At 55.4% G+C, this 110,593-nt stretch carries 119 protein-coding genes and 2 tRNA genes (1 of these 121 running past the window's edge); 65 read left to right on the top strand and 56 right to left on the bottom strand.

Features of this window, described 5'->3' with window-relative positions; all coding sequences use genetic code 11:
* On the bottom strand, window positions 1-305 hold the 5' portion of the coding sequence (locus tag MWU55_RS15120; protein ID WP_348646242.1) for a class I adenylate-forming enzyme family protein. 1,297 nt of this gene lie to the left of the window's left edge; 305 of the gene's 1,602 nt are visible here — the first part of the coding sequence; it begins with the start codon at window positions 303-305; its stop codon lies off the left edge, out of view.
* Between the two features lie 21 nt (window positions 306-326).
* Between MWU55_RS15120 and MWU55_RS15115 the strand changes: the two genes are divergently transcribed.
* The gene (locus tag MWU55_RS15115) at window positions 327-953 is read left to right on the top strand and encodes an XRE family transcriptional regulator (RefSeq protein ID WP_246937461.1); all 627 of its coding nucleotides are present in this window, start codon (window positions 327-329) and stop codon (window positions 951-953) included.
* 7 nt (window positions 954-960) lie between these two features.
* Here the strand turns inward: MWU55_RS15115 and arsB are convergent, their stop codons facing one another.
* Both arsB and MWU55_RS15105 read right to left on the bottom strand, forming a co-directional pair.
* Entirely contained in the window at window positions 961-1,980 is a 1,020-nt protein-coding gene (gene arsB, locus MWU55_RS15110) for an ACR3 family arsenite efflux transporter (RefSeq protein WP_246937458.1), read from the bottom strand.
* Window positions 1,981-2,068: 88 nt separating this feature from the next.
* On the bottom strand, window positions 2,069-3,889 hold the full coding sequence (locus tag MWU55_RS15105; RefSeq protein ID WP_246937456.1) for an extracellular solute-binding protein: 1,821 nt from the start codon (window positions 3,887-3,889) through the stop codon (window positions 2,069-2,071).
* Between the two features lie 351 nt (window positions 3,890-4,240).
* On the opposite strand from MWU55_RS15105, the gene MWU55_RS15100 reads away from it, so the two are divergent.
* Both MWU55_RS15100 and MWU55_RS15095 read left to right on the top strand, forming a co-directional pair.
* Window positions 4,241-5,026 carry a 3-hydroxybutyrate dehydrogenase gene (locus MWU55_RS15100; protein WP_246937454.1) on the top strand — a complete coding sequence of 262 codons (786 nt, stop codon included), beginning with the start codon at window positions 4,241-4,243 and terminating at the stop codon, window positions 5,024-5,026.
* A 3-nt stretch (window positions 5,027-5,029) separates the two neighbouring features.
* Entirely contained in the window at window positions 5,030-6,082 is a 1,053-nt protein-coding gene (locus MWU55_RS15095; RefSeq protein WP_246937452.1) for a patatin-like phospholipase family protein, read from the top strand.
* 5 nt (window positions 6,083-6,087) lie between these two features.
* Here MWU55_RS15095 and MWU55_RS15090 read toward each other — a convergent pair whose 3' ends face one another.
* Both MWU55_RS15090 and MWU55_RS15085 read right to left on the bottom strand, forming a co-directional pair.
* Window positions 6,088-6,717, bottom strand: a complete 630-nt coding sequence (locus tag MWU55_RS15090; RefSeq protein WP_246937450.1) for a LysE/ArgO family amino acid transporter — start codon at window positions 6,715-6,717, stop codon at window positions 6,088-6,090.
* Window positions 6,714-7,460, bottom strand: coding sequence for a DUF502 domain-containing protein (locus MWU55_RS15085; protein WP_246937448.1), 747 nt, complete (start codon window positions 7,458-7,460; stop codon window positions 6,714-6,716). The genes MWU55_RS15090 and MWU55_RS15085 overlap by 4 nt, the downstream gene beginning before the upstream one ends.
* Window positions 7,461-7,671: 211 nt before the next feature.
* On the opposite strand from MWU55_RS15085, the gene ligA reads away from it, so the two are divergent.
* The 3 genes from ligA (at window position 7,672) to MWU55_RS16575 (ending at window position 12,145) form a co-directional block, all read left to right on the top strand.
* The gene (gene ligA, locus MWU55_RS15080; RefSeq protein ID WP_246937445.1) at window positions 7,672-9,801 is read left to right on the top strand and encodes an NAD-dependent DNA ligase LigA; all 2,130 of its coding nucleotides are present in this window, start codon (window positions 7,672-7,674) and stop codon (window positions 9,799-9,801) included.
* On the top strand, window positions 9,801-11,891 hold the full coding sequence (gene recG / locus MWU55_RS15075) for an ATP-dependent DNA helicase RecG (RefSeq protein ID WP_246937443.1): 2,091 nt from the start codon (window positions 9,801-9,803) through the stop codon (window positions 11,889-11,891). Before ligA ends, recG begins: the two co-directional genes overlap by 1 nt.
* A 131-nt stretch (window positions 11,892-12,022) precedes the next feature.
* Complete coding sequence (locus tag MWU55_RS16575; RefSeq protein ID WP_281501873.1) at window positions 12,023-12,145, top strand: hypothetical protein; 123 nt, start codon at window positions 12,023-12,025, stop codon at window positions 12,143-12,145.
* Window positions 12,146-12,359: 214 nt separating this feature from the next.
* Here the strand turns inward: MWU55_RS16575 and MWU55_RS15070 are convergent, their stop codons facing one another.
* Window positions 12,360-12,803 (bottom strand): iron-sulfur cluster assembly scaffold protein, encoded by a 444-nt coding sequence (locus MWU55_RS15070; RefSeq protein WP_246937442.1) that lies wholly within the window; start codon window positions 12,801-12,803, stop codon window positions 12,360-12,362.
* Between the two features lie 70 nt (window positions 12,804-12,873).
* On the opposite strand from MWU55_RS15070, the gene hisI reads away from it, so the two are divergent.
* The gene (gene hisI / locus MWU55_RS15065) at window positions 12,874-13,233 is read left to right on the top strand and encodes a phosphoribosyl-AMP cyclohydrolase (protein WP_246937440.1); all 360 of its coding nucleotides are present in this window, start codon (window positions 12,874-12,876) and stop codon (window positions 13,231-13,233) included.
* A 57-nt stretch (window positions 13,234-13,290) separates the two neighbouring features.
* On the opposite strand, the gene gluQRS is transcribed toward hisI, so the two are convergent.
* From gluQRS to gyrA, 4 genes are all read right to left on the bottom strand, one after another.
* A complete protein-coding gene (gene gluQRS / locus MWU55_RS15060; RefSeq protein WP_246937438.1) occupies window positions 13,291-14,130 on the bottom strand; it encodes a tRNA glutamyl-Q(34) synthetase GluQRS in 840 nt (279 codons plus the stop codon).
* 16 nt (window positions 14,131-14,146) lie between these two features.
* Entirely contained in the window at window positions 14,147-15,490 is a 1,344-nt protein-coding gene (gene trmFO / locus MWU55_RS15055) for a methylenetetrahydrofolate--tRNA-(uracil(54)-C(5))-methyltransferase (FADH(2)-oxidizing) TrmFO (protein ID WP_246937436.1), read from the bottom strand.
* Window positions 15,491-15,847: 357 nt separating this feature from the next.
* Window positions 15,848-16,237 (bottom strand): VOC family protein, encoded by a 390-nt coding sequence (locus MWU55_RS15050; protein ID WP_348646241.1) that lies wholly within the window; start codon window positions 16,235-16,237, stop codon window positions 15,848-15,850.
* 96 nt (window positions 16,238-16,333) lie between these two features.
* Window positions 16,334-19,066 (bottom strand): DNA gyrase subunit A, encoded by a 2,733-nt coding sequence (gyrA, locus tag MWU55_RS15045; RefSeq protein ID WP_246937947.1) that lies wholly within the window; start codon window positions 19,064-19,066, stop codon window positions 16,334-16,336.
* Window positions 19,067-19,262: 196 nt separating this feature from the next.
* Here gyrA and ctaA point away from each other — a divergent pair, with 196 nt between their 5' ends.
* From ctaA to MWU55_RS15030, 3 genes are all read left to right on the top strand, one after another.
* Entirely contained in the window at window positions 19,263-20,411 is a 1,149-nt protein-coding gene (gene ctaA / locus MWU55_RS15040; protein WP_246937432.1) for a heme A synthase, read from the top strand.
* Between the two features lie 2 nt (window positions 20,412-20,413).
* A complete protein-coding gene (locus MWU55_RS15035) occupies window positions 20,414-21,892 on the top strand; it encodes a carboxypeptidase M32 (RefSeq protein ID WP_246937430.1) in 1,479 nt (492 codons plus the stop codon).
* Window positions 21,893-22,201: 309 nt separating this feature from the next.
* Window positions 22,202-22,813 carry a transglutaminase-like cysteine peptidase gene (locus MWU55_RS15030; RefSeq protein WP_246937428.1) on the top strand — a complete coding sequence of 204 codons (612 nt, stop codon included), beginning with the start codon at window positions 22,202-22,204 and terminating at the stop codon, window positions 22,811-22,813.
* A 111-nt stretch (window positions 22,814-22,924) separates the two neighbouring features.
* On the opposite strand, the gene MWU55_RS15025 is transcribed toward MWU55_RS15030, so the two are convergent.
* The 3 genes from MWU55_RS15025 to MWU55_RS15015 all read right to left on the bottom strand — a co-directional run bounded on the left by MWU55_RS15025 (window position 22,925) and on the right by MWU55_RS15015 (window position 24,718).
* The gene (locus MWU55_RS15025; protein ID WP_246937965.1) at window positions 22,925-23,554 is read right to left on the bottom strand and encodes a hypothetical protein; all 630 of its coding nucleotides are present in this window, start codon (window positions 23,552-23,554) and stop codon (window positions 22,925-22,927) included.
* Window positions 23,555-23,835: 281 nt separating this feature from the next.
* Window positions 23,836-24,057, bottom strand: a complete 222-nt coding sequence (locus MWU55_RS15020; RefSeq protein ID WP_246937426.1) for a hypothetical protein — start codon at window positions 24,055-24,057, stop codon at window positions 23,836-23,838.
* Between the two features lie 7 nt (window positions 24,058-24,064).
* Entirely contained in the window at window positions 24,065-24,718 is a 654-nt protein-coding gene (locus MWU55_RS15015) for an alpha/beta hydrolase (RefSeq protein ID WP_246937424.1), read from the bottom strand.
* A gap of 189 nt (window positions 24,719-24,907) precedes the next feature.
* On the opposite strand from MWU55_RS15015, the gene MWU55_RS15010 reads away from it, so the two are divergent.
* The 9 genes from MWU55_RS15010 (at window position 24,908) to MWU55_RS14970 (ending at window position 33,257) form a co-directional block, all read left to right on the top strand.
* Window positions 24,908-25,369: an Rrf2 family transcriptional regulator gene (locus MWU55_RS15010; protein WP_246937422.1), complete on the top strand. Its 462-nt coding sequence runs from the start codon at window positions 24,908-24,910 to the stop codon at window positions 25,367-25,369.
* A 69-nt stretch (window positions 25,370-25,438) separates the two neighbouring features.
* Entirely contained in the window at window positions 25,439-26,482 is a 1,044-nt protein-coding gene (locus MWU55_RS15005; protein WP_246937420.1) for an aminotransferase class V-fold PLP-dependent enzyme, read from the top strand.
* 26 nt (window positions 26,483-26,508) lie between these two features.
* Window positions 26,509-28,032: a Fe-S cluster assembly protein SufB gene (gene sufB, locus MWU55_RS15000; protein WP_246937418.1), complete on the top strand. Its 1,524-nt coding sequence runs from the start codon at window positions 26,509-26,511 to the stop codon at window positions 28,030-28,032.
* A 75-nt stretch (window positions 28,033-28,107) separates the two neighbouring features.
* Complete coding sequence (locus MWU55_RS14995; RefSeq protein WP_246937416.1) at window positions 28,108-28,716, top strand: hypothetical protein; 609 nt, start codon at window positions 28,108-28,110, stop codon at window positions 28,714-28,716.
* A 147-nt stretch (window positions 28,717-28,863) separates the two neighbouring features.
* The gene (gene sufC, locus MWU55_RS14990; RefSeq protein ID WP_246937414.1) at window positions 28,864-29,622 is read left to right on the top strand and encodes a Fe-S cluster assembly ATPase SufC; all 759 of its coding nucleotides are present in this window, start codon (window positions 28,864-28,866) and stop codon (window positions 29,620-29,622) included.
* A gap of 14 nt (window positions 29,623-29,636) precedes the next feature.
* The gene (gene sufD, locus MWU55_RS14985) at window positions 29,637-30,908 is read left to right on the top strand and encodes a Fe-S cluster assembly protein SufD (protein WP_246937945.1); all 1,272 of its coding nucleotides are present in this window, start codon (window positions 29,637-29,639) and stop codon (window positions 30,906-30,908) included.
* A gap of 17 nt (window positions 30,909-30,925) precedes the next feature.
* Complete coding sequence (locus MWU55_RS14980; protein ID WP_246937412.1) at window positions 30,926-31,429, top strand: YIP1 family protein; 504 nt, start codon at window positions 30,926-30,928, stop codon at window positions 31,427-31,429.
* Complete coding sequence (locus MWU55_RS14975) at window positions 31,429-32,025, top strand: YIP1 family protein (RefSeq protein ID WP_246937410.1); 597 nt, start codon at window positions 31,429-31,431, stop codon at window positions 32,023-32,025. The genes MWU55_RS14980 and MWU55_RS14975 overlap by 1 nt, the downstream gene beginning before the upstream one ends.
* A gap of 11 nt (window positions 32,026-32,036) precedes the next feature.
* Window positions 32,037-33,257 carry a cysteine desulfurase gene (locus MWU55_RS14970; protein WP_246937408.1) on the top strand — a complete coding sequence of 407 codons (1,221 nt, stop codon included), beginning with the start codon at window positions 32,037-32,039 and terminating at the stop codon, window positions 33,255-33,257.
* A 10-nt stretch (window positions 33,258-33,267) separates the two neighbouring features.
* On the opposite strand, the gene MWU55_RS14965 is transcribed toward MWU55_RS14970, so the two are convergent.
* The 10 genes from MWU55_RS14965 to guaA form a co-directional block, all read right to left on the bottom strand.
* Window positions 33,268-33,726 carry a T6SS immunity protein Tdi1 domain-containing protein gene (locus tag MWU55_RS14965; RefSeq protein WP_246937405.1) on the bottom strand — a complete coding sequence of 153 codons (459 nt, stop codon included), beginning with the start codon at window positions 33,724-33,726 and terminating at the stop codon, window positions 33,268-33,270.
* Entirely contained in the window at window positions 33,719-34,336 is a 618-nt protein-coding gene (locus MWU55_RS14960) for a TetR/AcrR family transcriptional regulator (RefSeq protein ID WP_246937944.1), read from the bottom strand. Before MWU55_RS14960 ends, MWU55_RS14965 begins: the two co-directional genes overlap by 8 nt.
* Window positions 34,329-35,210 (bottom strand): polyphosphate kinase 2, encoded by an 882-nt coding sequence (gene ppk2 / locus MWU55_RS14955; protein WP_246937403.1) that lies wholly within the window; start codon window positions 35,208-35,210, stop codon window positions 34,329-34,331. Before ppk2 ends, MWU55_RS14960 begins: the two co-directional genes overlap by 8 nt.
* Before the next feature lie 56 nt (window positions 35,211-35,266).
* Window positions 35,267-36,205: a homoserine O-succinyltransferase gene (gene metA, locus MWU55_RS14950; RefSeq protein WP_246937401.1), complete on the bottom strand. Its 939-nt coding sequence runs from the start codon at window positions 36,203-36,205 to the stop codon at window positions 35,267-35,269.
* 50 nt (window positions 36,206-36,255) lie between these two features.
* The gene (locus MWU55_RS14945) at window positions 36,256-37,113 is read right to left on the bottom strand and encodes an ATPase (protein WP_246937399.1); all 858 of its coding nucleotides are present in this window, start codon (window positions 37,111-37,113) and stop codon (window positions 36,256-36,258) included.
* A gap of 121 nt (window positions 37,114-37,234) precedes the next feature.
* Window positions 37,235-38,296, bottom strand: coding sequence for a hypothetical protein (locus MWU55_RS14940; RefSeq protein WP_246937397.1), 1,062 nt, complete (start codon window positions 38,294-38,296; stop codon window positions 37,235-37,237).
* Window positions 38,297-38,483: 187 nt separating this feature from the next.
* Entirely contained in the window at window positions 38,484-39,356 is an 873-nt protein-coding gene (locus MWU55_RS14935; RefSeq protein WP_348646240.1) for a DMT family transporter, read from the bottom strand.
* Entirely contained in the window at window positions 39,353-39,646 is a 294-nt protein-coding gene (locus MWU55_RS14930) for a putative quinol monooxygenase (RefSeq protein WP_246937394.1), read from the bottom strand. Before MWU55_RS14930 ends, MWU55_RS14935 begins: the two co-directional genes overlap by 4 nt.
* A 114-nt stretch (window positions 39,647-39,760) precedes the next feature.
* Complete coding sequence (locus MWU55_RS14925) at window positions 39,761-40,939, bottom strand: SGNH/GDSL hydrolase family protein (protein ID WP_246937392.1); 1,179 nt, start codon at window positions 40,937-40,939, stop codon at window positions 39,761-39,763.
* Window positions 40,940-41,291: 352 nt separating this feature from the next.
* Window positions 41,292-42,851: a glutamine-hydrolyzing GMP synthase gene (guaA, locus tag MWU55_RS14920; RefSeq protein WP_246937390.1), complete on the bottom strand. Its 1,560-nt coding sequence runs from the start codon at window positions 42,849-42,851 to the stop codon at window positions 41,292-41,294.
* 184 nt (window positions 42,852-43,035) lie between these two features.
* On the opposite strand from guaA, the gene MWU55_RS14915 reads away from it, so the two are divergent.
* Window positions 43,036-44,574 (top strand): trimethylamine methyltransferase family protein, encoded by a 1,539-nt coding sequence (locus MWU55_RS14915; RefSeq protein ID WP_246937388.1) that lies wholly within the window; start codon window positions 43,036-43,038, stop codon window positions 44,572-44,574.
* Between the two features lie 82 nt (window positions 44,575-44,656).
* Here the strand turns inward: MWU55_RS14915 and MWU55_RS14910 are convergent, their stop codons facing one another.
* Window positions 44,657-44,950, bottom strand: coding sequence for a DUF6477 family protein (locus MWU55_RS14910; RefSeq protein WP_246937386.1), 294 nt, complete (start codon window positions 44,948-44,950; stop codon window positions 44,657-44,659).
* Window positions 44,951-45,193: 243 nt separating this feature from the next.
* Between MWU55_RS14910 and MWU55_RS14905 the strand changes: the two genes are divergently transcribed.
* The gene (locus MWU55_RS14905) at window positions 45,194-46,306 is read left to right on the top strand and encodes a DUF6456 domain-containing protein (RefSeq protein WP_246937383.1); all 1,113 of its coding nucleotides are present in this window, start codon (window positions 45,194-45,196) and stop codon (window positions 46,304-46,306) included.
* 3 nt (window positions 46,307-46,309) lie between these two features.
* Here MWU55_RS14905 and MWU55_RS14900 read toward each other — a convergent pair whose 3' ends face one another.
* A complete protein-coding gene (locus MWU55_RS14900) occupies window positions 46,310-46,660 on the bottom strand; it encodes a hypothetical protein (protein WP_246937381.1) in 351 nt (116 codons plus the stop codon).
* Between the two features lie 195 nt (window positions 46,661-46,855).
* On the opposite strand from MWU55_RS14900, the gene MWU55_RS14895 reads away from it, so the two are divergent.
* From MWU55_RS14895 to phoB, 7 genes are all read left to right on the top strand, one after another.
* Window positions 46,856-47,911, top strand: a complete 1,056-nt coding sequence (locus tag MWU55_RS14895; protein WP_246937379.1) for an ATP-binding protein — start codon at window positions 46,856-46,858, stop codon at window positions 47,909-47,911.
* Window positions 47,912-48,071: 160 nt separating this feature from the next.
* On the top strand, window positions 48,072-49,124 hold the full coding sequence (locus MWU55_RS14890; RefSeq protein WP_246937942.1) for a substrate-binding domain-containing protein: 1,053 nt from the start codon (window positions 48,072-48,074) through the stop codon (window positions 49,122-49,124).
* Window positions 49,125-49,218: 94 nt separating this feature from the next.
* A complete protein-coding gene (pstC, locus tag MWU55_RS14885; protein ID WP_246937377.1) occupies window positions 49,219-50,685 on the top strand; it encodes a phosphate ABC transporter permease subunit PstC in 1,467 nt (488 codons plus the stop codon).
* Entirely contained in the window at window positions 50,682-52,046 is a 1,365-nt protein-coding gene (gene pstA / locus MWU55_RS14880) for a phosphate ABC transporter permease PstA (protein ID WP_246937375.1), read from the top strand. The genes pstC and pstA overlap by 4 nt, the downstream gene beginning before the upstream one ends.
* 14 nt (window positions 52,047-52,060) lie before the next feature.
* A complete protein-coding gene (gene pstB, locus MWU55_RS14875; RefSeq protein ID WP_246937373.1) occupies window positions 52,061-52,858 on the top strand; it encodes a phosphate ABC transporter ATP-binding protein PstB in 798 nt (265 codons plus the stop codon).
* Window positions 52,859-52,883: 25 nt separating this feature from the next.
* Entirely contained in the window at window positions 52,884-53,609 is a 726-nt protein-coding gene (phoU, locus tag MWU55_RS14870; RefSeq protein WP_246937371.1) for a phosphate signaling complex protein PhoU, read from the top strand.
* A gap of 2 nt (window positions 53,610-53,611) precedes the next feature.
* The gene (phoB, locus tag MWU55_RS14865; protein WP_246937369.1) at window positions 53,612-54,301 is read left to right on the top strand and encodes a phosphate regulon transcriptional regulator PhoB; all 690 of its coding nucleotides are present in this window, start codon (window positions 53,612-53,614) and stop codon (window positions 54,299-54,301) included.
* A 186-nt stretch (window positions 54,302-54,487) separates the two neighbouring features.
* On the opposite strand, the gene MWU55_RS14860 is transcribed toward phoB, so the two are convergent.
* Window positions 54,488-54,577 (bottom strand) — tRNA-Ser (locus MWU55_RS14860).
* Between the two features lie 163 nt (window positions 54,578-54,740).
* On the opposite strand from MWU55_RS14860, the gene MWU55_RS14855 reads away from it, so the two are divergent.
* Window positions 54,741-55,562 (top strand): DUF2059 domain-containing protein, encoded by an 822-nt coding sequence (locus MWU55_RS14855; protein WP_246937367.1) that lies wholly within the window; start codon window positions 54,741-54,743, stop codon window positions 55,560-55,562.
* 179 nt (window positions 55,563-55,741) lie between these two features.
* A complete protein-coding gene (locus tag MWU55_RS14850; RefSeq protein WP_246937365.1) occupies window positions 55,742-56,464 on the top strand; it encodes a hypothetical protein in 723 nt (240 codons plus the stop codon).
* A gap of 2 nt (window positions 56,465-56,466) precedes the next feature.
* Here the strand turns inward: MWU55_RS14850 and MWU55_RS14845 are convergent, their stop codons facing one another.
* Window positions 56,467-58,635 (bottom strand): tetratricopeptide repeat-containing sulfotransferase family protein, encoded by a 2,169-nt coding sequence (locus MWU55_RS14845; RefSeq protein ID WP_246937363.1) that lies wholly within the window; start codon window positions 58,633-58,635, stop codon window positions 56,467-56,469.
* Between the two features lie 294 nt (window positions 58,636-58,929).
* On the opposite strand from MWU55_RS14845, the gene MWU55_RS14840 reads away from it, so the two are divergent.
* From MWU55_RS14840 to MWU55_RS14805, 8 genes are all read left to right on the top strand, one after another.
* A complete protein-coding gene (locus tag MWU55_RS14840) occupies window positions 58,930-59,589 on the top strand; it encodes a 50S ribosomal protein L21 (protein ID WP_246937940.1) in 660 nt (219 codons plus the stop codon).
* A gap of 21 nt (window positions 59,590-59,610) precedes the next feature.
* The gene (rpmA, locus tag MWU55_RS14835; RefSeq protein WP_133488497.1) at window positions 59,611-59,880 is read left to right on the top strand and encodes a 50S ribosomal protein L27; all 270 of its coding nucleotides are present in this window, start codon (window positions 59,611-59,613) and stop codon (window positions 59,878-59,880) included.
* Between the two features lie 197 nt (window positions 59,881-60,077).
* Entirely contained in the window at window positions 60,078-60,617 is a 540-nt protein-coding gene (locus MWU55_RS14830; RefSeq protein WP_246937362.1) for a GNAT family N-acetyltransferase, read from the top strand.
* A gap of 9 nt (window positions 60,618-60,626) precedes the next feature.
* On the top strand, window positions 60,627-61,145 hold the full coding sequence (locus MWU55_RS14825; RefSeq protein WP_246937360.1) for a GNAT family N-acetyltransferase: 519 nt from the start codon (window positions 60,627-60,629) through the stop codon (window positions 61,143-61,145).
* The gene (locus MWU55_RS14820) at window positions 61,142-61,318 is read left to right on the top strand and encodes a hypothetical protein (RefSeq protein ID WP_246937358.1); all 177 of its coding nucleotides are present in this window, start codon (window positions 61,142-61,144) and stop codon (window positions 61,316-61,318) included. Before MWU55_RS14825 ends, MWU55_RS14820 begins: the two co-directional genes overlap by 4 nt.
* An 86-nt stretch (window positions 61,319-61,404) precedes the next feature.
* The gene (gene obgE, locus MWU55_RS14815) at window positions 61,405-62,436 is read left to right on the top strand and encodes a GTPase ObgE (protein ID WP_246937355.1); all 1,032 of its coding nucleotides are present in this window, start codon (window positions 61,405-61,407) and stop codon (window positions 62,434-62,436) included.
* The gene (gene proB, locus MWU55_RS14810; RefSeq protein ID WP_246937353.1) at window positions 62,424-63,530 is read left to right on the top strand and encodes a glutamate 5-kinase; all 1,107 of its coding nucleotides are present in this window, start codon (window positions 62,424-62,426) and stop codon (window positions 63,528-63,530) included. Before obgE ends, proB begins: the two co-directional genes overlap by 13 nt.
* 39 nt (window positions 63,531-63,569) lie before the next feature.
* Window positions 63,570-64,817 (top strand): glutamate-5-semialdehyde dehydrogenase, encoded by a 1,248-nt coding sequence (locus MWU55_RS14805; RefSeq protein ID WP_246937351.1) that lies wholly within the window; start codon window positions 63,570-63,572, stop codon window positions 64,815-64,817.
* 54 nt (window positions 64,818-64,871) lie between these two features.
* Here MWU55_RS14805 and MWU55_RS14800 read toward each other — a convergent pair whose 3' ends face one another.
* Window positions 64,872-65,471: a histidine phosphotransferase family protein gene (locus MWU55_RS14800; protein WP_246937349.1), complete on the bottom strand. Its 600-nt coding sequence runs from the start codon at window positions 65,469-65,471 to the stop codon at window positions 64,872-64,874.
* A gap of 27 nt (window positions 65,472-65,498) precedes the next feature.
* Here MWU55_RS14800 and MWU55_RS14795 point away from each other — a divergent pair, with 27 nt between their 5' ends.
* From MWU55_RS14795 to MWU55_RS14785, 3 genes are all read left to right on the top strand, one after another.
* Complete coding sequence (locus MWU55_RS14795) at window positions 65,499-65,690, top strand: DUF3553 domain-containing protein (RefSeq protein ID WP_246937347.1); 192 nt, start codon at window positions 65,499-65,501, stop codon at window positions 65,688-65,690.
* 75 nt (window positions 65,691-65,765) lie between these two features.
* Window positions 65,766-66,536 (top strand): GNAT family N-acyltransferase, encoded by a 771-nt coding sequence (locus MWU55_RS14790; RefSeq protein WP_246937345.1) that lies wholly within the window; start codon window positions 65,766-65,768, stop codon window positions 66,534-66,536.
* Window positions 66,533-67,366, top strand: coding sequence for a lysophospholipid acyltransferase family protein (locus MWU55_RS14785; protein WP_246937343.1), 834 nt, complete (start codon window positions 66,533-66,535; stop codon window positions 67,364-67,366). Before MWU55_RS14790 ends, MWU55_RS14785 begins: the two co-directional genes overlap by 4 nt.
* Here the strand turns inward: MWU55_RS14785 and MWU55_RS14780 are convergent.
* The gene (locus MWU55_RS14780) at window positions 67,363-68,004 is read right to left on the bottom strand and encodes a thiamine phosphate synthase (protein ID WP_246937340.1); all 642 of its coding nucleotides are present in this window, start codon (window positions 68,002-68,004) and stop codon (window positions 67,363-67,365) included. The two genes, MWU55_RS14785 and MWU55_RS14780, sit on opposite strands and share 4 nt — an antisense overlap.
* A gap of 69 nt (window positions 68,005-68,073) precedes the next feature.
* A complete protein-coding gene (locus tag MWU55_RS14775) occupies window positions 68,074-68,403 on the bottom strand; it encodes a TfoX/Sxy family protein (protein ID WP_246937338.1) in 330 nt (109 codons plus the stop codon).
* 74 nt (window positions 68,404-68,477) lie between these two features.
* On the opposite strand from MWU55_RS14775, the gene MWU55_RS14770 reads away from it, so the two are divergent.
* Window positions 68,478-69,227, top strand: coding sequence for an RNA methyltransferase (locus MWU55_RS14770; protein ID WP_246937337.1), 750 nt, complete (start codon window positions 68,478-68,480; stop codon window positions 69,225-69,227).
* On the opposite strand, the gene MWU55_RS14765 is transcribed toward MWU55_RS14770, so the two are convergent.
* Complete coding sequence (locus MWU55_RS14765; RefSeq protein WP_246937335.1) at window positions 69,228-69,728, bottom strand: disulfide bond formation protein B; 501 nt, start codon at window positions 69,726-69,728, stop codon at window positions 69,228-69,230.
* Window positions 69,725-70,303 (bottom strand): YqaA family protein, encoded by a 579-nt coding sequence (locus MWU55_RS14760; RefSeq protein ID WP_246937333.1) that lies wholly within the window; start codon window positions 70,301-70,303, stop codon window positions 69,725-69,727. The genes MWU55_RS14765 and MWU55_RS14760 overlap by 4 nt, the downstream gene beginning before the upstream one ends.
* 139 nt (window positions 70,304-70,442) lie before the next feature.
* Between MWU55_RS14760 and MWU55_RS14755 the strand changes: the two genes are divergently transcribed.
* The 7 genes from MWU55_RS14755 to MWU55_RS14725 all read left to right on the top strand — a co-directional run bounded on the left by MWU55_RS14755 (window position 70,443) and on the right by MWU55_RS14725 (window position 77,060).
* Window positions 70,443-71,285, top strand: a complete 843-nt coding sequence (locus tag MWU55_RS14755) for a neutral zinc metallopeptidase (RefSeq protein ID WP_246937331.1) — start codon at window positions 70,443-70,445, stop codon at window positions 71,283-71,285.
* A gap of 272 nt (window positions 71,286-71,557) precedes the next feature.
* Entirely contained in the window at window positions 71,558-72,595 is a 1,038-nt protein-coding gene (locus MWU55_RS14750) for a TRAP transporter substrate-binding protein (protein WP_246937329.1), read from the top strand.
* Between the two features lie 100 nt (window positions 72,596-72,695).
* On the top strand, window positions 72,696-73,280 hold the full coding sequence (locus MWU55_RS14745) for a TRAP transporter small permease (protein WP_246937327.1): 585 nt from the start codon (window positions 72,696-72,698) through the stop codon (window positions 73,278-73,280).
* Window positions 73,277-74,629, top strand: a complete 1,353-nt coding sequence (locus tag MWU55_RS14740; protein WP_246937326.1) for a TRAP transporter large permease — start codon at window positions 73,277-73,279, stop codon at window positions 74,627-74,629. Before MWU55_RS14745 ends, MWU55_RS14740 begins: the two co-directional genes overlap by 4 nt.
* A 76-nt stretch (window positions 74,630-74,705) precedes the next feature.
* Window positions 74,706-74,791, top strand: a tRNA-Leu gene (locus MWU55_RS14735).
* A gap of 53 nt (window positions 74,792-74,844) precedes the next feature.
* Entirely contained in the window at window positions 74,845-75,978 is a 1,134-nt protein-coding gene (locus MWU55_RS14730; RefSeq protein ID WP_246937324.1) for a cystathionine gamma-lyase, read from the top strand.
* Between the two features lie 425 nt (window positions 75,979-76,403).
* On the top strand, window positions 76,404-77,060 hold the full coding sequence (locus tag MWU55_RS14725) for a Hint domain-containing protein (protein WP_246937321.1): 657 nt from the start codon (window positions 76,404-76,406) through the stop codon (window positions 77,058-77,060).
* Here the strand turns inward: MWU55_RS14725 and MWU55_RS14720 are convergent.
* From MWU55_RS14720 to MWU55_RS14675, 10 genes are all read right to left on the bottom strand, one after another.
* The gene (locus MWU55_RS14720; protein WP_246937319.1) at window positions 77,044-77,637 is read right to left on the bottom strand and encodes a nucleotidyltransferase family protein; all 594 of its coding nucleotides are present in this window, start codon (window positions 77,635-77,637) and stop codon (window positions 77,044-77,046) included. The two genes, MWU55_RS14725 and MWU55_RS14720, sit on opposite strands and share 17 nt — an antisense overlap.
* 3 nt (window positions 77,638-77,640) lie before the next feature.
* The gene (locus MWU55_RS14715) at window positions 77,641-78,996 is read right to left on the bottom strand and encodes a branched-chain amino acid ABC transporter permease (protein ID WP_246937317.1); all 1,356 of its coding nucleotides are present in this window, start codon (window positions 78,994-78,996) and stop codon (window positions 77,641-77,643) included.
* Window positions 78,993-80,003: a branched-chain amino acid ABC transporter permease gene (locus MWU55_RS14710; protein WP_246937315.1), complete on the bottom strand. Its 1,011-nt coding sequence runs from the start codon at window positions 80,001-80,003 to the stop codon at window positions 78,993-78,995. The genes MWU55_RS14715 and MWU55_RS14710 overlap by 4 nt, the downstream gene beginning before the upstream one ends.
* A complete protein-coding gene (locus tag MWU55_RS14705) occupies window positions 80,003-80,362 on the bottom strand; it encodes a hypothetical protein (protein WP_246937313.1) in 360 nt (119 codons plus the stop codon). The genes MWU55_RS14710 and MWU55_RS14705 overlap by 1 nt, the downstream gene beginning before the upstream one ends.
* Complete coding sequence (locus tag MWU55_RS14700; protein ID WP_246937311.1) at window positions 80,359-80,781, bottom strand: hypothetical protein; 423 nt, start codon at window positions 80,779-80,781, stop codon at window positions 80,359-80,361. The genes MWU55_RS14705 and MWU55_RS14700 overlap by 4 nt, the downstream gene beginning before the upstream one ends.
* Before the next feature lie 3 nt (window positions 80,782-80,784).
* Window positions 80,785-81,612 (bottom strand): ABC transporter ATP-binding protein, encoded by an 828-nt coding sequence (locus MWU55_RS14695; protein ID WP_246937309.1) that lies wholly within the window; start codon window positions 81,610-81,612, stop codon window positions 80,785-80,787.
* Window positions 81,609-82,391, bottom strand: coding sequence for an ABC transporter ATP-binding protein (locus tag MWU55_RS14690; RefSeq protein WP_246937307.1), 783 nt, complete (start codon window positions 82,389-82,391; stop codon window positions 81,609-81,611). The genes MWU55_RS14695 and MWU55_RS14690 overlap by 4 nt, the downstream gene beginning before the upstream one ends.
* Window positions 82,392-82,483: 92 nt before the next feature.
* A complete protein-coding gene (locus tag MWU55_RS14685) occupies window positions 82,484-83,671 on the bottom strand; it encodes an ABC transporter substrate-binding protein (protein ID WP_246937305.1) in 1,188 nt (395 codons plus the stop codon).
* Window positions 83,672-83,768: 97 nt separating this feature from the next.
* Entirely contained in the window at window positions 83,769-84,281 is a 513-nt protein-coding gene (locus tag MWU55_RS14680; protein ID WP_246937303.1) for a GNAT family N-acetyltransferase, read from the bottom strand.
* A complete protein-coding gene (locus tag MWU55_RS14675) occupies window positions 84,278-85,264 on the bottom strand; it encodes a GlxA family transcriptional regulator (RefSeq protein ID WP_246937301.1) in 987 nt (328 codons plus the stop codon). The genes MWU55_RS14680 and MWU55_RS14675 overlap by 4 nt, the downstream gene beginning before the upstream one ends.
* Before the next feature lie 227 nt (window positions 85,265-85,491).
* Between MWU55_RS14675 and MWU55_RS14670 the strand changes: the two genes are divergently transcribed.
* Window positions 85,492-86,865, top strand: a complete 1,374-nt coding sequence (locus tag MWU55_RS14670; RefSeq protein WP_246937299.1) for a 3-deoxy-7-phosphoheptulonate synthase class II — start codon at window positions 85,492-85,494, stop codon at window positions 86,863-86,865.
* A gap of 141 nt (window positions 86,866-87,006) precedes the next feature.
* On the opposite strand, the gene MWU55_RS14665 is transcribed toward MWU55_RS14670, so the two are convergent.
* Window positions 87,007-87,831 carry a PAS domain-containing protein gene (locus tag MWU55_RS14665; RefSeq protein WP_246937297.1) on the bottom strand — a complete coding sequence of 275 codons (825 nt, stop codon included), beginning with the start codon at window positions 87,829-87,831 and terminating at the stop codon, window positions 87,007-87,009.
* Between the two features lie 172 nt (window positions 87,832-88,003).
* On the opposite strand from MWU55_RS14665, the gene MWU55_RS14660 reads away from it, so the two are divergent.
* From MWU55_RS14660 to MWU55_RS14645, 4 genes are read left to right on the top strand one after another with little or no spacing between them, the layout of a single operon-like run.
* Window positions 88,004-88,885 (top strand): YicC/YloC family endoribonuclease, encoded by an 882-nt coding sequence (locus MWU55_RS14660; RefSeq protein WP_246937295.1) that lies wholly within the window; start codon window positions 88,004-88,006, stop codon window positions 88,883-88,885.
* Between the two features lie 4 nt (window positions 88,886-88,889).
* Entirely contained in the window at window positions 88,890-89,546 is a 657-nt protein-coding gene (gene gmk, locus MWU55_RS14655; RefSeq protein ID WP_246937293.1) for a guanylate kinase, read from the top strand.
* A complete protein-coding gene (locus tag MWU55_RS14650) occupies window positions 89,543-90,076 on the top strand; it encodes a gamma carbonic anhydrase family protein (protein WP_246937291.1) in 534 nt (177 codons plus the stop codon). The genes gmk and MWU55_RS14650 overlap by 4 nt, the downstream gene beginning before the upstream one ends.
* Window position 90,077: 1 nt before the next feature.
* Window positions 90,078-90,608 carry a DNA topology modulation protein FlaR gene (locus MWU55_RS14645; RefSeq protein WP_246937289.1) on the top strand — a complete coding sequence of 177 codons (531 nt, stop codon included), beginning with the start codon at window positions 90,078-90,080 and terminating at the stop codon, window positions 90,606-90,608.
* Between the two features lie 48 nt (window positions 90,609-90,656).
* Here MWU55_RS14645 and MWU55_RS14640 read toward each other — a convergent pair whose 3' ends face one another.
* Window positions 90,657-91,202, bottom strand: a complete 546-nt coding sequence (locus tag MWU55_RS14640; protein WP_246937287.1) for a peroxiredoxin — start codon at window positions 91,200-91,202, stop codon at window positions 90,657-90,659.
* A 231-nt stretch (window positions 91,203-91,433) separates the two neighbouring features.
* On the opposite strand from MWU55_RS14640, the gene lipA reads away from it, so the two are divergent.
* Window positions 91,434-92,384, top strand: a complete 951-nt coding sequence (gene lipA, locus MWU55_RS14635; protein ID WP_246937285.1) for a lipoyl synthase — start codon at window positions 91,434-91,436, stop codon at window positions 92,382-92,384.
* 185 nt (window positions 92,385-92,569) lie between these two features.
* Here lipA and hpt read toward each other — a convergent pair whose 3' ends face one another.
* Entirely contained in the window at window positions 92,570-93,127 is a 558-nt protein-coding gene (hpt, locus tag MWU55_RS14630) for a hypoxanthine phosphoribosyltransferase (RefSeq protein WP_246937283.1), read from the bottom strand.
* 71 nt (window positions 93,128-93,198) lie between these two features.
* On the opposite strand from hpt, the gene MWU55_RS14625 reads away from it, so the two are divergent.
* Complete coding sequence (locus MWU55_RS14625) at window positions 93,199-93,648, top strand: type II toxin-antitoxin system RatA family toxin (protein WP_246937281.1); 450 nt, start codon at window positions 93,199-93,201, stop codon at window positions 93,646-93,648.
* Here MWU55_RS14625 and MWU55_RS14620 read toward each other — a convergent pair whose 3' ends face one another.
* Genes MWU55_RS14620 through MWU55_RS14605 form a run of 4 tightly spaced genes read right to left on the bottom strand, consistent with a single transcriptional unit; the run spans window position 93,649 to window position 96,665 of the window.
* Window positions 93,649-94,011, bottom strand: a complete 363-nt coding sequence (locus MWU55_RS14620; protein ID WP_246937279.1) for a DUF1304 domain-containing protein — start codon at window positions 94,009-94,011, stop codon at window positions 93,649-93,651.
* A complete protein-coding gene (locus tag MWU55_RS14615) occupies window positions 94,008-94,952 on the bottom strand; it encodes a site-specific tyrosine recombinase XerD (RefSeq protein ID WP_246937277.1) in 945 nt (314 codons plus the stop codon). Before MWU55_RS14615 ends, MWU55_RS14620 begins: the two co-directional genes overlap by 4 nt.
* On the bottom strand, window positions 94,949-96,484 hold the full coding sequence (locus MWU55_RS14610) for a hypothetical protein (protein WP_246937276.1): 1,536 nt from the start codon (window positions 96,482-96,484) through the stop codon (window positions 94,949-94,951). The genes MWU55_RS14615 and MWU55_RS14610 overlap by 4 nt, the downstream gene beginning before the upstream one ends.
* 43 nt (window positions 96,485-96,527) lie before the next feature.
* Complete coding sequence (locus MWU55_RS14605; RefSeq protein ID WP_246937963.1) at window positions 96,528-96,665, bottom strand: hypothetical protein; 138 nt, start codon at window positions 96,663-96,665, stop codon at window positions 96,528-96,530.
* Between the two features lie 116 nt (window positions 96,666-96,781).
* Between MWU55_RS14605 and MWU55_RS14600 the strand changes: the two genes are divergently transcribed.
* Window positions 96,782-97,333, top strand: a complete 552-nt coding sequence (locus tag MWU55_RS14600; RefSeq protein WP_281501917.1) for a shikimate kinase — start codon at window positions 96,782-96,784, stop codon at window positions 97,331-97,333.
* The gene (gene aroB / locus MWU55_RS14595; protein ID WP_246937274.1) at window positions 97,330-98,439 is read left to right on the top strand and encodes a 3-dehydroquinate synthase; all 1,110 of its coding nucleotides are present in this window, start codon (window positions 97,330-97,332) and stop codon (window positions 98,437-98,439) included. Before MWU55_RS14600 ends, aroB begins: the two co-directional genes overlap by 4 nt.
* Window positions 98,440-98,452: 13 nt before the next feature.
* Here the strand turns inward: aroB and MWU55_RS14590 are convergent, their stop codons facing one another.
* A complete protein-coding gene (locus MWU55_RS14590; protein ID WP_246937272.1) occupies window positions 98,453-99,523 on the bottom strand; it encodes a site-2 protease family protein in 1,071 nt (356 codons plus the stop codon).
* 28 nt (window positions 99,524-99,551) lie between these two features.
* On the bottom strand, window positions 99,552-100,043 hold the full coding sequence (gene ssb, locus MWU55_RS14585) for a single-stranded DNA-binding protein (RefSeq protein ID WP_246937270.1): 492 nt from the start codon (window positions 100,041-100,043) through the stop codon (window positions 99,552-99,554).
* Window positions 100,044-100,241: 198 nt separating this feature from the next.
* Here ssb and MWU55_RS14580 point away from each other — a divergent pair, with 198 nt between their 5' ends.
* A complete protein-coding gene (locus tag MWU55_RS14580) occupies window positions 100,242-100,832 on the top strand; it encodes a lytic transglycosylase domain-containing protein (protein WP_246937268.1) in 591 nt (196 codons plus the stop codon).
* Here the strand turns inward: MWU55_RS14580 and MWU55_RS14575 are convergent.
* From MWU55_RS14575 to miaA, 4 genes are all read right to left on the bottom strand, one after another.
* A complete protein-coding gene (locus MWU55_RS14575; protein WP_246937266.1) occupies window positions 100,829-101,194 on the bottom strand; it encodes an antibiotic biosynthesis monooxygenase in 366 nt (121 codons plus the stop codon). The two genes, MWU55_RS14580 and MWU55_RS14575, sit on opposite strands and share 4 nt — an antisense overlap.
* Before the next feature lie 65 nt (window positions 101,195-101,259).
* Window positions 101,260-101,802 (bottom strand): VOC family protein, encoded by a 543-nt coding sequence (locus MWU55_RS14570; protein ID WP_246937263.1) that lies wholly within the window; start codon window positions 101,800-101,802, stop codon window positions 101,260-101,262.
* A gap of 94 nt (window positions 101,803-101,896) precedes the next feature.
* On the bottom strand, window positions 101,897-102,703 hold the full coding sequence (locus MWU55_RS14565; protein WP_246937261.1) for an AraC family transcriptional regulator: 807 nt from the start codon (window positions 102,701-102,703) through the stop codon (window positions 101,897-101,899).
* A gap of 195 nt (window positions 102,704-102,898) precedes the next feature.
* Entirely contained in the window at window positions 102,899-103,807 is a 909-nt protein-coding gene (miaA, locus tag MWU55_RS14560) for a tRNA (adenosine(37)-N6)-dimethylallyltransferase MiaA (protein ID WP_246937259.1), read from the bottom strand.
* Window positions 103,808-103,920: 113 nt separating this feature from the next.
* On the opposite strand from miaA, the gene pyrH reads away from it, so the two are divergent.
* The 6 genes from pyrH (at window position 103,921) to rseP (ending at window position 109,627) form a co-directional block, all read left to right on the top strand.
* Window positions 103,921-104,673 carry a UMP kinase gene (gene pyrH / locus MWU55_RS14555; RefSeq protein ID WP_246937257.1) on the top strand — a complete coding sequence of 251 codons (753 nt, stop codon included), beginning with the start codon at window positions 103,921-103,923 and terminating at the stop codon, window positions 104,671-104,673.
* 147 nt (window positions 104,674-104,820) lie between these two features.
* Window positions 104,821-105,384 (top strand): ribosome recycling factor, encoded by a 564-nt coding sequence (frr, locus tag MWU55_RS14550; protein WP_246937256.1) that lies wholly within the window; start codon window positions 104,821-104,823, stop codon window positions 105,382-105,384.
* Window positions 105,385-105,423: 39 nt separating this feature from the next.
* On the top strand, window positions 105,424-106,173 hold the full coding sequence (locus tag MWU55_RS14545) for an isoprenyl transferase (protein WP_246937254.1): 750 nt from the start codon (window positions 105,424-105,426) through the stop codon (window positions 106,171-106,173).
* Window positions 106,174-106,232: 59 nt separating this feature from the next.
* Window positions 106,233-107,042, top strand: coding sequence for a phosphatidate cytidylyltransferase (locus MWU55_RS14540; RefSeq protein ID WP_246937252.1), 810 nt, complete (start codon window positions 106,233-106,235; stop codon window positions 107,040-107,042).
* A gap of 9 nt (window positions 107,043-107,051) precedes the next feature.
* Complete coding sequence (gene dxr, locus MWU55_RS14535) at window positions 107,052-108,239, top strand: 1-deoxy-D-xylulose-5-phosphate reductoisomerase (RefSeq protein WP_246937250.1); 1,188 nt, start codon at window positions 107,052-107,054, stop codon at window positions 108,237-108,239.
* 47 nt (window positions 108,240-108,286) lie between these two features.
* Window positions 108,287-109,627, top strand: coding sequence for an RIP metalloprotease RseP (gene rseP / locus MWU55_RS14530; RefSeq protein WP_246937248.1), 1,341 nt, complete (start codon window positions 108,287-108,289; stop codon window positions 109,625-109,627).
* Here the strand turns inward: rseP and MWU55_RS14525 are convergent.
* A complete protein-coding gene (locus MWU55_RS14525; RefSeq protein ID WP_246937246.1) occupies window positions 109,624-110,523 on the bottom strand; it encodes a LysR substrate-binding domain-containing protein in 900 nt (299 codons plus the stop codon). The genes rseP and MWU55_RS14525 overlap by 4 nt on opposite strands.
* Window positions 110,524-110,593 lie beyond the last annotated feature (70 nt).

The following is a 110,593-nucleotide window of genomic DNA, read 5'->3' as shown; positions in this document are numbered from 1 at the left end:
TTGCCTAAGCGCAGCAAAACGCGATCTCCGGGGGACAGGCCCTGATCCAGAAGCCCTGTTGCGACGCCCTGAACCGCGCGTTCAAGCTGGGCATAACTCCACTGTGTATCTTCAGCGCCATCGGCAGATAGGATCTCTAACGCGGGTTTGTCGCCAAGTTTGGCGGCATGGCGCAGAACGTAGTGTGCCATGTTGAACGGCACTGGCGCTGGGGGCAGAGGATTTAAGGGGCGTATTTCCGAGATCATGGTTCTGATGTGCCAAGGGATCGCACCGGATGCAAGCCGCGTGGTTGCATCACCCACAATTGTCTGTATTCAAGGGGCATGACGAAGCCTTACCAACCCAGCCTGATCAAGCTTGCGCGCGAAACCGGTGAAGATGTGCCTGATCCCAGCCCGTTGGATCTGGGGCAACGGGTGCGGGATCTGCGCAAATCGCGCGGTTGGACGTTGGAGCAGGCTGCAGGGCAGGCGGGGCTTGCCCGGTCAACCTTGTCGAAGATCGAAAACGGTCAGATGTCGCCCACCTATGAAGCGCTGAAAAAGCTTGCGGTTGGGCTTGAGATCTCGGTACCGCAGCTCTTCACCGCGCCAAAGTCCGCGCAGGTGTCAGGCCGCATGGCGATTACCAAATCGGGCGAGGGTGCAGCCCACCCGACGGCGACCTATGAGCACGAGATGCTGGCAGGCGCGCTGACCAAGAAAACCATGCTGCCCTATCGTGCCCGCGTGCGTGCGCGGTCGTTTGATGAATTTGATGGCTGGGTGCGCCATGATGGGGAAGAATTCCTCTATGTGTTGACCGGCGCTGTGCGCCTGATCACCGAATTCTATGAACCGGTTGAGATGCGTCGGGGCGACAGCGCTTACTATGACGCGTCGATGGGCCATAATCTCATCTCGATCAGCGAAGAGGATGCGCTGATCCTTTGGGTAACCTCGCTGACCTAAGCGCGAGTTACGCGGTCGGGAACCAGTGACGCGTACGGTTTGCGAAGGCAACCAGCGATAGCATTACGGGCACTTCGACCAGCACTCCGACTACAGTTGCTAGCGCAGCGCCAGAGTTCAGGCCAAACAGCGAGATCGCAACGGCCACAGCCAGCTCAAAGAAGTTTGAGGTGCCGATCATACAGGCCGGGGCTGCGATGTTATGGGGCAGCTTCATAGCCTTTGCCGCGCCGTAAGCGATGGCAAATATCCCATAGGTCTGGATCATAAGGGGCACAGCAATCAACACGATAGCAAGCGGCTGCGCCAAGATGGTTTGTGCCTGAAAGCCAAACAGCAACACCACCGTCGCCAGCAGACCCACGATGGACCATGGTTTTAGCCGGGCTAGGAAGCCCGCAAGGGCCGCGTCACCCTTTGTCGCAAGGCTGCGCCGTGTCAGGATGCCTGCGACCAATGGCAAAACCACGTAAAGCACCACGGACAGCAGCAATGTCTCCCAAGGAACCGTGACATTGGTCAGACCAAGCAGAAAGGCTGCGATTGGGGCAAAGGCGAAGATCATGATCACATCATTCACGCTGACCTGTACCAGTGTATAAGCCGGGTCGCCTTTGGTCAGTTGGCTCCAGACAAAGACCATGGCGGTACACGGCGCGACCCCCAAAAGGATCATGCCTGCGATGTATTCGCTTGCGGTTTCGGGATCGACGAGGCCAGCGAACAGAACGCGAAAGAAAAGCCACCCAAGGGCTGCCATGGTGAAGGGTTTCACAAGCCAGTTGATGACAAGTGTCAGCACCAACCCACGTGGCCGTTTGCCCACATCCTTGATCGAGGCAAAATCGACCTGCACCATCATCGGATAGATCATCACCCAGATCAGCACGGCAACCACAAGGTTGACCCGCGCGACCTCGAACCCAGCGATAATTGCGAATAGATCAGGTGCGATGTTGCCCAGCACAACGCCTGCGATGATCGATAGGGCCACCCAAAGTGACAGGTAACGTTCGAATAGACCCATGGTGACCTCCGGGCGGCAAATTGTGTTGCGCATAGCGGTAGCCGCCGCCCGATGTCAGTTCAAGCGCTAAGCGCCAGTGAGGGACGTCTTAGTCTTCCCACCACCATGTTTCGGGCTGGAACCCAAGATAGTCGCCATACATCGGAATGCGGGCAGGGAAGTGCAGTTGTTTGGCGTGGGCGATGTGGGACCTGTCGTTATATCCCAACGGAATAACCAATCGGCTTGCGGTCAATACGCGATCCAAGGCCTTTACAGCGGCGCGGAACCCATCCTGATCTTCTGCCGTCAGCATCGCGTCAATCAACCCGTCAATCGCCGGATTGGTCACACCCATCCAGTTGCGCGAGCCTTCTGTATCGGCGCTTCCTGCACCCCAATAGAGCTTTTGTTCATTGCCCGGCGACAGAGACAGCCCGCGCCAGTAATAGGCCATATCGAAGTCAAATGCGGTGGTCCGTTCTTTGTATTGCGCGCTATCGACTGAGGTGACGGTCGGCGAAATGCCCAGACGCGAAAGGGCCGCAACAAAGATATCGATTTCCTGCCGGTTCTCATCAGCACCAGTTTTCAGCAGCACCTCGAAGGTGAAGGGCTCGCCGGCGGCGTTCTTCATAACGCCGTCTTGGACCGTCCAACCGGCCTCTTCCATCAGGCCCATCGCCTTGCGGATGCCCGCGCGATTACGCTCGGACCCATCTGATGTGGGTACTGCATAACCTTCGATCGCACCTGCGGGCAGGTCACCCGCAAACTGCTCAAGAAGTGCCCGCACTTTGCCGCTGGCCTCAGTGCCGGGCTCCATACCCAGAACCGAGTTGTGGAAGAACGATTGAATGCGTTTCTTGGTGCCGCCATGAATGGTCTGGTTCACGAATTCATAGTTGAAGGCGTGGATCATTGCATCGCGCACGCGAATATCCTCAAAGACCGGACGTCGCGTGTTCATCACGTAGCCCTTGATGCCGGTGGGGCGCTGATGTGGGATGTCAGACATCACAACGTCGCCCGATTGGACGGAAGGGAAGTCGAACTGCGTTGCCCATTTATGTTCGTTTGTTTCGCGGTGGGTGTTGGCTTCTCCGGCTTTGAAAGCCTCAAAGGTCACACCGCCATCCCCGTAATAGTCAAATCGTATCTCATCCAGGTTGGCTTGTCCGCGCATGAAGGGCACATCTTTGCCCCAGTAGTCAGGATTGCGTTTCAGCGTCAGATAACGACCCGGTTCAAAATCCCCAATCACATAAGGGCCAGAGGTGATCGGCAGAACATCAACGCCGGAGGCTTCGAAATCCTTACCCTCCCACTGTGCTTTCTTCAGGATTGGGCGCATACCAAGGATCAAAGCCAGTTCGCGGTCTTCGGTGTTAAACGTGAATTTAATCGAGCGTGGCCCAGTTTTCTCCATCGAGGCAATTTTGCCCCAAGCCCCGTGGTAGCGCGGGTGACCTTTGGTGCCGAGTGTCTCGTAAGACCACATGACATCTTCCACCGTCACAGGGGCGCCATCCGAGAATTGGGCATTTTCCCGCAACGTGAATTCGACCCACGTGCGTGCGTCATCAGTTTCGACGCTTTCTGCCAGCAGACCGTAAAGCGTGAAGGGTTCGTCATAGGAACGTCCCATCAGACTTTCGGCGAGCATAAAGCGCAGCTGCCATGGAGTGCTGCCTTTGCGGATGTAGGGATGCAGGCTGTCGAATCCCCCGGCCTCGGCAAAGGTGATGCGCCCGCCTTTGGGGGCGTCAGGGTTCACATGCGGCAGTGCGGTGAAATCAGCGGGCAGGGCAGGTGTGCCATACATCGCAATGCCGTGCATGGGTTCTGCCTGTACGGCAAACGCCGAAGAAAGCGTAATCGCACCCGTTGCGATTATTCCACGAAGCTTTTGGGTTATATTTGTTCTCATGGCGCAACAATCCTTCACGTCCCTGATTTGTTTGGGAAAGACTAGAGGCGGAAATCCGTCTTTTCAAACTTTTAGCTTGGATAAAGGCGCCTAACCGCTTATAAAGAATGCACTGCTCGATAGGTTTCTTGCCTGTATGAAACCTGCCTCAATAACTTTACGCCCGCCTTGTGCGGGCGTTTTTTTTATGGCGAATCCTGTTCGGAAATCAAATCAACTCCTGTTCAGCTCGTAGTGAAGAATCGGGTGATTCCTTAACGGTTTTTCCCCCGTTGAAAGCACTGGTGCCTTGGATTCCTTGCGTTATGCTGCACTGCAACAGATTTCACTTGGTGGATAAGGAACGCAAACATGGCCATTACTACGTCGTTGGAAGGTAAAACTGCTGTCATTACGGGATCGAATTCCGGCATTGGGCTTGGGGTCGCGCGGGAACTGGCGCGGGCAGGGGCAAATGTCGTTTTGAACTCGTTCACCGATTCGCCGGAAGACCACGCCATTGCCGATGCCATCGCGCAGGAATTTGGGGTGACTGCGCGGTATGTGCAGGCCGATATGTCCAAAGCTGCGGATTGCCGCGCATTGGTTGAGAAGGCCGGGCGCTGCGATATTCTGGTGAACAACGCGGGCATTCAGTATGTGGCCCCGGTGGAAGACTTCCCGGTTGAGAAATGGGACGCCATTATCGCGATCAACATGAGCTCGGCTTTTCACACCACGGCGGCTGCCGTGCCGCAAATGCGCGCAAATGGATGGGGGCGGGTGATCAACATCGCGTCGGCGCATGGCTTGACCGCATCCCCCTATAAGTCGGCCTATGTTGCTGCCAAACACGGTGTGGTTGGATTGACCAAAACCGTCGCGCTAGAGACCGCTGAAGACCCGATCACAGTGAATGCGATCTGTCCCGGCTATGTGCTGACCCCGCTGGTGGAAAGCCAGATTCCGGATCAGATGAAAACACACGGCATGGACCGCGATCAGGTGGTTCGCGAAGTTATGTTGGCCCGCCAGCCCTCGAAAGACTTTGCAACGGTTGAGCAGATGGGCGGCACCGCGACCTTCCTATGTTCGGACGCGGCGGCACAAATCACCGGCACGACCATTTCGGTCGATGGCGGCTGGACGGCACTGTAAATCATGGCATCTCCCAAGCGGATCAATCTGGCCTTGCAAGGCGGCGGGGCCCATGGTGCCTTCACCTGGGGCGTTCTGGATTGCCTTCTGGAAGATGAAGGGATCGAGATCGCCGCGATTTCCGGCACGTCAGCAGGGGCACTGAATGGTGCCGCGTTGAAAGCCGGGCTTGTGTCAGATGGCAAGGGGCAGGATCGCGATGCGGCCCGTGCGGCCCTTGATGCGTTGTGGCACCGGCTTGCTGGTGTGAATGACCTGCGTCTGACCACTTGGTTTGCGCAGTTTGTCCCGCAAAGCGATCTGATCAGTCAAACGCTCGAAGCGACGCCCGTGTTCGCGTGGGCAGATATGGCCAGCCGTGTGGTCAGCCCCTATGCCTATGGCCCGTTTTATGCGAACCCGCTCAAACCGGTGGTTGAGGTGTTCAACTACGATCAGGTCTGCGCCAAAACCGGCCCGCGGCTTTTTGTGTCAGCAACCAACGTTCGAACGGGCAAAATTCGGGTGTTTCAGGGCGACGAGATTTCGACCGAAGCGATTTTGGCATCCGCATGCCTGCCAACCTTGTTTCAAGCCGTGGAACTGGAAGACCCCAAGACCGGTCAGGTAGAGGCCTTCTGGGATGGGGGCTACACTGGAAACCCAGCTCTGTTCCCGCTGTTCGATCGCGCGCTTCCTGCAGACTTGGTTGTGGTGAATATCAACCCGTTGTTCCGACCGGATGTGCCAACCACGGGGCAGGACATTCAGAACCGCATCAACGAGATCAGCTTTAACTCGTCGCTCCTGCGCGAGTTGCGTGCGATCCGATTTGTGAAACGTCTGATTTCGGAAGGGCAGATGTCGTCTGATCAGATGCGGGATATCTTGGTTCACATGATCTCGGATGACGCGCTTATGCGGGATCTGTCGATTGCGACCAAGCTGATCCCGACGGCTGTGATGTTGTCCCGTTTGAAAGAGGCGGGAAGGGCCGCCGCAAAGACGTTTTTGTCCGCGCACCGGGATGATCTGAACACAAACAGCACGGTTGATCTGGAAGAGATGTTCAGCTGACAGGGCTAGTGTAGCGTGCCGTTCACCATGCCAAGCAAAAGCTTTGCGGCAATGGCCCACATAACCACGCCGATGATCACATCAAGAACCCGCCAAGAGGCGGGTTTTTGCATGATAGGTGCCAAGAAACGTGCGCCATAGCCCAGCGAGAAAAAGAAAACGAAGCTGGAAATTACGGCACCGGCACCGAAGATGATGCGCGCGTCCCAATCGGCATACGACGTCGAGATCGCCCCGATCAATCCCAGCGTATCCAGATAGACATGCGGGTTCGCCCAAGTGAAAGCCGCGGCAATCGCCAAGGTCGCCCAAAGCCCGCGTGACTGGCCTGCGATCTCCATCGCGTAGTCGCCTTTCCATGCGGCCAGAAAGCGCATCAACCCGTAGACAATTAGGAAGGCGGCGCCAGCAAGGGCCATGACAAGCGGAAGGGAGGGCAGCGCCTCGACCAGGACGCCGAAACCTGCAACGCCTGCAGCGATCAAAAGCGCGTCAGAGGCTGCGCAAAACAGGCACAGCCAGAAGACGTGTTGCTTCATCAAACCTTGACGCAACACAAATGCGTTCTGTGCTCCGATCGCCAAGATCAGCGAAAAGCCAGTGGCAAACCCGGTTAAACCTGGCGCAAAGCTCATGCGTTTTCTTCGCCTTCAACAGGTTCAGAAGGATCCTTGGAGTTCGGATAAACCAGCCCAGCTGAGATCACCAGTTTGGCGGCATCTTCGACCGTCATGTCCAACTCGACCACGGAATGGCGCGGAACGAACAGCAAAAAGCCAGAAGTCGGATTCGGCGTCGTTGGCAGAAAGACCGAGATGATATCCTCGTTCACCGGAATACGCGCATCCACTTCACCCTTCGCTTTGGTTGAAATGAACGCAATCGCCCAGATGCCTTTGCGTGGGTATTCAACAAGGCAGGCTTTGTCGAACTTGGTATCTGTGGATTGGCTGAACACGGTTTCCGCGATTTGTTTCAATCCGTTGTAAAGCGACCGTACGACCGGCATGCGATCGACCACCCGTTCCCCCCAAGCCAGGAAAGAACGTCCGATCAAACCTTTCGTGATCCAGCCCACAAGCACGGTAAAGATCAGGAACACCACAACGCCAAGACCGCGTACATTCACGCGCACGTCTTCGCCAAACAGCATCTTGAACCATTCGCTGTCACCAAACAGCCAATCGATCAGCGCATCAGGATGATAAGAGGCAGGTACAAAGGGTAGAACCCAGCTATCGATCCAGCCAACGAAGGTCCAGATCATCCACATGGTAATGGCAATGGGAACCACGACCACGAGGCCCGCAAGGAAGTTGTTGCGCAGACCGGTAAAGGGGCGCCACTTGCGCCTGTGGTGGTCGTCTTCTTCGTTCATGTAGGAGGGTTCCCATTTCTTCTCGCGTAAAACTTATGTGCTTGGGGCCGGATCGGCAATAGCACGTGTTATCTATTTGTATCCTTCGGTCCGATCGGGTCGCGGAATTTCAAGGACTTGCACATGATCTGGTCGGGTAGGGGGTGGACGTCGTATCGTGGATGCGCCTATCTCTTTTAGAAGTGATCAATCCAATAGGTGCCAACCCAAGATGAGCAAGCTTAGCCAGATTGCCGTTTCCGAACTGACCGTTGAGCAAGCACAAGAAGAGCTTGCGCGGCTTGCAGAGCTGCTTGGGCGCGCAAATTTGGCCTATCACGGCAAAGACGCGCCCGAGATTTCGGACGCAGACTATGATGCCGCCAAACGCCGCAATGCCGAAATTGAAGAACGGTTCCCGCATCTGAAACACGCCGACAGTGCCTCGGATCAGGTGGGGGCCGCGCCGTCAGACGGGTTTGGGAAGATTGCGCATGAAGTGCGAATGCTGTCGCTGGGCAATGCGTTCAGTGACGAAGATGTCGAGGAGTTTGAGGCCCGCATTCGATCTTTCCTTGGTCTGGCCGCTGACGCTCCGCTTGCGTTTACAGCAGAGCCGAAGATCGACGGGTTGTCGCTGTCGATCCGGTATGAAAACGGGAAACTGGCGCATGCTGTCACGCGGGGTGACGGTTCCGTGGGTGAGAATGTCACGGAAAATGCTTTAACAATCAAAGATATACCGCAGGTTCTTGACGAGGCTCCCGATGTGTTTGAGGTGCGCGGCGAGGTCTACATGTCGCATGACGACTTTGCCGATTTGAATGCGCGATACACGGCGCGAGGCGGCAAAACCTTCGCCAACCCTCGGAATGCGGCGGCTGGGTCTTTGCGCCAGTTGGATGCCTCGATCACTGCGGATCGCCCACTACGGTTCTTCGCATATGCGTGGGGGGCCTTGTCCGCGCCGCTGGCAGAGACGCAAATGGGGGCTGTGGCCCGATTGGAGGAACTTGGGTTCCAGACCAATCCCCTGACCAAACGTTTCACCGATCGTGCCGCGCTGTTGGCGCATTACCGACAGATCGAAGCGCAGCGCGCCACGCTGGGCTATGATATCGACGGGGTAGTCTACAAAGTGGATGACCTGTCTTTGCAGGCGCGTCTGGGGTTCCGCTCCACCACGCCGCGATGGGCCATTGCGCATAAGTTCCCCGCCGAAAAAGCGTGGACCCGGCTGGAAGCCATCGACATTCAGGTTGGGCGCACTGGCGCGTTGTCCCCGGTTGCCCGGTTGCATCCGGTGACCGTAGGCGGGGTGGTGGTGTCCAACGCCACGCTTCACAACGAAGACTACATTGCAGGTCGCGACAACACGGGCGCCCAGATCCGCGACGGCAAAGATATCCGTGTGGGCGACTGGGTCGAGGTTTATCGCGCCGGGGATGTGATCCCAAAGATTTCAGACGTGGATTTGTCCAAGCGGCCAGCCGAGGCGCTGCCCTATGAATTTCCGCAGACCTGCCCGGAATGCGGGTCAGATGCGATCCGGGATGAAGGGGACGCGGTGCGCCGTTGCACCGGCGGCATCATTTGCCCCGCGCAGGCGGTTGAGAAACTGAAGCACTTTGTCTCGCGCGGTGCGTTCGACATTGATGGGCTGGGTGCAAAACAGGTCGAGATGTTCTATCACGACGAAGGCCTGCCGATCCGTGAACCCGCCGATATCTTCACGCTGAAAACCCGCGATGCGGGGCAGTTGGCACGATTGAAGAACCGAGATGGCTGGGGCGACAAAAGCGCTGAGAAGCTTTTTGATGCGATTGAAGAACGGCGCGTAATCCCTTTGAATAAAGTGATATTTGCGCTTGGCATTCGTCACGTTGGCGAAAGTGCAGGTAATCTGTTGGCGCGCCATTATGGCACGTGGGAGGCGTTCGAGACCGCTGTGACTGCGGCCAAACCCGATACGCCCGAATGGGACGATCTGGTCTCGATCGACGGTGTCGGGACGGTGATGGCGGGTTCGCTGGTCGCGGCTTTCGCGCAAGAGCGTGAACGCGCCTCGATTGATCGTTTGGTGGCAGAGTTGGATGTACAACCCGTCGAAGCCCCGAAATCCGATGGCAGCCCAGTTGCGGGCAAGGTCGTTGTGTTCACCGGTTCGCTTGAAAAGATGACCCGGGCCGAGGCCAAGGCGCGGGCCGAGGCGCTTGGAGCCAAGGTCTCGGGCTCGGTATCTGGCAAGACGGACCTTCTGGTGGCCGGGCCGGGGGCTGGATCCAAGGCCAAAAAGGCAGCTGATCTTGGGGTTGAAACCATCGATGAAGATGGCTGGCTTGAGCTGATTGGGGATGCGTAATGTCGACCCGGCCTGAAATACTGTTTCCTTTGTTTGCCGAGCTTGAAACGCTTGGCGGCATTGGGCCGAAAACAGCTAAGGCCTTGGAAGGCTTGGGTATTACCTTGCCGCGTGACCTTCTGTTCTGGTTGCCGCATGCCGGGATTGACCGCAAGTTTCGCGCCTCGGTCACCGAAGTGCAGCCGGGTGACATGGCGACCGTCGAGGTTGAGGTGAACGCTCATCGCCCGGGCAGATCACGCAACGCACCCTACAGGGTCGAGGTCAGCGATCCTCTGACCACGTTCGAGCTTGTGTTTTTCCACGCCAATGCGCGCTGGTTGGAGCAACAGCTGCCCGAAGGGGCAAAGCGGGTGATCTCGGGCAAGGTCGAACACTTCGACGGGAATGCGCAGATCGTGCATCCAGATTTTATCCTTCCCCCAGCCGAGGCTGCACAGATCCCGGATTTCGAACCTGTCTATCGACTGACGGCGGGCGTCACCGGGAAGACCCTTATGAAAGGTGTTGGGGATGTTCTAAGCCGTTTGCCGATCTTGCAAGATTGGATCGATCCAGCGTTGAAAGAGAGGGAGCATTGGCCCGATTGGAATGTGGCATTGATGCAGGCCCACACGCCTGAAGGGCCGGATGATCTATCGCCTCAAACCGTCTCGCGCCGCCGTTTGGCCTATGACGAGTTTTTCGCCCACCAACTGACGCTCGCCTTGGCGCGGGCCACGGTTCGGCGCGGCAAAGGGCGGGTCAGCATTGGAACAGGCACGTTGCGTGACAAGGTGTTGGCGGCCTTGCCCTATAAGCCAACAGGGGCGCAATCGCGCGCTGTCGAGGAAATCGCCGCCGATATGGCCGCGGGCACCCGGATGAACCGCTTGCTGCAAGGCGATGTGGGGGCCGGTAAGACACTGGTTGCGCTGCTGTCGCTGTTGATCGCGGTTGAAGCGGGCGGGCAGGGCGTGATGATGGCGCCGACCGAAATTCTGGCCCGTCAGCATCTTGAAGGGTTGCGTCCCTTGGCGGATGAGGCGGGAGTTGTCGTAGAAATCCTGACCGGTCGTGACAAAGGTGCAGAGCGTCGTCGCAAGCTTGAGGCCCTGAAAGATGGCAACATTCACATTCTTGTTGGAACCCATGCGGTGTTCCAGAAAGATGTGGAGTTTCAAGACCTTCGTTTGGCCGTAGTGGACGAACAGCACCGCTTTGGCGTGTCGCAGCGGATGGAACTGGGGGCGAAAGGGCAAGCGTCTGACGTGCTTGTCATGACTGCCACCCCGATCCCGCGCAGTCTGGCTTTGGCGCAGTATGGCGACATGGATGTCTCGGTTCTGGATGAAAAACCACCGGGGCGAAAGCCGATTAAAACCGTGCTGATCAACACCGGGCGATTGGATGAAGTGGTGGACCGTTTGCGAAATGCGATCGCTGATGGGGCGCAATGTTATTGGGTCTGCCCGCTGGTTGAAGAAAGCGAGGTCATGGACATGACCGCCGCCGAAGAACGGTTCAAGCACTTGCGCGCTGAACTAGGCGAAGGTGTCGTCGGTTTGGTGCATGGCCAGATGCCCGTGTCCGAAAAAGACGCGGCCATGGCGGATTTTGTGGCAGGCAAAACGAAACTTCTGGTCGCGACGACTGTGATTGAAGTGGGGGTGGATGTGCCCAATGCCTCGATCATGGTGATTGAACGGGCCGAGCATTTCGGGCTGGCACAGTTGCACCAGTTGCGCGGACGTGTTGGGCGCGGGCAGGCGGCCTCGACCTGTTTGTTGATGTATCAATCCCCGTTGACCGAAGGCGGAGAAAAGCGTCTGTCGGTAATGCGTGACACCGAAGATGGGTTTGTCATTTCAGAGGCCGATTTGGAAATGCGTGGCGCAGGGGATGTGCTGGGCACGGCGCAATCAGGTCTTCCCCGATTCTGGGTTGCGGATCTGGAACATCAGGCGGGATTGATGGCTGTGGCCCAAAAAGATGCGCGCCTGTTGCTGCAACAAGACCCGGATCTGAGCACGGCGCGCGGGCACGCCGCACGTGTTCTTCTTTGGCTCATGCGACAGGACGAAGCGATCCGTTTGATTTCAGTGGGTTAGCGCTTTTGTTCTCAAAAGTTCACAAATGTTCTTAAAAAGTTCTTTACAAACCGTTCCGTGATATGCGAACAAAATAGCAACACGGATGCAGCGACACACGTTGCCCAAAAGACTGAGAGCAGGAGAACCCCATGTTGAACGATGTGAAAATCGCACTGTCCCGATCCACGACTACTATTGTGTCGGATACGCTTGGGGCGATCTCATTGCTTGTGCTTCTTCTGGGCGCTTTGCATCTGCCGGGGATGGTTTAACCCGGAATTCAGTTTCTGCCTGCGGATGGTCTGATCCCGCATCATGTCCCAGAAGCGTTTCTGTCCCGAAACCTTCACGATGCTTTCGACGGTGTACCGCCCGTCACCTGCCTGTCGGTTTTTTAGCCTCTTACCGACGCTTAATTGGATGACCAGTGCCGCGTCACTTCCGCCGCCTCCCTGCCAGGAGCGCGGCGGTTTTTTTGTGCGGGGGTTATGCGTTGGCTTTTGCCGCGTCGATCGCCTCGAGCGTGGCATCAAAGGCAAGAAGGATCGAAGCGTGTCGGTTTTTAAACTCCCGCGCGGGCTGAAGCACTTCATAGCCTTCAAATGGGGCTGAAGGTACGGGGCCATTTTCTTTCAACATGGCTGAAAGCTGGTCGCGACCGCGCTGCAAAGTGTTTTGATCCAACCCAACCACAACCTTGCCCAAGATCGACGCCGATGCTTGGCCCAAAGCGCAGGCTTTCACATTTTGCGAGAATGCAGACACGTGATCGTCATCTACGCACAGCTCAACCGCCACCATGGAGCCGCAAAGAGGCGAGCGGGATTTTGCCTGACCTTGGGGGGCCTCCAAAGCCGTCTGATGCGGAATAGACGCGGCCAAAGCCAGAATTTGCTTGGAATACAGCTGGATCAGGTCATTGTCGCTCATTGCGGGGCCTTTCGTCGGGCGGATATCCGATCTACATAGAAGCGCGCCATCGGAAAGAAAAGGACGGGCTATGAAATTTGATGCGAGCCAGCTGAAGTTTGATGACAAGGGTCTGATCCCCGCCATCGCGCAAGATGACGAGACCGGCGAGGTTTTGATGATGGCTTGGATGAACCAAGAGGCCGTGGAGAAGACGTTGGAAACCGGTCGCGTGACCTATTGGTCGCGCTCGCGCCAGTCTTTCTGGATTAAAGGAGAGACCTCGGGTCACGTTCAGGAACTGGTAGATTTCCGGTTTGATTGCGACCGCGATTGCCTGCTGGTCCGTATCCGTCAAACTGGCGCAGCCTGTCACACCAACCGCCGCTCGTGTTTTTATATGGCCGTGCGTGACGGGGAAGAAGTTGAGCTGATGAAGCCGATGGCGTAAGCGCCCCGGGGGTTTTGCCCCCCGGACCCCGAATGATATCTACGACACGAAAAAGAGTTAAAGCCCAACCATCTTTCGGATGTCTTCCGGTGTTGTGCCCTCGGCACGATAGGTAGAAATCGCGCGCGCATCGTCCCGTTTGGCAAGGCGATTGCCGCTTTCGTCCCGGATCAAGCGGTGGTGGTGGTAGATGGGTGTGGGGAGGCCGAGCAGCGCCTGAAGCAGGGTTTGCAGATATGTGATCTGATACAAATCTTCCCCTCGAACGACATGTGTCATTCCCTGTGCTGCGTCATCAATGACCGCCGCCAACACGTAGGAGACGGTTTCAATCTCTTTTCGTCCTAGAACGGCATCTCCGATTTCATTGATCAGCCGTTGTGGATCGAGCAGATGGCACCCTTTGTAGGCGTCCCCGGTTTCTTCGAACGAAACAGCGCCGACTTGTTTTACAGCCTCTTCCATGTTGAGACGAAGCGCGTCACCGGTTTCGCGATCCGACATTGGACGATGTCGGCAGGTTCCGGGATAGGTTTGCGGCGATGCTACGCCTTCTTGAGGGGCCGACAAAGCGGCGCGGATGTCGCTGCGTGAGCAGGAGCAGGGGTAAATCAGCCCGCGATCTGCGAGCGACATAAGGTGGGTCTGATAATCTGACAGGTGCTCGGATTGGCGCAAGACTGGTGTTTCCCAGGTAAGGCCAAGCCAATGCATATCCTCATAGATCAGTGCCTCCCATTCCGGGCGGCAGCGATCGATATCAGTATCTTCGATCCGAAGCAGAAACTTACCGCCGGCTGCGTGTGCCATATCATGCGCCAGAAGCGCAGAATACGCATGCCCAAGATGCAGGGGGCCAGTGGGGCTGGGCGCAAATCTGGTGATAAAATCCGTCATGTACGCCCAGTCTTTATCAGAAGTTGCTCAGCCAGTCAGACCATTCGGCCTTGGCACGATCTGTATAGGCTTTGTAGCGATCCTTGCGGCCGCGACGTCCGCCTTTCAACCCGTCCACGGGTTGGAAGAGGCCGAAGTTTACATTCATCGGCTGAAAGGTCTTGGCGTCCGCGCCTCCGGTGATGTGGTGGATCAGCGCGCCCATGGCCGTGTCTTGCGGCACAGTGGGGACGTCATGGCCCAGGATTTCGGCCGCTGCAAGGCGACCGGCCAGCAAACCCATGGCGGCACTTTCCACATAGCCTTCTACACCTGTCACCTGACCTGCGAAGCGCAGGTTGGGGCGGGTTTTCAGCCGCATCTGATTGTCCAGCAACGTGGGGGAGTTCATGAATGTGTTGCGGTGGATGCCACCCAGACGCGCGAAGGAGGCGTTTTCCAGACCAGGAATGGTCTTAAACACCTCAGACTGCGCACCGTATTTCATCTTGGTTTGGAAGCCGACGATGTTGAACAATGTCCCAAGCGCATTGTCGCGCCGCAACTGAACAACCGCATAGGGTTTGTCATCTGGTTTATGGGCATTCGTCAGTCCAACGGGTTTCATTGGACCAAAGCGCAATGTCTCGCGGCCACGCTCGGCCATCACCTCGATTGGCAGGCAGCCGTCGAAATAGGTGGCAGTTTCGCCCTCGTGGAACTCGGTCTTATCCGCGGCCAAAAGGGCATCAATGAATGCCTCATACTGGTCCTTGGTCATTGGGCAGTTCAAATAGGCTTTCTGTTCTTCCTCGGTCTCGCCTTTGTCGTAACGCGATTGCGCCCAGACCACGTCCATGTCGATGCTGTCGGCATAGACAATGGGGGCGATGGCATCAAAGAAAGCCAGCCGTTCTGCGCCGGTCTCATTGGCAATCGCTTCACCAAGTGCTGGCGAGGTAAGGGGCCCTGTTGCGAAGATCCAGTTGCCGTCTGTTGGCAGCTCGGTGACCTCACCGTATTCCACGCTGACATTTGGAAGTGCGCGCAGTTTGGCTGTGACGTGTTGGGCGAAGGCCTCGCGATCGACAGCAAGCGCGCCACCAGCGGGCAGGCGGTGATTGTCCGCGCTGGACATGATCAAACCGTCGGCTTGGCGCATCTCCCAATGCAGAAGGCCCACAGCGTTTTGTTCGTCGTCATCAGATCGGAATGAGTTCGAGCAGACCATCTCGGCGAAATCACCGGATTGGTGGGCGAAGGTTTCGACCTTGGGGCGCATTTCATGCAGCACAACATCGACGCCCATATGCGCCGCTTGCCATGCTGCTTCGGAACCGGCCATGCCGCCTCCGACAATATGGATTGTCTTATCTGTCATGACCCGCAGATAGGGCATCACCTAAGAAATGAAAAGCCCGCCATGGGGATGGCGGGCTTTTCCGGGTGAGGGGATATCACCCGTGCCCCGGTAATCGGGGACGTCCCTTCTGACAATTGGGGTGGGGTGGGTCAGAAAGGAAAGAGTATTCAGTTTTGACGATCTTGTAGAACCGGATGGATGACGTCCATCGTCATCTTTCGACTAGGCAATGATCTGCCACCTTTCCTAAACGCGCTATAGTTGAGAAGCTATATGGTCAAATGCGGCAAAATTAAGGAAGCAAACGATATATTGCAGATTGCATCCTAAATATGCCGATGCGCTGCGCATCTAGCTTTGCTCAAAACCCAAAGACTAACTGTTTAAAGGCTGCATCAAATCCCACGGATTTCCGTGCAAGTCTTCAAACACGACCACTTTACCATAGGGTTCATTTCTGGGCTCTTCGCGAAATGAAACACCAAATTTGCGCATCTGTGCGTAGGTCTGATCAAAATCATCCGTAAACAGGAAGTGGCCAACACGGCCCCCGGCCTGACGACCAATCGCTTTAACCTGTTCACCGATGGCGCGGGCAATCAGAAAAGCCGTGTCAGCGTCCTTGGTCGGGGCCATGCGCACCCAGCGTTTGCCGCCGCCCATGTCTGTGTCTTCCAGCAGAACGAACCCAAGCGCATCCCGAAACCAGGCAATGGCTTTGTCGTAGTCGTCTGTTAGGAAGGTAACCAATGCCAGACGGTTCATCATACCCTCCTAATTCAGGCAAAGTGTTCTTGTCTGCCAAAGTCACTTAGAGGGGCAGGTGACGCGTGACCCAATCGCTGGGTCACGCATCAGATATTATTCTTCGTCGCCGGATGCCTCGGCATCGTCATCTTCAGACTGCTCAACAATCCGCGCGACCGAGACGACTTCTTCGCCTTTGCCGGTGTTGAAGACCTTAACGCCTCCAGCGCCACGTGACCGGAAGCTGATCCCGTCAACGGGGCAGCGGATCGATTGGCCTTTGGACGTGGCCAGCATGATTTGATCCTCGATCTCAATCGGGAAACAGGCAACAATCTCGCCGCCTTTCATGGCAGCAACACCCTGACCACCACGGCCGCTGACGCGGTAATCGTGGCTGGATGTCAGGTTTCCAGTGCCGCCTTTGTTGATTGTGACCAGGAGGTCATTGGCGGCCAGCATTTCCTGATAGCGGTCTTCGGACAGATCGCCCGCGATGTCCTCGCTGCTGTCATCGTCCGAGTCACTGCCAAGTTCGGTGCGGAAACGCTTGATGAATGCGGTGCGTTCATCCGGTGTGGCTTCGAAATGGCGGATGACTGAGGCCGAGACGACCTCGTCCCCTTTATTCACCAGCTTGATGCCACGCACACCTGTCGAGGCGCGCGAGTTAAACACACGTGCATCCGTCACAGGGAAGCGAATGGCGCGACCGCCCGAGGTGACAAGCATCACATCGTCGTTCTCATCACAGATGCGGGCGTTGATCAGGCGGGTGCCTTCGTCGTCGCCCTCGAACTTCATGGCAATTTTGCCGTTGGCTTTCACATTGGTGAAATCTGACAGTCGGTTGCGACGGACCGAGCCTTTGGACGTCGCAAAGACGATCTGCAGGTCATCCCATTCATCTTCGTCCCGGTCGACGGGCAGGATGGCCGCAATTGAAACACCGGTTGGGATGGGCAGGATGTTAACCAAAGGCTTGCCTTTGGCGGTCCGACCACCTTGGGGCAGGCGCCAGGTCTTCAGCTTATAAGCCATACCGTCATCGGTGAAGAACAGAAGCTGAGTATGCGTGTTGGCCACGAAAAGCGTGGTGATCACGTCTTCGTCTTTGGTCTGCATGCCAGATAAGCCTTTGCCGCCACGTTTTTGCGCGCGGAAATCGGCCAGAGGCGTGCGTTTTGCCCAACCAGTCGAGGTAATGGTGACAACCATATCCTCGCGTTCGATCAGGTCTTCATCATCCATATCGCCAGACCAATCGACGATCTGTGTGCGGCGGGGAACGGCGAAGGCTTCCCTTACTTCAAGAAGTTCGTCCGAGATGATCGACATGATCCGTTCACGGGACCGCAGGATGTCCAGATAGTCGCGAATCTTGGCAGCCAGCTCTTGCAGCTCGTCCGTGACTTCTTTCACACCCATGGCAGTCAGACGTTGCAAGCGCAGCTCAAGAATGGCGCGGGCTTGTGTCTCGGACAGGTTATAGGTCCCGTCTTCGTTCATTTTGTGGGTCGGATCGTCGATCAGCTGGATATATTCCGCGATATCCGCGGCGGGCCAGCGACGCGACATCAGCTTGGCGCGCGCATCTGCGGGGTCTTGCGAGGAGCGGATGGTCGCAACGACCTCGTCCACGTTTGACACAGCAACGGCCAAACCACACAGGATGTGGCTGCGTTCGCGGGCTTTGCGCAACTCATAGGCCGTGCGGCGTGTCACAACTTCCTCGCGGAAGGTGATGAAATGGCTTAGGAAATCGCGAAGCGTCAGTTGTTCAGGACGCCCGCCATTCAGGGCCAGCATGTTGCAGCCAAATGATGTCTGCATCTGCGTGTGGCGGAACAGTTGGTTCAAAACGACTTCGGGTGTCGCATCGCGCTTCAGTTCGACAACCACGCGGACACCGATCCGGTCACTTTCATCCTGAACGGCAGAAATGCCTTCAAGCTTCTTATCACGCACGCCTTCGGCAATACGTTCGACCAGCGTGGCTTTGTTAACCTGATAGGGGATCTCGTCCAAAACAATCGCATAGCGGTCTTTGCGGATCTCTTCGATCCGGGTCTTGGCGCGCATGATGACGCTGCCACGGCCTTCTAAATAGGCTTTTTGCGCACCGGAACGGCCCAACATGATGCCGCCGGTCGGGAAATCGGGGCCGGGCACGTAGTCCATCAAGCCCTCAGAAGACAGGTCTGGGTCTTCGATCAAAGCCAGCGTGGCGTCGATCACTTCGCCCAGATTGTGCGGTGGGATGTTGGTGGCCATACCCACGGCAATACCTCCAGCGCCATTAACCAACATGTTCGGGAAACGGGCAGGCAGGACGGTCGGCTCAAGATCCTTGCCGTCATAGTTGTCCTGGAAATTGACGGTGTCTTTTTCAATATCCGCCAGCAGCGAGGCCGCAGGCTTGTCCATCCGCACTTCGGTGTACCGCATGGCCGCCGGATTATCCCCGTCCATCGAACCAAAGTTACCTTGGCCGTCCAAAAGCGGCAGAGACATCGAAAAGGGCTGCGCCATACGCACAAGCGCGTCATAGATCGCACTGTCCCCATGTGGGTGATATTTACCCATCGTGTCGCCCACCGGACGCGCCGATTTGCGATACGGCTTGTCGTGGCTGTTTCCGGTTTCATACATCGCATAGAGGATGCGACGGTGGACAGGTTTCAAACCGTCACGAAGATCAGGAATCGCCCGGCTCACGATCACGCTCATCGCGTAGTCGAGATATGAGCTTTTCATTTCCTCTTCGATGGAAATCTGAGGGCCGTCATAGACTGGGCGCTCGGGCATTTCGTCCATGTTTTCCGGGGTATCAGGGGTATCTGTCACGTTGTCCGCCGTTTTTGTGCGTTTCACACTATATATAGGTCTCGCCACTCTAACAGAACGCCTGATATGGGGGCAACCAAAAGGGCTGGTTTGAGGAAGTTTCAGCGCATTTTTTTACACCACGTGGGTCAGATTGGCCCCTTGGCATTCTTGTTTGCCAAGGCCATTATCGCGCAAACGCGAAACGGAGAGCCACATGTCCAAGCCCCGCAGCATTTTTGAAGACGTCAGCGATGCAACGCCCGAGAAACGAGACACCCCTAAAACCGGTGTAATCGAGCGTGGATCAGGCGGAGGAGGCGCGCGTGGCGCCATTCGCCTGTGGTTGATGCTGCTCTTTGCCCTGGTGGCTGTGATGGTTGTGGTAGGTGGACTGACTCGGTTGACGGATTCGGGACTGTCGATCACTGAATGGGCCCCATTCACAGGTGCGATGCCGCCGATGGATCAGGCCGCTTGGGAAGCGGAGTTCGCGAAGTATCAGGAAATCCCTGAGTTCAAGCTTCAAAACGGTCATATGGACCTTGAGGCGTTCAAGACGATCTATTGGTGGGAATGGGGCCATCGTCAGCTCGGCCGATTCATCGGACTGGTCTGGGCAATTGGCTTCTTTGGTTTTCTGGCCGCGCGTAAGATCCCGAATGGCTGGACCGGGCGATTGTTGCTTCTGGGTGCACTTGGCGGGCTGCAAGGGGCCATCGGCTGGTGGATGGTATCCTCAGGCCTGACGGGGGATCGCGTCGACGTGGCCTCGTACCGTCTTGCTGTGCATTTGGGGTTGGCGTTTGTCATTCTGGGCATCATTGCTTGGTACATACTTCTATTGGGGCGCAAAGAAGCGGGCCTGATGGCCGCCCGTCGTCTGCGGGAGTTAAAGCTCTTTGGAATGGGCACTGGGCTGATGCATCTGGCGCTTCTGCAAATCCTTCTGGGCGCGTTGGTGGCGGGCATTGATGCAGGGCGGTCCTTTGTGGACTGGCCTTGGATGGGCGGACAGTTCTTCCCGCCAGATGCGTTTGACATCACCCCAATCTGGCGCAACCTGTTTGAGAACGCCGGGCTTGTACAGTTTATGCACCGTATGGTGGGCTATCTGCTTGTGATCTATGCGGTGGTGGTCTGGCGCGTGTCTCGTAAGTCCGGCAATCAAATGGTGCGCATGGGCTTTACGCTGGCCTGTGTCATGATTTGTGCGCAAGCGGTGCTTGGGATCACAACTGTATTGCAGGCGTCACCCTTGCACGTGGCCATCACCCATCAGATTGGCGCGATCCTGACATGGATCTTGATCATCAATGCGCGCTTCCTTTCAGGCTATCCTGCTGAGCAATCAATTCGGAGCTGACCATGACTGCATATGAAAAGCTGTTGGAATTCGCCCGCGACACGCAAGCTCTGGGTGAGGTTGCTGGCCGGCTGGGCTGGGATCAGGAAACTGTGATGCCCAATGGGGCAGGGGCGCAGCGGGCCGAGGAAATGGCCGCGATGGAGAAAGTGCTGCACGCGCGGCGCAATGATCCGGGTGTCAGCGAATGGCTTGAGGCGATTGATGAAAGCAGTTTGGACGATGTCGGGCGGGCGCAAGTGCGCGAAATCCGCCGGGCGCGTGATCGTGCGGATAAGGTTCCGGTGTCCTTGGCGGCAGAGCTTGCCCGTGTAACCTCGGCCGCGCAGGGGAAGTGGGCCGAAGCGCGGGCGGCTGATGATTTTGCGGCTTTCAAACCCGTTCTGGAAGAGGTGGTAAAGCTGCGCCGTGAGGAAGCCAGCGCTTTGGCTGGTGGCGGTGACCATTATGATGCGCTGCTGGATGATTACGAGCCAGGTATCTCTGGGAACGATATTCAAACGCTCTTTGATGCGATGCGCCCCAGATTGGTGACTTTGCGCGACAAAGCGTTGGGCGCGTCAAATCAGCCCGAGATCCTGGTGGGAAATTGGGCTGAAAAGAAGCAACTGAAGCTGTCGGGCAAGCTGGCAAAGACCTTTGGATATGATCTGAACCACGGGCGTATCGACAAAGCGGTGCATCCGTTTAGCTCGGGTTCTGGCTTGGACGTGCGCATCACAACGCGCACAAGCGTGGAAGACCCGTTCAATTGCTTCTATTCGACCATCCACGAGGTTGGTCATGCCTGCTATGAGCAGAATATCGATCGAGCGTATCTTCTGACGCCCATTGGGCGCGGAGCCTCGATGGGGGTGCATGAAAGCCAGTCGCGCATCTATGAGAACCAATTGGGCCGTTCGCGTGCCTTCACAGGTTGGCTGTTTGACCAAATGGAGAGACGGTTCGGCAAAACGCCAGCGTCGGATGCCGAGGCTTTCTATGGTATGGTCAACCGCCTGCAAAAAGGCTTCATCCGGACCGAAGCGGATGAGGTGCAATATAACCTGCACATCATGCTGCGCTTTGATCTGGAACGGCGGTTGATCGGGGGACAGTTGGATGTGGCTGACCTTGAAACCGCGTGGAACGAACGGTTTGCAGCAGATTTCGGCTATGACGTCGACAAGGCCTCGAACGGAGTATTGCAGGACGTGCATTGGGCAGTTGGATTGTTTGGCTATTTCCCGACGTATGCGCTTGGCAACATCTATGCTGGCTGCCTCTATGATGCGTTGCGTGGCGATCTTCCTAAGCTTGACGCACAGTTGGCAGGCGGGAATGCGACCTATGCCACCGCGTGGCTGGCTGAGAAGTTACAGAGCAACGGCAGCCTGCGCACGCCGCGCGAGACGATCGAGCATGCGACGGGACAATCGATTTCAGTCGAGCCGCTGTTGAAATACCTGGAAGCCAAATTCGAAGGCATTTACTTCGGCTGAATTTATAACCGCATGGTTTTACACAAAATAAGGCACCGATTCTCGTACCCGATCCATTTGTTTGAGAATCGGTCGAAGGTCGAGTTGCGTCAGAAATTGGCAGAAATAAGCGGAAACCTGCGCGTGAAAGCCCTCTGCATTAGGTGAAAATCCCAAAAATGATGCAGTAAGGCCCTGCCATGGTCGAGATTTGGACATTATTCACGTTCAGGTTAAGGTCACGGTTGGGGGGACAACACGGTTGTCAGTCGTGGGGCATAAATCGTTAGGGTTTATGCCTTATAATTTGCAACCGATGGAGGTTTACAGATGGCGATAGTTGCCGGTCTTAAGAAAATAAGTCTTCCCGGTCGGAATTCTATCTACGCAGTCGCGATGGCAATCGTTGCGACGATTGCGGCGCCAGTTGATGGTTTGGCAAGTGGCACAGATTTCTTGAAATCACGAGGAAACGGTGCGGCACCACCGGGTGCTAAACAGCTTTGCTCAACATATCGTTGGGCCTGCGCACGTGGTTCCTCTGCATCGTTGGTTTCTCAGGGCCAGATGCAAGTTGTTCGCGCCGTCAATACCGCCGTCAACAGATCGACGCGGTCGATTGAGGACCGGCAGCAATACGGTGAAGCAGAACGCTGGGCTATGCCAACCCGTCGCGGTGGTGATTGCGAAGATTACGCTCTGGCCAAGAAACGTGCATTGATCGGGAAAGGTATTGATCCACAAAGGCTGCTGATCGCGACAGTGCTGGATCGTAGCCGTCGGCCGCATGCGGTTCTCGTTGTACGCACAGACCAAGGTGACCTGGTACTCGACAACGTTACCAATAGCATTCGAAGCTGGCGCGAGACACGTTATGTCTTCCTGCGCATGCAAGATCCGAGAAGCCCGTCGCGCTGGATCAAAGTTCAGTCAGGCGGTTAATGCTCGGTTGACCGAGATTGAAAGCCTAATATACGGCTCCCACAATAATCTGTAGAAATGAAAAAGCGCGCCAATGGCGCGCTTTCTTTGCTTTGAACTGTGTTCGATAACTTATTCGCAGCGAACTTCGGCACGAAGGACTTTATTTGATCCATCGCCGCCACCGCCGCAGTTGGAACCGTCTCCGCCATCGTCACCGTTGCCGCCGCCATCGCCGCCGCCACCGTCACCGTTGCCGCCGCCATCGCCGCCGCCACCGTCACCGTTGCCGCCGCCATCGCCGCCGCCGTCACCATTGCCGCCGGAATCACCAGGTTCTTCCTCGTTACCACCGGTATCTGGTTTTTCCTTACCTTTCCCATCTGGCTTTGTTTTGCCATCAGGTTTTGGCTTGCGATCTGGTTCCGTTTCCGGAGTAAGGAGGTCGGAACCCTCATCTTTGTCTCTGCGCAAAACACGGTCGATTACCGTAGTGGCAGTGGGCAATGATGTCAGCGCGTCCGCGAATGCGGGACATTCTTTGTTGACGCGATCCAGAATCGTCAGAAACTCATCCTGACGCTGAATGTACCGAAGCATCTGCGTGGTTACGACTTTACACTCGCAAAGTTCCGCTGGTTCTAGCGAAAGTTTTGCGGTGCTCAAATTGCAGGATTTCCCCGCTTGTGCGGTTTGTGTGGCACCCATCCACACCGCACCGGCCATTGCAAGCGCGGCCAGCGCTGTTCTATTCGTAAGCATGTTCACCCCTTTAAAGTTCTGCTCCGTTAGAAATTGTTAGATCAAAAGATACAAACCTATACGTAATAATGTTAATTGTGTCACAAATTGGAAAGATTGGCCACAATCTATATCGGATTATGGCAAATTTATGTGGCAACTCCTGAGCCTTAAACAAGAAAAACACTGTTTCCAGTTGGACATGGATACAGCCACAGCGCGTTCTTGATTGGGGGGGAGAGAGTTAGAGTTGAAAGCCCTAAGATTCTAAAGCAGGTTTGAAACTGAACCTTGTCCGCGCGTCAGTCGCGTTGACGCTCCTTCAGCAGTTGAAGAAGCATATCTCGTCCACGCGCTTCGGCACGTCGGATCCTGACTGCGGTCATGAAGGCTTCTTCCAGAGTGGTGGAGGACGCTCCGATTGTTTTCTTCACAGAATCAACCAAAGAGTCGTCCCCCGTCGCCCGAACGGCTTCAAGCACTTCCTGCGCCAGTTGGTCGGAGACTTTTTCAAGAAGATCCATACTGACCTCAGCGCGTGGTTTCAGTCAGGCGGCGACGCACATATTCGTCCACATGAGTGATCATTGTATCCATGTGATCGTCTTCAAAGAAGTGACCCGACCCCTGGATTTCTTCATGGGTGATCGTGATCCCTTTTTGCTCATGCAACTTATTCACCAGTGTATGCGTATCGGCAGGCGGGGCCACACGGTCGGCTGTGCCATTGATGATTAGGCCAGAGCTTGGGCAGGGTGCCAGGAAGCTGAAGTCATACATATTGGCGGGCGGGCTGACCGAAATGAAACCGGTGATTTCCGGACGGCGCATCAGAAGCTGCATGCCAATCCACGCACCGAACGAAAAGCCTGCAACCCAGCAGTGCTTTGCGTTTTGGTTCATCGACTGAAGGTAATCCAGCGCCGACGCCGCATCCGACAGCTCACCTACGCCTTGATCATATTCTCCTTGGCTGCGGCCAACGCCACGGAAGTTGAAGCGCAGCACGTTGAAGCCCATGTTATGGAAAGCATAGTGCAGATTATAGACGACCTTGTTGTTCATCGTGCCGCCGAACTGCGGATGCGGATGAAGAATGATAGCGATCGGAGCGTCTTTTTCTTTCTGTGCGTGATAGCGGCCTTCAAGTCGGCCTTCGGGGCCTGCAAAAATCACTTCGGGCATCGGGTCTGGGCCTCTTTTCATTTAGCTTGGGGCCACAGCAAACCGGAAACCGGCTTTCTTGACGCTGGATGGCCCGCACCATAATACGGAGTTGGTGAATTAAGCACGCGCGAGAGCCCGGCCGTCACCAGTCTTAAGTGACCTAGTGGGCGAGGCCTAAAAGGTCAATGTTTTTGCGGGGGGAATGCAATGAAGCTGTCCACAAAGGGGCGTTACGCAATGGTTGCGTTGACCGATCTGGCGATGCAGGACGAAGGCTCGCTATTGTCGCTGACGGAACTTGCAAAACGACAGGACATTTCGCTTCCGTATCTTGAGCAATTGTTTGTGAAGCTGCGCCGCGCAGGGTTGGTCGACAGCGTGCGTGGCCCGGGCGGTGGATACAAACTGGCCAAAAGCGCCTCGGACATTCGGGTTTCAGAAGTGTTGGAAGCCGTGGATGAAACTGTGTCTGCTATGCACAAAGGGGCAGGGGCGTCCGGTGCGTCCTCGGGGTCGCGCGCTCAGTCCATGACCAACAGGTTGTGGGAAGGCCTTTCGGCCCATGTTTATGTCTTCCTGCACCAGACCCGCCTGTCTGACGTGGTGAAGAACGAGCTGACCCCATGCCCTGCAGTGCCCACGCTGTTTTCGGTGGTGGACGAGGACTAGACCGCTGCGCGGCAGTTTAAGGCCTTCGGCGGGGATACTTATGACAAGAAAATGCGAAGGAGTGCGCCGGTGAGCCGCGTGTATCTGGATTGGAACGCCACCACGCCTTTGCGGGCCGAGGCCAAGGCAGCGATGGTCGATGCGATGGAGCTTGTGGGCAATCCGTCTTCCGTCCACGCCGAAGGGCGCGCGGCGAAAGGTCTTATCGAACGGGCGCGTAAGGATTTGGCGGCTGCGCTCGGGGCTGAGGGGGCGGATATCATCTTTACCTCTTCTGCGACCGAAGCCGCAGCACTGGCGTTGGCAGGCCGTGGCCTGTCCTGTGCTGGGATCGAGCATGACGCGGTTCGTTCTTGGTGTCAGGAAGATTTGCTGATTGATGAAGAGGGGGCGGTCAGCGTCCCAACACCTGCGCATAGCACGCTGCAATTGGCCAATTCGGAAACGGGGATCATTCAGTCACTGCCCGAGAGGCTGCTCATGACGGATGCCACGCAGGCTTTCGGAAAGATACCCTTCGCCTTCAACTGGTGCGGTGCCGATATGGCCATTGTTTCCGCGCACAAGCTGGGCGGGCCAAAAGGGATCGGCGCGCTTGTCGTTACGCGTGGCACTGAAATCGCGGCGCAGATCAAAGGGGGTGGTCAGGAAATGGGCCGCAGATCAGGGACTGAAAACGTCATCGGAATTGCAGGTTTTGCTGCCGCTGCACGAGCTGCCCAAAATGATCTTGAGGGCGATACTTGGGGTCGAGTTGAGAAACTTAGAAAGATTCTAGAAAACACCATTGCCGAATCTGCAAATAAAACTATTTTTGTCGGGAAAGATGCGAACAGGCTTCCCAATACCTCGTGTTTCATCACGCCCGGATGGAAGGGCGAAACACAGGTGATGGTGATGGATCTGGCCGGGTTTGCGGTATCCGCAGGATCGGCTTGTTCATCCGGGAAGGTAAAAACCAGTGCAGCTTTGGCGGCAATGGGATTTGACCGGGATCACGCGGGATGCGCTTTGCGCGTCTCGCTTGGCCCCACGACGAGTGAGAAAGACGTCCGAGCCTTTGCTGAGGCTTGGCTTCGGGAACATGAAAAATTCCGCGCGCGCGGGCGCTAGCCCCCGACGGATCGAAAGGAAATACAGTGGCCGGTTTGGATGAACTGAACGTCAAAGAAGGCGTCGAAGAAGAAACCGTTGAGGCGGTCAAGTCGCTTGCTGGAACTTACAAGTACGGCTGGGAAACCGATATCGAGATGGAATACGCCCCCAAGGGCCTGAACCCCGATATTGTGCGCCTGATTTCCGAAAAGAACGAAGAACCCAAATGGATGACCGAATGGCGTCTCGAGGCGTTCGCACGATGGGAGAAGCTGGACGAACCCAGCTGGGCACTGCTGAACTATCCGGAAATCGATTTTCAGGATCAGTATTACTATGCGCGTCCGAAATCGATGGAAGAAAAGCCCAAATCGCTGGATGAGGTTGATCCCAAGCTTCTGGAAACATACCAGAAACTCGGCATTCCGCTGAAAGAGCAGATGATCCTTGCTGGCGTCGAAGGCGCTGAGGATATGCCAGCAGAAGGCCGCAAGGTCGCGGTGGATGCGGTGTTTGACTCGGTTTCGGTTGGGACGACGTTCCAGGAGGAGCTGAAAAAGGCCGGCGTCATTTTCTGCTCGATATCGGAAGCGATCCGCGAGCATCCTGAGCTGGTGAAGAAATACCTTGGGTCCGTGGTTCCGGTGTCCGACAATTATTATGCGACGCTGAACTCGGCCGTGTTCTCGGACGGGTCGTTTGTCTACATCCCGCCCAATACGCGCTGCCCGATGGAGCTGTCGACCTACTTCCGTATCAACGCGGAAAACACTGGCCAGTTCGAACGCACGCTGATCATCGCCGATAAAGGTAGCTATGTCAGCTACTTGGAAGGCTGTACTGCGCCGCAACGCGACACCGCACAGTTGCACGCTGCTGTGGTTGAAATCATCATCGAAGAAGACGCCGAGGTGAAATACTCGACCGTTCAGAACTGGTTCCCCGGTGATGAAGAGGGCAAGGGCGGCATCTATAATTTCGTGACAAAACGCGCGGATTGCCGTGGCGACCGCTCGAAAGTGATGTGGACGCAGGTGGAAACCGGATCTGCTGTGACGTGGAAATATCCGTCCTGCATCCTGCGCGGCGCGGAAAGCCAGGGCGAATTCTACTCGATCGCGATCACCAACAACTATCAGCAGGCCGATACCGGCACGAAGATGGTGCATCTGGGCCGCGATACGAAATCGCGCATCGTGTCCAAGGGGATCAGTGCGGGTAAAGCACAGAACACCTATCGTGGTCTGGTGTCGATGCACCCGAAAGCCAAGAACTCGCGCAACTATACGCAGTGCGACAGCCTTCTGATTGGTGACAAATGCGGGGCGCACACGGTTCCCTATATCGAGGTGAAGAACAATTCCTCCCGCGTTGAGCACGAAGCGACGACATCCAAGGTGGACGAAGAACAAATGTTCTATTGCCGCCAGCGGGGCATGGACGAAGAAGAGGCCGTGGCCCTGATCGTCAACGGTTTCGCCAAGGAAGTGCTGCAAGCGCTGCCGATGGAATTTGCGATGGAAGCTCAACAGCTTGTGGCGATTTCGCTTGAGGGGTCGGTTGGGTGACTGTTTCGACTGTGACACACCATAATGCTAAAGTTGGAATGAGGAGTGCTCTGGCGCCCTTAAATACCAACGGCTATGATGTTTGCAGAAACTACCGGTCAAGGAACGAGTGCCTTGGAAAATCATCAGAAGCAAAACTTCGAAGAGCGGGTCGCACGGCTTGGTGCGCAGAATTCAGGGCAGAATTCGTCGAAACGGGGCAAACCTTCGGGTCTGAGGAAGGCGTCGAATCGTCTTGTGTCGATCTTTGCGTTCCTGATCGGACTGAGTGCGGTGGTTTTGGCCCGGTATGTTCGGTACCGTCTCGAGGTCGACACCCTTACCGGCGAAAGCGCGGATGCAATGATGTTAATGGATATTGGCATCGGGGTTGCGGTTGGCCTATTGGTCAAGATCGTATTTCGCGTCAAGTCGCTCAATTACTATTCGGCGATGATTGCTGGGGTTCTCTTGTCTGTGGTGCTGATGCACAACCTGGTTCACAAATCGTCAGATGTGTTCAGGACCTATTTCTCTCCACAATGGACGGAGATGATCATAGAAAACACGAAGCCAAACTCGGTTTTGTTTCGCGGCATATCTTACACCATGAGCGATATGATGAGCGGGCAGAACGCCGAAGCTTCAAAGACGGATGGCGAGACGCCCGACGTCAAGGTAAACGAGTTGCCGCAGGTGCGATAGATCGCAACCAATTTGGGCGCAATTTCACACATCTAACAAAGTACCAAGAGATCGGGCAGGTTCTTTGCCGTCAGGTATCAAAAAGCGGTACTGATCTACGGGAAACGGCTGACCGGTCCCATTGATCGGCGCGCATGAGGAATAAAAATGCTTAAAATCAACAATCTGCACGTCAAACTTGAAGAAGAAGACAAGCAAATCCTGAAAGGCGTTGACCTTGAAGTGCCTGCGGGCAAGGTGCATGCGATCATGGGGCCGAATGGCTCGGGCAAGTCGACCTTGTCTTATGTTCTGTCGGGTCGTGATGGTTATGAAGTGACAAAAGGTGACGCGTCGTTGGATGGCGAAGAACTTTTGGACATGGAACCGGAAGAGCGCGCCGCTGCGGGTCTGTTCCTGGCTTTCCAATATCCGGTCGAGATCCCCGGCGTTGGCAATATGACATTCCTGCGCACCGCCGTGAACGCTCAGCGTAAAGCGCGCGGGGAAGAGGAAATGTCGGCCGCTGACTTCCTGAAGTTCATCCGCGCCAAAGCCAAAGATCTGAAGATCGACGCGGATATGCTGAAGCGTCCCGTGAACGTAGGTTTCTCGGGCGGTGAGAAAAAGCGCAACGAAATTCTACAGATGGCCATGCTTGAGCCGAAGATGTGCATCTTGGACGAGACGGATTCCGGTCTGGACGTGGATGCAATGAAGCTGGTGTCTGAAGGCGTGAATGCGCTGCGCGATTCAGGACGTTCGTTCCTTGTGATCACCCACTACCAGCGCCTTCTGGACCACATCAAACCTGATGTGGTGCATATTATGGCCAATGGCCGCATCGTGAAATCCGGCGGGCCAGAACTGGCGCTTGAGGTCGAGCATAACGGTTACGCCGACATTCTGGCGGAGATCGACGCATGAGCACCGCTGTAAAAATGACTGCGGACGAGATCAACGCTGATCAACGCCCGGCCTCGGGGGCTTGGGCTGCTGAGGCGCGCGCGGATGCTGCAAACCGGCTGGCGTCGATGGGATTGCCCACACGCCGCGACGAATACTGGAAATGGACCCGCCCAGACAGCCTGATTTCGGCCACTCCGAGCGAAGCAGAGGTCTTTGATAACCAAGGTGAACCCTTGGTGTTTCACGAGATTGATCGCCTGAAGCTGGTCTTCGTGGATGGCGTGTTTGATGCGGATGCGTCTGACGCGTTAGAGGGCGAAGGGCTTGAAATCGAACGCCTTTCGACCGCTGCTGAGAAAGACATTCACTGGGCCAAAGATCTGTATGGCGTGCTTGAGACCGCAGGTCAGACACCTGTAAAGCGTCCGCTTGCGGCCTACAATTCGGCTCAGGCCACGGATGGGGTTGTAGTCCGCGTCACGGGTCAAGTTTCGCGCCCTGTTTCGCTGATCTATCGTCATGCGGACAAAGCATCGGATGCCATTCTGCACCACGTTATTCGCGTGGAAGAAGGTGCCCGCCTAACGCTTCTGGAAAACGGTGCGGCGGCGGCGCGTTTCAACCAAGTGACTGAAGTAGATATCGCCAAAGGCGCGCAGTTCCATCATGTGCGTGCACAGGGTCGTGATCATGATCGCCAAGCGGTGACGCATCTGTTCACGCGTGTTGACGCCGAGGCCGTGTTCAAAAGCTTCACCATGACGGTGAATGGAAAGCTGACCCGCAATGAATGCGTGATTGAGATCGTTGGCGATGAAGCCGTGGCACATGTCGCCGGGGCTGCCTTGGGTGATGGTGCGGACAGTGATTTCCATCACGATGACACTGTGTTCATCACCCATGACGCCGTGGCGTGTGAAAGCCGTCAGGTCTTTAAAAAGGTTCTGAAGAACGGTGCAAAAGGCGTGTTCCAAGGCAAGATCCTTGTGAAGCCCGATGCGCAGAAAACCGATGGCTATCAGAAATCCCAGTCGCTTCTATTGGATGACGATGCGAGCTTCCAGGCCAAGCCCGAACTTGAGATCTATGCGGATGACGTGATCTGCTCGCATGGTTCAACCACGGGTGCGATTGACGAGGAAGCTCTGTTCTACCTGCGCTCTCGTGGGGTTCCGACGCCGATTGCCACAGATCTTCTGGTCCTGGCCTTCCTTGCGGATGCCATTGAAGAGATCGAAGATGAAGACATCTCTGCCGAGATCACTGGGCGTCTCGACGCGTGGTTGTCCCGGCGTCGCGGCTGATCAGGAGCTAAGGCGCTATGTCGGTTCTTCAGGATATGGTGAAAACATATCGTAACCCGCGCGCAGTGTTTCGGCGCCGCGTCGGGGAAGGACCACGCGAGGACCGCGCGCTTGCAGTACTGATGTTCGCCTGCGCACTGGTCTTTGCAGCGCAAATGCCTCGCTTGGCGCGTCAAGCGCATGAGACAGGTGAAGAGCTGAACATGCTGCTGGCGGCGACTCTATTGGGGTGGCTCTTCATCATGCCTTTGGTGCTTTACGCGCTTGGCACGATCACCCATTTGATCGCGCGGGTATTTGGCGGGAGGGGCAGCGCCTATACCGCGCGCTTCGCGCTCTTTTGGGCGCTTCTCTGTGCTGCGCCGATTTGGCTTTTGTGGGGGCTTGTGGCCGGTTTCATCGGGCCGGGCGTCCAATTGTCGCTGGTGGGGCTTTTGGCTCTTGTGGTGTTCATCCTGTTCTGGTCAATCAATCTGCGTGAAGCTGAAAGCGGCACGCCGCAAGAAATCAGGGCAGACTGATGCAATTCACACCGGGATATCTGTTTGGAATGGCGCTTCAAACCGTGCCAGAGCCGCGCAAAGTGGCCCGCGATTTATTTGCCTTGGGCCTGAGCCGCGAGTTTCTGTGGACCGCGCTGTTGCTGATGGTGGTTTTGGCCACCGCAATGAGCGTCGTGGCCGACATTGTCTTTCCCATTAATGATCAGCTGATGGGGCCGGTTTTGTCGAACCCTGCGACCCTTGGCATGATCGAAGGTGCCTTCATGTTTGGTTTGACCATCGCAATTTATGCGATCGGCCGCATGATGGGCGGGCAGGGCAGTCTTGAGAATGCCATTATGACCGTTGTCTGGATGGAGTTCATTTTCCTTGGGCTACAGGTTGCAACATTGCTTCTGACCGCAATTGCTCCGGCGATGGCAGCGCTTTTGATGTTTGCATCCGTCTTTATCTTCTTCTGGGTACTCAGCCATTTCACCGCTGAAAACCATGGGTTTCAGTCGACAGGACTTGTGTTCGCATCAATCCTAGCCTGCATGGTTTTGGCTGTGTTTGCCCTGTCTTTCGTACTGGTTCTATTGGGTGTCGAGCCCGTCCAACTTCCTGTGCAATGATCGGAAAACCAATGTATGACATCGAAAAGATCCGTGCTGAATTTCCGATCCTGTCGCGCGAGGTGAACGGGAAGCCGTTGACCTATCTGGACAATGGGGCCTCTGCACAGAAGCCTCAGGTGGTGATTGATGCGATCACCCGTGGATATGCCGAAGAGTATTCCAATGTGCATCGCGGCTTGCACTACCTGTCGAACCTGTCGACCGAGCGATATGAGGCTGTGCGTGGCATCGTAGCCAAGTTCCTAAATGCCGGGTCTGAGGATGAGATCATCTTTAATTCGGGCACGACAGAAGGCATCAATCTGGTGTCCTATGCCTGGGCCGCGCCGCGCATGCAGGCTGGGGATGAGATCATCCTGTCCACGATGGAGCATCACGCCAATATTGTCCCGTGGCATTTCCTGCGAGAACGCCAAGGGGTCGTTCTAAAGTGGATCGATCCAGAAGCTGATGGGTCGCTTGATCCGGACAAGGTTCTGGGCGCCATCACCGATCGGACCAAACTGATTGCCGTCACGCATTGCTCAAACGTTTTGGGCACAGTTGTCGACGTTAAGGCCATTTGCACTGGCGCAGGTGACAAAGGTGTTCCGGTGATGGTTGATGGCTCGCAAGGCGCGGTTCACATGCCTGTGGATGTGCAGGATATCGGCTGCGATTTCTACGCAATCACGGGCCACAAGCTTTATGGACCATCCGGGTCAGGCGCGATCTACATCCGCGCAGATCGGCAGGCCGAGATGCAGCCGTTTTTCGGCGGCGGTGATATGATCAACGAGGTCTCAAAAGACACAGTGACTTATGCCAATCCGCCGCTAAAATTCGAAGCGGGGACGCCGGGCATTGTACAAACCATCGGTATGGGCGCAGCGCTTGAATACATGATGGATCTGGGCATGGAAAACATCGCCGCGCATGAGGCAGCGCTTGCATCCTATGCGGTCGAGCGCTTCGCCGGTCTGAACTGGGTGAATGTCCAAGGCCACGCGCCGGGCAAGGCGGCCATCTTCTCGCTCACGATGGAAGGGGCTGCGCATGCGCATGATATCTCGACCATTCTGGACAAGAAGGGGATTGCCGTGCGGGCAGGGCACCACTGTGCCAAACCTTTGATGGAGCATATGGGCGTCGCCGCAACGGCGCGCGCGTCATTTGGCCTTTATAACACCACGGACGAGGTGGATACGCTGATTGACGGGCTGGAGTTGTGTCACAAGCTGCTGGCATGAGCGCGCCGGCCTAGTCAGTTACTTTCAGCTCAATTTGCGCGCCATCAGGTAGGTCGTGCGTCTTGCGAGCGAAATCGCCAGAAAGGCTGATCAATTCTTCTAAGGGTACCGTTTGTATGTTCGAAGCGCTGTATTCACCGCCGAACACTGCTGGGATTACCAGATAGTAGGCATATCCTGGTATTAGAGGGCCGAGTTTATGGTGGGCTAGATCCACGAGTGGTCCCATCTCCCAGTCAACTTGGAAGTCTTTGTTCTCTCGAAGTTCTGTAAATCTGTATTCACTGTCCGCGACGACTTCACATGACAGCTCTTCTGGGCAGATACGCCAATATCGACCGTCATGGTCAAGAAAGATGATGTTTCCGAATTGGTTGAGATCGACAATTCTTTTGGGGTTTGCTCCTAGCCAACTCCAGTGTTTACCAATCAGATCAACATATTTCTGAATTTGCTCATGTTCACCCATCCGCTTTGATCAGCCCGAGCCCGCGCAAGTAAATCCCGATCCCGCTTTCCAGCAGTTCTTCAGGCGGAAACGGGCTTTTCTGGCCGGGGCTGCCGCGACCGAACAGTTCAACTACGCCGTGGCTCATAGCCCAGATATGCGCGCTGACCATGCGGGCCGGGGGGCGTTTATCCTGCGGGATGTTTTCGGTCAGCTTGGACGCGGCTTTTTCAAGAACTCCCATCGCGCGGGACGCGACCAACGCCAATTCAGGCGAGTGATTGACCGATATGCCGCTTTCAAACATCGAGATGTAGTGACCGGGATATTTGCGCGCAAACGCCAGATAGGCGCGGCCTGTGGCTTCAAAACTTGCAAGCGGGGATGGTTGGCCTTTGTTATAGGCGTATTCCATCAGGTCGGCGAAAATCTCGTACCCTTGGCGCGCCGCCTCGGCGATCAAATCCTCGCGCCCGGCGAAGTGTCGATAGACCGCAGCAGGGGTCACACCTGCCTGCTTGGCGGCTTCTGATAGGGTAAACCCGGTTGGGCCTTTCTCTTCGATCAGGGCCAAAGCTGCATCGACCAAAGCCTGACGGAGATTACCGTGATGATAGCCGCGCTTAGGCATCGTCACCATCATCCCAAAGTTCCGGTCCACCACAGATTTTGTCATCTGGCGCACTGGCGACATTGCTGTCTTTCCCGGCGTAGTCGATGTCTTTCAAGACGACTTTCAATGCGGCCATTCGGGCCCTTTTCTTGTCATCCGAGCGAATTACGGTCCACGGTGTGCGGGTGCGATGCGAGCGCTCGAAGGTTTCTTTGATCGCATCCGAATAGGCGTCCCAACGGTTCAGGCCTTCCACATCGATCCAACTGAGTTTCCATTGTTTCAATGGGTCTTTCTCGCGGGCCAGAAAGCGGCGCAATTGTTCGGCACGTCCGACATTCAGCCAGATCTTTACAAAGTGTATGCCTTCATCAACCAACATGTCCTCAAATTCGGGAAGCTGACGGAAGAAAGCCTCGCGCTGCGTGTCTTTGCAGAACTCAAACACTTTCTCGACCACGCCGCGGTTATACCAACTGCGATCAAACAAAACGATCTCGCCTTCGGTCGGCAAGTGTTTGACATAGCGCTGAAAATACCATTCCCCGGCCTCGCGGTCAGACGGTTTTGACAGTGCGACCACACGCGCAACACGCGGATTCAGGTTTTCGCGGAAACGCTTGATGGTGCCGCCTTTGCCCGCCGCATCACGCCCCTCAAACACGACGACAACGCGTTTCCCGGTTGCTTTGACATCGGCCTGAAGCTTCACCAGCTCAAGCTGCAGCGCTTCGATTTCTTCGGCATAGACATCTTTGTCGATGGGCTTTTTGTACGGATAGCTTTCGGACAGAATATCTTTTTTCGATGCGCCTTTGATAACGGCGCGCACAGCCTGCGGTGCAGTTTTACGAAAGAACTCTGAAATGGCGCCGTCAAATGGCAATGACATAGCAAACTCCTGATTTCACACCAATATGGGGGCGGCGCGCGCGTTTGGCAATTGGCTTAGACGCGACGATCCTTCACGGCCTGACCAATCTGGTTGATGTCATATGGCGTGGTCATATACATCTCGGAGATCCAGTTTTGATACAGAAGATGCGCGTGACTGCGCCAGCGGTTCTCGGGCGGCTGGCTGGGATCGTCACCCGGGTAGTAGTTCATCGGCACATTGATCGGTGCGCCCTTGGCAACATCACGGTCGTATTCGCCTTTCAGCGTCAGATCATCATACTCAAAGTGATTGAAGATATAGAGCGCACGATGGGCCTTGTCCTCAATCAAGCACGGCCCGGTGTCGTCCGACCCAAGCAGCGTTTTCAAGCCAGAGGCGGCGTCAACTTCGCCTTGTTTCATTTCCGTCCAACGGCTGACCGGTACAACGCAACTATCAGAAAAACCTCGCAAATACGGAGATGCGGGTGACAGGTTCTTTTGCGGGAAGCAGCCAAATGCCTTGGCGTCCAGAATGTGTTTCTGCACACCATGGAAATGGTAAATCATCGCCATGCCACCCCAACAAACGCCAAAGGTGGAGTGTACATTGGTCTGGGTCCAATCCAGAATTTGGATCAGTTCATCCCAATAGGTGACGTCTTCGAACGGAAGGTGTTCGATCGGGGCCCCTGTGATGATCAACCCGTCAAATTTCTGGTCTTTGACGTCTTCCCACGGCTGGTAGAACGCACCGATATGCGCCTCACTGGTGTTTTTGGACGTGTGCTCGGACGGGCGAAGCAAGGTCAATTCGATCTGAAGCGGATGTGATCCGATCAGGCGGGCAAATTGTGTCTCGGTCTCGATTTTCTTGGGCATCAGGTTCAACAGTGCAATCCGCATCGGGCGGATGTCCTGTTTTGCGGCCTGATCCTCGGGCATGACCATCACGCCTTCGTCTTTCAGCACGTCTACGGCTGGCAGAGTCGAGGGGATCTTGATGGGCATGGAACCGGTCCTTTTTCGTTGGTGTAAGTAGAGTAAATGGGGAATGCCGCTTAGGCTTCAATGGCGGCCGCGATCATTCGGTCGAAATCCTCGGGGGATTTGATCTGTGCAACCTCATGTGCACAGAGTGTGACGCCATAACGTGCCATGTGCTCGTATAGCGGTTGCCGGTGGGCAAGCGCCTGCGCATAGGTCCAGCGGATGAAGTCATTGGGATCAACGTCATCTTCTTTAACATTGAATTCACTGAGATATTCTTTCCAAACGCGCGCCAGAAACTCCGGTTGATAGGCCATCGGTTTGGGAGCACGGTCAAAGCGCTTCACCAGCTCTTGGGTGTGGGCCTCATCACCTTTCAGCCACACAAGAAGGCAATGCTGAGACAGCTCTTTGATCAACGGGTCCAGATCGCCCAAGGCTGCATCAATCCATTCGCAAATAGATCCACCGCTGTCACAGATGAAATGCGGATAGCCATAGATACGCTCGGCGCGATCAATGAAATGCGCCGTGTCGTTAAGGGCTGCGATCTCGGCTTGCTTAAACTGTTCTTGCCGGCGGCGATATTCGTCAATCGGAAGACCGCCTTTGTCGGGACTTCCCGGTTTTCCCAGATAGCTGGCCACGGGGCTAAGGTTGTCAAAACTGATCTTTGATGTGATGCGGATGGAATCCGACATCAGAAGTTCACGCAGAAAAGGGACCTTCATTGCCTCAGCTTTGAAGTTGTCGGCGATATGTTCGCCCATGTAGCGCGTTCCGATCCGGTAATCGACAGAATAGTGGAACCAGTCCCCCTGATCGCGCAACAAGTTCGACAGATAGGTTTTGCCCAAACCGGACATGCCAAAAAACAGCACGCGTTTGTGCGGTGCCTTTTGCCAGTCCTGAGCGGTTTGATAGATCATCTGCGACCTCGTTTCGTTCAGCCTTTGGTAAACGGCGGCGTAAGGCGGGTCAAACCCTTAGCGTCAAAAAGAAAACGCCCCGCACTGGGCAGGGCGTTTTCGATACATATTAAGCGCTAGATCAGAAGCCGATCCCGATGCTTACACCTGCACTGATGGCGTCGCCCTCGAAGGGCACCAGACCAAGCACAGTTTTCTCGCTGAATTTGGTGTAGCGAACACCGCCAGAGATTTTGATGTTCTCATGTGTGTAAGTCGCACCAAGTCCGATAGAACGCGACGCACCGGCAGGGGCAAGGAAGGTATCGCCGGTATCGGCACCATCTTCATAGCCCAACATCAGAGCAACCGACCAGTTGTCGTTCAACTTGCGACCAATGCCCAGCTCATAGCTGGTGACATCATCCACGAAGTTTACCCAGTTGACCGCACCCAGTGGGCTGACAGTATCCAACGAAATACCTTCATACTTGGCATGCCGGATCGAACCGAACAACAGCGTGTCTTGTGCAATACCGGTCTGGAAGTCCAGATTGAACGCTTCGGGCATGGATACAGTGCCAGTTGCCGGGGTCGTCAGACCTGCTGGTAGAAGCGGGTTTACACCGGGTGGGATCGAGTGTGTACCAGTTAGCTCATGATCAATGCCTGAGAAGTAGGTCAGAGCTACGCGCAAAGCGATGTCTGGCCGTTCGTAGGCAACGCCTGCTACGCCACCCCATTCGGTGTCGCCAGAGGCATCAAGAAGGCCGGAACCGGTCAGAACTTGACCAGAGATCTTCTGCGCGAATGCACCACCGTGAACCGAGAACCCGTTGCCCATTTCATAGCGCAGGATGCCGGTGATCTGTGTGCTGTCGATATGTGCAAACCCACCAGCAGCCGGGCCATCGATATAGTCGATGTCCGCGCCGTATGGCTGGTCCCAGATCAACGCAAAGCTCAGCTTATCGTTGAACTGCTGTTTGTACCCAAACGAGAAGGTCGAGAAATCCGAGGCCGAGGTCGTAACACCAGCTGCTTCGCTGGTGATGTCTGGGCTTACATTGGCGAAGCTGAATTTGAAGTAGTTGCCCTCTTCAAACAGCACTCCAATATCCTGGCCAGAACGGTCAATCCCCGCCTGTGCGCTTGTCGCTACGGCAGTCAATGCAGCTGCGATTGTTAAGGTTTGTCTTTTCATGTTTCCTCCCTGGATTCTTCTCTGCCGCATCCTCCGAACGGCGTTAGAGAAAATCGTATTTGTTGGGGGCTTAATCGGTCAATCTTTACTTTGGGTAATGTGACGTCAGGTCGTAAATTGGTTGCTCAAAGGTGTTGTTTTGACACGATTGCGGAGAAAATCCGTTGGTTTTCATGTCGTTGCCGGGTCAGTTGTGCGCGGTGTTTTCCGAGATTCGGATGCTCAGAACGTTGGCAGAGATGATGATTGCACTTCCAATCAGAAGGGCAATTCCAACCGGTTCATCATAGAAGAACGCACCAGCCACTGCGATCAAAGGCAAGCGTGTGAAGTCTATGGGGATCACGATGGAGGCGGGGGCAAGCGAAAGTGCCTGGGTAAGGCAGGTATGCGCCAGCAATCCCGCGCACCCGATCAGCACGAGCCAGAGGATATTGGCGCCTTGTGGAAGCGTGATTGAACCATCTGCTCCTGCGGTTGCCAATCCGAACACCAATTGCATCAAGGTTAGCCAAAACAAGATTGATAGGGTGGACTGAGTTCTGGTCAGCTTGCGGGTGAACACTGCGGTCAAGGCAAAACAGATCGCAGCCAGCGCAGCTGACAACGTTCCGGTGGACGTTGACGGTTCTGAAAGCGTTGGTGCGACGATAATCAGGATGCCGACAAAGCCACTGATGACGCAGAGGATCTGACTGGCTTTCAGACGTTCGCCCAAAAGCACTGGGGCCATAAACACAACCCAAAGCGGTGAAGTGAATTCAAGCGCAAACACCTGTGCCAGCGGGATGAGTGTCAGTGCGAAGAACCAAAGGTTTTGGCCTGCGAAATGCGCGAGGTTCCGGAGAAAGTGGAGACCTAACTGGCGTCGGGAAATATGGTTCCAGCGGCCGCCAAGGGTTAGTACACACAGAACAATGCACAGGCCCACGAGCGATCGATACATCATCAGCTCGAATGTATCGAGTTGAGTGCTCACCGCGCGCCCCGCAATGGCCATGATCGAAAACGACGCAATGGCTCCGGTCATCCAGAGTGCCGCGCGGAGTGTTGGTGTCACGGATCAACCTCGACCACATTGTAGTGTCTTGGGATTCCGGCCGTGATCGTTGCCCAGTTGGATGCTTTCATGCGGGTCTGGTGCGCGTCAAAGGATGCGCGATCCGTAAACCGTTCAGCAACATTAAACCTGCCGGCTGTGTTCGGGTCTTCTTCTACATGAAATGAAAGGCAGCCAGGTTCAGCTCGGGTCAGCGCGATGTGACCGGGCAGGGCAGCACGCACAACCTCAAGACGGTCGTCAGGCACATCAACATAACCTGTCAGGACGATATTTGGGTTTCTGGTCATGACCAAGGGCTATCAACCCGAATGCAAGATGGCGAGACGTTAGTTTCTTCTGACGTACATTTATCCTGTGTCTCCCGGTACATCTAATTCACATCTTGGATGCCGAAAACCTTGTCATTCAGGGGGGCAGCTCGCCGTTTCTGGTGTATATTGGGTCTCGTTGACATACGTGTTTTCGAAAGTGAATGTCAGTCCGTAACTTTCAGAAAGGAAGTTGCCAATTTCAACAGCCGAAATGTAGTAACCACGTTCGTTGAAATGGGGATCAGGCCATCCATATATTTCTTTAAAATCAATTCCTTGGCGTTCGAATGCATCATCAAGATGTAGGACCGGCACATCGTGTTGCTTTGAGAATTCATCGATTATCTCTTTTTGAAGACGCATTATTTCTCTTTGAGCGCTTACCTGTGGCGCTGGGAAATTCGTCTCGTCGTATGCTTCTCTTGAAGGAATGGTCACAATAGAAAGCCGTTTACCTCCGGAGTTTGCGGCGACCAAAATCTGACTCAAAGGTTTTTTGACCAAATTGGCGGTTTCGTGTGGGTCGGAATTGGTTTGCGAACCACCTTCATACACGTCCTCCATTCTACGTTTTGCCTGTACCAACAAGCGACCGGTGTTAGACTTTTCCAAGAATGTGTTGATTTTTATTTTGAACGAATTCTGCGAGCTTTCTGAAGAACCAGAGCGTTTAGCATGAACTTCCTTCGCACGTACCAGCCGGGCCGGAAGATCCCGCTCATTCTGAGCATCATTCCCAAGGTAGTAGAGCAGCATCACATAGTCATGTGGGTGCAGAGATGAGTGTCTTTGGTAGTTAATTAAGTGTTGTGTGGGGCCATGACCACCAATCCCAAAATTGTAAAATACCGGCCCGTTGGCCCATCTCGTTAGAAAAGCAGGAATTGTTTCGGTGTCGTCCGCAAGCGTTCCGCGTGCAAAAGAATCCCCAAGCACGACCACACTATCTTGTGGGGTGGCTTCTTTCATTGATACTCTCAAGCCGTGATCGTTATAGGTGTGAAGCGAAACACCATCATTTCTAAATTCAAAATATCGCTGATTGGGGTGCTCCATTCCGACGAGCGCCTCATCATATCTTAGTCGATCCTTGGGGCCATAACAGAAATGGTGCTCGTGATCATGAAGCTCTAATCCAGCGTCCATCCTTGATTGATGGACGCCAAAAGACTTCTGCAAAAAGTCTGTTTGAGACAAAAATATCTCTACAAATCCCAAACCTAATGCGCTCGCCGTCAAAATCGTGAATGCATTTTTAATTAAACTCATGTGGATATCTTAGTTCACTTTGAAAAACGCGTCTTGAAATTTTTTATGACAGAGCATTGCGAACAGTTTTCGTCTGAGTTGACGCACCCATCGTACTAAGTGGTCTGACTGACTGAGTCATCAAATACCTAAAAGTCGGGAGCGCCTAGAAACTCTGCAGTGCCTGTAAAATCAGCTTGTGCAGCAAACACTTACAGTTTGCACCGGAGCAAGGCACCGCCAGTCCGACGCCTCAAACTGTACGACGCAGATTCAGGGCGCAGCTGATTTGTGCCCTGAACGAAAAGGCGGAAAGGCTAAACGAATACCTTAGGTTATCCGAAGTTCACAGTGGGGAAAAAACTCCCCATGCTCACTCCCACTCAATCGTGCCCGGTGGCTTCGAGGTCACATCATAGGTGACACGGTTGATCCCTTTTACTTCGTTGATGATGCGTGTCGCGGTCTCGCCAAGGAACTCATGGCTAAACGGATAGTAATCTGCCGTCATCCCATCGACCGAGGTTACGGCGCGCAGCGCACAGGCATAATCATAGGTCCGCCCGTCGCCCATCACGCCCACTGTACGTACGGGCAGGATGGCCACGAAGGCCTGCCAGATCTCGTCATAAAGACCATGTTTGCGGATCTGGTCGATATAGACCGCGTCCGCCTCGCGTAGGATGTCCAGCTTGGCGCGGGTAATCTCGCCAGGGCAGCGAATGGCCAGACCCGGACCGGGGAAGGGGTGGCGGCCGATGAAGCTTTGTGGCAAGCCAAGTTCACGCCCCAAGGCACGCACTTCGTCTTTGAACAGCTCGCGCAGCGGCTCAACCAGTTTCAGGCCCATCTTTTCAGGCAGGCCACCCACATTGTGGTGCGACTTGATGGTCACCGAAGGTCCGCCGGAAAAGCTCACAGATTCAATGACATCGGGGTAGAGCGTGCCTTGGGCCAGGAACTCGGCCCCGTCAATCGTGTCGGCGTGTTTCTGGAATACGTCGATGAAGAGCTTGCCGATGATCTTGCGCTTGGTTTCGGGGTCCGATTGTCCGTCAAGCTCGCCCAGAAACAGCTCCTGTTCATCGGCATGGATCAGCGCCATGTTGTAATTGTCGCGGAACATGGTGACGACCTCTTCGGCCTCGCCCTTGCGCAAAAGCCCGTGGTCAACAAAGACGCAGGTCAGTTGATCGCCGATCGCTTCGTGGATCAGCACCGCCGCGACCGAGCTGTCGACGCCGCCCGACAGACCACAGATGACCTTTTTGTCGCCCACCTGTTCGCGGATCACGCGGATGGCTTCTTCGCGATAGGCACCCATGGTCCAATCGCCTTTGAAGCCTGCCAGTTTCACGAATTGCTCATACAGCTTCGCGCCGTTGGGCGTGTGGTGCACTTCCGGGTGGAATTGTACCGCATAGAAGTGACGTTTGATGTCTGCGGTGATCGCAAATGGCGCGTTGGGAGAGGTTCCGTAAACCTCAAATCCCGGTGCGATTTCAGAAACATGGTCGCCGTGGCTCATCCAAACCTGTTCGTCCCCGTCTTCGAACCAGCCGTCCAGCAAATCCAGTTTGGCTTTGGGGGTGACGTAGGCGCGTCCGAACTCGGCCGTGCCATGCCCGCTTTCGACCCTGCCGCCCAACTGGGTCATCATCGTTTGCTGACCATAGCAGATCCCCAGGATCGGAACGCCATAGTCAAAGATCTCCTGCGGTGCGCGCGGAGACCCTTCGCGTGTCACGCTGTCAGGCCCGCCCGAGAAGATCACCGCTTTGGGTGCCATCTCGCGCACGAAGTCCATCGTGACGTTCTGATAGGGGTGAATTTCGCAATAGACGTTCAGCTCGCGTAGGCGGCGCGCAATCAGCTGCGTCACCTGGCTTCCGAAGTCGATGATAAGAAGGCGGTCGTGGCTCTGATCTGTCATGTTGACCGCTTAGGGCAGCGGGCGGGTTTGCGCAAGTCCGGGCTGCATGATCTGGCACCAAAATGTGATTTTTACGACCCTAATCTCGAGAATGTCGTTTTTGCACCTGCAAGGCCGCTTGGGGGCAGATTTGCGACGGCGCCTGACCTATCTAGGATGCAACAGGACAAATTGGAGGTTTCCCATGGCCGAGGCTCGAACACGCCGCCGTGGTGGCGGTGGTGCTGCCCGTCGCGCAGAACGCACTGCTGTCAAGATTGAGTGTGAAAAGTTCATTACGCGCAACATCCCGAATCTTGAGATTCTCAATGAAGAGGCGATGGAGATTATCGAATACAACGCGGAAACCGTGTTGGAAGAGATTGGCGTTAATTTCGTTGAAAACCCAGCCGCCTTGGAACGCTGGAAAGAAGCAGGCGCGGATATCGATGGTGAACGCGTACGGATCCCACGTGGGCTGGCACGCGAGCTTTGTAAGACGGCACCCTCAAGCTACACACAGCATGCGCGCAACCCAGAGCGGAGCGTCGAAATTGGCGGCAAAACCCTGGTGCTGGCGCCAGTTTATGGCCCGCCTTTTGTACGTGACGCCGATGGTGGCCGCCGTTACGCCACGATCGAGGATTTCCGCAACTTCGTGCGTTTGGGTTATATGTCCAAATACCTGCACCATTCGGGTGGTACCGTTTGCGAACCGACCGACGTGCCGGTGAACAAACGTCACCTTGATATGCTGCACGCCCATATGACCCTGTCTGACAAGCCTTTCATGGGCTCGGTCACCGCGCCTGAACGCGCGCAAGATAGCGTTGAAATGTGCGAGATTCTTTTTGGCAAAGAGTTTGTGCAGCAAAACACTGTGATGACCTCGTTGATCAACATCAACTCGCCGATGCAGTTTGATGATGTGATGATGGGCGCGATGGAGGTGTTTGCAGCCAATAACCAAGCCTCGATCATCTCACCCTTCATCGTGGGTGGCGCGATGGCGCCCGTATCGGTGGCGGGAACGCTGACGCAAGTTCTGGCTGAGGTTCTGGCAGGTGTGGCCTATAGCCAGCTTGTGCGCAAAGGCGCGCCGGTTGTGGCAGGCACGTTTGTAAGCTCGATCGACATGAACTCGGGCGCACCGACTTTCGGAACCCCTGAAGCTGCAAATGTGACCTACGGGGCAGGGCAGCTGTTCCGTCGTCTGGGCTTGCCCTACCGTTCAGCAGGATCGTTCAACGGATCGAAACTTCCTGATGCACAGGCGGCTTACGAGACTGCGAACAGCCTGAATACCGGACTTCTGTCAGGCGTGAACTTCATGCTGCACTCGGCCGGTTGGCTGGAAGGGGGGCTAGTTGCCTCCTTCGAGAAGTTCGTGATGGACGCAGATCAACTTGGTGTGCTGCATGGCATCGCCAAAGGCGTTGAAGTGGATACCAATGCGCAAGCGATGGATGCCATCCGCGAGGTTGGTCCGGGCGGTCACTATCTTGGGTGCGATCACACCCAAAAGAACTTCAAATCGGCCTTCTGGCGCTCTGAGCTTTTGGACTACAAGCCCTACGAGACTTGGGAAGAAGAAGGTGGGCGTGACACGCAAGCCCTGGCCACTGAAAAGGTCAAGAAGTTGTTGTCTGATTATCAGGAGCCAACACTGGATCCCGGTATTGCAGAAGGTCTGAAGGACTATATCGCCGAGAAGAAAGCGTCGATGCCAGATGCCTTCACCTAAGCTGTTGCGCGTTCAGAATGATTAACACTCTGGAAAGGGGGCTTAACGGCCCCCTTTCTATTTTTATCTGAGTTTAAATCTTTTAGATTTTCGGTGCCGTTCGCGGCAGCAACTGAAGTTCAGCCAGAAGGGCAATCAGAACTTCGACATGACGCGCACAGGAATAGGACGCATCCCCTGCTTTTCGCGTGTCTTCCAGCTGAGCTTCAGTGGCAAGCAACCCATCGACGGCCTGTGATGGCGATGGCGTCGAGCTGGTTTTCATAAGTTTTTTCAAATCTTTATCCCGGTTGTAATCGCTCAACCCAAACCGTGCTGCGCGGACAAGAAGACGGGGGCGGCGCAGGGTTTTCAGGATGTCGGTGGTGCTTGTCATGGAAGCCTCGTTGTTGTGATTCCACGGCATCATGACTCAACCAAAAGGGGTGTTGCGCCACACCTCTTCGCCGTACGCAGGCGTTAACAGTTGTTATGATTTTGGAAACTAGTGTTGAGGAGTAATGACTTAGTTAACGGACCGGTAACCATAAATGGATAGGCCAGTTCGGCTTTGAAACAACCGCGGGTTGCGCCTTTGGGGCGGCGTAGATTTGGGGGTTGGAATCTGGAAGGGGCGTAAATGCACAACACAATTGCTACCGAGATTGACTGCAAATCCATCATGAATTGGTTGCCAAATGAAGTTCAAACTTATCTGAAACACACTGAAGAGGGTGAATCCATTCGCGCTATTGCACGGCGAATGGGGGTACACGCGTCCACCGTTCTTCGTCAGGTGCGGAAAACAGAAGCGCGCCGCGAAGATCCTTTGGTGGATTCCCTTTTGTCGCGTTTGGGTGGGGAATTGCAGGACAGCGCGGACGGGACGGTGTCATTCTCATTTGAAGATGCAAATGATGACCCGATGACACCTTATCTAACGCGTGTTTTGCGGTCGCTGCTGGCCGCGAACACAAGCCTTGTTGTGGGCAAGGGGGTCGACACGGCTGTGGTGTTGAAGACGATGCCAAATGAAGATCCGGTGGCTGTTGCCAAAGCACCTGTTGGTGTGGTGGAGCTGCTCGCTTTACTTGAGTGGATCAAGGGCGACGACAAAGGCCGCGTGGCGCGGTATCAGATCACAACGGCGGGCCGCCAGGCGTTAAACAAGCTTCTGGCCCAACAGGAATCGCGGGCAACGGGGTTTGCGGAAAGCCAATCTTCGTTTTTGGCCGCTGGGAGCGTATCGGGTGCGGGTTCAGTTGGGGGTCAAGAGACGGGCGCCCGCGCGAAGCGTCGTAAATCAAGGTCAGCCGGGGCAGAAACACCGGTGCGTGTTTTGGCGCGCAAGCGTGGGAAGGATAAACCCTATCTGGGGTCAGATCTGGTTTTGGCGGCAGAGCGATTGAATCGTGACTTTGCCTTGGGGCAGTTCGAGCACTCACAGACGAGTGGGAACTGGTCGACGTGGTTACGTGATGGGGGCGAAGCGATGTTTCAGTGCGCCTCTGACCATAAGTCGGACCGAAAACTGGATGCACAGTGCAGGTTCGCGGCAGCCATCAAAGCCATCGGGCCCGAATTGGCAGAGCTGGCGGTTGCAGTATGCTGCCATGAGAAGGGCATGGAGTGCGTCGAACGGGAAATGTCGATGCCTGCTCGTTCAGGAAAATACATGCTGCGGATCGCGCTTAAATACTTGGCGAGACATTATAATAATCAGCCCGGTGAAGATCACGAATTGATCTATTGAGGATCAGATCAGAAGAGGTGTCGTGACAATGCGAATATTGATGTCTGGGCAGGCGTGATTGATCTCGCTCGCGATGATCTTTGGATCAGGAATGTCAGCGACCAGAACATAATATGGTCCCTTGAAACCTGCGCCAACCAGCTTTTGACTGACCTCAAGGCAGTCAAGCGTATCGCAAATAAAATGCGAGACGACGGCATCAAATTCAAGATCTGAAAGCTGTTGAGTGCTGAGGCGTGAAAAGACACTACAGGCCATAAAGACCTCGCGGCTTGATACATCGTTCAAGTCGGCCAAATCGCGCGTTGTGCCCAGAAACAAGATCTTTAGTTTTGACTGCACTGCCTGCTTCATTCCCCAATAGAAACTAGGAGTGGTTTCCGCTTTCTGATTTTCACCCCAGAACGTCCGGATATCACCAATGGGGGTATTGGTGAAGACGCAATGCAACCTGTGCGAATAAAATCATGAATTGACCCACGCCTCGCAAGGCGTCATGTCTTGCGAGACTGTAGAACGACTTCAGTATAACAGAAGACAGGGTTGGCAATGGTTGCGCACAGTATTCTGGATGCATTGCCCATCGCGGCGATTTTTATTGGCGAAGACAGCCGCATTCGATCTTCAAATGCCAAAGCCCAGTCGCTTTTGAACATGGAGCTTAACGGGCGTCACTATGTGACAGCTCTGCGCCAACCATCCTTGTCGGATCAGATCGAAAAGACCATGTCCGATGGGCAGGCGGGGCAGGTTGGTTTCATCGTGACCGAAGCTGGACAGGACGTGGTGTATGAGGTTCATTTGGACCGCGTGATCACGGGTAAGGAAAGTGAAAACGGAGTGCTTCTGACTTTCATGGATGTGAAGTCGCAAGAGGAAGCCGGGCAAATGCGGTCCGATTTTGTAGCAAATGTCAGCCATGAATTGCGCACGCCCCTGACAGCCTTAACCGGGTTTATCGAGACGTTACGCGGTCCAGCACGGGATGATCCAGAGGCGCGGGAGCGGTTTCTTGGCATTATGGAGGCTGAGGGAAAGCGCATGAACAGATTGGTGGCGGACCTTCTGTCGCTCAGCCGGGTTGAAGACATGGTGCGTATGCGCCCGAAAGACAGTGTTGATGTCTGCGCCATCCTGCAATCCGTGAACAACGCCCTGTCGCAAACAGCGGCAGCAGGTGATGTTACAATCAGCATTGATAAAAAGATTGGGACGCCTGTTTTGGTTGCCGGCGACTTGGATCAACTCGCGCAAGTGTTCACAAATCTGATTGAAAACGCCATTAAATATGGCCGCAAGGGTGGTGAGGTAACTGTTACGGTCTCGCGCCTCGACATGCTCCCTGCGTTTAAAGGACCTGCCATTTGCATCGCGGTTCAAGATGACGGCCCCGGCATACCAGAATATCACCTGTCACGATTGACCGAGCGTTTTTATCGCGTCGACAGCCACCGGTCGCGTGAACTGGGAGGCACTGGCTTGGGGCTTGCGATTGTGAAACATATTATCAATCGCCACCGTGGCCGGCTTCGTATCGAAAGCGCCATAGGTGAAGGCAGCAGGTTTTCGGTTCTGTTGCGTGATGATCTTCAGCGATCAAAGTGAGGGCGCCGTTAACTATTTCACGGCGTTAACCTCAGATTCCGTCCAAATCGGTGCGATTGTCATACTCCTGTTACATAACATTCACAAAAGCTTTGATCAGTGGCTTTAGGAGAGCGTCATGTCGTCCACGGACGTCACAATGATCAAACAGGAGATATCCATGTCCTTCGTGAAACTGACCGCCTCAACCTTGGCGATCGCTGCCGTTTCCGCCACTGCTGCAACAGCCCGTGATCAGGTGCAGGTTGCTGGCTCCTCAACCGTTCTGCCTTATGCTTCGATCGTTGCTGAAGCTTTCGGTGAAAACTTCGATTTCCCGACCCCCGTTGTTGAATCGGGTGGCTCTTCGGCTGGTCTGAAGCGCTTCTGTGAGGGTGTTGGCGAAAACACCATCGACGTGGCCAACGCATCGCGCGCCATCAAGGACAAAGAAATCAAAGCCTGTGCCGAAGCTGGCGTGACCGACATTGTCGAGGTTCGCATCGGGTATGACGGCATCGTATTTGCCAGCCAAATCGACGGCCCCGGCTTCAGCGCCTTTGAACCGGCCGACATCTACAACGCTTTGGGCGCACAGGTGATGGTTGATGGCCAGTTGGTCGACAACAGCTTTAACCAGTGGGCTGACTTCAATGTCGACCTGCCGGCCGTAGACATCGCGGCCTTTATTCCCGGCACCAAGCACGGCACCCGTGAAGTGTTCGAAGTGAAGGTGATGGAAGCTGGCTGTAAAGCCACCGGCGCTTATGACGCGTTCCTGGCCGCTGCCGAAGGCGACACCGACAAAGCCAAGGCCAAAGCTGCAGCCAAGATGTGCTACAAAGTGCGCACCGATGGCAAATCGGTTGATATCGACGGCGACTATACCGAGACGCTGGCCTCGATCGACGCCAACAAAGACGGCATCGGTATCTTCGGTCTGGCATTTTATGAAAACAACACCGACACGCTGAACGTGGCGACCATGTCGGGTGTTGTACCGTCGACCGAAACCATCGCAACTGGTGAATACCCGGTGTCGCGTCCGCTGTATTTCTACATCAAGAAAGCGCATATCGGCGTGATCCCCGGCCTGAAAGAATACGCTGAGTTCTTCGTTGCCGACGAGATTGCAGGCCCCGACGGCCCGCTGTCGGAATACGGTCTGGTTGCCGACCCGGAACTGGCTGCCACACAGGCGTCGGTTGCTGCGGAAGACGTGCTGACCAACTAAGACAATCAGGCGGCGCGGGGATGCATTCCCCGCGCCGCTTCACCCATCCCGTGGGTCGGGGCAAAGACCCACATGTTTGCTGCAAGAGCGTTCAATGTCTGCATTCTGGCTACTAATGATCATCCTAGCGCTTGCCGCTGTGGGGTTCATACAGGGACGAAGTCGCGCCTTATCCTCGGTTCACGGGGATCGTCGCCTGCTTCATTCACTTCCGAACTATTATGGGTTCAATGTTGCGATGCTGGCCTTTGTGCCGGCCGTTTTGGTGTTGGGCGCGTGGGTGATTATTCAGCCGATGCTGATAAGTGGTCAGGTGTCGACGCTTATTCCCTCTGAGCTCTATGAAGACGCTGGTCAATTGAACCTGATCATGAGCGACGTAAAGCGTGTGGCCGACGGTTTGGACGTGGCTGTTGCGCAAGGCGTCATGTCGGCTGAAGATGTAAGTCAAATCAGCACCGAGACGACCGATGTCCGCGGCCTTTTGGGTCAAGTTGGCGTTGCGCTTGGCAGCGATGTTGACCCCTCGGTTCTAAAAGCCGCGCAAGAAATGCGCGGCAAGACCACCAGCGGCAACCTGTTTATGACAATCGTTGTGGTTGCGGTCGCTGCGGCAGGTTTCATAGCTGCCATGATGATGACGCGCGGAGATTTCCGCGCCCGCAATGCGGTTGAGGGAGGGGTGAAGACCTTGCTGATCGGGGCGGCGTCCATCGCCATCCTGACCACCATCGGCATTGTCCTGTCCCTGATCTTCAACACGATCACCTTCTTCGGCATGTTCCCGGCAAGCGACTTCTTGTTCGGCCTGACGTGGTCACCTGAAGGGCGAGGTGGGTCCGAGCATCTGGGTATTCTGCCGCTGCTTTGGGGCACGATTTATATCTCTATTGTCGCGCTTTTGGTTGCGGTGCCCATCGGCCTTTTCGCCGCCGTGTACCTGTCAGAATACGCAAGCCGCACGACCCGTGCCTTTGCTAAGCCGCTCTTGGAGGTTCTGGCCGGGATCCCGACCATTGTGTACGGTCTGTTTGCCCTGACCGTTGTTGGTCCACTTCTGGTGAATTTCTTCGGCGCGGATGGTCTGGGCTGGATGCAGGGCGCGCGCTCGGTGATGACCGCCGGATTGGTCATGGGCATCATGCTGATCCCCTTCGTGTCCTCACTGTCTGATGACATCATTAACGCTGTTCCGCAGGCGATGCGCGACGGGTCCTATGGGCTGGGTGCGACGCAATCGGAAACCGTGAAGCAAGTGGTTCTGCCCGCAGCGCTGCCGGGCATCGTGGGCGCTATCCTGCTTGCCGCCTCGCGCGCCATCGGGGAAACCATGATCGTGGTGATGGGGGCAGGGGCCGCGGCCCGACTGAACCTGAACCCGTTCGAGGCCATGACAACTGTAACCGCCAAAATCGTCAGTCAGCTGACCGGCGACAGTGACTTTGCCAGCCCCGAAGCCCTTGTCGCCTTCGCCCTTGGCATGACCCTGTTCCTTCTGACCTTGGGTCTGAACGTCCTTGCGCTTTACATCGTGCGCAAATATCGGGAGCAATACGAATGAGCGACGCAAGTCTTCAAAACGACCCCGAGATGGGGGCGCCGTCCACCAAAAGCTCGATCCTTGAACTGGACCAGCGCACCAAGAAACGCAACGCGGCCGAGGCCCGCTTCCGCGCCTATGGCATTGTTGCGATTGCCGTGGGTCTGGTGTTCCTTCTCGTTCTGATCAGCTCGATCTTTTTTAAAGGCGTCGGAGCATTTCAACAGACCTTTATCACGCTGGATGTCGAGCTGCTGGAGAGTAAGCTGGACAAGACCGGTGAGCGCGACATTGAGAAGATTAAGAAGGTCACGACCTTTGGCTACAACCCGCTGATCGAAAACGCGCTGAAGGTGGCGATGGAAGAGGCGGGAATTGAGAACCCCTTCGCTAAGGGCAAGGATCTGCGCAAAATGCTCTCGTCGGGCGCTGCTGCCGATCTGCGCCGCTTCGTGATCGCCAACCCGGACCGGATTGGGGACACCGTACAGTTCCGCCTGCTGGCGTCGTCCCGTGTGGATGGCTATCTGAAAGACCGCGTGACCCGCGAAAGCCTGGCCCGCGACAAAAATCTAACGCCCGTGCATCTGGATGTGGTAGATCAGCTGAAAGAAGCGGGTATTGTGGCGAAAAGCTTCAACCTAGGCTTCATCACAGGTGCGGACGCTTCCGAAAGCCGCCCTGAGCAGGCTGGGATCGGCGTTTCGATGCTGGGCAGTCTTTATATGATGCTTGTGGTTCTGGCCTGTGCGCTGCCCATCGGGGTTGCCGCCTCAATCTATCTGGAAGAATTCGCACCGCAGAACTGGTTTACGGACTTGATCGAGGTGAACATCTCGAACCTGGCTGCTGTGCCGTCGATCGTCTTCGGCATTCTCGGTCTGGCCGTGTTCATTCAGTTCGCACACCTGCCGCAATCGGCCCCGCTGGTCGGTGGTTTGGTGCTGACCCTGATGACGCTGCCAACGATCATCATCTCGACCCGCGCGTCGCTGAAATCAGTGCCGCCGTCAATCCGAGAGGCCGCACTGGGCATCGGTGCCTCGAAAATGCAAACCGTGTTCCACCACGTGCTGCCGCTTGCCATGCCGGGCATCCTGACGGGCACCATCATCGGTCTGGCGCAAGCGCTTGGCGAAACCGCGCCGCTGCTTTTGATCGGGATGGTGGGCTATATCGCCTCGAACTATCCGGGCGGCATCATCGAGGGCTTCATGTCTCCGAACTCGGCCATGCCAGCCCAGATCTATGAATGGGCAAAACGTGCGGACCCTGCGTATTATGAACGCGCTTGGGGCGGCATCATCATCCTTCTGGTGTTCCTGATGACCATGAACATCATTGCAATCATTCTGCGTCGCCGGTTTGAGCGTCGTTGGTAGGGAAGGCCGTTGACATGAATGATATGACGAAAATCGAAAGGGCCGTAGAGATGAGCAATATGAAAATCTCGGCGAAAGACGTGCAAGTCTATTATGCGGACAATCACGCCATCAAAGACGTCTCGGTCGAGATTGAAGACAAGACCGTGACCGCGTTCATCGGCCCGTCGGGTTGCGGCAAGTCGACCTTCCTGCGCTGCCTGAACCGGATGAATGATACGATCGACATCTGCCGTGTCGAGGGTGAGATTTTGTTGGATGGCGAAGACATCTACGACAAGCGCGTCGACCCCGTTCAGCTGCGTGCCAAGGTTGGGATGGTGTTCCAGAAACCCAACCCGTTCCCCAAGTCGATCTATGACAATATCGCCTATGGGCCGCGCATTCACGGTCTGGCCGGCAACAAGGCAGAACTGGACGAGATTGTCGAGAAATCCCTGCGTCGCGGTGCCATCTGGGACGAGGTGAAAGACCGCCTGCATGCGCCCGGTACTGGTCTGTCCGGGGGTCAGCAACAGCGTCTGTGTATCGCACGCGCCGTTGCGACTGAACCAGAAGTGCTGCTGATGGACGAGCCATGCTCGGCCCTTGATCCGATCGCGACCGCTCAGGTGGAAGAGCTGATCGATGAGTTGCGCCAAAGCTATTCTGTAGTAATCGTCACCCACTCAATGCAGCAGGCCGCGCGTGTCAGTCAGAAGACTGCATTTTTCCACTTGGGTAGTCTTGTGGAATATGATGACACCACCAAGATTTTCACCAACCCAGAAGATCCGCGCACTGAAAGCTACATCACTGGCCGTATCGGTTAAGGCCCCTCGGGGCAGGAGAAAAGACATGATTGATCAACATATTGCATCCGCGTTCGACCGTGATCTGGAAGAAATTCAAGCCCACCTGATGAAGATGGGCGGGATGGTCGAAGTTTCAATCCGCGATGGTGCCAAATCATTGAAGGGACGGGACGAGGAGCTGGCCGAGACCGTGCGCAAGAACGATAAGAAAATCGACGCGCTGGACCTGCAAATTCAGGAAGAATGTGCCCGCGTGCTTGCTTTGCGCCAACCCATTGCGTCAGACCTCCGAACCGTTCTGACTGTGATGAAAGTTGCCGCCAACCTTGAACGTATCGGCGATTATGCGAAGAACATGGCCAAACGGACCACCGTTCTGGTGCATATGCAGCCCATTGATGGCGCGTCTGGCGCGATCAAACGGATGGCCAGCGAAGTGCGCCAGATGCTGACGGACGCGCTGGACGCCTATATCCGCCGGGACGAGGAGCTTGCACAAGATGTGCGCCATCGCGATCTGGAAGTGGATCAGATGTACAACGCACTGTTCCGCGAGTTCCTAACCTTCATGATGGAAGACCCGCGCAACATATCGTCCTGCATGCACTTGCATTTCATCGCCAAGAATATTGAGCGTATGGGCGACCATGTCACATCGATCGCAGATCAAGTGATCTATCTGGTCAGCGGAGAGCTTCCTGATGAAGCGCGGCCAAAGGGGAACGCGGCCAATTACCAAATGCCCGTAGAAGACGCTGGTGAGGAATAGGCATGAGCACGGATAAGCCGAGTGTTTTGCTGGTCGAGGATGAGCCAGCGCAACGCGAAATCCTCCGTTATAACCTTACGGCCGAGGGCTATGACGTGGCACTTGCCGAAAATGGCGACGACGCCTTGATCCTAGTGGAAGAGGTGATGCCAGATTTGATCTTGTTGGATTGGATGTTGCCCGGTGTCTCAGGCATTGAGATTTGCAGGCAGATCAAAACCCGTAAGGAAACACGGAGCATTCCGGTGATCATGTTGTCCGCACGCTCGGAAGAGGTGGACCGCGTTCGGGGGTTGGAAACTGGCGCGGACGATTATGTGGTCAAACCGTATTCGGTGAGCGAGCTGATGGCGCGCATTCGCACGCAACTACGCCGGACACGCCCGGTTTCCGTTGGGCAGAAGCTTGAATACACCGACATCGTTCTGGATGGCGAAAGCCATCGTGTGACGCGGGCAGGGGAGCCGGTGAAGCTGGGCCCGACCGAGTTTCGCCTTCTCACCACGTTGATGGAAAAACCCGGCCGCGTTTGGAGCCGCGAGCAGCTTCTGGATCGTGTTTGGGGGCGGGATGTGTATGTGGATACGCGCACCGTGGACGTGCATGTTGGTCGCCTTCGCAAAGCGCTTTGTCGAAATGGCGGTGAGGACCCATTGCGTACGGTACGTGGCACAGGTTACGCGCTCGGGTGATCGAAGCTGCATAAGGTAACCACAACAATGCCTTGTTATATATAGATATTGCTCGAAGATCGGCGAATGTTGCCTGCAAGGCAAAGTTTAGAACGCGTAAGCCCAATCCTAACACGGGCTTAGCTTCTTAAATGTGATCACAATGCGGAAACTGACCGGGCCTGCTATCCGAACCTGAAGGGATAGTGGCGGAGAGACAGGGATTCGAACCCTGGGTAGGCTTGCACCCACAACGGTTTTCGAGACCGCCCCGTTCGACCACTCCGGCACCTCTCCGCGGGGGTCTTGGGGGAAATAATTCGCCTACGCCGCATGTGCAACCACTTTTTTCACCTATTTTGGAAATGCTGGATTAAACGTGATGAGGCACCGCTTGGCATTGGGAGTGCTCAGCGATAGTCTTGGGCGGAAACCAAAGTTGGATACCTTAGATAATAACATGATTATTAACAGGATTATGGGCTTTATAGCCGCTGTTCTTTTGCCGGCCACGATGGCATCGGCAAGCGATGAAACTGAAATCAGGTCCTTCCTGAAGATTACCGGTTTCGATGTAGCAATTGAATCGATCCAATTGGGCGCGATGGCAGGCCCCGCATTGACCGGCGAAGACCCGGACGTGTTTGGGCGTCAATGGCAAGAACTGGCGGAAGAGGTGTTCGAACCTAAGTCCATGCTGGATGATGCCATTGAAATGCTATCCGCAGTCCTGCCTCAGGATGTTCTGGATCATGGTATGGCGTTTTATGAAAGCCCCTTGGGTCAGCGTTTGGTTGAGGTTGAAAACGAAAGCCACATGACCGAAGACGAGGTGAAGTATTCGGAAGGGGCTGATATTGTTGCAGAATTGCTGGAATCCGGCGATTTGCGCGTGCAGGTTTATAAGGCGATGGGCGATGCGATTGGCTCAACGGATACTGCCATACGCTCCCTGATCGAAATTCAGGTGCGGTATTTGTTGGCCGCTATGGCAGCAGGGGCCAGTGAGCTTGAGATGAATGAAAATGATCTGCGCGGTATCCTGCAAAGCCAGACCGATATCATGCGGGACGGGATCGAAGAGAACTCACTGGTTGCCAACGCCTATGCTTATCGCGACGTCAGCGAGGCTGATTTGATTGACTATCTGTCTGCCCTTCAGGACCCAAAGATGGGTCAGGTTTATGAAATCCTGAATGCGGTTCAGTTCGAGATCATGGCCAATCGCTATGAAACCCTCGCCAGCCGGCTTGGAGAGCTTTCACCAGAGCAAGAGCTGTGATCAATCGGTTTCTGATATCTTACCCGGTCAAGGGTGCTATTGCGGCGCTGTCGCTGTCTTTTAGTGTTGCCATTCCGCTTGGGGCGGAGACGACGAATACAGGTGTAGTTCAGCAAGGGTCCGAACAATTTCAGGCCGGCGAAACCCAACGCTTTGAAGAGTTATGGACCCTATTGGGCATGGCTGACATGGTGTCGATCCTGCATGACGAGGGGCTTGAAATGGCCATGTCGTCTGACATAGATTTGTTGGGCCATGATGGTGGCCCACGGTGGGATGCCGCGGTCAACAAGATCTACGATGAAACCGAGTTGACCCATGAGCTGAGACAGCAATTTCGTCAGAGCCTGCAACAATCGGATTTGGCGGATCTCTGCAATTTTTACAAACGTGAAGAGATGCAGGATATCATTCAGCACGAAATCTCGGCCCGCCGTGCCTTTCTGGATGTCGACGTTGAACAAGACGCACGAGAGCGCTGGCTGCAAGGGGATACGCCGGAAGATCTGGACGATATCATCGGGCGTTACATTGATAAAAACGACCTGATTGAACTGAACGTGATGGGTGCGCTGAATTCTAATTTCGTGTTTCTAAGTAGGCTCAATCAAAGCTTGCCAGACTCCACCGGTCATATGACCGAGGATGAGATACTCACACATGTTTGGTCGCAGGAAAGCGATATCCGAACGGACACATCGGAATGGATGTATGCTTATCTTCATACGGCATATGAGCGTGTCGATGAGGGCGCTTTGGCACGCTATGTTGCGTTTTCCGAAACACCGACAGGACAAGCTTTGAACCAGGCGTTGTTCAGCGCGTTTGACGCAGTTTACCTGCGATTGTCGAGCGATTTGGGAAGCGCCGTTGGCGTCTTTTCCCAAGAAGAAGAGCTTTAGGTTCAGTTTCCAGATTTCTCTATCTTGGCCAATCCGTCCAGAAGCTCTTTAAGGTGCTCGGCATAGGGTTCCCATTTACCAACTGAACTTTTGTAAAGCGGTTGGCGAACCTGCGCGACGGAAAGCGTTTTTACATCTCGTTTCGTCTTGTGAAAATCAAGGCAGGCCTCTTCCCACTCCAATTCACAGAACTCTAACAGTTTGCGTATTTCGGTTTCGGGATCGTCGACCAGATCCTCGTAAGATATCTCGTGGATGCGATCAGGTGCCATCTCGCGCCACAACGCCAGATACTCGGTATAAAGCCTGTAGGTCTGCACCAAAGCGGATTGCGAATAGCTGTATCGGTGCAGGCCGGGGACAAATCGGTTTTTGAAGATCGACCACAGATTATCGCGGGGATCGCGTCGCAAAGCGACGATCTTAGCTTTTGGCATGGACAGCCAGACCAATGGCGCAATCTGATAGGTCGAAATCGTCTTGTCCGTAATACGATCCGCATCGGGAAGGCGGATGTCGATGGCCTGTTGGTAGTCGCGCCCAAGCCCATCGAACTGCGCATCCGTCATATCGGTGATATGGCCGCCAGTTTTGGCGACTTCCGCGACCTGTTTGAAACCCATCGGGTGGAAAACTCCCAGTTCATCCCCTCCGGTGACGGTCGAATGGCTGGCGAGGATTTGTTCGACCAGTGTCGTGCCAGAGCGGGGCAGGCCGGTTACAAAGATGGTGCTGTTTTGATCAAAGCCGCAAGTTCCGATCCGCGCAGGGTCGAATCCTTTTAAGAAAGCCTTGAAGCGGTCGAAGTTGCTTTGTTCATTTGTCGCATCGTGCGGATAGAGGCGTGCCATCACGTCATTGGCACGCGATAGATAGGTCCAGGCCGCTTCTGCGTCTTTCTGATCCTCCATCACTTTCACCAGCCCGTATCCCAAATCGACACGGGTCTCATCAGGAAGATCTTGTCTTTCCCAGAGCGATTTCATCTCATCAATCAGCGGATCGTCTGCCTTAAGCTTTCGACCTTGAGTGACCATGCGGTAGACACTGCCCGATCGGACCCCCCGCGCGAGCGCATCCCGCAGGACAGTCTCGGCCCCATCAAAGTCACCGCTTTGCTGAAGCAAATTGGCAGCCATCGTCACGACGCGTAGTTTATTTGGCTCAGTTTCCAGCGCCTGGGTGATTGCGTCCTTGGACGCCTGCAGATTCCCGCGCAACTTTTCAGCCATCGCGCGCAGGGCGAGAACTTCACCTGCTGGGGCGTTTTTGCCATTTAGTGCATCAAGGTCTTCGATCGTGCCAGCTGCATCCTCAAGGGATAGCCTTGCCTGGGCGCGGGTAAACAAGCCTGCGGCATTGCCTGGGGCAATCTTTAACAAAGCATCAAGGCATTCCAGTGCATCGCTAGGCGCGTTGATGTCCGTATAGAGTTTTCCCAGATTGCCCAAGACAATCGGGTTGTCCGGAATGACGGTACGCGCGCGTTCCAGAACGTGTTTTGCTTCAATCCGACGGGACTGCAGCAAAAGGAACTGTCCATATTGCGCCAAGGCCTCGCCATAGTCGGGATCTGCCGTGAGTGCAGTTTTGAAGGCCTGTTCAGCCGCCTCTGCCTGACCAAGAGCTGCCAAGGCGACACCGTGGATGACCGAAATCGCCTCATTCGGCCCGCGGGTTAGAAGGGTGCGGGCTTGTTGTTCCGCATCCTTTGCTTGCCCAGCGTTCAGGAGGGCGGTGAGGGCTTCAATCTCGGACTTGGTTGCAGTTTTGCTGGTCCGATGTGTTTTGTTTGCCTTGCCTCTCAGAAGGGCTATTAGCTTTTTACGCTCTGCGCTTGGTAGCTTCGCGCCTTTCAGCTGCTTTGCGACGCCTGACTGCGCTTGTTCATCCATCGACGCTGCCAGCGTGACGTAGGCCCGCCAGACGGCTTGTTCGCCGGGGGCGAGGCGGGATGCCTTCTCATATGCGGCAAGCGACGCAGAATTGTCGCCCATTTGTTGAAGAATCTGGGCTTGTTGAAATGGAATTTCGGCGCGCATAGGTGCCATCGTTTCCAGCTGCGAAAGGACCTTTAATGCGTCGACGGGTTTGCCCGCACGTGCCAGCGTGGCTGCTTTTTGAAACAGGGCAGGGATCTGGATTGAATTCAAAGGCAGCATGTCGCGCATCCGTTCTGGCTGGTATGGCTTACCTCCCTTGGCTATTATGACTAAGGCAAGGTCGCAAGGGGCTGCCTGCATGGTTGGAAAATAGCGTGTTTCCTTGGCCAATTTGCCTTGACTTTAATCCCATTCCACCCGATAAGCCGCCATTCCTGCCTAGGTTATCCTGTGCGGGAACTTAAAACTATGTCCAAAACGCAAGTGGCGGATGCGCAGTTCGAGGCAATAGAAGGGATGGGCCCTTCGCCAAACACCGGCATATGTCGGGGCCACAGGACGCGGATTATGAAGGAAGATCATATGTTTGCGGTTATGAAAACCGGCGGCAAGCAGTATAAGGTCCAAGCTGGTGACGTTCTGCGCGTCGAAAAGCTGGCGGCCGATGCTGGCGAAAAAGTCCAGTTCAACGAGATTCTGATGGTCGGCGGAACTGTCGGCACACCCACCGTAGACGGTGCTGGCGTGCAGGCAGAAGTTATCGACCAGATCAAAGGCGAAAAAGTCATTCACTTCGTGAAGCGTCGCCGTAAGCACAGCTCGAAGCGCACCAAGGGTCACCGTCAGCAACTGACGCTGCTCCGCGTGACCGACATCCTAGAAAAGGGTGCGGACAAATCGGGTGTGAAAGCTGCCATCGGTGCAGGTTCGGTTTCGGGTGCGGCTGTTGGAGCTGCAAAACCCGCTAAGAAAGCCCCTGCCAAGAAAGCAGCTCCTGCGAAAGCAGCGCCGAAGAAAGCCGCTAAAGCAGAAGCACCCGCTGGTGCCGATGATCTTAAGCAACTGTCGGGTGTAGGTCCGGCGCTTGAGAAGAAACTGCTGGAAGCTGGTGTAACCACCTTCGCTCAAATCGCTGCCTGGGGCGCCGATGATATTGCCAAGTTCGACGAAGCACTTTCGTTCAAAGGCCGCATCGAGCGTGAAGGCTGGGTTGAGCAGGCCAAAGAATTGGCCAAAGGTTAACAAGAGCTAAGGAGAGATAGAATGGCACATAAAAAAGCAGGCGGTTCATCCCGTAACGGCCGCGACTCAGCCGGTCGTCGCCTTGGTGTTAAGAAATACGGTGGTCAGGTTGTGATCCCGGGCAACATCATCGTGCGTCAGCGCGGTACCAAGATGTGGCCGGGTGAAAACGTGGGCATGGGCAAAGATCACACAATCTTTGCAACCAGCGAAGGCACCGTCAAATTCCACAAGGGCCTTAAAGGCCGCACCTTTATTTCGGTTCTCCCAGTGGCGGAGGCCGCTGAGTAAGCCGAACCTAACAAGGTTGTGAAAAACCAGGGGCCGGCTGTGATAGCCGGCCCCTTTTCTTTTTGTATTTGAAGATTATCTGCCTGTTCATCTCAGGTTCATATGAACGCCCTAAAACTGCCCGATATGCAGATTAGTCGTGGGTCATGGGAAATGAACAGTCAGTGCATTCTGAGCTTTTCAGAGGAGGGAAGGCCATGAAGCATGTGGAAATAAGAACTCAGCCGACCATTCCGTCGGATCGTTTTGTCCTGCGCCCAGTACGTTCGTCCGATCTTGGCGCGTTGAATATGTCTGCGTCAGACAAGCGTGTTGCCGAAGGCACGCGCTCGATCCCGCATCCTTTGCCGCCCGGCGTGACCGAGGCCTTCATCGAACGGGCCTTGTCTGAGACACGTGATGAAGACGTTTGGGTCATGGACGGACTCGGCAAGAATCAGGACAATGTTGTTGGCGTGATCACGCTAACCTCACTGGATCGGGGCCAAAGCCAGCTGGGCTATTGGGTTGCGCCCGGATTTTGGAATGCAGGAATTGCCTCTGAAGCCGTCAGTGCCCTGATTGCGTCAAACCCCTTGGGCAACAGCTCGATCTTCGCTGAGGTCTTTCAGGACAACCCAGCGTCAGCACGTGTACTGACCCATGCAGGGTTTGAATACATTGGCGATGCTGAAAGCCATTCAGTTGCCCGTGGCGTCACGGTTCCAACTTGGACTTACATCAGAAAGATGGCGTAAGTCTTTGCAATGGAAAACGTTATACGGATTGAGACGCAGCGATTTGTGCTGCGGCCTTTAGCAGCTGATGATGCCGACCAAGTAGTGAGTGCCTTAAATGATTTTGAGGTCGCGCGCTGGCTTACCGTCGTGCCGCATCCCTATAGCTATGCTGATTATGAAGGCTTTCTTGATCATCTTACGCGAAGCTCCCCCTATGGTGGGCTGGCGATTGAGGAGACGGGCAAAGTGATCGGGGTAGTCGGGATCGATGGGTCGTTGGGCTATTGGCTCGGGCGTGATCATCACGGTCGTGGAGTGATGAAAGAAGCCGCCGGTGCGCTGGTGGATCATCTTTTTAAAACGTCAGATGTCAGGGAAATCACCTCGGGTCATTTCCCCGAGAACGACGCCTCGCGCGCAGTGCTGATGTCGCTTGGCTTCCGTGATACCGGCGAGATCGAGGCCCAGCACTGCGTTTCGCGCGATTGCCCAGAAACCCTGATCAAAATGCGGCTCACACGATCTGATTGGGAAGTGTCGCAATGAACACTCAGCTCAAAACCAAGCGCCTGACCGTGCGCGGCAGTCAGCCGTCCGTTTTTGACGCGATGTTGGTTCTGGTGTCCGACTTCGATGTGGTGCGGAATACGGCGAATGGGCCGCATCCGGTCGGCCATGCGTCCTTGCGGAATTTCCAGCTTTTGCGACCGCAGGACTAAGCAAATGCCAAGCGGGGCATGGCTCTGCCCTTGAGACTTGCCCCATTTCCCTCTATCGCCTGTGACAAAGCAGAAAGGCGCGTGTCATGAAATTTCTCGATCTAGCCAAAGTCTATATCCGGTCCGGATCCGGCGGCGGCGGCTGTGTGTCGTTCCGGCGCGAGAAATACATCGAATATGGCGGTCCAGATGGTGGCGATGGCGGGCGTGGTGGCTCGGTCATTGTTGAGGTTGTGGACGGACTGAACACGTTGATCGACTTCCGCTATCAGCAGCACTTTTTCGCAGGCAATGGACGCCCTGGTATGGGCCAGCAACGTACCGGCGCTGATGGCGACGACATTGTGCTTCGGGTGCCCGTCGGAACCGAGGTTATGGACGAAGACGAAGAAACCGTACTGGCCGACATGACCGAAGTGGGCCAACGCTATGTGATTGCCAAAGGCGGCAATGGTGGCTTTGGCAACCTTCATTTCACATCCTCGACCAACCGCGCGCCACGTCGTGCCAATCCTGGTCAGCCGGGGATCGAGCGCACGATATGGCTGCGCCTGAAACTCATTGCTGATGTGGGGCTTTTGGGGCTGCCCAATGCGGGCAAATCCACCTTCCTTGCGGCGACGTCAAATGCGCGCCCAAAAATTGCCGACTATCCTTTCACTACGCTGCACCCCAATCTGGGCGTTGTGGGTGTCGACGGGGCAGAGTTCGTCGTTGCTGACATTCCCGGCCTGATCGAAGGGGCGTCCGAGGGGCGCGGGTTGGGCGATCTGTTTCTTGGTCACGTGGAACGCTGCGCAGTGCTTTTGCATCTGGTGGATGGCACGTCAGAAGACGTCGTTGCGGACTATCAGACCATCATCAACGAGATCGAGAATTACGGTGACATTCTGGGCGGCAAACCTCGTGTGACAGTTCTGAACAAGGTTGACGCCTTGGATGATGAAGAACGGGTAGAAAAACAAGCTGCGTTAGAGGCCGTTGCTGGCCCCGTGATGTTTATGTCGGGCGTTGCCAAACAAGGCACAACTGATGTGTTGCGCGCTTTGCGCAAGGAGATCTCGGAAGATCGCATCCGGCAAAAACCTGTTGAGGAAGAAGAAAAGTGGCAGCCCTAAGCGACGCAAAACGCATCGTTGTCAAAATCGGATCAGCCTTGCTGGTTGATGCCGATACGGGTGCGCTTAAGGCCGACTGGCTGGGGTCACTGTGTGCGGATGTTGCATCGTTCAAGGCGTCGGGGGCGGATGTGGTTCTGGTGTCCTCGGGTTCCATCGCCTTGGGGCGGGGCGTGCTGAGCCTTCCGTTGGGAACTCTGTCGCTTGAGCAATCACAGGCCGCAGCCGCGGTTGGTCAGATCCGCTTGGCCCGAGCGTATGAAGAGGCGCTGACCCCGTTGGGCGCAACGACCGCGCAGGTGCTGGTTACGCTCGAAGACAGCGCAGATCGTCGTCGCTACCTAAACTCGCGGGCTACGCTTGAAACGCTCCTATCATTGGACGTTGTTCCAATCGTGAATGAAAACGACACGGTCGCGACGGATGAAATTCGCTTTGGAGACAATGACCGCTTAGCTGCCCAAGTGGCCGTAACCATCGGCGCAGATCACCTGGTGCTTCTGTCGGATGTCGACGGGTTTTATTCTGGCAATCCCAAAACCGATCCTTCGGCAAAGCGCTATGATGTGATCACCCAAATCACGCCCGAGATCGAGGCGATGGCTGGGGACGCTGGCACTGGGCTGTCCAAAGGCGGCATGAAGACCAAGGTGATGGCTGCCAAGACCGCGACCGGGGCAGGGTGTGACATGACGATCACCGAAGGGTCTCGCCTTAACCCCCTGACAACGCTCATGAACGGCGCGCCGTCCACGCTATTTACCGCGCGCACCACGCCAAAGGCCGCGCGCAAACATTGGATCGCGTCGATGAAACCTCAGGGCATTTTGGTTCTGGATCAGGGCGCTGTTGTGGCACTCCAATCGGGTAGGTCCCTGCTTTCGGCCGGGGTGACCGATGTGGTCGGCAGTTTCCACCGGGGGGATCCTGTGGACATTCAAGGACCCGACGGAACCCATCTTGGGGCGGGGCTGGTCGGCTATACCGCCGATGAAGCACGGGCAATCAAAGGGCAGCGGTCTGACCAGATTGAACCGATCCTTGGCCATCCGGGTCGAGCGGCGTTGATCCACCGGGATGACATGTCTCTTTAAGAACAATACGATACGCGGAATACATACGGAGTAAGCAAGATGAGCGATGACATCAAAACAATGATGACCGACATTGGCACCCGCGCCCGCGCGGCCGCACGTGACCTTGCTTTCGCCCCATCCGACGCGAAAGAAAAGGCGTTGATGGCCGCAGCAGACGCCTGTTGGGCGCGCCGGGATGAGATCATTGCTGCCAATGTGAAGGACATGGCCTTTGGGCGTAACAAAGGTCTTTCAGATGCGATGATGGATCGTCTGATGTTAGACGAAGATCGTATCAAAGGCATGTGTGACGGCTTACGCGCTGTTGCCGCGCAGGATGACCCGGTCGGCGAGGTTCTGGAAGATTGGGATCGCCCTTCGGGTTTGAATATCCGTCGTGTGCGCACGCCTTTAGGGGTGATTGGCGTAATCTATGAAAGCCGCCCGAACGTAACGGCAGATGCAGGTGCGCTGTGCTTGAAGGCGGGCAATGCAGTGATCCTTCGCGGTGGATCTGAAAGTTTCCATTCCGCGGGCTTGATCCACGCCTGTTTGCAGGACGGTTTACGTGTCGCAGGATTGCCCGAGGATGCAATCCAGTTGATCCCAACCCGTGATCGCGCTGCGGTCAGCGAGCTTTTGACCATGACAGATTATGTCGACGTTATCGTTCCGCGGGGCGGAAAAGGGCTTGTTGGGCTGGTCCAGCGTGAAGCCCGTGTGCCAGTTTTTGCTCATCTGGAAGGTATTGTGCATATCTATATCGACAAGCACGCCGACGCCGAGAAGACCCGAAAAGTTGTCCTGAACGCAAAGACGCGCCGGACCGGAATTTGCGGGGCTGCAGAGTGTTTGTTGATCCACAAAGACGCGAAAGAACTTGGGCAAAGCGTGATTGATGAACTGATCGCCGCCGGGATTGAAGTTCGGGCGGGTGACGGTCTGTCGGGCAGCAAGCCCGCAACCGATGCCGATTGGGGCACAGAGTATTTGGACAGCATCATTGCTGCCAAGCTGGTCGACGATGTGGATGGCGCGATTGAGCATATCAACCGCTATTCCTCGTCCCATACGGATGCGATCATGACTGAGGATGACGCGACAGCCGAACATTTCTTCACGCGGTTGGACAGCGCCATTCTGATGCGCAATGCCTCGACCCAGTTTGCGGACGGTGGAGAGTTTGGCATGGGAGCCGAGATTGGGATCGCCACTGGTAAGATGCATGCGCGCGGCCCGGTTGGCGCCAAGCAATTGACTTCGTTCAAATACCTGGTGGTGGGCGACGGAACCACGCGAGCCTGATGTCTTCAAATCACTTGCGAGCCGTCCTGTTCTCGTAGGCTCGCAACCCCGACTTTAGAACGACAAACTGATCGACTGCTCTGTGATTTTCGTGACGGCCGTTCGGTTTTGGTGCTGAAGTTCCGGAAGGATCAGCGCGAAATGTACCTGAGCAGGTGGGACGTCAAGATCAGAGTTGCTTGCCGACAATAGCCCCCACAGGTCTGCATACGCATTCAGGCGATCAGCGACAGCTTCCATTTTCCAATGCCCATCATTCCGTGAAACAGTCACATGACCGCCCCAAGGCAATGCACTTTCAAAGCATTGAAGGGCTAGAAAGGCCAACTTGACCTCGGGCCTTGGCAAATCGCCAACTGGCTGCCAGTCGATTGCGATTTTCCGACCGTCCGCGCCCGGGGCAAGAACTGCCCGAATTTCCTTTTCAGAAAGCGACTGACCGTCCGTCGCCGCGCCAAAGGCTACTCGGAAAAACCTGATCCGCAAGTTGGCGTTCGTCACGCTTTCAGCAATCAACGCCATTTCTGGACTGTCCCCCATCCCGGAAAGCTGTAGCAGCTCAACCCCATTGCCGATTGCCCCCAAAGGGCTGATAAGGTCATGGCAGATACGAGAGCCGATCAAAGATGTAAGGTCGCGGTCTTGTTTGGTCATGAATGAAGCCTGATGGGGAAATAGGTCATGGGTTTGGGATCACTTTTGGAACCGGGAATGCTGGTGCGCCATCCACAAAAGCCCGATTGGGGGCTGGGGCAGGTGCAATCCAACATTGGTGGCCGCGTGACGGTGAATTTCGAACATGCTGGGAAACAGGTGATAATGATCGAGTTGATTGACTTGATACCAGTTTTTGACCTTTCTGATCCCTCTTGAACGCAGTGAGGCTGCGTTGCATATCCTTCGCCCGAGCCATAAGAGCTCAATAAGGTTATCAAATGGTTAATCCACATGGCTGCGCCTGATTTTGAACTGAGACTGGCCCAAAGTGAAGCAGATCTTATTGCGGCCCAAAAGCTGCGTTACGATGTCTTCATCCGCGAGCTGGGTGGGGATGGGCCGCTTGTCGATCACGAAACGGGATTGGAGCGGGACTCGTTTGATCCGTTTTATGACCATCTGATCTTGTTTGACCATGCGAGAGAGGGCTCTCCTGCAGTTGGGGTCTATCGGTTGTTGCGGGGTGATAAAATTGGCGCATCGGATGGTCCGGACCATTTCTATTCAGAAGCCGAATATGATCTGACAGTGCTTAAGGCATCTGGTCGGAAATTGATGGAGCTTGGGCGATCCTGCCTGCATCCCGACTATCGTGGTGGCGCCGCGATGATGCATCTGTGGAGCGGCTTGGCGGAGTATGTTGATCAACATGGTATCGAAATCCTATTTGGAGTGGCCTCGTTTCACGGAACGGATGTGGATGCGCTCAAAGGCCCGCTTTCCTTGCTGCATCATCGGCATCTCGCCCCCGAAGTCATTCGGGTGCAAGCGCAAACCGATGTTTTCCAAAGCATGGATTTGCTTCCCGAAGATGCCATCAATCGACCCGCAGCAATGCGCGAAGTTCCGTCGCTGATCAAAGGCTATTTGCGGCTTGGTGGATTTGTAGGCGAGGGGGCGTATATCGATCATGTGTTCAACACAATTGATGTGTGCCTGATCATCGACATGTCGCTTGTCAGCGAGAAACACAAAGCTATCTATTCGGGTGCAAAGCGATGAGCGCGACGTGGCAGGGCGGGGATGAACCGCAGGGCTTCCATCCTACGGGATTGGACTATTTGCGTATCATTCTGCGCGGGTTTCCCCTTGGGTTGTTGGTGTTTGGTGGGTTGATCATTTTGCTTTTGATCCGGTTGATTGAACGACCAGTATTTGGATCAAACAGGCCGATCACCCCTCGGATCACTCAATTCGTCTGCCGAAATGCGTTTCGGCTGTTGGGCATATCGTTCAAAACCACTGGGCAGCCGATGCGCCAGAAAGGCGCTGTGGTGGCCAATCACGCGGGATGGCTGGACATATTCTCGCTCAATGCGCGCAAGCGTGTTTATTTTGTTTCGAAATCCGAGGTCGCCAAATGGCCAGGTATTGGCTGGCTGGCGCGTGCAACCGGAACGGTGTTTATCAACCGGGACCGAAAAGAAGCGCACAACCAGATCGAGGTCTTTCGCGAACGGCTGGCCGCAGGGCACAAACTTCTGTTTTTTCCAGAAGGCACCTCCTCCGACAGCAGAAGAATACTACCTTTTAAATCAACGCTTTTTGCGGCGTTCTTCACGCCGGAGTTGCGTGATTTCATGTGGGTGCAACCCGTCACCCTGCGCTATTTCGCACCCGAGGGACGTGATCCGCGGTTCTATGGCTGGTGGGGCGATATGGAGTTCGCACCGCATTTGCTAAAGACCTTGGCGGCACCTCGTCAGGGGCAGGTCGAGATTGTCTATCATGAACCGGTAAAGGTCTCGGAGTTCAAAGGCCGGAAAGAACTTGCCGCCCATTGCGAGGCGGCGGTGCGCGAGGGTTTGGGCGACCTTAATGTCGAGCGTTAACCATCCATTGCAGCCAGAAGACGGCCCAAGGTTTCGTTGGGATCGTCGGTGCGCCAGATCTCTTCTCCGATTGCGAAGAAATCAGTGACGGGGGCCAGGGCGCGGATCGTGTCTTCGTCCAACGCACCTTCAGCGACCACCGGAACTTCGATCATTTGGCTCCACCATGCAAAAAGGTCATGTTCTGCACGCGTTCCGTCCCCCAATGCGGTCGATCCGGCGGGGCCAAAGCTAACATAATCCGCGCCAACTTCGCCCGCGTTCAGTCCGTCATGGCGCGAGGCGGCGCAGTAGGCCCCAACAATGGCATCTGCGCCTAGATCATCACGGGTTTTGCGTACGCGGCGTGCGCCATCGCCCAGATGGACGCCATCCAGTCCCAGACGTTCGACCAGTAGCGCGTGTTCTGAAATTACGATCGGCACGTCCCGCGCATGAGCGACTTCGCGGCAGGCATCAGCAGCGCGCATGATGCGGTCTTCATCCGTGGTTGCCAGTGACAGGCGCAGGCAAGCAGTGTCATAGCTATCAAGGGCCTTGGCGAGAACAGTGGGAAAACGCGACAGCTCGATTTCCGGCGGGGTCACAAGATAAAGCTGGGGGCGATCCATTTCGGTCTCTTGGACGTTCGGGGCCATCTGCGCGATCCTTTTTGTTCTGTCTGCTCAGCTTCATAGCCGTGTTTTTGCCTAATGCAAGTATGCGCATCATTTTGCGGGCAGAGCGCCCACATAATCTATGGCAAGGCGCAAAAGCTCTGCGCGTGTTGCATCGTCTTCCAAGGCTTCGTCACCAGCGTCAATGAAGCCCCCCATAGGGCGGCCCGTAAAGTCCATTCTACGTGCGCCGGGCAGATCAAGCGCCTGAGCCTCGTTATCTTTACCGACCCGATACATTGCGCCGTTTTTGTGAACACCGCACAGCATGTTGCCGTTTAGCATGAAGGCTATTCCGCCAAACATCTTCTTCTCAACCAGATCGGAACGCCCGCTCAAATCTTCTTTCAGTATTTCATAGATGCCTGCGTCAAAGGCCATAAGATCAGCTCCTGCTTGCCGAATGATCTTTGTCAGCGTATCACGCGCCCGACTAATTGAAAGAGATTGCCGTGATGAACAGCCCCGATGCCAAACTGGGACCGCAGCCCGAGATTGTTCTGGTGCGCCCGCAAATGGGTGAGAACATTGGGGCCGCTGCGCGCGCCATGCTGAACTTTGGGTTGGAGCGTATGCGCATTATCGATCCGCGGGACGGATGGCCCAATCAAGCCGCTGTTGCGATGGCGTCCGGGGCAGGGCGCGTATTGGATGCGGCAGGGATCTATGACAATCTGGCCGATGGGATTGGCGATTGCGACTATGTCTATGCTACAACTGCGCGGTCACGCGATCTGGCAAAGCCGATCCTCAGCCCGGAGCGGGCGATGGAAGAAGCCCGTGCCATGCGGCTTCAGGGCAAGAAAGTGGCTGTCTTGTTTGGGCCAGAACGCACTGGGCTTGAAAATGACGAAGTGGCCAGGGCAAATGCCTTGATCTCGGTCCCGGTGAACCCAGAGTTCGCGTCTCTGAACCTTGCGCAATGTGTGCTGCTGACCGCCTATGAATACCGCCGCCAAAGCCATGAGGTAGCGCATCACGTGATGGAATGGGCCGGCAGCGAACCCGCCAGCGCGATCGAGGTCGAGAAGCTGGCAGAGCATTATGAAGAGCGGTTGGATGAGGCTGGCTATTTCTTCCCGGAGACAAAAGCCGAGGTGATGAAAATCACCCAGCGCAATATGTGGAGCCGGTTGAACCTAAGCCGTTTGGACGTTCAGATGTTTCACGGCATTCTGCGCCAGCTACTTCGCAATAAGGGCTGATTAGTCCGCGCGACGAGCCGCCACGATCCACATCACCATCAAGACCAGTGAGCCAAAGGCGTTAAAGTTGGCCATAGTGATGTCCAAAGCCTCGATCGGGATCATGTCGGACAGGCGCCACGGGATTTCGTCGCAGCGCACCAGCGGGGCCGCTTGGATCTGTGCCAGCAGGTCTTCGACAGACAGATCGCCAACGCCGCCGCCCGTGCAAGAGGATGGACCTTCCCACCACTTTCGCTCAACACCAGAATGATAGATGCCCAGCCCGGCTGAGACGGCCATGTTCAATGCGCCCAGCCAACGCAGCATGCGAAGCTTTGTAGCGAGTGCAGCCCCACCAAGGATAACTGCGATGGCATGGGGCCAGCGTTGCCAGAAGCACATTTTGCAGGGTGCATATCCCAGAGCCTGAAAGATGAAAGCGCCCGCAAGAATGCCCGCAGATGCAACAGCGGCGCTGATGATCAGGGTTTTGGTGGACAGTCGGTCAAGCATGCTCATAGGAATTTTACCGCATAGAACCCGCCAATCAGCAGGATACAGAAAAGAGTAAACATCAAACCCAGTCGGCGCTCAATGAAGTCGCGGATCGGAGCGCCGAATTTCCACAAGAGCGTTGCCACGATGAAGAAACGCAAGCCGCGTGCGATGACGCTAGCGATCATGAAGACCCCGAAGTTCAACCCGGTCGCTCCCGACAGGATTGTGATGACCTTGTAAGGAAAGGGGGTGACGCCCGCGACCAACACGGCCCATGCGCCCCATTCGTTATAGCGTGTTGCGAATTCGTCGAAATACTTGTCCTTGCCGTAGAACTCCAACACTGGGCGCCCCACGCTTTCAAACAAACCCCAGCCGATATAGTAGCCGAACATCCCACCAAGCACCGACGCGACAAGCGCCACACCAGCAATCACAAATGCACGCGAGGGGCGGGCGATGATCATCGGGATCATCAATACGTCAGGCGGAATGGGAAAAACCGAGCTTTCCACAAAGGCGACGATTGCCAGTGCCCATAGGGCATGTGGCGTGTCAGCCAAGCTCATCGTCCAATCGTAAAGCTTTTTGATCATGTCTGTGCCTGTAAATTTCTTGGCCCTGACGAACCACGTGCATGGCCCAAGGTCAAGTGAGCTGTGCTTGATGCTAGCGATTAGGTCGGTAAACTGCCTGTGAACGACACCGATGCGTAACAGGTAAAGGAAGCTCAGTATGAAATGGCAGGGTCGGCGCGGAAGCCGTAACATCGAAGATCGCAGACGCGCAGGCGCGGGCAAGGCGCAAGTTGGTGGGCTGGGCTTGCTGGCAGTGCTTGCCATTGGCTATTTCATGGGTGTGGATGTGACACCTCTGTTGCAGGGCGGCGGCGGCTCTGGTGACAGCGGTGGTGGTGAAATAACTGAAGCTGATCGTCAGGCCGGTGAATTCGTCTCGGTCACCTTGGCAGACACGGAAGATGTTTGGTCAAGCCTGTTCCGATCGCAGGTTGGCGAAAGCTACAACCCGGTCACATTGGTTCTTTATAAAGGTGTCACGCAAAGCCCTTGTGGCGGAGCTTCGGGTGCGACCGGGCCGTTTTACTGTCCCGGAGATCGCAAAGTCTATTTGGACACAGCCTTCTTCACCACGATGTCGCGCAAGCTTGGCGCAAGCGGAGATTTCGCGGCGGCCTATGTTGTGGCCCATGAGGTGGCGCATCATGTCCAGAACGAACTTGGCATCTTGATGCAAGCCAACCGTATTCGTCAGCAAGTCAGCGAAGCTGAAAGCAATTCCATATCTGTGCGGATTGAGCTTCAGGCAGATTGCTATTCGGGCATCTGGGCACGCGAAGTTCAACAGCGGTTTGGAACGTTGGAAAGCGGGGATCTTGCCGAGGCCATCAATGCGGCGCGGCAGATTGGGGACGACACGTTGCAACGAAATGCAGGGCGCGTTCCGATGCCACACACCTTCACGCACGGCACCTCGGAACAGCGTGCAAGCTGGTTTGCGCGTGGGTTCGACAGTGGTGACATGCGCAGCTGCGACACTTTTTCCGCCCGTAATTTGTGATTCTTTGCCGGTTCAGTATTTGAGCCGGCAACACACATCAGCCGCTCTTTTTTGTCATTCATGGCGCGTAAGATGTTGATAATATATAATAGTACAAACAATGTTGCGAACGCAACGAAATCCAGCTAAACACGTTTTAGCGACAGGATCAAACAAAGCCGACCAAGCGGTCAAAAAAACTTGCGCGAGTCAGCCGAGACTGATCTTATTGTTGCCAATGCCGGGTAGACCACTCGGGCAGGGATATACACTCGCGTTTGGGAGGAAGCGAAATGAAATTTATGACCAAAGCCACTCTGGCCGGCGCCTTTGCCGTAGGATTGAGCGCAACAGCCAGCTTTGCACAGGACGTGACACTGCGCTGTCAACACTTCCTGCCGCCAAAGGGCTCGACGCCGCTTTACTTCATGGCGCCATGGGCCGAGAAAATCGAGAAAGACTCGGGTGGCCGCATCAAGGTTGAACTGTACCCAGCGATGCAGCTGGGCGGTAAGCCTCAAGCGCTTTACGACCAAATCCGTGACGGCGTGATCGACTGTGGTTGGGCACTGCCTGCATACACTCCGGGCCGTTTCCCGGAAGCAGAAGCTTTTGAACTGCCCTTCATGACCGCACGTAATGCAGAAGCATCGTCGAAAGCGGCATGGGAGTTTTCGGAAAAGTACCTGATGGAACGTATGGGCGACGTTAAGCTGCTTGCAGTGCACGTTCACGGCCCCGGCGTCATCCACAAGAAAGGCGAGCCCGTAATGGCTCTGGCCGATTTCGATGGCCTGAAACTGCGCGGCCCGTCGCGTCAGGCAAACACTCTGTTCGAAACGCTGGGTGCCACGCCTGTTGGCATGCCTCTGCCGACCTTCCCCGAAAGCTTGTCCAAAGGCGTTGTTGAAGGTGGCGTGATCCCGTGGGAAATCGTTCCGCCGCTGAAAGTGCATGAACTGGCTGACAGCCACACCGAGATCCCCGGTGACCGTTCGCTTTATAACACCTTCTTCATCTGGGCGATGAACAAAGACACCTATGCTGGTCTTCCTGATGATCTGAAAGCTGTCATCGACGCAAACTCGGGTCTTGAGACTTCGGGCTGGGCGGGTGCTTCGTTCGACAAAGGTGACGTGATCGGTCGCGAGATCGTTGCTGGTACCGACAACAAAATCCACGAGCTGGATCCGGCACTGGTCGCTGAAATCAAAACCATTGGTGATGCACAGGTTGAAGCCTGGGCCGCTGACATGACCTCGAAAGGTCTGGACGGCGAAGGCATGGTTGCACTGGCCAAAGAGCTGGTTGCTAAATATTCGGACCAGTGATCTGGTGTAAATGAACGCTCCGGGTGGCCTGACCGTCTGCCCGGAGTTTTTCTTGCGCTGCTGCAAATCTCGCAGCAAAGGGAAATTAGGGGGAAACGTCGTGGCGATCGCGAAATCTGCCGAGCTCCGGGTGGGGCGTATCATGGAATTTCTAAGCCGCTGGATGGCCTATTCAGGTGGCGCAGTGTTGGTTGGCATTGCGATGACCACAGTGGTGTCGATCATCGGACGCGCGCTGTCAGGTTACGGACTGTCGCCCGTCAAAGGTGACTTTGAGATTGTCGAGATGGGCTGTGCCATTGCCGTCTTCGCCTTCATGCCATGGTGCCAGTACAAACGGGGCCACGTCACCGTCGACATCTTCATCACCCGCCTTCCGGAACGCATTCAGGCCCTCCTTGGCTTTATCGGCGATGTGTTCCTGACCGGTGCAGCTTTCATCATCTTGTGGCGACTTTGGCTGGGTTTTGGCGAAAAGTTCCCCTTTGGATCAGATGCCTTCCGTGCAGTGTTTGGCATGGGATCAAAACCTTTCTTTGCAGAAAGCACCTATGAGCTTGAGGTCCCTCTGTGGATCCCCTTCGGGCTGTGCCTGATTGGTGCTGCTTTCTTCCTTTTGGTCGCCATCTACACGATGTGGCGGTCCTTCAACTGGGTTCTTGACGGTAAGGAACAACGCGTATGACCGGTATCGAACTTGCGATTGTCGCCTTTGCTCTGATGCTTCTGGCGATCTTCCTGCGTCTGCCCATTGGTTTGGCTATGGGTCTGACCGGGTTCTTTGGCATCTGGTATATGATGGGGCGTCCATCCGTGACGCTGAGCCAGCTTAAGACGCTCTCATATGACACGTTTTCCAGCTACTCGCTGTCGATTGTACCGCTGTTCCTGCTGATGGGGCAGTTTGCAACAAAGTCCGGCATGTCCGGCGCGTTGTTTGAGGCGGCAAGCGACTGGCTTGGCCATCGCAAAGGTGGTGTGGCCATGGCTGCTGTTGGTGCCTGTGCCGGTTTCGGCGCGGTCTGCGGATCGTCGCTGGCAACAGCTTCCACAATGGGGCAGGTGGCACTGCCGGAAATGCGCAAGCGCGGTTACTCCGACGCGTTGTCCACAGGCGTACTGGCCGCCGGCGGCACGCTGGGCATTCTGATCCCACCTTCCGTTATTCTGGTGATCTACGCGATCCTGACCGAGCAGAACATCGTGAAAATGTTTATCGCTGCTTTGGTGCCGGGCATTCTGGCCGCATTGGGCTATATGCTGACCGTCGCTGTTATGGTGCGCATCAATCCTGACAGTGCAACCACGGCCGAGCGTGTGCCCTATGCACACCGTTTCAAAACCCTTCTGTCCATCTGGCCCGTTGTTGTCATCTTTGGACTGGTTATGGGTGGCATCGCGGCTGACTGGAACTGGACCAAAGACGGCGTGCAAGCGCTGTTCACCCCGACCGAGGGTGCGGCCGTTGGTGCGGTAGCAACCGGCCTTTACGGTGTGATGACGGGTGGCCTGAACTGGAAGGGCTTTCTGGACAGCGTTTTGGCGGCCGCACAATCCACTGCGATGATCTTTTTCATCGTGTTGGGTGCGCAGATCTTCAACTCGTTCCTCGCGTTCACCCAGGCCCCGCAGATGTTGGCTGAATGGGTAACCGCACAAGGCTATGCGCCGTTGTTGGTGTTAACGTTGATGCTGGTGGCTTATCTGATTTTCGGGTGCGTCATGGACAGCCTGTCTATGATCCTTCTGACCATCCCGATCTTCTATCCGATCATCGAGGTCTTGGATTTCGGCCTGACACCAGAAGAGGCTGGCATCTGGTTCGGCATCCTTGCCCTGATCGTGGTCGAGGTTGGCCTGATCACACCACCCGTTGGGATGAACCTCTTTATCATCAACTCCATGGCGCGCGACATCCCGATGAGCGCAACCTATCGCGGCGTTGCCCCCTTCGTATTGTCAGACCTGATCCGCGTGGTGGTTCTGGTGGCTTTCCCGGGCATCACGCTCTGGTTAGTCGGCGTATTGTTCTGACGTGAAAAATTGCACGGGGCAGGGGCGGAAATGCCGTTGACCTTGCCCCGTGGCTTAGGTATTTCACCCAAACAGTGCCCAAGTGGCGGAATGGTAGACGCAGGGGATTCAAAATCCCCCGATGGTAACATCGTGAGAGTTCGAGTCTCTCCTTGGGCACCACTTTCCCGCCGAATTCGTGATACATGTACTCCGGCGGCAATCCGGAGCATGACATGAGCGATTCTTCTAAAGATCTCAATTCGATGAAACGGGCAGCAGAGCTGTTGCATCACCGGGGGCTGGGTCTGTCCAAGGGGGATCCGATTGCGCTTCCGATCACGACAAGCTCGATGTTTCATCTGCCGGGGGATCCGGCAGATACGCCGGGATATGGACGCGTTGACAATCCAACATGGGAGGCGCTGGAGAACGCGCTGGCCATTTTGGAAGATGCGCCTTGTGTGGCACTGCCGTCTGGCATGGCGGCCATATCGGCGGCTCTGTTCGCGTGCCTTGGCGCGGGCAAGCGCCTGTTGGTGCCCTCGGACGGGTATTACGTCACCCGTGTGCTGTCTTCCGAGTTTCTGGCGAGCTTTGGGGTGGCCGTCACAGAGCGGCCATCGGCGCAATTTGGTGAAGGTGGTTTTGCGGGATTTGATGTGGTGTTTGTCGAAACACCGTCCAATCCGGGGCTGGATCTATGTGATCTGCGTGCCATCTGTGCAGAGGTTCGCGCGGCTGGTGGGATCACAATCGTCGACAACACAACGATGACGCCTTTTGGGCAACGCCCGTTAGATCTGGGCGCAGATGTAGTCGTGGCGTCTGACACCAAAGCACCGGGCGGTCATTCCGATCTGTTGATGGGTCATGTGGCGACGCGTGACACAGCGCTTCTGGCCCGTATCAGGGATTGGCGCAAAATGTCGGGTGCCATACCATCGCCCCATGCGGCATGGGCGCTTTACCGTGGGCTTGAAACGCTTGAACTGCGCTTCGCCAGAATGTGCGACACGGCAGAGCAGTTGGCCCCGGTGCTTGCAAATCACCCTGCGGTGCAATCCGTGCGCTTTCCGGGTCTTCCAACCGATCCGTCCCACAATCTGGCCACGTCGCAAATGGAGCGATTTGGATTTTTGATCGGGCTGGACTTTGGGTCAGAAGTCCGCGCCGAGCAGTTTATCGAAGGGTGCCGTTTTTTAAGACCCGCGACCTCTTTTGGCGGCGTACATAGTTCTGCGGAGCGTCGGGCGCGGTGGGGGGATGAAGTGTCGCCGGGCTATGTCCGACTATCTGTCGGGTGCGAACCTGTCGATGCCTTGCTGCAAGACTTGAGTGATTCTTTGAACAATTTGGGTCAGCGGTAGCTCAGCCTTATTGTTGTCACAATCGACAGTCGCGTTAACGATTGCACTACCATAGGTCGCTTCAAAGCCATTCAAAACCATGAATGCGATTTATTGATAAGTCTAATGTTTGTTGTTTCGGAGAAAACAAGAAGACAAACGTAAGCGTTACCCAAGCTTTAACGATTTTACTTTTGTTCGGCCGGAAATATAAATCACGAAATAACAATAAGATAAGTCATTTTGGAAATTTCCTGATGGCTTTCATTAACGACTGCGACCGAAAAATCACGTCTCACCCTTTTTCTTTTGATCATTTTCACACTTTAGGCATTTTTTCGGATTATATTCCCCTTAATGAGAACTGGAGTTCCATATATCCAGTCCACAAATGGTGAGTTGTGAGTTAACAGTTGGTACTTCGTGACTATAAAATTGAGGACGAATTGAGCGTTTCGTGGCCGGGGGTTCCGGTGGTGCGCAGTGAGGCTTCTGTCTCGGCGCAGAATGAATCCCGTCGCGCAAAACTTGGTGTCGCTCTGTCAGGTGTCTCGGCCAACACGATGGTGGAAACTTCGCGTGGTCCGGTTGCCGCACGTGACTTGCAAGTTGGGGATAAGGTCCAAACACTTAAAGGCCGTTTTGTTCCGATCCGTTGGTTGGGCCATTCGAGCATCACCAAAACTCAACGCGCTGCACCTGTTCGCTTCCCTGAAGTGTCAGGGGGACAATCTGGTGCTCTTCTCACTCCCGGCAGCCTGGTTTTGGTTGATCACCCTTTCTGTGAAATGCTAACGGGGGAGCCGCAGGTCGTTTGTGGGGCCCATATGCTGGCAGATTTTGGTCAGGCAGAAGTTGATGACACAGTCGCACCGATGATGGTGCATATTCTATTGGATAAGACTGAAATGATCCGTTGCGGTGACTACTGGGTGGAAAGCCTGATCCCTGAGATCGATCTGATCCGTCGCGATGCACCAGAAGCTGCGGATGAGATCTTGGCAGCGCTTCCAAGACTTCGTAGCCAACGTGGCATCGCCTCGTATCTGCGCGACCATCTGGTAATCGACCGCCGCGAAGCCAGCGTTATTTTTTCCGCTTAGTTTTCTCCCAAGCGCGCCAGTCTTCCGGGGTATCCAAATCCCGAATGGCATTTTTCTTGGGCAATGGGTGGTGCTGAACCGCTTCAGACGACATCACCTGTTTGGCCCCATTATCCCCTGTTAAAGCTTCCAACTCTGGTCGGAGCCTTGCCGGAAAGACCACGGGATGTCCGGCTTTGCCATCATCGCTGGTTGCGCGCAGGATCGACTGGCCGTCGAAAGCGTTCAGGATTGACGTAAGATCCTGTGCCGTCAGGTCTGGCAGGTCCGCCAGCACAACCACAATACCGGTCGAGATAGGTGGAAGAGCTTTCACCGCCGTTGACAGGCTATGCCCCATCCCTTGGATGTCTGTCGACACTGGAACGCAGGTCGCCCTAGATTGCTCCACAAGCTGTTTAATATCGCTGTCGTGTGGGACAGCAACATAGGGAACGAACCCGGCTTGATTGATCATTTCGATGCGGTTTTCAACAAGGAGCTGCCCGGAGGGCAGCATCCGCATCAGCTTGTCTTGTCCCATACGGCGGGACCGACCGGCGGCCAAAAGCACTATCGCAATATCGGCCGCCGACATGATTTACTTTTCCGGGATCAAGCCGCGTGGGCTGAATCTGAGGACCAAAAGCAATACGATCCCCATCGAGAAGAGGCGCATATGCGCCGCGGAATCCAACAGGTGGGATTTCAGCGCAGAGCCTTCCTCAAGCCCCATCGTGACCACGGACATCAACCAATAGCCAATCGGCTCCACCTGGATCCAGAGGAACCAGATCAGGAACGCGCCAAGAACAGATCCAAGGTTGTTACCTGACCCCCCAACAATCACCATCACCCAGATCAGGAAGGTGAAGCGCAAGGGCTGATAGGTGCCGGGAACCAGCTGCCCATCAAGCGTGGTCATCATTGCGCCCGCCAATCCGCACAGGGCCGACCCAAGCACAAAGATCTGCAAGTGGCGCTTTGTGACGTCCTTGCCCATCGCCTGCGCCGCGACTTCATTGTCGCGAATGGCGCGCATCATGCGGCCCCATGGTGAATTCAGCGAAAGCTGCGCCAGGATGATCAGTGCGACCAGAACCACTGTGAACAGGGCCGAGTAAGACAGTTTCACCGCCAAGGTTGATGCGGTCGTCGTGTCTAGACCAATGCTGTCCGCGCGCGCGATGAAATCCGCGTTCTTTTGCAGATCAATCTCGTACGGGACCGGGCGGGGAATGCCGATGACGTTTTTCACGCCGCGTGCCAGCCAGTCTTCGTTCTTGATAACGGCAAGCACAATCTCCGAGATACCAAGCGTCGCAATCGCAAGATAATCCGAGCGCAGACCCAAAGCGGTTTTGCCAACGACCCATGCAACACCAGCGGCCAAAAGACCACCTACGGGCCACGCCAAAATGGTCATGTAGCCATGAGCTTTGTAATTGTCTGGACCACCGGGGTTCAGGCCCCCCAGATACCCGGTTTGTGCGGGATTGATCGCCTCGACCCCTGCCACACCAGCGTCGAAGATAAAACGAAAGAGGACAAACCCAGCGATCAAGGTGCCAGCCACTGCCAGCATTCGACCACGACCCGCAGCCATGCGGCCATAGATCAAAACCGCCAGGATAACGGTCGCGGCACCAACCAAGAGGCCAAAGACGATACCAAGACCGCCAGAGCTCCACGCGCCTGGCGTCGTTGGCATCGCGACCAATACGGTTGCAAGACCACCAAGGGCCACAAACCCCATGATCCCGACATTAAACAGCCCGGCATAGCCCCATTGAAGGTTCACGCCCAAAGCCATGATGGCTGAAATCAGCGCCATGTTCAGAATGGACAACGAAGAGTTCCAGCTGCCTGCAAAGACCCACCAATTTGTCGATCCCTGAAGGATAAACAAAAGCGCGACAGCTGCGAACAAAAGCGGAGTACGAAGAGACTGGTTCATAGCGATTGCCCCTTGAAAAGACCGGTGGGTTTGAAAAGCAAGACCACAATCAGGATCACAAAGCTGACCGCAAATTTATAATCCGTAGACATCAGCTGCACGAGGCTTGAGGGTTCAAGGCTTTCCGGCAACAGATAAGTTGCGACCTTCTTCCACGCGTAGGTGATGGTGATCTCGGAAAAGGCGATGACAAATCCGCCTGCAATGGCGCCCAACGGGTTCCCCAATCCGCCAACAATTGCGGACGCAAAGATTGGCAGCAGAAGTTGAAAATAGGTGAATGGCTTAAAGGATTTGTCCAACCCATAAAGCGTGCCTGCGATGGTGATCAAAGCCGCGACAATGATCCAAGTGATGACCACGACACGCTCGGGGTTGATGCCTGACAGCAGCGCCAAATCCTCGTTGTCCGAAAACGCGCGCATGGATTTACCGGTGCGTGTTCGATTCAGGAACCAAAACAGCGCGGCCACAACAATGATCGCGGTGACAATGGTGATGCCTTGGCTTGTCTTGAAGGCCAGACCTTCGTTCAGGCCCGTGGCGTTTTTGAAGTCACGCGCTTTGATGATGAAACGTGCACCATCTGCAAATCTCTGCTCTCCGGGGCCAATGATGAAGCGAACGATGCCGTTCATGATGAACATCACACCCAACGAGGCCATAACAAACACAATCGGCTTTGCTTTGACCCGACGATAAAAACGATAGACCGTGCGATCTGTGACGATCAGCAGGACGGCCGTTGCCGCAATTCCGAAGGGCAGAGCAAGAAGGGCGGTCGGCAGAGGGTTGATGGACAGGCCCATGTTCTGGAACCACCAGGTGAACAGGATCGTTACCATTGCCCCAAAAGCCATGGTGTCACCATGCGCGAAGTTCGAGAACCTCAGGATGCCGTAGATCAGCGTGACCCCCAGCGCGCCAAGCGCCAACTGGCTGCCATAGGCGATGGCCGGGATCAGTACAAAATTGGAAAGCGCCACAAGCGCGTTCAGAAAGTCCATCAGAACTCTCCCTTACAGGTGCCCAAATAGGTGATCACCGTTGGGCCATCATTGGCATGCGCCGTAAAGCGCGCGGTATCCCCGTTGCGGGACAGAAGATATTCAGCGCCGTCACCGGTGGAGAAGATCGTGGTTAATGCGCCGGATTGTTTGGCGGCAACGATGGTCAGGTCACCGAAATCCGTGATCAGACGCTCGCCATCAAGGTCAGCGGTCAGAGAGAACGCGGTTTCTTGACAGGCGTCAGCTTCGTAGCATTCGGTTTCAAACAAGCATTCTTGTGCAAAGGCAGGCAGGGACAAGGTGCTCAGGATCAGTGCAAAGGTAAGACGAGTCGCGAGCGAGTTCCGAAAGATCATTTCTCATTCACCTCGCATTTTCCTGTCTCGACGCTGACATGCACTCCATCGGAAAAAACAGATTGGGTCACCCTGACGCCAGTCCCATCTTTGTAGATGGTGGTATGTATCCCACGAAGAACACCCCCGACATACGGGGAGATAAAGTGTCTCGCGCCGTCATAGCTTTGAACCTCAAAGGAATCATGGTTTCTATCAATCAACTCGGGTTTTGATGTTGAGGCAATCACCCGAACATCATTCCTTTCTTTGGGCTTTTCTGACTCGTCGCTAAAACTTCTGTCGAAGTCACAAATGATTTCAAACACCATTTCGTCTTCGGTTGGAACAGTTTCTGCTGTGATCGGCGAGGCAAGCGCAACGAATGCCGACAGCCCAAGAAGAGTGTAATGTGGTCGAATGCATATCGCGTTACTCATCCCTCAGCCCCCCAAGAACGAACGGCGGACTTCGGGGTCGGCCAGAAGCTCTTTGCCCGATCCGGTATGCGCGTTGCGACCTTGCACAAGGACATAGCCTTTGTCTGCAATCTCAAGTGCTTGGCGGGCGTTTTGTTCGACCATCAGGATCGAGATGCCTGTGCGGGCGACCTCGATGATCCGGTCAAACAGCTCGTCCATCACGATGGGGCTGACTCCCGCTGTAGGTTCGTCAAGCATCAACACGGTTGGCTTGGTCATCAGTGCACGGCCAACAGCCACCTGTTGACGCTGGCCGCCGGACAGCTCGCCCGCGGGCTGGTTGCGCTTTTCGCGCAGGATCGGAAACAGCTCATAGACTTGTTCCATGGTCTCTTGCACGCCGTCTTCACGGATGAACGCACCCATTTCCAAGTTCTCTTCCACGCTCATCGAGCCGAAAATGTTGTTGGTTTGCGGGACAAAGCCCATGCCCTTGCGCACACGAGCCTGAGGGGCGAGGTTTGTGATGTCTTCGCCACCCAAGCGAACCGCGCCCTGGCGCAGGTGCAACATGCCGAAAACGGCCTTCATGCCGGTCGACTTGCCTGCGCCATTGGGGCCTACGATGACCGCAATCTCGCCTTTCTCAACCGCAATCGTGCAGTCATGCAGGATGTCGGGGCCGTTTTTACCGTACCCGCCGGTCATGCTGTCACCGATCAGATACGCATCTTTGCTGTGTACGGCCTGATCCGTACCCGTTGCCGGGATCATTGAACCTTGGCCTTTGGGATTGGTGATCGAGGCATCCTTGTTGCCGCGATCGTCCTGATAGGGATTGCCGCTCATGCGCCCACCTTGTCTTTGTTTTTCAAGCCCGTGCCCAAATAGGCTTCGATCACTTGTTCATTGGCTTTGATCTCGGCCAGCGTGCCTTCGGCCAGTACTTTGCCCTCGGCCATACAGATCACCGGGTTACAGATCTTCTCGATGAAATCCATGTCGTGTTCGATCACAACAAAGGTATAGCCGCGTTCTTCGTTCAGACGTTTGATGGCGTCTGCGATTGTGTAAAGCAGGGTACGGTTCACGCCTGCGCCAACCTCATCCAGAAAGACGATTTTGGCGTCGACCATCATAGTGCGGCCAAGTTCGAGAAGCTTCTTCTGCCCGCCCGAGATCTCGCCCGCGCGCAAGTCTGCGATGTGGGAAATCGTCAGGAATTCAAGCACTTCATCTGCCTTGGCGCGCAGAGCGCGCTCCTCGTCGGCGATCCGTTTGCGTCCGAACCAGGTGTCCCAAAGCCGTTCGCCCGTTTGACTGCCAGGAACCATCATCATGTTCTCACGACACGTCATCGAGCTGAACTCATGCGCGATCTGGAACGTACGCAGAAGGCCCTTGTGAAACAGCTCATGCGGGGGCAGGCCGGTGATGTCCTCGCCTGCCATAGTAACGCGACCAGAGGTTGGTTTCAGAACCCCAGCAATCACGTTGAAAAGTGTGGTCTTTCCCGCCCCATTCGGTCCGATCAACCCTGTGATAGAACCGGTTTCGATGCGCATCGTCGCACCATCAACGGCGCGAAAGCCACCAAAATGCTTGTGAACGTCTTCTATGACGATCATGTCCATCCCCTTTGCAACTTTAAGATAGCTGCTTAACATATTGAAACAGCCCGGAATAAATTCCGGGCCGTTCCGTTTTCATCAACTGACGTTTAGTGGTATTTTACCGTCTGCATCTTGCCACCTTCAAAGGTGATCTCGCGGTAGGAACCAGCGGCCTCGCCACCGTTTACAAGCTCAACAGCGGTTGCGCCGACATAGTCGATCTCGCCACCATCGGCCAAGATTTGCAGACCTTTGGCCAGCTCACCCGGATAGATTTTTTCGCCCGGAGCGTTGGCAACCATTTCCACTTTCGATGCATAGTCGCCCGGTTCGGCCGACCCAGCAGCTTGCATGGCCAACATGATCAGGGCAGCGGCGTCGTAGCTTTCGCCGGTATAGGGCGAGGTTACGTCGAACTTGTCACCCACCATTTCGGCGAAAGTTGCTGCGCCTGGGCTGTCGGTGCCCGGAACCTGACCGCTTGAGCCATCAATATCAGCGCCGAAGTTGGTTTCCAGGTTGGCACCGATCATGCCATCGGGGAAGTGGAAGGTGTCGAATGCACCTGTGTCCAGCGCACCGCGAACGATGCCTGCGCCACCTTGGTCCACATAGCCAGCAACGACCAGCAGATCACCACCGGCCGAGGCCAGCGCGCCAACTTCAGCGGTGTAGTCGGCTTTGCCGTCTTCGTGCGCGGCCACGATGGTCACTTCGCCACCTGCAGCTTCAAAGGCGGCTTTGAATGCATCAGCCATGCCCTTGCCGTAGTCGTTGTTGGTATAGGTTACAGCAACCGAGCCTACGCCTTTTTCCTTCAGGATCGACGACATGACTTCGGACTGACGTGCATCCGAGGGTGCGGTGCGGAAAAACAGGCCATTGTCTTCAGCAGACGACAGACCCGGAGAGGTCGCCGAGGGTGAAATCAGCACGATGCCGTTGGGCAGTGCGACGTTGGCCAGTACTGCGCCGGTGACACCCGAACAATCCGGACCCATCAGGCCTTTTACGCCATCCGAGGTGATCAGCTTTTCAGCTGCTGCGGTGGCAGCCGCGCTGTCTACGCAGGTCGAATCTGCGCGTACGGATTCAACAGATTTACCGCCGAGCAGCAGACCCGAATCCGACACTTCTTTCATTGCAAGCTCAGCGCCAGCCGCCATATGTGGGGTCAGGCTTTCAATCGGGCCGGTGTAACCAAGAATGGTACCCAGCTTGATTGCGTGATCATCTGCATGTGCGGCGCCAGCAACAAGAGCAGTTGCGGCGGTTGCCATCAGAAATCGTTTCATTGTTTTCTCCCTTTAGGTCTTTGTGGGCGTGAGCCTAGGCGCGAGCTTCGGAAAAGAAAAGGCCGAACCAAAGGAAATCGGCAAAAACCCACTGGCTTTACGGGTCGTCATTCTGTGGTCGTGCAAGGGCAAAGTAATCGCTGTCGCACCATTCACCATTGATCTTGATTGTCGCGCGCTCAGAATGCGTCAAACGAAAACCCAAACGCGCCAGCAGGTGTTTTGACGCGTCATTTCTTGGATCAATTTCGGCGGTGATTTCAGGTAGGGCAGGGTGTTTTTTCCAAGTGACCTGGATGATCGCGTTCAGCGCCTCCCACGCGAACCCACGCCGCCAGAAATCCGGGTGTATGATATAGCCAATCTCGGCGAGGCGCCAAAGCCCGGCTTTGCCAATCAGTTGCCCGCTATGCTCGATCACAAATTCTAAGCCAGTTTCTGCATGGGATGCGATCATGCCATCAAGAGTTTCCTGCGTTCTGGAAAGGCTCGTATGAGCAGGGTGGCTCCAATAGGCCATAGCCGCTTCTTGAGAGAATATGTGATGCAGCGCTTCTAGGTCATCCTCAACAGGAGGGCGCAATATCAAGCGTTCGGTCTTGATAATCACGCCGGTCTTGCACCGCGGCTCCCGCGTTCCCGATACGGCGTGGTATCATAATGCGAGCGATAGCATTTCGAGAAATGTGAGGGGCTGGAGAACCCGCAGGACAGGGCGACGTTAATCACGCTCATATCGGTTTGCATCAACAGGTTGCGCGCTTTTTGCAGGCGCAGTTCCATGTAATAGCGTTTGGGAGAACGATTAAGATAGCGACGGAACAAACGCTCCAACTGGCGAGTCGACATGCCGACCTCGGTCGCAAGAACGGACGGCGAAATCGGCTCTTCGATATTGGCTTCCATCTTACGGATAACGTCGCTGAGCTTGGGGTGGCGAACGCCAATGCGAGTCGGCACGGACAGGCGTTGGCTGTCACTTTCCGTACGGATGGTTGTGTAGATTTGCTGATCGGCAACCACATTGGCAACGTCTTCGCCCTGATCTTCAGCGATGATTTTCAGGATCAGGTCAATTGCGGCAGTCCCGCCAGCCGCTGTCATGACCTTACCATCAACTACAAAGACGCGCTTGGTCAGTTCAACCTCGTCGAACTCTTCCGCAAAACTGTCGTGGTTTTCCCAGTGAATGGTCGCACGCTTGTCGTTCAGCAACCCGGCCTTGGCCAAGATGTGAGCTGCCGTGCAAAGACCTGCCATACGAACCCCACGACGGGCTTCACGCCGCAACCAGTTCAGCAGTTTTGTGCTGCAGTTGCTTTGCACATCCACACCAGACACCAGAACCAGCGTATCGTCACGTCGTAGCTCTTCCAGCGGACCATCGGCCAGAAAGCTTGGCCCAGCGGAAGACTTAACTTCGCTACCGTCTTCGGTCAGAATTTTCCAGTCATACAGCTTCTGGCCGCTTGCCCGATTGGCAATGCGCAACGCGTCAACTGCGCCCGCAAAACTCAGCAGGGTAAATCCGTCAACCAGTACAAAAACAAACCGGCGTGTGGCCTGTTCGTTCTTATCTGTCAGATTGGTCATACGACTCACCCTTCGCGTTGTGGGTTCTATAAAGGTAACGACGAATTCAGCAGGTTTAAGACCTTACAGCAAGTCGCTTTTTTATCAATCCTACCGCACCAATAGGAATGCGACAAACGATGAGAGAATTACGTCACACAACATTGTTTGCACGCAGGCCTATGACGCGGTAGAAGGGGCCTTGCCCTGAAAAGAGGGCGAAGCACTATAGTTTACGGAGAAAAACCATGACGGAGTGGGACAAGTCGACCTGGCGCAATAAGCCAAGGGTACAGATGCCAGACTATACCGATCCGGCCGCACTGGCCGAGGTCGAGGCGCAGCTTGCAAAGTATCCACCGTTGGTTTTTGCCGGCGAAGCCATGCGCCTGCGTGAAGAGCTGGGCCGTGCATCGCGCGGTGAAGCATTCCTTTTGCAGGGCGGCGATTGTGCAGAGAGCTTTGCTGATTTCTCGGCTGACGGCATTCGTGACACGTTCAAAGTGATGCTGCAGATGGCCATGGTTCTGACCTTTGGTGCCAAAGTTCCGGTGATCAAGGTTGGCCGCATGGCGGGTCAGTTTGCCAAGCCGCGCTCGGCTCCGACCGAGACCGTGGATGGGCTGGAGTTGCCAAGCTACCGTGGTGACATCATCAACGAGCTGGATTTCACATCGGGCGCTCGGATCCCGGATCCGCAGAAAATGTTGCAGGCCTACACGCAATCTGCTGCCACGCTGAACCTTTTGCGCGCCTTTTCGACAGGTGGTTTGGCTGATGTTCATCAGGTTCACAAATGGACGTTGGACTTCACGGCGTCAGGTGAAGCCGAGAAATACCGCGCCATGGCCGAGCGTATTCAGGACAGCCTTGATTTCATGCAGTCCGCTGGTGTGACCGCCGATCGTATGCACAGCTTGCAAACGGTTGATTTCTACACCTCGCACGAAAGCCTTCTGCTTGAATATGAAGAGGCTCTGACTCGTTTGGATGTGACAACTGGCAAAACCGTTGCCGGCTCTGGTCACATGCTGTGGATCGGCGACCGCACCCGCCAACCTGACGGTGCGCATGTCGAGTTCCTGCGTGGCGTGATCAACCCGATTGGTTTGAAATGTGGCCCGACCACAACTGCGGAAGATCTGAAGGTTCTGCTTGAGAAGCTGAACCCGGAAAATGATCCTGGCCGCCTGACCCTGATCGCGCGCTTCGGAGCGGGCAGTGTTGCTGAACACCTGCCGCGTCTGATCAAGACCGTGCAGGAAGAAGGCGCCAATGTTGTTTGGTCCTGTGATCCGATGCATGGCAACACGATCAAATCGGCCTCGGGTTACAAAACCCGCCCGTTCGACAGCGTGTTGCGCGAAGTGCAGGAATTCTTCGGTGTTCATAAAGCCGAGGGCTCGGTCCCTGGTGGTGTGCATTTCGAGATGACCGGCTCGGACGTGACCGAATGCACCGGTGGGGTACGCGCTGTAACGGACGAGGATCTTTCGGATCGCTATCACACCGCATGCGATCCGCGCCTGAACGCCAGCCAGTCGCTGGAACTGGCCTTCCTTGTCGCGGAAGAGCTGTCATCCATGCGCAGTGGCAATACACTGGCAGCCAAAGCCAGCTAAGCCTAAAGCACAGTATAAAATGCAAAACGCCCCGGCCAAAACCGGGGCGTTTTCTTTGCCCACAGGGTGCAACGCCCAAGACATCAATAGGTTCCGCGCGTTTCGCCTCATTGTAGTGCCTCAACAATACGTCGAAACGCTTTAATCCGTTTTGATTAGCCTCAGGTGATGAACTTTCGCTTTACGTTGGCCCGTCACGATCTCTTGCGGCTCGCCAAGATCAAAGTGACGGCGCGCTTCTGCAAACTCGTGCAGCGTTTCGCCTTCAAACCGTTTCGGCTCGCGAAACACGTGACCGGACATGCCCCGCGGGCTCGTTCCAAGCCGCTGATCAACGTCCTTTTGATCCGAGCGCAGAGATTTCGAACCGGCGCGGTAATCTTTCTCAATCTGATCAAAGGCCGGAGCCGCGTCGTCATCGGCCACGATCGCTGTGACCTCGGCAGACCGGATATTAAATCTTTGCGGAGTACGGTCTAGATCACCTTCGACCTGCAAGGCCCCAAGTACACGCGTGATCAGGCCCGTTTCGTCTCGCAAAGGAAGCAAGATCATCTGTGCCTCTTGCCCTTTGCGAAAGGCGCGCCCTTCGGTGACCAGCGACAATGTGATCTGGGCCGGCATATCAAACAGGCTTTCAAGCGCGCGATGAAGCTCTTTTCGGGCTTCAGTAGTGAAGAAGGCCGAAATGGGCATCCCGCGCACCTCCATACCCAACACATCATTCATGTGTTGGCCGGCAAGCCGAATGCGCGCCAAACCCGGCGCGATCTTTTCAAGCATAAAGGCTTCGTGCAGCGCACCTGCCATGCCACGTGGATCTACCTCTTGCCGGGTTGGGCAGAGACGACCATTGCGTAGGCCATGCCAATAGGCTTCGACCAGTGCGATCGAATTGAACTTCTGGACCTGACGGGCAGACGACAGTGAAACAACATTGCCGTTCTGAAGATACTCGATTTTCATCTTTGGTTCCCGACGGTTTGGCCCCCGATTGGATGCTGTCTGATCCTTGTTCAATTGGTGACCGTTTGTTAACGAATAAATAGGTAATGCTTACCGATGTCTTAATATGTCACATTCAGATCGAATTTGGCGGAAAATCTTATCAAATGGTTAACCTAACATGATTTACTCGATGACCGGATACGCCAGCGCCACAGGTGAGCTTAACGGATTTACCTGGATTTGGGACTTGCGATCGGTCAATGCGCGCGGTTTGGACATTCGGCTTCGCCTGCCAGATGGGCTGGATGGCGTAGAAGATCAGCTGCGAAAATCTCTGAAACAAAATGTTGCGCGTGGGAATATCTCGGTCACGTTGCGCGTGTCCCATCCCGAAGATGACGGGCAATACGCGGTGAACCCGGAACGTCTGGCGCAGGCGATATCTCATCTGTCGTCAATTTCGGCCGAGGCCGAGATGCGCGGGCTTCCGGTGGCCCAAGTGTCTGCGGCAGACATCGCGCAACTACGTGGCGTTATCGAAGTGCGCGCAGCAAATGCAGACAGCCGCGCCCCCCTGATCGTAGCGCTTAAGGAACAAATCCCCAGTTTGGTTGACGCCTTCAAAGCCTCGCGTCTTGAAGAAGGCCGGTCTTTGGCGACGATCCTGTCGGGGCAGGTCGACACGGTTGAAACACTGGTCGAGAAAGCCGAAGGGTTGCTGGATGCCCGGTCGCAGGCGCAAGCGGATGGTCTTCGCGACGCGATGGCCCGCATCATCGATGCCACGGAAGGGGCCGACCCTGACCGCATTGCGCAGGAACTCGCCTTGATCGCCGTGAAGACCGATGTGCGCGAGGAGCTGGACCGCCTAAAGGCCCATGTCATCGCCGCGCGGTCCCACCTGAACGCCGGAGAGCCCGCTGGCCGAAAGCTCGATTTCCTCATGCAAGAGTTCAATCGCGAGGCCAACACCTTGTGTTCAAAGGCACAATTTAACGAACTGACCAGTGTGGGGCTTGACCTGAAGCACGTGATTGATCAGATGCGCGAACAAGTTCAGAACGTGGAGTGACCCCATGAACGCCCCTGACACCAAACGACGCGGCCTTCTTATCATCCTGTCGTCCCCCTCGGGTGCTGGCAAATCAACCTTGGCCAAACGGTTGATGGAGTGGGACCCGACGCTCAGCTTCTCGGTTTCGGCCACCACCCGTGCGCCGCGTGAGGGTGAAAAGGACGGTGAACACTATCACTTCGTGGATGAAAGCCGCTTTCGCGAAATGGTCATTCAAGGCGAAATGCTGGAGCACGCTCACGTCTTCGGCAACTTCTATGGATCGCCCGCAGAACCCGTGCGCAAAGCCATCGAAAGCGGCAAGGATGTTCTGTTTGATGTGGACTGGCAGGGCGAGGTGCAGATCCGCAATTCGTCCATGGCCTCGCATTCTTTATCGATTTTCATCCTGCCGCCCTCAATCGACGAGTTGCGATCGCGCCTGGAAGGGCGTGGGCAGGACAGCGATGACGTGATCCAGAAGCGCATGCAGAAAAGCTGGGACGAGATCAGCCACTGGGGCAGCTACGATTACGTGTTGGTCAACGACGATCTGGAAGAAACGGCGCAGAAGCTGATCACCATCGTCGAGGCCACGCGCCAGCGCCGCAATCAGCAGCCAACCCTGCTGGAGCATGTCCGCAAACTGCAATCCGAGTTCGAAGAGGGAAGCGCATGATCTATGAGTTGGACGGGATCGCCCCCGAGATTGCCGAGGATGTCTTTGTTGCTGCTGATGCCAATGTCATCGGACGGGTGAAAATTGGAGCCAAAGCCTCGGTCTGGTTCGGGACAACGATTCGTGGTGACAACGAACAAATCTCCATCGGAGCGGGCACGAATGTGCAAGAAAACAGCGTCTTTCACACCGATCTGGGCTTCCCGCTGACCATCGGCGCGAATGTGACCGTCGGCCATAAGGTTCTGCTGCATGGCTGCACCATCGGAGACAACACTCTGATCGGCATGAACGCCACTGTGATGAACGGCGCGGTGATCGGCAAAAACTGCCTGATCGGGGCAGGGGCCTTGGTGACGGAAGGCAAGGTGATCCCCGATGGGGCGATGGTGCTTGGTGCTCCGGGCAAAGTGGTGCGCGAGCTGGATGACGCGGCGATCGAAGGGATCGAGGCGTCCGCGGTACACTATCAGCAGAACGCGGCGCGGTTTTTGACGGGGTTAAAATCCGCGAATGGGGGGTGCTGCTGACATGGCCTTCCCGGTGAAGCGCATCGTTATCACCGGAGCCAATGGAAGTGGAAAAACTCACTTTGCCGCCCGATTGTCAGACTCCATACCCGCTGCCCAGCTTGTGTCGTTTGATGCGATCAAGCTAACAGAAAGCTGGAAGCAAAAATCCAAAGTCGACATCCAGCGCGCGCTTGCGGCAATAGTTGCCGATGATAGTTGGATCATAGAAGGTGGGCCGTCCCTGCTTGAGCAAACCGTTAATCGGACAGATTTAGTCATTTGGCTTGATCCACCATTTTGGCGACGTGCTGTGCGGTTGCTGATCAGACCATGGAAGCATCGCGGCCATACACGCCCAGAACTTCCGGACGGAAACATCGACTGGCCAGTACAGCAGTACCGTTTTGCGTTTCAAAGTCTGTGGCGATCCAAAGCATTCCATCAGAAAATCTCGGCGGCGTTAAAAAACTGTCCATCTGAGAAATTAGTGGTGTGCAAGAATACCGTTGATCTTGATAGGGTTGTGCAGCGAGTCAATGAGGCCGAATAGTAAGGGCCACCCAATCGGGCGGCCCTTCGTCATTTCGTCAGCAATCGCTTACGCGACGGCTTCTTTGGCCTCTTTCAGCCACGCCAGAACGGTTTCCGGCGCGCTTTCACCATAGGGGTCTTCGCCATGGTTGTCTTCGCGGCCGGGCTCTTCGAACCATGCTTCAACAACACCGTCATTGATGACAGCAGCATAGCGCCACGAGCGGGCGCCGAAGCCGATGTTGGATTTGTCGACCAGCATGCCCATCAGGCGGGTAAACTCGCCAGCGCCATCAGGGATAACTTTCACGTTTTCCAGTTCCTGGTTGCGGGCCCAGGCGTTCATGACGAAGCTGTCGTTTACGGACATGCAGTAGATCTCGTCGATGCCTTCGGCGGCAAAATCGGCAGCGCCGTTCTCATAACCGGGCAGTTGATAGGTCGAGCAGGTTGGGGTGAACGCGCCGGGCAGCGAGAACAGAACAACACGCTTTCCTTTGAAGTAATCGTCCGAGGTCATGTCCTGCCAGCGGAAGGGGTTCGGGCCTTCGATGCTTTCATCACGTACACGGGTGTGGAAGGTGATGTTGGGGACGGTTACGCCTGCTTTCATTGGGAAATTCCTTTACAGTTTAGACGCGTGGCTGGGAATCGCTGCGCGCGTTGATGTAACGATTAGAACGATTCCAAAAGGTGCTCAACGGCGATTTACTGCAGTGCGGCATTTTCGTTCGACAATGGCTTGCGCTATGCATCGGTTGCATATCTGGAAACCAAGGTTTCAAGGTGACTTGGGGGCAGGAGGCACTTATATAGGTCAGAACCACTGGCCCGGAGGAAAGCCATGCGTGATCTGAAAATTCCTGAAAGCCGCCATCCCGAGAAGGCGCATCGCAAGGACAACGCTCAGCCCAAAAAACCCAGCTGGATTCGCGTGAAAGCGCCCGGCGGGAAGGGCTATGCGGAAACGCACAAGATCATGCGCGAAAACAACCTTGTCACCGTGTGCGAAGAAGCAGGCTGTCCCAACGCGGGCGAATGCTGGAGCCAAGGTCACGCCACCATGATGATCATGGGTGAGATCTGTACCCGTGGCTGTACCTTCTGCAACGTGGCCACCGGCAAGCCAGATGATCTGGACGCGTTCGAACCCGGTCGCGTGGCGCACGCTGTTAAGAAACTGGGTCTGAACCACGTCGTGATCACGTCCGTGGACCGAGACGACTTGAAAGACGGTGGGGCAGAGCACTTTGCCCAGACGATCCGCGCCGTTCGTCACCAGTCGCCAGACACCACGATTGAAATCCTGACTCCAGACTTCCTGAAATGCAAAAACAGCGTGCTGGAAACCGTCGTTGAGGCGCGTCCTGACGTGTTCAACCACAACCTCGAGACCGTACCGGGCCTTTATCCGGAAGTGCGCCCCGGCGCGCGGTATTTCCATTCATTGCGCCTGCTCCAGCGCGTGAAAGAGCTGGATCCGTCCATGTTCACTAAGTCAGGTATCATGGTTGGGCTGGGTGAAGATCGTCAATCCGTGATGCAGATCATGGATGACATGCGCGCAGCTGACATCGATTTCCTGACCATTGGCCAGTATCTGCAGCCCACACCGAAACACCATGCGGTAGAACGGTTCGTCCATCCGGACGAGTTCAAAGATTACGAGACTGCTGCCTATGGCAAGGGCTTCCTGATGGTGTCTGCGACGCCGCTGACACGGTCGTCGTACCATGCTGGTGACGATTTCGAACGCCTGCGCAAAGCGCGTGAAGAAAGCCTTGCAAAGGCTTGATGCTAATAAAGTTTAGGCTTTCTCAAGCGCTCGATTTCCATCCATTCGGGCGCGCCTATGAAGTATTCATAGGCGAAAAGTGCCAAACAGATCGCAATCACAATCAGACCGAATACTACCCGTTTGGCTGAAGGCGGATTGCGCGCCCATTTTGACATGCGCAAAAGCCAATGCAGGTTCATAACCTAGCTCTCGGAATCTTGGGTGTCTAGAAACCGCACTTTGCCAATATGGGGCAGGTTGCGATTGCGTTGGGCATAGTCGATGCCATAGCCGACGACAAACTCATCTGGAATTTCAAAACCGGTCCAATCGGCCTTCACATCCACTTCTCGCCGTGTGGGTTTATCAAGAAGAGCAATTGTTCGCAGTTTGCTTGGGCCTTTTGCCTTCAGCAGCTTAACCACGTGTTGAAGGGTGAAACCAGTATCAATGATGTCCTCAACGACAAGAACGTCACGCCCGGCAATTTCCCCTCGTAAGTCCTTGAGAATACGCACTTCTCGGCTGCTTTCGGTTGAGTCTCCGTAAGAGGACGCTTCCAGAAAATCGACTTCGACAGGCAGGTCCAATTCACGTACAACATCGGCGATGAAGACGAACGAACCCCTTAGTAACCCAACGACAACCAACTTGTCGGTACCATCAAATTCATCGTGAATCTCTTTGGATAGCTCTTCAACCCTAGCCGCAATTTGCTTGGCGGATATAAGCGTATCAATGACATATGGTCGCTGAACCATGAAGCCCCCCTTGATTTTCACTCGTATTCCTAAGACATGTGCAACGATCTTAGAAGGGGAAACGCCTGAAAATGCCTACACATGGCGAAAAACGTGTGATGCCGTACACGCCGCAGCAGATGTATGATCTTGTTGCGGATGTCGGTCGCTATCCAGAGTTCCTGCCGTGGAACTCAGCAGCGCGGGTGCGCCGGACGGCTCCCATGGATGATGGGCGTGTGATGATGGAGGCGGATCTTGTGATCAGCTTCAAGGTGTTTCGCGAGCGGTTTACCAGTCGTGTAACGCTGGATCAGGACGCGCGGCGTATTGATACCGAATATCTGGACGGTCCGTTTAAATATCTGAAATCGTTCTGGATCTTTAAAGATCACCCGCAAGGGTGTGAGGTCGAGTTCTACGTCGATTTCGAGTTCAAAAGCCCGATGTTGCAGAAGGTTATTGGCCTTGTGTTCAACGAGGCGATGCATCGTATCGTTGCCGCTTTCGAAAAACGTGCGGCTGTGCTTTATCCAAGCTGATCAGGTGATCAAAACCAGAACCAAAGCGACAAGGGCGGGCAGGGCCTGCACGTAGAATATCCTCTTAGACGCTGTAACCGCCCCGAAGATACCAGCCACAGCCACACACCCAAGAAAAAACACTGCGACGTTCTGTGACCAGCTTGGGTCTTGGATGATCACCGACCAGAGTAAGCCCGCAGCTAGAAACCCGTTATACAGACCTTGATTGGCCGCCATAGCTTTTGTCGGCGCGAACAGGTCGCGTGGAAACTGGCGAAAGATCTTGGGTCCTCGGCTTTCCCAGGCAAACATTTCGAACCACAGGATATAGCAATGGAAGGCGGCGATCAGAAGGATCAGAAGGATTGTGATAAGGCTCATGACGGGTCCTTCTTGGCCAATGGATGATGCGTGAACACAAGTTCGCGCAAACGTTCCTCAAGAACATGCGTGTAGATTTCGGTTGTGGCAAGGTCAGCATGTCCAAGCAGAGCCTGAATTGACCGAAGATCAGCCCCGTTGGCCAGAAGGTGCGTTGCGAAGGCGTGGCGAAGCCTGTGGGGGGTAACGTCGCTTGGCGAAACGCCTGCTTTGACCGCGATTTGTTTGATGATGCCGTAAAACCGGTGTCGTGTTAGATGGCCGACGGAACTGCCGGAAGGAAATAGGAAGAGAGAGGGTTTCGCCCCCTTTTCCAGACGTGCGGCCTCTTCATCCGCATCCCGGTGCTCCAACCAGTCTGAAAGCGCAATACGCGCCTCGTTTGATAAAGGCACAAGCCGATCCTTGTCGCCTTTGCCACGGATCAGCAGCAGTTGCGGCTCCCCGCGCGCCGCGGACACAGGCAGGGACACAAGTTCGCTGACGCGCATACCCGTTGCATAAAGAAGCTCCATCATACACGTGTTGCGAAGCTGTTCGGCGTCGCTTCGCCCAACCTCGCGTGCGGCACCAAGAAGGGCTTCGACCTGCGCTTCTGTCAGAGTTTTCGGAAGTGATTTTGCCTGTCCGGGACCGCGTATCTTCAGCGCCGGATTGTCGTCACGCCAGCCTTCTTCATAGGCAAATCGAAACAGCTGTTTAATGGAAGACAAGCGCCGGGCCCGCGTCGAAGCCGCCAAGCCCTGCGCGTCACAGTCAATCAGATAGCTTTCAATGTCCTCACGGGACAGCGTTTCAAATCGGGGGGCGCGCGTCTCCAGAAATTCTGAGAACGCTTTCAAATCCCGCCCATAGGCCATGCGCGTGTTATCCGATGCCCCAAGTTCTGCCGCCTGAGCATCCAGAAAGCTTGAGATCCACCGCGCGTGATCTGCGTTCATCCGCGCCTCTCGAGGATAAGAAACTCAAGCGCGGCCTGTCGTGCGGCGCGTTCCAGCCCGATTTGACGGAAAAAGGCCAGCGCATCTGCGATTTCATCCAAGTTGCCGTTCGTGCCGGATTCATACAGTGAAATGGCGCGTAGAATGGCTTCGCCCATGCGATCGCTCTCCATCAATGACTTCAGACGGACAGGCGCGCTGGTTGCGTTTAGACCTTCCAGTACTGCGCGCGATTCTTCGTTATAGGCCAGAATCCCTTGGGTGTTTCCAAGTGCAATGGAGGTCAGAACGGGTTCTTTCCGGTCCCCGGGGCGAACAGCCCAAGAGGCCGCAAATTCCTCGCTGCTGTCAGACAGAAGTCCAAGGGATAATGCGGCGCTGCGTGCTTTCGGACCGGAAGGGGTTTTCGCAATCAACCGGTCGCCAAAGAGCCGCGCAACGGGCACCTCAAGCGACGCGTCTTCCAGCCGTGGCCAAAGGGATGTCAATGCCGCTGACAGGGCCGCGTCGTTCCCGCTGGACAGGCTTTGTTCCAAACGCCGTACAGAATGCATGCGCTCCCAGATGCCACCGGAGGCAGAGGGTCGACGTTCGGTGTACAGGCCAAGAAGCTGGTTGGGCGTTGCGGAGCCAACACGGGCCAACCGTTCGGCAGCCTCAGCGCGCGCTTTCCATCCGATATTTGCGCGCATATCTGCCTGCGCAAAGGCCAAGGGAAGGTTGGTTGTCGGAATATGCTCCCCAATCGCTTCGAACATGCGATAGGTCAGGGGGGTCATGTTTTCTGGGCGACGGGGCGGGTCTTCGCCCTCGAACAATTCCGGATCAAGAAAACGCGCCAAAAGCGCATCTTCGAAATCGTTGATATATCCCAAGGCCCGCCCGGTCTCGAGCGTAAGAACAGCTGCTTCCCATTCGCCAGATCGCGCAAGACAAAACACCCGCGCTGGAAAGGTAGGGCTTAGGTCTGGAGAGTTTTTCAGAACCTCGCAAAAGCGATCTTCGGTCCCAAGAAGAAGGGCCGTGTCAAATCCCCTGCGGAAGACACGCGCATTTACGTTCCCCGCTCGGTCAAGAAGCGCTTCGGCTTGATCCAAAGCACCAATGGCAAGAAGCCGGTCCACGCGCGCCATGAACAGCCGGTCATCTCCGGTGCGCGCGCCTTTGGGTGGGTTGAGTTCAGCCAGCAAAAGCGTGTTCAAAAGTTCTTGGGTCGAGGGATACAGCTGCAATGGCATGCTGGAGATGCGGCGGGCCAAATCATTCGGACGCGATTGCCCCCACAGATCACTGGCAAGGCCTGTGGTTGAGCTGGACAGCAGCCCCACAGAATCCAATATCGGCGTTTCTAGAAGGCTCATGGTGACCTGCGCGACCGATGCACCGGTGGCGGTCTCGGGTTCGTTCGGGTCGGGGGGAAGCACCGCGCTGTCCATTGAAGGCGGTGGAAGGGCCACGCTGTCAGACAGCCAGCCAATTGCCGACATCGGGGCTGACCCCGGCGCGGTTTGCGCCTGGGCTGCGCCCATCATCGCGGCACATGTCGCGCATATCAACGCGACTTTGGGGAACCCCTTAGCCGCCATTCAACGTCACAGTGGTACTTTGGGGCGCGCTGGGGGGCGACATATCGCCCAAATAGGCATAGCCCGACAGCCCTATCACACCTAAAATCGAAAGGAATAACAATAGCTTGATCAAGCGGATCAGCATGGTGGGTCACCTATTTTTCTGCCTCGGTCTTCGTTTTGCTGATTTTATATATGGTATTTTCCCCAAGATCACGCCATTCAGGAAAGAAATCTGGTTTTGGGCAAGTGGGCGCCGCTTTGGCATTCAAGGTAAAAAAATCCATCGTCATGGTCGGCATGATGGGGGCGGGAAAAACCGCGGTCGGACAGGCTTTAGCCGCCCGATTGAGCGTGCCTTTTCTGGACAGCGATGAAGAGATCGTGCGTGCGGCCAACATGACAATCGCCGAGATTTTCGAGCGGGATGGAGAACAGTTTTTCCGTGACCGCGAGACTGAAGTAATTGGACGGCTTTTGGATGGGGAATGTGCCATCCTTTCGACCGGTGGCGGGGCCTTCATGGCTGACCGCAATCGCGAAATGATCAGCGAGCGTGGCGTGTCAGTTCTTCTGCGTGCTGATATTGAGCTATTGTGGAACAGAGTAAGACACAAGGACACGCGTCCGTTACTGCGCACCCGAGATCCCAAAGCCACGCTGCGTGAAATCTACGACGTGCGTGTACCTGTGTACGAGAAAGCTGATTTGGCTGTGGATGCGCACCCGGATTATTCGATTGCGCAGATGACGGATGCTGTAATTGACGTTTTGAGAACGCGACCTGATGTGCTTGAGGAGACCACTGGATGACCACAGTTCATGTGCCCTTGGGGGATCGCGCCTATGATGTCCGCATCGGCTCGGGTCTGATCGCGCGGGCAGGAGAGGAAATCGCTCCGTTTTTGACGCGGCCCAAGGTTTGGATCGTGACTGAAGAGACTGTCGCGGGTCTGCATCTGGACGCGCTGAAGGACGGCTTGGCGGCGGCAGGCATCTCGGCAGAGGCTTTGGTTCTTCCGCCGGGCGAAGCCACCAAAAGCTGGCCCTATTTGATGCAAACCGTTGAGTGGCTGCTCGATCAGAAAGTTGAACGCAAAGACGTTGTTCTGGCCTTTGGTGGTGGTGTCATTGGGGATCTTGTTGGCTTTGCAGCCGCAATTCTGCGCCGTGGAGTGCGCTTTGTTCAGCTGCCAACATCGCTTTTGGCGCAGGTGGACAGTTCGGTTGGTGGCAAAACCGGGATCAATGCACCGCACGGGAAGAACTTGATCGGAGCCTTTCATCAGCCGTCTTTGGTTCTGGCTGATATTGACGTACTTGGCACACTTCAGCCCCGTGATTTCCTTGCCGGGTATGGCGAGGTCATCAAATATGGCGGTTTGGGCGACGCAGAGTTCTTCGACTGGCTGGAAGTAAACGGACCCGCCTTGGCCGCAGGTGATCTTGAACTGCGGGGCGAAGCTGTCCGTCGTTCCGTTCAGATGAAAGCCGACATTGTGGTGCGCGATGAGACCGAACAGGGTGATCGCGCGCTTTTAAATCTGGGTCACACCTTCGGTCATGCGCTTGAAGCTGCCACAGGGTATTCCGACCGGCTTTTGCATGGTGAAGGCGTTGCCATCGGGTGTGCGTTGGCGTTTGAGACCTCGGCACGGCTGGGGTTGATGAGCCAGGAAAGCCCATCACGGTTTCGGGCGCATCTGGCCGCCATGGGAATGAAAAAAGACATTACCGACATTCCGGGCGATCTGCCGGATGCGGACGGGCTGATTCAGCTAATGGCGCAGGACAAGAAGGTCGTTCAGGGCAAACTGCGCTTCATTTTGGCCCGCTCGATCGGAGATGCATTTGTTGCAGATGACGTGGATATGGGCGTAGTCAATGACGTCCTAACCGAGGCATTGCCGGACCAGTAAGGTTTGCATGTCGTTAGCGACGCGCGTTGGCGATCACCATCAATTCACCCACATTCTCGCGGGTGATGTAGCCCAAAAGATGACCCTCGCTATCTACAACCGCCACCGTTGGGTTCGAACCCATCCGTTCCAGTACCAATTCAAGCCCGTCCGTCAGCTCTGCGCTCGGAACAGATTGCATCACGCTGTCCACCCGAGTGTTCGGAGCGCCCTCGGCCATAGCGTGAAACAGGGCCTCACGTGTAAGAAAACCGGCCAGATGACCCTCTACGTCCAGCACCGGAAACTCGTGTTGCGTGGTTCGAATTAGGGTGGATGCCGCAAGACTGATTGGATCGTCAGGGCGCAGGCTTTCGTATTCCGTGATCATGGCATCACGTGCCATCAATTTGCGTGCAACGTCACGCATGGCAACATCAGCACTTTCTCCGCCTGCTGCGATGAAGATGAAACCAGCGATCAGAACCAGCATAAGGTTTCCCGACATCAGCCCGGTTAAGGCCATTAGGAAAGCTACGAACTGTCCCGCAGCGGCGGCAATGCGCGTTGCTTTGATCCGGTCGGTAAACAACGACAACACCGCGCGCAGAACCCGGCCGCCATCCATCGGGAAGGCTGGGATCATGTTGAACACGGCCAGGATCAGGTTCAGCGTAGCCAATTGTGCGGGCAGGGTGGACGGCGTGATGGCCATTCCGGTCAACTGGTCAGGCTCAGTCGGCGCACCAAACAGCACCGTCAATACCACCCAAATGACGATATTCACCGCAGGACCGGCCAGAGCCACCAAGATTTCTTGCCCTGGTTTTTCGGGCATACGTTCCAAACGCGCCAGCCCTCCGATCGGCAGAAGCGTTACGTCGGGTGTACGAATGCCAAAACGGCGCGCCATCAGGGCGTGCCCGAACTCATGCGCCACGACACATGCAAAAAGTAAAAGGATGAAGACGATGGTCCAGAGTGCTGCCTCGGGGCCTTTTTCAGACCATGTGGAGGCGCCGATAAAGGCCAGCAGCAGGAAAAACGTTACATGGACGCGCAGCTGCGAGCCAAAGAGGCGCCCGATAGGAAATGACCATGACATCGCGCGCCTCCTTATTTATTCGTGTGTCTTAGAACGGGATTTCGTCGTCGAAACCACCGCCGCCGCCCGCTGGGGCAGGGCCGCTGTCGCCGCCGTAACCGCCTTGGCTGCCGCCGCTTGGACCACCGTAGCCTCCGCCACCTTGTCCGCCACCGCCTTGGCCGCCGCTGCGTCCGTCCAGCATGGTCAACGTACCGTTGAAGCCTTGCAGAACAACTTCGGTCGAATAGCGGTCATTGCCGGATTGATCTTGCCATTTGCGGGTCTGCAGCTGGCCTTCCACATAGACCTTCGATCCTTTGCGCAGGTATTGCTCACACACGCGAACAAGCCCTTCCGAGAAGACGGACACAGTGTGCCATTCCGTCTTTTCACGGCGTTCGCCCGTGTTGCGATCTTTCCAGGTTTCCGACGTTGCAATGCGCAGGTTGCACACTTTACCACCGTTCTGGAAGGTCCGTACTTCGGGATCTGCACCCAGATTTCCAATAAGCATGACCTTGTTAAGCGAACCTGCCATCCTGCGTCCTTTCGATTCTCAATTGGGCCATATGGTTACACCATATAGGGCCGAGGGGAACGGGATTTATGCAGGTTTGCCCGTGGAATGCGCGCAGTTTTGCGCTTATCTTTTATCCGTACTTCCCACGGCAGCTCGTTCGCACTATATTATGTAGGTATTCAATCTGGGGGCGGGATGTTGCGCCAAAGAGTATTTATGATTGCCGGGCTGAGTGTTGCTGTCAGCCTAGGTTTTGAGGCACCTAAAAACATTGCACATGCCGAGAGCCTGTTTGGCAGCTCGGGTGGAAGAAGTGCGTTCACTGCACAGACGAGCGTCTTGGACTCGCGTGCAGCGCAGCAATACTCGAACTCAACCCGTTTGATGCCCAAGCCTCCGTCGACGCCGGCAAGCTATGGCATTCCCAACTATTCGGGAAAGTACAAAGGCCAGTATCTGCCGATCGCAAAATCTATGGCGCGTAAGCATGGTATCCCCGAGGATCTGTTCCTGCGCCTTGTGCAGCAGGAAAGCGGATGGAACCCACGTGCTAAAAGCCATGCGGGTGCCATTGGACTTGCACAGTTGATGCCATTTACTGCACGTACGCTTGGTGTTGATCCTTGGAACCCGACGCAAAACCTTGAAGGTGGTGCGCGGTATCTGCGGCAACAGTATAATCGTTTTCGGTCATGGCGCCTTGCGCTTGCAGCCTATAATGCCGGGCCTGAGGCCGTCGCCAAATACAATGGCGTTCCGCCCTACAAGGAAACACGCGGTTACGTGAAAGCCATTTTGGGCGGTTAATCCTGCCCAGGCACCGCGCGACCTTCTGGACCAGAATAGGACCGTTCAACCTTCGCCACGCGCAGGTGGTAATGCGCATAGAAGCGCGATTGTCCCAGTTTCTGCGCCATCAGGTGATCGGTGTCAGCTTTCCATGCCGCTATGGATGCTTCGTCTTTCCAGTATGACACAGTGATGCCAACCCCAAAGGCATCTCGCGTGCTTTCAATCCCCAAATACCCGTCCTGTTTTTGAGCCAACTCGAGGGTTTTATCGGCCATATGTTCATAACCCATTGGTGAAGGGCCCAATTGGTTGGTGAAGATCACTGCGTAATAAGGTGGTTCGGGAAGGGGGGCGAAACGATCGGGATCAAATGACATGGGCGCATCCTTTTTCAGATACGCCCATATTTAGATCATATTTGTTCCGGCGTCAGCCAGCGACATCAAACGTTCGAAAGCTCTTTCTTGTGAAGCCATTCAGCATGTTTGGGCGCGCGCTTGGTTTTGGACCATTCATTCAGCATGTCCCATTTTACTTCGTCCATGCGCTTCAGCATTGCTTCTTCTTCGGGGTCTGGACATGCCAGTTCAACCCGGTGTCCGTTGGGGTCAAAGAAGTAGATCGAGTGGAAGATAGAATGGTCTGTCACACCCAGAACCTCAACACCATTGGCTTCCAAATGTTCCTTGAATTCAATTAGTTCCGCGCGGTCTTTGACCTTGAAGGCGATGTGCTGAACCCAGATTGGAGTGTTCGGGTCGCGGCCCATTTCAGGCTTGGTTGGAAGTTCAAAGAAGGCCAGAACGTTTGCGTTTCCGGCATCTAGGAACACATGCATATAGGGGTCTGGCTCATGTGTAGAGGGCACGTGGTTCTCTGCAATGGCAAGGATGAAATCCATGTTCAACATCTTGCCATACCATTCGACGGTTTCCTTGGCGTCTTTACAGCGATACGCGACGTGGTGAATCTGTTCAATTTTCATGGGCGTCCTCCTTTAGCGAAAGGATATACGCCAGATTCATTTCATATGCAACGAATATAGTAAACAAGTTCAAATTCAGGGTGGGGGATCCAACCTAACCTTGTTTTCGGAAGGCGGACGGAGTTTGGCCGGTTTGCTTTTGGAAGGCCCGAGTGAAATAGGCGGCCGAGGCAAATCCAAGCGACGCAGCAATGTCTTTGATGGGAACTCGTGTCTCTGTCAGCAGGCGGCGTGCTTCGTATGTGACGCGATCTTGTAGGATTGCCGAAGCAGGGCGCCCGCAGGCATTGTTGCAAACGCGGCTAAGATGCGTTGGCGTGATCCCAAGGTCAGCCGCATAGTCACGAACTGTTTTAGGGCTGTGAAAGTCTTGCTCGACAAGCGCAGTATATGCGTTGACCAAGCGTTGGCCGGATTTAAGCTCTCGATCTTCTTCGTCAATCTGTTCAAGCTGACGATCCAACCAGACAGAAATCAGACCTGCATGACACATCATGGCGCGCGAGGCTCGCGAGGTCTCTTTTCCCACTTCGCGTTGAAGATCGTCGACAAGCTTTCCAAGCTCGATCTGTTTGTCCGCTTCGCGCAGGCGCAGATGAACCGGGTCTTGCGGCAGGCCAAGCTGTTCTTCGCTTCCTTGCGGGAAAACGATGATCGTGCCTGCAACTTGCGTAGACATTTCAAACCCGTGCATCGTTCCTGCGGGCAGGAAAATGCAGTTGTGGGGTCCATAACCAGATGTCACGCCGTTTACCGTGATCCGACCTTGTCCGCGGGTGAACCACAAAAGCACGGGTGCTCCGTAGGATCGCATCGCCTCGGTTCGCCAGCGCCCACCAACACCTAAACGGGCCAATGGCAGGACGCGAAACGGTGATTTCGGTAGGAAAGCATCAGTCATAACACAACAATCGCAGCAGCCAGTAATAATTCTTACTGTCCAATCGCTAGCTTACTCTGTTCGACCTGTCTCATTTTTTTTGGCAGACTATACCTTATCCACAGGATGATCCACAGGATTAACGCAAAAGCTGTGGATAAGTCTGATATGCGATTCGTGAAGCCGAATCGAAATCGCCAAAATTGCTATGGAAGCTCAGGAATTCACGCCCAAGGGAATCACATTCCAATCCTTCATACGTTTGCGAAACCACGTGCGCTGGCGTTTGGCATATTGCTGACTGGCGATAATCGCAGCGCTGCGGGCCTCGTCCAAAGTGATCTCACCTTTCAGATGGGCGATCAGTTCAGGCGCGCCAATCGCTTTTGAGGAAGGCGCCTTAGGATCCCAACTTTGAAGGTTCCGTTGCGCTTCTTCCAACGCGCCCGCGTCCAACATCATGTCAAAACGCCGCTCAATCCGATCGCGCAGCCAATCACGATCTGCATCCAGGTGGATCGGAAATGCATCTGACAGAGGGAGAAGGGGAGGAGGCGTCTCATCTTGCCAACTTGCAAGGCTGCGCCCTGTTGTGTGCTGAACTTCCCATGCGCGCGCGACACGGGCGGGGTTGCGAATATCGATGCGAGAGAGTGTTTCCGGGTCCAAGTCCGCCAGCAAAGCAGAAAGACCACCTTCGGCTAAACGCGCCTCGCCTTCGCGTCGAATGACAGGCGGTGTCAGCGGTATATCGGCCAATCCTTCCGTCAAAGACGTCAGGTTCAGGCCAGTACCCCCTACGATGATGGGACGTTGCGGGCCAGACAGCAGGGGCGCAATTTCGCGCAACCAGTGCCCGACCGAGTAGTCTTGGTGACCCGGAATATGCCCGTAAAGACGATGTGGCGCGCGGGCTTCCTCTTCCGCTGATGGGCGCGCTGTGACGATGCGCCAGTTCTCAAAGACCTGAAGGGCGTCGGCGTTCACAATCACACCGCCGGATTGCTCGGCAATGGCCAAAGCCAGCGCGGATTTCCCTGACGCTGTGGCCCCTGCAATCAGGACCGGTTGATCCGGTCCGACTTGTCTTGCCAGCCGTTCAAGTGATCCCTGCGTTTTCGACACGAATTCCCGTCCTCATTTTTTATGAGCGATAGGTGGATCGCTCATTGAACATTCCGCCCTAATCGGTCAAATTGCCGCGCAACACAATCACGACAATCAGAGAGTGGCAACAGATGACTGATCAGGCCCAGACGACGGCAGAGGGTGATACCCCGCAGCCGACCTATAAACGTGTCATGTTGAAAATCTCGGGCGAGGCCCTGATGGGGGATCAGGGATTTGGCCTGAACCCACCAACGGTCGAGCGTATCGCGCGCGAAGTTAAATCGGTCCACGATATGGGGGTCGAGATCTGCATGGTGATCGGCGGGGGCAACATTTTCCGCGGGCTTCAGGGCTCGGCGCAGGGGATGGAGCGGACCACGGCGGACTATATGGGGATGCTTGCCACAGTTATGAACGCTCTGGCCATGCAATCGGCGCTGGAAGGTCTGGGTGTTTATACGCGCGTGATCTCGGCTATCCCGATGGACCAGGTGTGTGAGCCGTATATTCGCCGTCGCGCCGTGCGCCACCTTGAGAAAAAGCGTGTGTGTATTTTCGCAGCCGGAACTGGCAACCCGTATTTCACAACGGATACAGCCGCGACCTTGCGCGCCAACGAAATGGCCTGCGAAGCGATCTTTAAAGGCACCAAGGTTGATGGCGTTTATGACAAAGACCCCGTTAAAAACGACGACGCCGTGCGTTATGACACCGTGTCTTACGACGATGTTCTGGCCAAACGCCTTGGGGTGATGGACGCTTCGGCAATTGCGCTGGCCCGTGACAACAACCTGCCGATCATCGTGTTTTCATTGGATGAACCAGGCGGGTTCCGTGGAATTCTGGACGGCCAGGGAACATACACTCGGGTTGGCGGGTAACTGCACACGCGGGGCGGAATTTCGCCCAGAAATTCTTCTTTGCCACTGTCAGTAGAACCTGACCTATACAATTAGGGGGCGGTGGCGTTATACCGGGCGAAACACGCTCGTTAATAAGAGCTTGAAAGACGAAGGGATGACCTAGGGATGGCTGACGAAGAGTTTGAACTGGATATTGATGATCTGGAACGTCGGATGGAAGGCGCTATTGGAGCACTCAGAACTGAATTCGCATCCTTGCGTACTGGGCGTGCATCGGCCGCAATGCTGGATCCGATCACCGTTGAGGCCTATGGGCAGCGCACGCCGCTGAACCAAGTTGGGACAGTCAACGTGCCAGAACCGCGTATGGTTACGGTGAATGTTTGGGACAAAAGCATGGTTCAGGCCGTTGAAAAGGCCATTCGTGAAAGCGGTCTGGGAATTAACCCGCAGCTGAACGGTACAATCATCATGCTGCCAATCCCGGAATTGAACGAAGAACGCCGTCGTGAATTGACTCGCGTCGCTGCGCAATATGCCGAACACGCGCGCGTAGCCGTGCGTAACGTCCGTCAGGATGGCATGCAGCAGATTAAAAAGGCCAAGGACAGCATGTCGGAAGATGATGCGAAGATGTGGTCAGATGAAGTGCAGGAGCTTACCGACAAATTTGTAGCCAATGTCGATAAATCCTTGGAAACAAAACAAGAAGAGATCATGCAGGTTTAAACCTGCGTGGTCAGTATGTAGCAGGTATTGGATTAGGTGATGAACAAGGCAATGGCCGATACGGAAGCGCAAGTGCTTAAGTCGCCAAGGCACGTTGCCATCATCATGGATGGCAATGGTCGTTGGGCGCAGAGCCGCGGAAAGCCGCGTCTGTTTGGCCATCGTGCCGGAGCCAAGCGTGTGCGAGAGATCGTACGCAGTTGCCCTGATCTAGGTGTAAAATACATCACGATCTTTGCCTTCTCGACTGAGAACTGGAAACGCTCCGAGGCCGAAGTGACTGGCCTTATGTCTCTATTTCGCCGTTACATCAAAAAAGAAGCGCGCGCCCTAGTGGAAGAGGGCGTACGGGTACGGTTCATCGGTGATCGCAGCCGTTTGGGCAAAAAACTTGTTGCCCTGATGAACGAGCTGGAAGAGATGACCAGCCACAATGACTACGTAAACCTGACCATTGCCTTGAACTACGGTGGCCGGGACGAACTTGCCCGCGCCTCGAGACGTATGGCGCAGGACGTCGCGGATGGCGCGCTGAAGCCCGAAGGCGTGAATGAAGAAACCATTACAAGCTATTTAGATACAAGCATTTTACCGGATCCTGACCTTGTCATTCGTACATCCGGTGAAGCCCGCGTTTCCAATTTTCTGCTCTGGCAATCGGCCTATGCCGAATTCGAGTTCATCGAGACTCTGTGGCCCGATTTCACGTCAGAGGTGTTTCAGGAAGTCGTGGATCGCTTCTCAGGTCGGGATCGGCGTTTCGGCGCTGTGAAACCCGCGGCAGAATAGTCATCAAACTGGCCTTACTTTGACTTGAGGCCAAAGCAGTGCGATGCGATAACCCCTAAATGAGTTCAGACAGTTCCACCTCAAAATGGGCCGATCTTGCCCCGCGTGTTTTGTCCGCGGTGGCGATGGCTGGTATAGCAATATTCGCAATTTGGTCCGGTGGGGTCGTCTATCAGGCGATGATCATTGTCGTGATTGGCTTGTGTATGTGGGAGTTTATTCGCCTGCTTCAGCCCGAACCAAGCACTGTGCCCATCGCACTAGGTGTTGCGGCCTCAGTTAGTTTGCTTGTCTCAAGCCTCGGGGCTGAAGCCGCGCCGGGCATCGCGTTTTCTCCAAAAATCGCTGTGTTGTTCGTTGCTCCGCTTGTTGGTGCAATTCTGTTGACCAGCCACCGTCTGCTTTGCTTCGCTTATGGTCTGCTGATCATGTTGGCGGGGCTTGGCTTTCTGGCAATGGGGCCCGGGCCAGCGCTTATCTGGTTTATCCTGATCATAATCGTATCTGACGTGGCCGGGTATTTTGCAGGGCGATTGATCGGCGGTAAGAAATTTTGGCCGCGCGTAAGCCCAAAGAAAACATGGTCCGGGACTATTGCGGGTTGGATTGGGGCGTTGATCCTCGGCCTTATCGGCATGTCGCAAGGGATTTTCACACCGCTCGAGGCGTTCCTTGTGCCCTTGATCGCATTTGCCGGGCAAATGGGCGACATCGTTCAAAGCGCCATAAAACGCATGGTGGGGGTCAAAGACAGCTCTAACCTAATTCCCGGTCACGGCGGAGTGCTAGACCGGTTTGACGCGATGATCGGCGCCGCGGGGGCTTTGGTGCTTCTGGCCGGCGTCGGAACCTTGATCTTCGCAGGCTGAGGGCAGGGGATGGGTACGGACACAGGCAAACGCCGCATCTCGATTTTTGGAGCAACAGGTTCCATCGGGCAATCAACCATCGATCTGATCCGGCGCGATGCATTGGCTTACGATGTTGTTGCGCTGACTGGCGGGCATAACATCGCGCAGCTCGCGAAAGATGCAATCGACCTGAATGCCGACATTGCCATCACCGCACACGAAGAAAAACTAGGCGACCTAAAACAAGCACTCGCGGGCACTGGGATTGAAGCTGCTTCGGGCCCCACGGCCATGGAAGAGGCCGCCACGCGTCCATGTGACTGGGTCATGTCTTCTATCGTGGGGGCGGCGGGTCTTCTGCCAGGGCTGCGCGCCCTCGAAGCGCGGGCCACGCTGGCGCTTGCCAACAAAGAAAGCCTTGTGACGGCCGGTCCATTGATCATGGCGACGGCACAAGCGCACCATGCGCGCATCCTACCTGTCGATAGTGAACACTCGGCGGTTTTTCAGGGCTTGGTGGGTGAAGACATTGATGCGGTTGAGCGTGTGATCATCACCGCCTCTGGTGGTGCATTTCGTGACTGGCCGATGGAGAAACTCGCCACGGCCACTTTGGCCGAAGCCAGCTCTCACCCCAATTGGGACATGGGGCAACGGATCACCATCGACAGCGCCTCGATGTTCAATAAAGCGCTGGAAGTCATAGAAACAAAAGAATTTTTCCAGATCAATCCGGATCAGATTGAAGTTCTGGTCCACCCGCAAAGCCTTGTGCACGCGTTGGTTGGCTTCAACGACGGTGCGCTTATGGCGCATTTGGGCGCACCTGATATGCGCCACGCCATTGGCTATGCGCTACATTGGCCCGAGCGGCGTGAATTGCCGGTTGACCGGTTGGATCTGGCAAAGGTAGCTACGCTCGATTTCCGCGCCCCTGATGAAACGCGTTACCCGGCCCTACGTCTGGCGCGCGAGGTGATGGCTGCTGGCGGTCTGACCGGTGCCATCTTCAACGCGGCAAAAGAAATCGCCCTTGATGGCTTTATCGCAGGTCAAATTGGCTTCATGGATATGGCGGGGCTTGTCGAAGACACCCTGACACGGCTTGACGGGGATAGCGGCCTCAATCACACCGCTATGACCCTTGATAATGTGCTGGCCGCTGACCAAATGGGACGAGATGTCGCCCGCGAACTGATCGCAGCGAAGAACTGAACAGACGCGCCACCCGCGCGCATGAAACCAAAGGACACCCCTGACATATGGATCTGATCAGTTTTCTGCCCGATTTCGGCAACCTTGCCTTCACGATCCTTGCCTTCATCGTCGCGTTGACGGTGATCGTAGCCGTGCATGAATATGGTCACTATATCGTCGGGCGTTGGAGCGGCATCAAAGCAGATGTCTTCTCAATCGGAATGGGACCTGTCCTGTTTGCACGCACAGATAAACATGGCACTCAATGGCAGGTCGCGGCGTTCCCGATCGGTGGTTACGTTAAGTTCAGTGGCGACGCGAATGCAGCATCTGGTGGGGCGGACGAGGCCGTCATGGCCGAGATGTCCGACGAAGATCGTCGCCACACAATGCACGGGGCGCCACTTTGGGCGCGCGCTGCGACTGTGGCAGCGGGCCCGATTTTTAACTTTATCCTGTCGATCCTCATCTTTGCCGGGCTGGTCATGTCATCAGGCGTCGCGCGGGACCCTTTGGCGGTTAAGGCAGTAAAAGACGTTCCCGGGATGGAGCAGGGATTGCGCGCAGGTGATGAAGTTCTTTCCATTGCAGGGTTCGAAACGCCACCTTTGACCGAGTTCTATACCGTGATTGAAAAACTGCCCGAAACGGCTTTGATTGACTATCGGGTCAAACGTGACGGGCAAGATCTGACGATCACGGCCACGCATCCCTATCCAGCTTTGGTGGGGTCTGTGAGCCCACAATCGGCTGCGATGGCAGCAGGGTTGCAAGAGGGTGACTTCATTCAATCTGTAAACGGAACGCCCGTTCCGACCTTCAACTCTTTGCGCGAAATCGTCGTGAATGGGGATGGAGAAGAGCTGTCTTTGGGCATTCTGCGGGACGGGTCACCGCTTGATGTGACGCTGGCCCCGCGTAGGCAAGACATTCCAACAGGCGATGGCGGGTTTGAAACACGTTGGTTGATCGGGATCACCTCAGGGCTTGTATTCGAGCCGGCCACACGTCCGGCGGGCGTCTGGGAGAGCCTGAAATCTGGGGCCGATCGGGTGGTTTATATCATTCAAAGCAGCCTGTCCGGCCTTTGGCATATGATCACCGGCGCGATTTCCAGCTGTAATCTATCCGGGCCGATTGGGATTGCTCAGGTCTCGGGCCAAGCTGCATCGCAAGGCGCAATAACCTTTGTGTCCTTCATCGCCATGTTGTCCACAGCCATCGGCATGTTGAACCTGTTCCCAATCCCAATTCTGGATGGCGGCCACCTTGTGTTCCATGCCTGGGAGGCCGTGACCGGTCGCCCCCCGTCCGACAAAGCCTTGAACATTCTTCTTGCAATTGGTCTGGCGTTGGTTGTGACGTTGATGGTGTTTGGGCTGACAAATGATTTGTTCTGCCCTTAGGCCGATTCAACCATAGCCGCGCGTTTCACACAGTCTGCCATCAAATGAAACTGCTGCGCCAAGGGCGAGCTTGCGCGCCATACCATGCCAATGGTGCGGCTGGGTTTGGGCGCGTTAAAGCGTGAAACTGCAACGGGCGCGGAACGGGTTTCCACCCCGACGGCCATATCTGGGATGAGTGTGACACCCATCCCCGCGCCAACCATCTGCACCAATGTCGACAGGGCGCTACCATCCAGTGTTTCGCGTGGATTGCTGGATTGCATGTCGCAAAACGATAGGGCCTGATCGCGAAAGCAATGACCCTCTTCCAGCAAAAGCAAGCGCATCTCGCGCAGACCATCACGGTTTGGAACCGGCTTGTCTTTGTCAGCCTCTGGACGCACCAAGACAAATTCCTCGTCGAACAACGCCACCTCGGTCAGGGCTGGATCAGAAATGGGTAGGGCCAAGATAGCCGTATCGATCCGACCGTCTACAAGTTCGCGGATCAGGTTTGATGTCATCGTTTCGCGCATGTGAATCTCTGCACCTTGGAAACTGGCAGAGAGCTCTTGCACGATGCGCGGCAAAAGATAGGGGGCAATGGTTGGGATAACGCCAATCCGCAGCTCGCCCACCCATTGATCCCGCGCGGCGCGTGACACGTCCTCCAGCTCGTCTACAGCACGCAGAATGTCTTGCGTACGCCGTAGAAATTCACGGCCAAGCGTGGTCAGACGAACCTGTCTGGGCATCCGTTCGCACAAGACACACCCCAAGGCGTCCTCGAGTTCCTTGATTTGAACAGACAGCGCAGGCTGTGAAACAGAACATGCCTCTGCCGCGCGCCCAAAATGGCCGTGCTGGGCAAGCGCATCAAAATAACGAAGCTGACGGAGTGTGATATTGCTCATAAGGTAATCTTATCACAGGGATTAAAAGGTGCAATTTCCTCTTATCGTTTTTACCCGCTAAACTTGCGGC

Source organism: Aliiroseovarius sp. F20344, assembly GCF_023016155.1.
Taxonomy (GTDB): Bacteria; Pseudomonadota; Alphaproteobacteria; order Rhodobacterales; family Rhodobacteraceae; genus Aliiroseovarius.
Note: the sequence above shows the minus strand (reverse complement) of the source record. Positions and strands in the feature narration are given on the sequence as shown.

Excerpts from the sequence above, each read along its gene's own strand:
- MWU55_RS15115 (WP_246937461.1), top strand. The coding sequence starts at position 327 with ATGACGAAGCCTTACCAACCCAGCCTGATCAAGCTTGCGCGCGAAACC.
- arsB (WP_246937458.1), bottom strand. The coding sequence starts at position 1,980 with ATGGGTCTATTCGAACGTTACCTGTCACTTTGGGTGGCCCTATCGATC.
- MWU55_RS15105 (WP_246937456.1), bottom strand. The coding sequence starts at position 3,889 with ATGAGAACAAATATAACCCAAAAGCTTCGTGGAATAATCGCAACGGGT.
- MWU55_RS15100 (WP_246937454.1), top strand. The coding sequence starts at position 4,241 with ATGGCCATTACTACGTCGTTGGAAGGTAAAACTGCTGTCATTACGGGA.
- MWU55_RS15095 (WP_246937452.1), top strand. The coding sequence starts at position 5,030 with ATGGCATCTCCCAAGCGGATCAATCTGGCCTTGCAAGGCGGCGGGGCC.
- MWU55_RS15090 (WP_246937450.1), bottom strand. The coding sequence starts at position 6,717 with ATGAGCTTTGCGCCAGGTTTAACCGGGTTTGCCACTGGCTTTTCGCTG.
- MWU55_RS15085 (WP_246937448.1), bottom strand. The coding sequence starts at position 7,460 with ATGAACGAAGAAGACGACCACCACAGGCGCAAGTGGCGCCCCTTTACC.
- ligA (WP_246937445.1), top strand. The coding sequence starts at position 7,672 with ATGAGCAAGCTTAGCCAGATTGCCGTTTCCGAACTGACCGTTGAGCAA.
- recG (WP_246937443.1), top strand. The coding sequence starts at position 9,801 with ATGTCGACCCGGCCTGAAATACTGTTTCCTTTGTTTGCCGAGCTTGAA.
- MWU55_RS16575 (WP_281501873.1), top strand. The coding sequence starts at position 12,023 with ATGTTGAACGATGTGAAAATCGCACTGTCCCGATCCACGACTACTATT.
- MWU55_RS15070 (WP_246937442.1), bottom strand. The coding sequence starts at position 12,803 with ATGAGCGACAATGACCTGATCCAGCTGTATTCCAAGCAAATTCTGGCT.
- hisI (WP_246937440.1), top strand. The coding sequence starts at position 12,874 with ATGAAATTTGATGCGAGCCAGCTGAAGTTTGATGACAAGGGTCTGATC.
- gluQRS (WP_246937438.1), bottom strand. The coding sequence starts at position 14,130 with ATGACGGATTTTATCACCAGATTTGCGCCCAGCCCCACTGGCCCCCTG.
- trmFO (WP_246937436.1), bottom strand. The coding sequence starts at position 15,490 with ATGACAGATAAGACAATCCATATTGTCGGAGGCGGCATGGCCGGTTCC.
- MWU55_RS15050 (WP_348646241.1), bottom strand. The coding sequence starts at position 16,237 with ATGAACCGTCTGGCATTGGTTACCTTCCTAACAGACGACTACGACAAA.
- ctaA (WP_246937432.1), top strand. The coding sequence starts at position 19,263 with ATGTCCAAGCCCCGCAGCATTTTTGAAGACGTCAGCGATGCAACGCCC.
- MWU55_RS15035 (WP_246937430.1), top strand. The coding sequence starts at position 20,414 with ATGACTGCATATGAAAAGCTGTTGGAATTCGCCCGCGACACGCAAGCT.
- MWU55_RS15030 (WP_246937428.1), top strand. The coding sequence starts at position 22,202 with ATGGCGATAGTTGCCGGTCTTAAGAAAATAAGTCTTCCCGGTCGGAAT.
- MWU55_RS15025 (WP_246937965.1), bottom strand. The coding sequence starts at position 23,554 with ATGCTTACGAATAGAACAGCGCTGGCCGCGCTTGCAATGGCCGGTGCG.
- MWU55_RS15020 (WP_246937426.1), bottom strand. The coding sequence starts at position 24,057 with ATGGATCTTCTTGAAAAAGTCTCCGACCAACTGGCGCAGGAAGTGCTT.
- MWU55_RS15015 (WP_246937424.1), bottom strand. The coding sequence starts at position 24,718 with ATGCCCGAAGTGATTTTTGCAGGCCCCGAAGGCCGACTTGAAGGCCGC.
- MWU55_RS15010 (WP_246937422.1), top strand. The coding sequence starts at position 24,908 with ATGAAGCTGTCCACAAAGGGGCGTTACGCAATGGTTGCGTTGACCGAT.
- MWU55_RS14995 (WP_246937416.1), top strand. The coding sequence starts at position 28,108 with ATGATGTTTGCAGAAACTACCGGTCAAGGAACGAGTGCCTTGGAAAAT.
- sufC (WP_246937414.1), top strand. The coding sequence starts at position 28,864 with ATGCTTAAAATCAACAATCTGCACGTCAAACTTGAAGAAGAAGACAAG.
- sufD (WP_246937945.1), top strand. The coding sequence starts at position 29,637 with ATGACTGCGGACGAGATCAACGCTGATCAACGCCCGGCCTCGGGGGCT.
- MWU55_RS14980 (WP_246937412.1), top strand. The coding sequence starts at position 30,926 with ATGTCGGTTCTTCAGGATATGGTGAAAACATATCGTAACCCGCGCGCA.
- MWU55_RS14975 (WP_246937410.1), top strand. The coding sequence starts at position 31,429 with ATGCAATTCACACCGGGATATCTGTTTGGAATGGCGCTTCAAACCGTG.
- MWU55_RS14970 (WP_246937408.1), top strand. The coding sequence starts at position 32,037 with ATGTATGACATCGAAAAGATCCGTGCTGAATTTCCGATCCTGTCGCGC.
- MWU55_RS14965 (WP_246937405.1), bottom strand. The coding sequence starts at position 33,726 with ATGGGTGAACATGAGCAAATTCAGAAATATGTTGATCTGATTGGTAAA.
- MWU55_RS14960 (WP_246937944.1), bottom strand. The coding sequence starts at position 34,336 with ATGCCTAAGCGCGGCTATCATCACGGTAATCTCCGTCAGGCTTTGGTC.
- ppk2 (WP_246937403.1), bottom strand. The coding sequence starts at position 35,210 with ATGTCATTGCCATTTGACGGCGCCATTTCAGAGTTCTTTCGTAAAACT.
- metA (WP_246937401.1), bottom strand. The coding sequence starts at position 36,205 with ATGCCCATCAAGATCCCCTCGACTCTGCCAGCCGTAGACGTGCTGAAA.
- MWU55_RS14945 (WP_246937399.1), bottom strand. The coding sequence starts at position 37,113 with ATGATCTATCAAACCGCTCAGGACTGGCAAAAGGCACCGCACAAACGC.
- MWU55_RS14940 (WP_246937397.1), bottom strand. The coding sequence starts at position 38,296 with ATGAAAAGACAAACCTTAACAATCGCAGCTGCATTGACTGCCGTAGCG.
- MWU55_RS14930 (WP_246937394.1), bottom strand. The coding sequence starts at position 39,646 with ATGACCAGAAACCCAAATATCGTCCTGACAGGTTATGTTGATGTGCCT.
- MWU55_RS14925 (WP_246937392.1), bottom strand. The coding sequence starts at position 40,939 with ATGAGTTTAATTAAAAATGCATTCACGATTTTGACGGCGAGCGCATTA.
- guaA (WP_246937390.1), bottom strand. The coding sequence starts at position 42,851 with ATGACAGATCAGAGCCACGACCGCCTTCTTATCATCGACTTCGGAAGC.
- MWU55_RS14915 (WP_246937388.1), top strand. The coding sequence starts at position 43,036 with ATGGCCGAGGCTCGAACACGCCGCCGTGGTGGCGGTGGTGCTGCCCGT.
- MWU55_RS14910 (WP_246937386.1), bottom strand. The coding sequence starts at position 44,950 with ATGACAAGCACCACCGACATCCTGAAAACCCTGCGCCGCCCCCGTCTT.
- MWU55_RS14905 (WP_246937383.1), top strand. The coding sequence starts at position 45,194 with ATGCACAACACAATTGCTACCGAGATTGACTGCAAATCCATCATGAAT.
- MWU55_RS14900 (WP_246937381.1), bottom strand. The coding sequence starts at position 46,660 with ATGAAGCAGGCAGTGCAGTCAAAACTAAAGATCTTGTTTCTGGGCACA.
- MWU55_RS14895 (WP_246937379.1), top strand. The coding sequence starts at position 46,856 with ATGGTTGCGCACAGTATTCTGGATGCATTGCCCATCGCGGCGATTTTT.
- MWU55_RS14890 (WP_246937942.1), top strand. The coding sequence starts at position 48,072 with ATGTCCTTCGTGAAACTGACCGCCTCAACCTTGGCGATCGCTGCCGTT.
- pstC (WP_246937377.1), top strand. The coding sequence starts at position 49,219 with ATGTCTGCATTCTGGCTACTAATGATCATCCTAGCGCTTGCCGCTGTG.
- pstA (WP_246937375.1), top strand. The coding sequence starts at position 50,682 with ATGAGCGACGCAAGTCTTCAAAACGACCCCGAGATGGGGGCGCCGTCC.
- pstB (WP_246937373.1), top strand. The coding sequence starts at position 52,061 with ATGAATGATATGACGAAAATCGAAAGGGCCGTAGAGATGAGCAATATG.
- phoU (WP_246937371.1), top strand. The coding sequence starts at position 52,884 with ATGATTGATCAACATATTGCATCCGCGTTCGACCGTGATCTGGAAGAA.
- phoB (WP_246937369.1), top strand. The coding sequence starts at position 53,612 with ATGAGCACGGATAAGCCGAGTGTTTTGCTGGTCGAGGATGAGCCAGCG.
- MWU55_RS14855 (WP_246937367.1), top strand. The coding sequence starts at position 54,741 with ATGATTATTAACAGGATTATGGGCTTTATAGCCGCTGTTCTTTTGCCG.
- MWU55_RS14850 (WP_246937365.1), top strand. The coding sequence starts at position 55,742 with ATGGCTGACATGGTGTCGATCCTGCATGACGAGGGGCTTGAAATGGCC.
- MWU55_RS14845 (WP_246937363.1), bottom strand. The coding sequence starts at position 58,635 with ATGCGCGACATGCTGCCTTTGAATTCAATCCAGATCCCTGCCCTGTTT.
- MWU55_RS14840 (WP_246937940.1), top strand. The coding sequence starts at position 58,930 with ATGTTTGCGGTTATGAAAACCGGCGGCAAGCAGTATAAGGTCCAAGCT.
- rpmA (WP_133488497.1), top strand. The coding sequence starts at position 59,611 with ATGGCACATAAAAAAGCAGGCGGTTCATCCCGTAACGGCCGCGACTCA.
- MWU55_RS14830 (WP_246937362.1), top strand. The coding sequence starts at position 60,078 with ATGAAGCATGTGGAAATAAGAACTCAGCCGACCATTCCGTCGGATCGT.
- MWU55_RS14825 (WP_246937360.1), top strand. The coding sequence starts at position 60,627 with ATGGAAAACGTTATACGGATTGAGACGCAGCGATTTGTGCTGCGGCCT.
- MWU55_RS14820 (WP_246937358.1), top strand. The coding sequence starts at position 61,142 with ATGAACACTCAGCTCAAAACCAAGCGCCTGACCGTGCGCGGCAGTCAG.
- obgE (WP_246937355.1), top strand. The coding sequence starts at position 61,405 with ATGAAATTTCTCGATCTAGCCAAAGTCTATATCCGGTCCGGATCCGGC.
- MWU55_RS14805 (WP_246937351.1), top strand. The coding sequence starts at position 63,570 with ATGAGCGATGACATCAAAACAATGATGACCGACATTGGCACCCGCGCC.
- MWU55_RS14800 (WP_246937349.1), bottom strand. The coding sequence starts at position 65,471 with ATGACCAAACAAGACCGCGACCTTACATCTTTGATCGGCTCTCGTATC.
- MWU55_RS14795 (WP_246937347.1), top strand. The coding sequence starts at position 65,499 with ATGGGTTTGGGATCACTTTTGGAACCGGGAATGCTGGTGCGCCATCCA.
- MWU55_RS14790 (WP_246937345.1), top strand. The coding sequence starts at position 65,766 with ATGGCTGCGCCTGATTTTGAACTGAGACTGGCCCAAAGTGAAGCAGAT.
- MWU55_RS14785 (WP_246937343.1), top strand. The coding sequence starts at position 66,533 with ATGAGCGCGACGTGGCAGGGCGGGGATGAACCGCAGGGCTTCCATCCT.
- MWU55_RS14780 (WP_246937340.1), bottom strand. The coding sequence starts at position 68,004 with ATGGCCCCGAACGTCCAAGAGACCGAAATGGATCGCCCCCAGCTTTAT.
- MWU55_RS14775 (WP_246937338.1), bottom strand. The coding sequence starts at position 68,403 with ATGGCCTTTGACGCAGGCATCTATGAAATACTGAAAGAAGATTTGAGC.
- MWU55_RS14770 (WP_246937337.1), top strand. The coding sequence starts at position 68,478 with ATGAACAGCCCCGATGCCAAACTGGGACCGCAGCCCGAGATTGTTCTG.
- MWU55_RS14765 (WP_246937335.1), bottom strand. The coding sequence starts at position 69,728 with ATGAGCATGCTTGACCGACTGTCCACCAAAACCCTGATCATCAGCGCC.
- MWU55_RS14760 (WP_246937333.1), bottom strand. The coding sequence starts at position 70,303 with ATGATCAAAAAGCTTTACGATTGGACGATGAGCTTGGCTGACACGCCA.
- MWU55_RS14755 (WP_246937331.1), top strand. The coding sequence starts at position 70,443 with ATGAAATGGCAGGGTCGGCGCGGAAGCCGTAACATCGAAGATCGCAGA.
- MWU55_RS14750 (WP_246937329.1), top strand. The coding sequence starts at position 71,558 with ATGAAATTTATGACCAAAGCCACTCTGGCCGGCGCCTTTGCCGTAGGA.
- MWU55_RS14740 (WP_246937326.1), top strand. The coding sequence starts at position 73,277 with ATGACCGGTATCGAACTTGCGATTGTCGCCTTTGCTCTGATGCTTCTG.
- MWU55_RS14730 (WP_246937324.1), top strand. The coding sequence starts at position 74,845 with ATGAGCGATTCTTCTAAAGATCTCAATTCGATGAAACGGGCAGCAGAG.
- MWU55_RS14720 (WP_246937319.1), bottom strand. The coding sequence starts at position 77,637 with ATGTCGGCGGCCGATATTGCGATAGTGCTTTTGGCCGCCGGTCGGTCC.
- MWU55_RS14715 (WP_246937317.1), bottom strand. The coding sequence starts at position 78,996 with ATGAACCAGTCTCTTCGTACTCCGCTTTTGTTCGCAGCTGTCGCGCTT.
- MWU55_RS14710 (WP_246937315.1), bottom strand. The coding sequence starts at position 80,003 with ATGGACTTTCTGAACGCGCTTGTGGCGCTTTCCAATTTTGTACTGATC.
- MWU55_RS14705 (WP_246937313.1), bottom strand. The coding sequence starts at position 80,362 with ATGATCTTTCGGAACTCGCTCGCGACTCGTCTTACCTTTGCACTGATC.
- MWU55_RS14700 (WP_246937311.1), bottom strand. The coding sequence starts at position 80,781 with ATGAGTAACGCGATATGCATTCGACCACATTACACTCTTCTTGGGCTG.
- MWU55_RS14695 (WP_246937309.1), bottom strand. The coding sequence starts at position 81,612 with ATGAGCGGCAATCCCTATCAGGACGATCGCGGCAACAAGGATGCCTCG.
- MWU55_RS14690 (WP_246937307.1), bottom strand. The coding sequence starts at position 82,391 with ATGATCGTCATAGAAGACGTTCACAAGCATTTTGGTGGCTTTCGCGCC.
- MWU55_RS14685 (WP_246937305.1), bottom strand. The coding sequence starts at position 83,671 with ATGAAACGATTTCTGATGGCAACCGCCGCAACTGCTCTTGTTGCTGGC.
- MWU55_RS14675 (WP_246937301.1), bottom strand. The coding sequence starts at position 85,264 with ATGACCAATCTGACAGATAAGAACGAACAGGCCACACGCCGGTTTGTT.
- MWU55_RS14670 (WP_246937299.1), top strand. The coding sequence starts at position 85,492 with ATGACGGAGTGGGACAAGTCGACCTGGCGCAATAAGCCAAGGGTACAG.
- MWU55_RS14665 (WP_246937297.1), bottom strand. The coding sequence starts at position 87,831 with ATGAAAATCGAGTATCTTCAGAACGGCAATGTTGTTTCACTGTCGTCT.
- MWU55_RS14660 (WP_246937295.1), top strand. The coding sequence starts at position 88,004 with ATGACCGGATACGCCAGCGCCACAGGTGAGCTTAACGGATTTACCTGG.
- gmk (WP_246937293.1), top strand. The coding sequence starts at position 88,890 with ATGAACGCCCCTGACACCAAACGACGCGGCCTTCTTATCATCCTGTCG.
- MWU55_RS14650 (WP_246937291.1), top strand. The coding sequence starts at position 89,543 with ATGATCTATGAGTTGGACGGGATCGCCCCCGAGATTGCCGAGGATGTC.
- MWU55_RS14645 (WP_246937289.1), top strand. The coding sequence starts at position 90,078 with ATGGCCTTCCCGGTGAAGCGCATCGTTATCACCGGAGCCAATGGAAGT.
- MWU55_RS14640 (WP_246937287.1), bottom strand. The coding sequence starts at position 91,202 with ATGAAAGCAGGCGTAACCGTCCCCAACATCACCTTCCACACCCGTGTA.
- lipA (WP_246937285.1), top strand. The coding sequence starts at position 91,434 with ATGCGTGATCTGAAAATTCCTGAAAGCCGCCATCCCGAGAAGGCGCAT.
- hpt (WP_246937283.1), bottom strand. The coding sequence starts at position 93,127 with ATGGTTCAGCGACCATATGTCATTGATACGCTTATATCCGCCAAGCAA.
- MWU55_RS14625 (WP_246937281.1), top strand. The coding sequence starts at position 93,199 with ATGCCTACACATGGCGAAAAACGTGTGATGCCGTACACGCCGCAGCAG.
- MWU55_RS14620 (WP_246937279.1), bottom strand. The coding sequence starts at position 94,011 with ATGAGCCTTATCACAATCCTTCTGATCCTTCTGATCGCCGCCTTCCAT.
- MWU55_RS14615 (WP_246937277.1), bottom strand. The coding sequence starts at position 94,952 with ATGAACGCAGATCACGCGCGGTGGATCTCAAGCTTTCTGGATGCTCAG.
- MWU55_RS14610 (WP_246937276.1), bottom strand. The coding sequence starts at position 96,484 with ATGATGGGCGCAGCCCAGGCGCAAACCGCGCCGGGGTCAGCCCCGATG.
- MWU55_RS14605 (WP_246937963.1), bottom strand. The coding sequence starts at position 96,665 with ATGCTGATCCGCTTGATCAAGCTATTGTTATTCCTTTCGATTTTAGGT.
- aroB (WP_246937274.1), top strand. The coding sequence starts at position 97,330 with ATGACCACAGTTCATGTGCCCTTGGGGGATCGCGCCTATGATGTCCGC.
- MWU55_RS14590 (WP_246937272.1), bottom strand. The coding sequence starts at position 99,523 with ATGTCATGGTCATTTCCTATCGGGCGCCTCTTTGGCTCGCAGCTGCGC.
- ssb (WP_246937270.1), bottom strand. The coding sequence starts at position 100,043 with ATGGCAGGTTCGCTTAACAAGGTCATGCTTATTGGAAATCTGGGTGCA.
- MWU55_RS14580 (WP_246937268.1), top strand. The coding sequence starts at position 100,242 with ATGATTGCCGGGCTGAGTGTTGCTGTCAGCCTAGGTTTTGAGGCACCT.
- MWU55_RS14575 (WP_246937266.1), bottom strand. The coding sequence starts at position 101,194 with ATGTCATTTGATCCCGATCGTTTCGCCCCCCTTCCCGAACCACCTTAT.
- MWU55_RS14570 (WP_246937263.1), bottom strand. The coding sequence starts at position 101,802 with ATGAAAATTGAACAGATTCACCACGTCGCGTATCGCTGTAAAGACGCC.
- MWU55_RS14565 (WP_246937261.1), bottom strand. The coding sequence starts at position 102,703 with ATGACTGATGCTTTCCTACCGAAATCACCGTTTCGCGTCCTGCCATTG.
- pyrH (WP_246937257.1), top strand. The coding sequence starts at position 103,921 with ATGACTGATCAGGCCCAGACGACGGCAGAGGGTGATACCCCGCAGCCG.
- frr (WP_246937256.1), top strand. The coding sequence starts at position 104,821 with ATGGCTGACGAAGAGTTTGAACTGGATATTGATGATCTGGAACGTCGG.
- MWU55_RS14545 (WP_246937254.1), top strand. The coding sequence starts at position 105,424 with ATGAACAAGGCAATGGCCGATACGGAAGCGCAAGTGCTTAAGTCGCCA.
- MWU55_RS14540 (WP_246937252.1), top strand. The coding sequence starts at position 106,233 with ATGAGTTCAGACAGTTCCACCTCAAAATGGGCCGATCTTGCCCCGCGT.
- dxr (WP_246937250.1), top strand. The coding sequence starts at position 107,052 with ATGGGTACGGACACAGGCAAACGCCGCATCTCGATTTTTGGAGCAACA.
- rseP (WP_246937248.1), top strand. The coding sequence starts at position 108,287 with ATGGATCTGATCAGTTTTCTGCCCGATTTCGGCAACCTTGCCTTCACG.
- MWU55_RS14525 (WP_246937246.1), bottom strand. The coding sequence starts at position 110,523 with ATGAGCAATATCACACTCCGTCAGCTTCGTTATTTTGATGCGCTTGCC.